Source organism: Mycobacterium sp. NPDC048908, from assembly GCF_043197955.1.
Lineage (GTDB): Bacteria > Actinomycetota > Actinomycetes > Mycobacteriales > Mycobacteriaceae > Mycobacterium.
In genome coordinates, this window is the sequence record NZ_JBICUE010000003.1 from 1 (window position 1) to 115,343 (window position 115,343).

Genomic DNA, 115,343 nt, shown 5'->3' on the forward strand with positions numbered 1-115,343 from the left:
GGGCTGGCTCCACTTCTACAATCACCACCGAGCCCACTCCGCCATCGGAGGCCAGCCGCCGATCACACGACTGACCAACCTCCCTGGACATCACAGTTAGTCCGGGTGAGCCATATGGGTGCGATATGGCCGCAATCGGTCCTCGCGATGGGCGAGACGTGGCGCAGGCGTCTTCAACGCTGCTCTGGAAAGCCGACCGTGACGAGAACGGCGGCAAGCCCGCTGATCGCTGCGGCAGCCTCGCGTGTCCGCGCCGTCCGAGTCATTCGCCGCGCCTATGGCGGCCATAGGCTACGTCGATGGATCGCGCGGACGGTCGAGCGGTGATGCAAGCTTGGGTAGAGGGACAGACAACTGGCACAGGCGAAGACGATGGATGAACCCGATCTCGATGATGTGAGCGCGTCAGACGACAGCGACCGCCACGCGTTCCCGACCCGGTTGCGGGGGGCGCTGGCGGGACATCCTCCGCCGGGTGTCAAACGACTCCAGCGATGGCGCAGCCCGCTACGGGGACTGTGGCTGACATCGACATTGGGCTCGGTCCTATTGGTTGCCCTCCCGGTGGTGATCATCACCGGGCTGCTGTCCTACATCGCCTACGGCCCACAGTTCGGGCAGGCCATTCCCGGGGACGTCGGCTGGCTCAAATTGCCCACGTTCGACTGGCCGACCACGCCGTCGTGGCTGTACCGACTGACCCAGGGTCTGCACGTCGGCCTGGGGTTGATCATCATTCCGGTCATTCTCGCCAAACTGTGGTCGGTCATCCCGAAGTTGTTCGTGTGGCCACCCATGCGGTCGATTGCTCAACTGCTCGAACGGATCTCGCTGGTGATGCTGGTCGGCGGCATTCTCTTCGAGCTCATCACCGGTGTTCTCAACATTCAATACGACTACATCTTCGGGTTCAGTTTCTACACCGCCCACTACTACGGCGCCTGGGTGTTCATCGCGGGATTCTTGGTGCACATCGCAATCAAAATCCCGCGGATGTGGACCGGGCTGCGGTCGTTGTCATGGCCAGAGGTGCTGCGCACCGACGTCGCGCACACCCGCGCTGAGCGCTACGAACCCGACGGACTGGTGGCCGCCGAACCCGTTCCGGCCACGATGAGCCGACGCGGCGCGCTGATGCTGATCGGCGGGGGCGCGCTGTTCATGGCGGTCATCACCGCGGGACAAACGTTGGGCGGCTTCACACGTCACGCCGCATTGCTGTTGCCCCGCGGCCGAACTCGCGGTGACGGTCCCAACGACTTCCAGGTGAACAGGACTGCGCTGCTGGCCGGGATCACGCCGACGCTCACCGGTGACCGTTGGCGGCTCACCCTGCGAGGTGGACCTCGCGAGGTCGTATTCGACCGCGCCGCCTTACTGGCCATGCCTCAGCACAGCGCCCGACTGCCGATCGCGTGCGTGGAGGGGTGGTCGACGACCGAGTCATGGAGCGGCGTGCGACTGGCGGACTTGGCGGCACTGGCGGGTGTGGCCGCACCGGACTCCGCGCGGGTGGCGTCGCTCGAACGCTTCGGGGCGTTCAACCGGGCGACGTTGCAGGGGAGCCAGGTGCTGCACACCGATGCGCTACTTGCGTTGCGGGTCAACGGTGCTGAGCTATCGCTCGACCACGGCTACCCCGCGCGAATCATCGTGCCCGCCCTACCCGGCGTCCACAACACCAAGTGGGTCTCCTCGATCACCTTTCAGGGGCGCGACGATGCGTAACGCCATCGCGCGGTGGCGGGGTGTCTACGGCGCCCACCCGCTTCACTTGATCGCGCTGATCGTCGGGTTCGCGTTGGCCGGCTATGTGGTCATCACCATCGGGCCGTCCGCGTTGTGGAATCGCCACGTGTGGTGGCAGTCGATCCTGGTGTGGTTCGCCGCCTCGATCATCGCCCACGACCTCGTGTTGTTCCCGATCTACGCAGCGGTCGACCGGGTGTTGTCCTCCGCTGGCCGGCATCGTGGCGCGTCGCGTGCGGCACACAGCCACGTGCCGGTCGTCAACTACCTGCGAGTGCCGGCCCTTGCCGCCGCGCTGACATTCCTGGTGTTCCTGCCGGGCATCATCAAGCAGGGCGCGTTCACATATTGGGCGGCCACCGGTCAGACCCAGGATCCGTTCCTTGGCCGTTGGCTGCTGCTCACCGCCGTCATGTTCGCGCTCAGCGGTATCGCCTATGCCGCCCGTGTCGCTGTGTCGCGCCTGCGGCGGGACAGGACCGACGAGCGCGGGTAATGCGGTCGGCCATCAACCGGAGGGCGTGGCCCGAACGGTGCCCGCGAGCGTTCATGCTCGCCGCGGGCTCGGACCCGCACTGTCAAGACCTTCGACTTGGGCCGTCTTCTCAACGCCGCCAACCAATTCCGCCCACCACCTTCTTCGCTGATCTTGCATATTGACGACACAACGACAGGTGGCTGACGGAAGCCGCGGAGGTCGCTGAGTCAGCATCAGCCAATCCGTATTCCTTTGCCAAATCTGCAGATTGATGCGCACTATCGACGCAGATGCGGTTGTATGTACCGCCATTGGCTTTTGCCGTGAATACCCTCGGATACCTTTACGCTTCGATCGGTTATGTCACAAAGAATAAAAATTAAACGTTGTCATACGGCAAGGCAAAATGTTGCTCGAACTCCGGCCGTGTGCTAATAACGCCGCGTTGGCGCCGCCGACGAAGAGCAAATCTTTCCTATTCGGGAAATGTTTTGCCAATTTCTGACCATCAGCGTTTTCATTCCAGGTCCCTATCGGCCGGCCTCCGTGAGCCAGATTTCCTGATCCTCACTGGTGACGATGCGCAGCCGACCTCGCTTCGACGCGGCGTCTGCACCGGTTCGACGACTGCGGCGACAGTAGGGTGAGTGGTTTGCCAGAGTCACGCCTACAGTGTGCTGGCGATCACCGGTCGGGCTGTGGCTCGTGCGACAGGTAGCGCAAATATGGGAGTCACTTCCCATAACTGGGAAACGACTGATACGTTGACCGGCATGTTTGCGGAGACATCCGCGATGGGGCTCGTAGGGGCTAGACGACCGCAGGGGGTAGTTGTGACTGTTGACGTCGCAACCGACTTTGCCGGTCCAGCCGTTTTACCGTCGCTGGGCCGGGCTTCGCGCCGGGGTGTAGCCGTGTATACACTTCCACCACACGCCTGCGAGCCATGCAGTTGTGGACGGCACGGCCGACAACATTGGTTTTCATCCGGCGCAATTCATGAGGCACATCTGGATAGCGCGCGGAGTCGTCGCCGACTTGCCGTCCCCCTCATTTGGCCTCAGGCTTGAGCCAACAAATTCTCCATTTTCCGTAAATAGAAACGCAGTCCTGCAAAAATCCGAACCCAGGTCTGCGAAGCAGACGCTGACGAGAGGGTAACTCTGACGTGGATGAACATCCCATTGCAGTCATCGGAATGGCCTGCAGGCTACCGGGCGGAATCAATTCACCCGAGCAGCTGTGGGATGCACTGATAGGTGGTGCGGACCTGGTCACCGAGGTTCCATCCGACCGATGGGACGTCGACGAGTACTACGACCCCGAACCGGGCGTGCCGGGGCGGTCGCCGTGTAAGTGGGGCGGCTTCCTGGACGACGTCGCCGGCTTCGATTCCGACTTCTTCGGGATCAGCGAACGCGAGGCGACTGCGATGGACCCGCAACACCGTCTCCTGCTCGAAGCGTCATGGGAGGCCATGGAGCATGCGGGGCTCACGCCGGAGGCCCTGGCCGGTTCGCTGACAGGCGTCTTCGTGGGTTTGACAGTAAACGACTACGAATTGCTGGCAGCCAACACCGACGTCCTGGAAGGGCCGTACGGCGTCACCGGCGCGAATTTCAGCATCGCGTCGGGGCGGATCTCGCACGCGCTCGGGCTGCATGGGCCTGCGATCACCGTCGACACCGCGTGTTCATCGGGTCTGCTGACGATCCACATGGCGTGCCGCAGCTTGAAGGACGGCGAGAGCGATCTGGCGCTCGCGGGCGGCGCGAACGTCATGCTGGATCCGCGAAGGTTCGCCGGCGGCTCCGCGGCGGGGATGTTGTCGCCCACCGGACGGTGCCATGCATTCGACGTGGCCGCGGACGGGTTCGTGGCCGGCGACGGTTGCGCGGTCGTGCTGCTCAAGCGATTGGCCGATGCGCAGCGAGACGGTGATCGGATTCTGGCTGTGTTGCGCGGCACTGCCGCCAACCAGGACGGCCGCACCGATACGATCACCACGCCGTCGATGGACGCGCAGATGGCGGTGTACCGGGCGGCGTTGGCAAGAGCGGGCGTCGAGCCGAACAGCATCGGCATGGTCGAGGCACACGGCCCTGGTACGCCGATGGGCGATCCCATCGAGTTCGCCAGCCTGGCCACCGTTTACGGGGTGGATGGGCCGTGCGCGCTGGGATCGGTCAAGACCAATATCGGGCACACTCAGTCGGCAGCTGGAGCGTTCGGGCTGATGAAGGCCGTCCTCGCCGTGCAGCACGGTGTGGTTCCGCAGAACCTGCACTTCAACCGCCTGCCCGACCAGATGGCCCAGATCGACACCAAACTTTTTGTGCCGCAGGCCAACACGCCATGGCCGACCAACGGCCAGCACCCTCGCCGAGCGGCGGTTTCGTCGTATGGGATGTCCGGCACAAACGTGCACGCCATCGTCGAACAGTCGCCCGACGCCACCGCTGCGCACTCCGGCCCGCAAAAGCCCGCAGGCCCACTGATGTTCGCGCTCTCGTCAACATCGGCTGACGAGTTGCGCCGCACCGCTGGCCAACTGGCGAACTGGCTCGAATCACATGACAACCAGGTGGCGCCGCAGGACCTGGGTTACACGCTAGCCCGCAGGCGCGCACACCGTCCGGTACGGACGGCCGTCATCGCGAGCGATTCCGATGGGCTGCTCGCCGCCTTGCGCGAGGTCGCCGACGGCGACGCGCCGTACCAGCCCGCCGTCGGCCGTGACGATCGCGGACCGGTGTGGGTGTTTTCCGGACAGGGCTCGCAATGGGCAGGCATGGGCGTCCAATTGCTGGCCACCGAACCGGTTTTCGCCGAGGCCGTCGCGGAACTGGAGCCGCTGATCGCGAGGGAAGCCGGCTTCTCGGTGACCGAAGCGATCGCAGCGCCTGAGACGGTGAACGGCATCGACCGGATCCAGCCTGCCATCTTCGCGATGCAGGTCGCGCTGGCGGCCACGATGAAGGCGTACGGGGTGCAACCCGGCGCCGTGATCGGCCACTCGATGGGCGAGTCCGCTGCGGCCGTGGTGGCTGGCGCACTCTCGCTCGAAGACGGGGTGCGCGTCATCTGCCGACGGTCGCGGTTGATGTCGACAATCGCTGGCTCCGGAGCGATGGCGTCGGTGGAACTGCCCGCTCCGCAGGTGATTTCGGAGCTGATGTCGCGAGGCATCAGCGATGTCGTGGTGGCCGTTGTCGCCTCACCGGAGTCCACGGTGATCGGTGGCGCGACGCAGACGGTTCGCGAGCTGGTCGCGGAATGGGAGCAGCGCGATGTGATGGCACGCGAGGTGGCCGTCGACGTCGCATCACACTCGCCTCAGGTCGACCCGATTCTCGACGAACTGACCGATGCGCTGGCAGAGGTCAATCCACTGACGCCGGAGATCCCGTACTACTCGGCGACCTCGTTCGATCCCCGCGAGCACCCCGTGTGCGACGCCTATTACTGGGTGGACAACCTGCGGCACACGGTGCGCTTCGCGGCGGCGGTGCAGGCCGCGCTGGAGGACGGCTTCCGGGTGTTCGCGGAGCTGTCGCCCCATCCGCTGCTGACTCACGCTGTCAATCAGACCGGGCGCAACCTCGGCATTCCGATGGCTGCCCTTGCTGGCATGCGGCGCGAGCAGGAGCTGCCCCATGGGCTGCTGGATTTCCTTGCCGATCTGCACAATGCGGGTGCCGCAGTTGATTTTTCAACCCTGTATCCCACTGGCGAGTTGGTGGACGCCCCGCTGCCCACATGGACCCATCGACCACTGCTGGTGTCGCGCGGCCCGCGGGACTCCCGTGTGCAGGGCCGGTGGACCGTTTCTGCCCACCCGCTGATGGGTGCCCATGTGCGTTTGAACGAGGAACCCGAACGCCACGTCTGGCAGCCCGAGGTCGGAACCGAGGCGCATCCGTGGTTGGGCGATCACCAAATCCACAACGCTGCCGCACTGCCCGGGGCCGCGTACTGCGAGATGGCCTTGACCGCGGCGAAAGCGGTCTTCGGCACCGCCTCCGAAGTTCGCGATATCACGTTCGAGCAGATGCTGCTGCTCGACGAGCAGACACCAGTCGGTGCCGTCGCCACCATGGAGGGGCGCGGTGTCGCCAAGTTCACGGTCGAGACGTCAGAGGACAGCGAAAACGTGCGGCACGCCAACGCGGTACTGCACGCCGTCGAGGACGTCGAGGATCCCGCCCTGCACGACATGGTTGACCTGCTGGCCGCTCATCCCTGCCGGGTCGACGGAGATCAGATCCGGCACTGGATGGCAAAGCGGGGCATCCGGTTTGGTCCCGCGTTCGGCGGTCTCACAGCGGCGTACACCGCAGAAGGAAGTGGCGCGACCGTGCTCGCGGAAGTAGCACTTCCCGCGTCGATTCGCTCCGAACAGGCCGGCTACCTCATCCATCCGGCGTTGTTGGATGCCTGCTTCCAATCGGTAGCAGCGCATCCGAGTGTCGGCGAGGTCGCCAACGGCGGCATGTTGTTGCCGCTGGGCGTGCGTCAGCTGCGCACCCACGGGCCCGCCCACCGTGCGCGGTATTGCTACTCGCGAGTGACCGAGGCCGGCGCGGCAGGCGTCGAGGCCGACATCGACATCCTCGACGAGGACGGGCACGTGCTGACCACCGTCCGCGGGCTCAAGATGGGCACCGGTGTGTCACAGGCCAGTGAGCGCGATCGTGTGCTCGGCGAGCGGTTGCTCACCATCGAATGGGAGAAGCGTGAACTGCCGCAGGTCGCGGACGCCCATCCTGGCGCCTGGCTGATCATCAGCACCTCGGCGACCGCGGAGACAGGCGCAGCGAACCTGGCCGACGCGTTGAAAGCGGCTGGGGCGCAGTGCACCTCGATGTCCTGGTCACACCACGCGGACCATCAGCACAACACGCAACTGCTGCGGGAGCACCTTGGCACCGATGCGTTCGACGGTGTGGTCGTCCTGACGGGTCCCAGAAACGGCAGTCTCGACGACGAGCTTGCGGTCCGTGGCGGCGAGTACGTGCGTCATGTCGTGCGGATCATTCGCGAACTGCCGGAAGTGCCCGGTGAACCGCGCCTGTACCTGATAACCAGTGACGCGCAAACCATTCTCGCCGGCGAACAAGCCAACCTGGAACAGGCGGGGCTACGCGGATTGATGAGGGTGCTCGGTACCGAGCATCCGCAACTGCGCGGTACCCAGATCGACGTCGACGACCGCACCGGTGGTGAGCAACTCGCGCAGCAACTGCTCGCGCGGTCCGAGGAGGACGAAACCGCGTGGCGTGACGGCCAGTGGTACGTGGCCCGCCTGACCGCCACCCCGCTGCGCGCCGACGAGCGGCAGACCGCTGACGTCGACTACGAGCGCCATGGTGTGCGGCTGCAGATTCGCACTCCCGGCGACCTCGAGTCGATGGAACTCGTTGCGTTCGACCGAGTTCCACCTGGCCCCGGCGAGATCGAAGTTGCCGTGTCGGCATCCAGCATCAACTTCGCAGACGTCCTCATCGCGTTCGGTCGGTATCCGACCTTCGAGGGCCGGCTGCCGCAGTTGGGGACGGACTTCGCAGGCGTGGTGACCGCCGTTGGGCCAGGGGTGAAAGACCACAAGGTCGGTGACCGCGTCGGCGGCCTCTCCGGTAACGGATGCTGGAGTACCTTCGTCACCTGCGATGCCAACCTCGCCGTCAAGTTGCCCGAGGGTCTGACGGAGGGCGAAGCGGCCGCGACCACCACCGCCCACGCCACCGCCTGGTACGGCCTGCACGATCTGGCGCGAATCCGCAGCGGTGATCGCGTGTTGATTCACTCCGCGACAGGCGGTGTCGGACAAGCGGCCATCGCGATCGCCCGTGCAGTCGGAGCCGAGATCTTCGCCACCGCGGGCAGCGAAGAGCGTCGTCAACTGTTGCGCGACATGGGCATTGAGCATGTGTACGACTCGCGCAGCACAGAGTTCGCCGATGCGATCCGCAAGGATACGGACGGTGCCGGTGTCGACATCGTGCTCAACTCGGTGACCGGGGCGGCGCAGCGGGCCGGTTTGGAGCTACTGGCGCTCGGTGGACGCTTCATCGAGATCGGCAAGCGCGACATCTACGGTGACAGCAAGCTGGGCCTCTTCCCCTTCCGGCGCAACCTCGCCTTCTACGGCGTCGACCTGGCGCTGATGTCCGTCAGCCACCCGCACCAGGTTCGGCACCTGCTCAAGCAGGTGTACAGGCTGACCGCCGAAGGGTCGCTTCCGAAGCCGGAAAGCACTCACTACCCGCTCGCGGATGCGGCCACCGCCATCCGGGTGATGGGCGCGGCCCAGCACACCGGCAAGCTGGTGCTCGACATTCCGCGAGCAGGCCACACCAGCGTGGTGGTGCCGCCCGAACAAGCCCAGATCCTGCGCGCTGACGGGGCTTACATCATCACCGGCGGGCTTGGCGGGCTCGGTCTTTTCCTCGCGGAGAAGATGGCCGCGGAAGGCTGCGGGCGCATCGTGTTGAGCTCACGGTCGCAACCAAGTGACAAGGCACTGGAGACCATCGATCTCATTCGCGCGATGGGCGGCGACATCGTGGTGGAGTGCGGCGATATCACCGCACCCGGCACCGCGAAACGGTTGGTGGCGGCGGCGACCGCTACCGGGCTTCCGTTACGCGGCGTCCTGCATGCGGCCGCCATCGTCGAGGACGCGACGTTGCAGAACATCACCGATGAACTGATCGAACGCGACTGGGCTCCGAAGGTGTACGGTGCCTGGCACCTGCACCGGGCGACCGCAGCGCAGCCACTCGACTGGTTCTGCTCCTTCTCCTCGGCCGCGGCCCTCGTGGGCTCACCGGGACAGGGCGCCTACGCCGCGGCGAACAGCTGGCTGGATGCGTTCACCAAATGGCGTCGAGCCCAGGGCCTTCCGGCGACAGCGATCGCGTGGGGTGCGTGGGCCGAGGTGGGACGCGCAACTGCGGTAGCTGAGGCAGAAGACACGGCGATCACGCCAGAAGAGGGCGCCTACGCGTTCCAGGCCCTGCTACGCCACGACCGGCCGTACACGGGATATGCGCCGCTATCGGGTTCGTCCTGGTTCACCGCGCTCGCGAAACGCAGCCGGTTCGCCGAGCGGCTGCAACTCACCGGCCAAAGTTCCACGGACACAAGTAGAGTGCTCGACGAGCTGAGCTCGATGCCGAAGGAGGAATGGCCAACGCGGCTCCGGCGCCTGGTGTCCGATCAGGTCGGCGTGATACTGCGCCGCACCATCGACCCGGACCGTCCGCTTTCCGAATACGGGCTCGACTCGTTGGGCAACCTCGAGCTTCGCACCCATATCAAGTCCGAGACCGGCGTCCGCATCACATCGGCGGACATCACCACCATCCAGGGCTTGGCGGCATTGCTATGCGAGAAGTTGGCGTCTTCCTCAACCGCCCCAGTGCGGACCTGACGTCGAAATGTCCGGTGCTATCAGGTATTCGAATGAAGGAGAGGGCATGTTCATAGGAGGTGGCTCGGCGGGCGTCGGCCTGATCACCGGCAGACTAGAGGACTGGGATCCGGGTTCGGGATCTGTCGTGTCATGGCATGGGTCTGCCGCTTCGCGTGAGAAGGCGCGCAGCGCCCCGGTGAGCCCGGTGCCCATCGGTTACATGCAAGCGGGTCACCTGCGCGGCTTCTGCGAGTTCGCCGAACGAGGCGTCGACTACTCGAGGGTGGTGATGGGTTCGTGGGATGTCCCGGGACGGTGCGACATTCGCACGATGACGTACGTCATCAACGCACATCTTCGCAGGCACGAAACCTATCGAAGCTGGTTCGAGTACGTCGACTACAAGAACATCGTTCGGCACACGATCACCGATCCACGGGATATCGAGTTCGTTCCCACCAGGCACGGTCAGTTGACCCCGTCCGAATGGCATGAGCTGCTGATGTCGACGCCTGACCCCCTGCAGTGGGATTGCTTCAGCTTCGGCATCATTCAGTACGACAATCACTTCGCGTTCTACGTGATCGTCGATCACCTCCACTGCGATCCCGCCTTGATCACCGGACTCTATGCGGAAATCGTGGCGATGTACCGTGCTCTGGCGGCGGGTGGCGCCCCTGTGCCGCTGCCACCGACGGGTAGCCATGACGCCTTCTGCGTGCGCGAACGGCAATACACCGCGAACCTGACCGTCGATTCTCCGCAGGTTCAGAAGTGGATTGAGTTCGCGGAGCGCAACGGCGGCACCCTGCCCGATTTCCCACTGCCGCTCGGTGACCAGTCGATCGCCTGCGGCGGCGACCTGGTCGTCGAGAAGTTCCTTGACCCGGAGCAGACGGAGAAGTTCGAAATCCGCTGCGCTGAAGCCGGTGTGCGGTTCAGTGGTGGGTTGTTCGCGTGTGCCGCGATCGCGCATTACGAGCTGACCGGTGCCGACACCTACTACGGCTTGACGCCCATCGACAAGCGGAGTACTCCAGAGGAGTACACGACGATGGGCTGGTTCACCGGTATCGTTCCGATCACCGTGCCGGTCGATCCGACATCGTTCGAGGAGACTGCTCGCGCCACACAAGCCTCGTTTGATGAGAACGCCGAACTCGCGCATGTGCCCTTCGATCACGTGTTGGAGCTTGCGCCGTGGCTGAGGAGGTACGGGCCGCAGTACACGATGATGAATTACATGGACGCGGGGCTTCCTCCGCTTTCGGCCGTCGTCGCCTCCGCGTTGAGGGGGGCGAATGCCACTGCCTACATCGACGGCAGGACACCGGCCTTTCTGTATTCCTCGTTCATCCGGCTCTTCGACGAGGTTTCGCTGATGGTGTCCTTCCCCAACAATCCTGTCGCGCGGGAGTCCGTGCTCCGCTATGTCGAGGTGCTGAAGTCCGTATTCGTTCGTGCGGCCGAGGGCTACGACGTGGTGGCGCATCTGCGCAACGTGGTCTAGCCGAACGCGGCCGGGACAGACAGAAGGAGAGCCGATCAACGGATTGAGGCTTATCGAGGATGGCCAAGACTGAGAGAGCCGGTGGAGAAGGTATTTTCCAGCGGCTAGCGACGGTGGTCGTGCGATGGCCGCTGCTTGTGATCGGGCTCTGGATAGCGTTCGCGATCATCCCATTGGTGACCTTTCCGCCGTTGGCGGAAATCACCGCGCGCCAGCAGGTGGCCCAGCTGCCCGACGACGCGCCCGTGATGGTCACCGCCAAGGAGATGACGAACGCCTACCACGAGGCCGGTTCCGACAACATCGTGTTGGTCGTCCTGACCAACGAGAAGGGTCTCGGGCCCGCGGACGAGGCGACCTACCGGACACTCATCGGCAAGCTGCAGGAGGACACCGCCGACGTCAAGTCGGTCCAGGATTTCCTGTCCACTCCGCCGCTGCGAGAAGTGCTGCAGAGCAAGGACAACAAGGCTTGGAGTCTGCCCGTCACCCTCGTCGGCTCCATGGGGTCACCCGAGGGCCGTGTCGCGTACTACCATGTCGCCGACATCGTGAAGAAAACGGTGGCGGGCTCGAGCCTGACCGCCAACGTCACCGGCCCCGCGGCGACCGTCAGCGACATGGCCGCCGTCGGCGAGCGAGATCTGCATCTGATCGAGATGGGGACCGCGTTCCTGGTACTTCTGATCCTGCTGGTGGTGTACCGGAACGTGATCACGATGCTGCTGCCGTTGATCACGATCGTCATATCGCTGTGCACAGCGCAGGGAGTGCTTGCCGGCCTCGCCGAGGCAGGACTGCGCATCTCGCCGCAAACCCTGATCCTGATGAGCGTCGTGATGATCGGCGCGGGAGTCGATTACGCCGTCTTCCTGATCAGCCGCTACCACGATTACGTCCGGCAGGGAATGGAATCGAAGGAAGCGGTGGCGCGGGCCTTGACGTCCATTGGCAAGGTGATCGCTGCATCGGCCGCCACGGTGGCGGTCACCTTCTTCGCGATGGTCCTCGCCAAGCTGCCGGTGTTCACCACGGTCGGGCCGGCGATCTCGCTGTCGATCGCGATCGGGTTCTTTGCCGCGGTGACGCTCCTGCCTGCGATCATCGTGCTCGCCGGACCGCGTGGCTGGATAAAGCCGAGACGCGCTCGCACCAACCAGTTCTGGCGTCGGTCGGGCATCCGCATCGTGCGTCGCCCCAAACTTCATCTCGCCGTCAGCCTGCTGCTGCTCATCTTCCTCGCCTCCTCCGCGAGTTTCGTGCGGTACAACTACGACGATCGCAAGACGCTTCCCACCGACGTGGAAAGCGTCATCGGCTACAACGCGATGGCCCGGCATTTCCCGTTGGATTCGCTGATGCCGCAATTCCTTTTCATACAGTCGCCACACGACCTGCGGTCACCCCAAGCCCTCGCCGACCTCGAGCAGATGGCAAGACGGGTAAGCCAAGTGCCCGACGTCGGCCTCGTCCGTGGCATCACCCGGCCGACCGGAGAACCCTTCGAACAAGCGAAGGCGACGTATCAAGCCGGTGAGGTAGGCAACAAGCTCAACGAGGGTTCCCAACTCATCGAGCAACATGACCAAGACCTCAACACTCTCACCGGCGGTGCCCACACGCTCGCCGATAGTCTCGGCCAGGTCAGAGGCCAGGTCACCTCGGCCATGGCGACCGCCAAAGTCCTTGTTGACGCGCTCACCTCGGTACAGACCGAGCTCGGTGGAGGAACGACTCTGCAGGACATCGATGACGCGGCCAAGCTCATCAGCGGCATGCGGTCGCTCGGCGACGCGATCGGGCTCAACTTCGCGAACCTCAAAGAGAGCTTCGACTGGGCCCCGCCCGTGCTGACCGCTCTGGACGGCAGCCTGACCTGCAACCTCGACCCGTCGTGCCGCAACTCGCGTGAAGAGTTGCGGCGAATCGTGACCGCGCTCAACGACGGGACATTCGACAGAGTCGCCGCCCTCGGGCAGGCGCTGCAGTCGACACAGCAGAGTCAGACCCTCGACGCCACGGTGACGCGTCTGCGTGGCGTGCTCACCACCGCCACCGATGCCGTGCAGAAGATGGGGCTGGATCAGCCTGGTGGCCTGCAGAATCGGCTGGCCCAACTGCAACAAGGCGCCGACGCCCTTGCCGACGGTAGCCAGAAGCTGGCCGAAGGTGTCCAAGTCCTTGTCGACCAGACGAGGACGCTCGGTTCAGGTCTGAGCCAGGCCTCGGATTTCCTGTTGGCCATGAAGAACGACGCCCAGGCGCCGTCGATGGCAGGGTTCTACGTGCCGCCTCAACTCTTGACCGAGGACACCTTCAAGAAAGCGGCGGCGTCTTTCGTTTCGTCAGACGGACATTCGATCCGCTACCTGGTCCAGACGAACCTCGACCCGTTCAGCACGGCCGCGATGGACCAGACCAACGCCGTCGAGGCCGCCGCGCGCAGCGCGCAGCCCAACACCACACTGTCCGACGCCAAGATATCGATGGCGGGGGTGTCCACGATCCTTCGCGACACCCGCGACTACTACCACAACGACTTCCAGTTCTTCATCGTCGCGACCATCCTGATCGTGCTGCTGATCATGATCTGCCTCTTACGCGCCATCGTCGCGCCGCTGTATCTCATCGGTTCGGTGCTGATCTCGTACTTCTCGGCGCTGGGTCTGGGTGTCCTTGTGTTCCAAGAACTTCTAGGCCAAGAGCTGCATTGGAGCGTGCCAGGGCTCACGTTCATCCTGCTGGTAGCCGTCGGTGCCGATTACAACCTGCTGCTCATCTCACGGATCCGGGACGAGTCGCCCCACGGCATCCGGATCGGTGTGATCCGTACCGTTTCTTCGACCGGTGGTGTCATCACGTCGGCCGGCCTGATCTTCGCGGCCTCCATGTTGGGTCTGATGTTCGCCAGCATCACCACGATGCTCCAGGCCGGGTTCGTGATAGGCATCGGAATTCTTCTCGATACCTTCTTGGTTCGCACCGTGACCGTACCCGCCATGGCCGTCATCGTCGGGCGGGCCAACTGGTGGCCGAACCGGTGGTTGCCCGAGGCGTGGTCCGCGCGACTGCGCGCCCTGCGGGTCAAGCGGCATCGCCGAAGGACCAACGATCCCGTGATCGACGAGGTCTTCAAAGACCTGCCGGTCGACGGAAACGGACATCACAGCCACCATGCGGGTGCATCCGACGACGAGGACGATATTTCGTCGATCTCCTGGTGTGACGACCACTCCGGCGCCGCGACAACATTTTCCGATGACATGACCGAGGCCGAATTGTCTGCCCACATCGAATCCCTGCGACACGCTGAGGTGCGCCGATGAGGTTTGTCCTTGCCGTCCACGGCACCCGGGGTGATGTCGAGCCGTGCGCAGCTGTCGGCCTCGAGCTGCAGCGCCGTGGCCACGACGTGCACATGGCGGTCGCCCCCAACATGGTGGACTTCGTCGAGTCGGTGGGCCTGGCCGCCGTCCGGTACGGGCCGGATTCACAAGCACAGCTCAGCGCGGCGTCCGATTTCATCCGCAATGCCGTGCGAATACAGCATCCGCGCAACATCCTGCGCGCCGTCACGGACATCTACGCGCAGGGCTGGGCCGAGATGAGCAGCACGTTGACGACACTGGCCGAGGGCGCCGATCTGCTCTTCACCGGGCACACCTACCAGGGGGTCGCGCTGAACGTCGCCGAGTATCACGACATTCCGCTGGCCGCCCTGCATTACTTCCCGGTGCGGGTCAACGGCCAACTCGGTGTCGCATCGCTGCCCGCGTTACCGCCGCTCACCCGCTCCGTGATGAAGGCGTCGTGGTGGCTGTACTGGCAGATCACCAGGGGCGCCGAAGACGCGCAACGGCGCGAACTCCGCCTGCCGCGGGTCACGGTCCCGTCCGCAGAGCGGATGGCGCAGCAGGGATCAGTCGAGATTCAGGCCTACGACGAAGTGTGTTTTCCCGGCCTCGCCGAGGAGTGGGGGCAACGGCGGCCCTTCGTCGGAGCCCTGACCATGCAGTTGCCAACCGACGCCGACGACGAGGTCGCATCCTGGAGCACGGCAGGCACTGCGCCGATCTACTTCAGCTTCGGCAGCACACCGGTACTGTCGCCCGCGGAGACGGTCGCCATGATCAGCGCGGCGTGTGCGGAAGTGGGTGAGCGGGCGCTCATCTACTGTGGGGCAGGGGATTTCGGTGGCATCCGGGCGCCCGAGCACGTCAAACTCGTCGGCCCGGTGAACTACGGCACGATCTTCCCGCTCTGCCGGGCGGTCGTGCATCATGGCGGCGCGGGCACCACCGCAGCCGGCCTGCGGGCGGGAAAGCCGACGCTGATCCTCTGGGATGTTGCCGATCAGCCGATCTGGGCCGCTGCCGTCAAGCGCATGAAGGTCGGTGTTGCGAGGCGGTTCTCGACATCAAACCGGCGCACTCTCGTCGCAGACCTGCGCACCATCCTCGAACCGGGCTACCAACGACGCGCAGAGGAAATCGCGCGTCGGATGACCACACCAAATGCTGCCGTCGGGATGGCCGCCGATCTCCTCGAGAAGGCGGCGCAGCCCAGCGGCACAACACAATCGACGACGACAAGGTAGCGGGACCGATATGTGGGGCATGGTATTGGCGTTGGCGATGATCGCCGCGTTGGACCCGATGCGTCTGGGCATCGCCTTCGTTCTGATTTCGCAGCGACAGCCCATGCGCTGCCTGTCGGCGTACTGGCTCGGCGCCATGGCGTCGGGCCTGGTGACCGCCGTCGTGCTGCTCACAGTGTTGCGAAAGTTGACCCCGGTGCTGGCCGACCACGTCGCCGCCGTCACCACGAGTTCCACAGCCGGATACGTCCAGATCGCCCTTGGTCTCATCGCGTTGCCGCTTGCCCTTCTCGTCGCGCGAGGCGTCTTCCCCCGGCAACGGTCGATGGCGATGATCGGTGCCACAACGGCTCCGCTTGGCGGACCGCCCACTCCGCCCGCCGTCGCGCGACTGTCCTCGCTGGCCGAGAACGGGCGGGAGGATCGTGCCTTCTGGCTGGCGTTCGTCGCGGGGACCGTTACGGCAACGCCGCCCATCGAGTACCTCGTGGTCCTCGTCGCCATCCTGGGTTCGGGAGCCGAGATCGGCATACAGGTTGGTGCGGCACTGATCTTCGTCGTTGTGGCGTTGGCGGCGATCGAGATTCCACTTGTCAGCTGCCTGGCAACGCCTGCCAGAAGTCAGGTGCTGATGCTTCAACTGCACGACTGGGTGCGTGTTCGGGCCAGGCCGATCTTTTCAGTCATCTTCGCGGTAGGGGGCCTCCTGCTGGTGGCGGCCGGTCTCGGCAATGCATGAGTCTTCGAGCATCGACATGACGTGTGCAGTGCGGCCGGTGGTCGCTTACCTCGGCTGGCACGGGAGAGGAAACCTCGGCGACGACGCCATCTACGACGCGGTCAGGACGCAACTGCCCTCCGCCACCTTCGTGGACCTCCCGCGGTTTGCCCACGAGCGAATCCGGGCCGCCACAACAGGTCTGAATCAGTCGCTGCGCCGCAGCACACAGGTCTTGGGCGGCGGCACGCTCGTCGGACGGCGCGATTGGCGGCGCTGGGTCAACCGCGGTTTGGCGCTCACCAAGGAGAACGGAAGCTGTGCCATCGGTGTCGGCGTCGAGGACCCCGTCTTCATCGGGCGAAGAAGCGGCTCGCACAAGGACGAGCTGAAACGCTGGGCGCCAGTACTTTCGCAGTTTCGGTCCGTGTCGGTGCGGGGCCCCAGAAGCGCTGAGCTGCTGGCTGATCTCGGACTCTCCGTAGAGGTATCCGGGGACCCGGCGCTTGTCCTGCCGTCGCCCTCGGTCGCCGCCGAAGAGGACTTGATCGGAGTGAACCTCGGGTTCGGAGACGACCTGTGGGGGCACGATCCGCAGCAGGTGGTCGACGAGGTGTCGAAGGCGGTCCAACGTCTTTCGGCTCACGGGTATCGGTTCGTCGGCATACTGATGAATCCCTCCGACAGGCGTTGGACGGAAGCGGCCCTCACCGGCATCACTGCCGATATCGTCGCGCCCTCCGATGCGGCGGCCGCGGCGCGCGAACTCGCCCGCTGCTCGGTCGCCGTCGTCACCCGGTTGCACGCCGGGATCCTGGCGGCCCTTTCCGGCACGCCAGTGCTGTCACTGGAATATCAACCGAAGTGTCGAGACTTCGCACTGTCCATCGACGACGAGCGGTCTCTGCTTCGCACCGACAAGCTGCGCAGTGGTGCGATCGTCGACGCTGTGCAAGACGCGCTGGCGAACGCGAGAACCATCAGGATCAAGAAACAAGCCGCAGTGGAGCGGCTGCGGCACCGACTTCACTGTGAATATGCCTCCGTGAGAACGCAATTGGGTATGGGTGACAGATGAGAGGGGATGGCGTGAGGAGATGGGCTCGAGCGACAGCGGCGGCCGTGTTCGCATTGGCCGCCGTGGTGCTGATGATGGTGACATCGACGATGACGTCGATCATCACCGCCACAGCGATAGCCGCCACCACCGCGTTGATCATGGGTGGCACGGGGAACCCGTTGTCACCCGACAAGGACACCCTCTCCTACGTCCAGAAGTATCTGGGCATGGCTGTCGACAACTACATCGCTCCGTCGGGAGTCGCGACACCGCCGGCCGGCCAGTCGTACAACCCCGTCGCGGTCATCACACCCGAAGAGTGGGCGCCCGAGCACGGCACCCTGCCGCTGGACCAGTCGATCGCGATCGGCACAACGAACCTCGACAACTGCATCAAGGCCACCGACTGTCAGTTCAACCCCGACGTCGGATCGGCCGCACCCGCTGCGGGTGACAAATTCGTGGTGTTCGGCTACTCGCAGAGCGCCACGATCGGCACGTTCGAGAAGCGGGCGCTGGCAGCGCAATACCCGGACGGCGGAGGCCCCGACGTCTCCTTCGTTTTCATCGGAAACGGTAACCGTCCGAACGGTGGCTTCCTGGCCCGCGGGCCCGTGGGCTTCACGATGCCGATGGGGGTGATCTTCGGCGGTGCCACGTTCAGCGGCCCATCACCCACCGACACCCAATACCAAACCGTCGACGTCGCAGAACAGTACGACGTCTGGGCCGATGTGCCGATAAACCCGCTCAACCTGTTCGCAGTTGCCAACTGGTACTCGAGCTACGTGCACTACAACTACGCCAACACCAGCCTCGACGACCCCGGCATCATCGATCAGGGACAGTACGGCGACACCCACTACTACATGATTCCCCAGCAGATCCTCCCGCTGTTGTCGTCGGTGCAAGCCCTGCCCGTCGTCGGAAATCCGTTGGCAGACGCGCTCGATGCACCCCTGCGCGTCCTCGTGGAGGCCGCGTACAACCGGACGCTCAGCCCCGGCCAACCGGTCGCGTTCAATCCGCTCTACATGCCCAACCCGATCAAGTTGACGGCCAACTTCCTCGCCGCAATCCCAACCGGACTGGACAACGCGATCGAGGACACCATGGGTATCCGCCCCTTCGGCACGGTGCGGCCGGGGCCGTACGGCGTCGGTGGTCCCCCCGTCACCGAGACGAGCCCGCCCGCGACGACCGACACGACAGGCAGCACCGCCGCAACCGACAAGACGACCGAGAAGGCAGACACGTTGAAAACCGCGGCCATCGAGCCGACCAGTAAGAAGGGCGCGTCTTCAGTCGCTGCTTCGAGCGCAGTCGAGACCGCAGCGGCCACCAGTGCAGAGAAGCCGAATGCCGCTGTACCCGAGACTGACTCGAAACCGGACAACACCACCGCGGACCCGAAGCCGGCGGACGCGACCGAAGTGAAAGACGTCGCGACCGAGAAACCAGAGACCGCCCCGAAGACGCCCACCAAGGGCGACGACGCCGCGGCGAAGGCGCCCGCGAAGGGCGACGACGCCAAGCACCAACCCCGTCACGCGCGTTCGGGCGCGACGGCGAAGGAAGCACACTCCGCTGCCTCGGCGGCCGGCGCCGGTGGCTCGCAGAAGGGCGGACCGCGGCATGCTCGCTAACGTGCTCAACCGCCAGATGAAGTGGGTGTCGCGCGGTGGCTGGATTGCTGACCTACCCCGCCGCTTTCCCCGTGCGCCGCAGAAGGACCGGATCGAGGCGCTGGCGGCCGCCAACAACGACCGACTCGGGCCGCAGAAGCTGGCGACCGAATACGACCTTCCCGGCATGAAATTCACGGTGCGGGATGTGAGTTCACCACCGATGCAGGGTGATCTGTACGCCTGGCTGGTCGCGCAGCGCCGACCCAAGACGCTCATCGAGTTCGGTTCGGGGTTCGGCGTGTCCGGCATGTACTTCACCGCGGGCCTCGAGGAGGTGCGGTGGGGCCATTTGTACAGCTTCGAGATCAACGACGAGTGGGCGCAGGTCGCCGAGCGTGCCATCGCGGAGATATCGGATCGGTTCACGTTGATCCGCGGGGCATTCGAGGATCATGTCGACGACATCCCCGGGCAGATCGACCTGGCCCTTGTCGACGGAATCCACACCTATGACTTCGTCATGAAGCAGTGGGAAATCCTGCGGCCGCGCATGTCGCCCGGCGGTCTGGTGCTGTTCGACGACATCAGCTACGGGCAAGGGATGCGCGAGGCGTGGCTGGAGATCGCACGCTCATCGCCCGTGGCCGGTGCCGTGGAGTTCCAGAACCGGCTCGGCCTTGCCGAGTGCCGCTAGCGGGGTATCGAAACATGCTGGCGTTCATCACCACGTTGCGTCACCCGCAGAACTCCGCGAACTACGGTCGTGTCGAATCCTTACTGCAGGACACGCTGGCGTCGGTCATTCGGCAGACGTCCGGCGAGTACGTGGTGATCGTCGTTGGAAACCGGCGCCCGGCGTTCGGCCTACCGGAGCGCACGCACTTCGTGGAAGTCGACTTCGCCCCACCCTCCGACGTCAAGGGTCCTCAAACCGGCCGTGCATCGGTCATCTGGGACAAGGGCACCAAGACCGCCGTCGGCCTGGTCGCGGCGCGTGCCTTCGAACCTGATTACGTAATGCCGTTTGACGCAGACGATTTCATTCACCGCGACATCGCGGGGTTCGCGCACTCCCGCCGCGGCGGGCCCGGTTGGGTAGTGACCCGCGGTTGGGTCTATTCACGTGCCAGGAACGCCTACGCGCTGCGGCGGAAATTCTTCCGGATCTGCGGCACGTCGTTCATCGTCCCGTTCGACGCGTATGAGGTGCCGCCCGACCTGAGGGTGTCGGCTACCCAACAGGAGATCGCAGCAGCCTTCGGCGACCGACTGGAGAACCTCCTGGAACACGGCTATGCGTTCGACTGGTGGCGCGAGCACGGGCGTCGTCTCCAGCCGTTGCCGTTCGCGGGCGCGGTCTATCAGGTCGACACCGGTGAGAACCACTCCGGCAACATGCTCGTCGGCCCCGCGCTGCCCTACGCGTCACATCTTCTCCGCGACTTCGGCATCCGGCCGTCGAAACGCCAGGCCGCCACCCTGTGGGCATCGTTCGGTGCCCCCGCATTCAGGCTCGACCCCGCCTTCGAGTTCCGGTTGCCCTCGCTGCCTGGTGCGAAACGCCGTGTCTCCTACCTGGAGAACTATTCCCCACCCACCGACCCGGCGGTCCCGTCACCATGATCACTACCAACATGAGGTCTGGCCGCAACGCGACCAGCCGGACACCCGTGGTCGGCTATCTCGGCTGGCACGGCCGCGGCAATCTGGGCGATGACGCCATCTACGACGCGGTTCGCGCGCAGCTGCCCGAGGCCGCCTTCGTCGACCTACCGCGCTTCCGACACGAGGTGATACGCGCGGCCGCAACGGGATTGAATCGAAGACTGCGCCGCGGTGTACAGATGGTGGGCGGCGGAACACTGGTCGGCACCAGTTACTTCCGGCAGCTGGCGCAGCGGGGTATGACGCTCACCAGGGCCAAGGGCAGCTTCGCGATCGGCGTCGGGGTCGAGGACCCCGACTTCATCCGGCGCAGGTACGGCTCGGACGGTGACGAGTTGAAGCGCTGGGCACCGATCCTCTCGGATTTCCATACCGTCTCTGTGCGGGGACCGCGCAGCGCAGAACTGCTGTCCGAGGTGGGGCTCAGTGTCGAGGTCTCCGGTGACCCGGCACTTCTTCTTCCCGTTCCCGACGTCGTTGCCGAAGACGGGCTGATCGGGCTGAACCTCGGTTTCGGCGACGACGATCTGTGGGGACAGGACCCGGCGATGGTCGCCCACGAGATATCGCTGGCCGTGGCACAGCTGTCATCGCGGGGGCACCGTTTTGTCGGGATACTGATGAATCGTGCCGACGAGCGCTGGACCCGACTGGCGCTCAACGGCATTGATGCAGAAGTCGTCATGCCTGCCGACGCCCGCGCTGCCGCACACGAGCTCGCCCGCTGTTCTGTGGCGATCGTCAGCAGGCTGCACGCGGGAATCCTGGCCGCCATCTCCGCTACGCCCGTCGTCGCGCTCGAATATCTGCCGAAGTGCCGCGACTTCGCCCGATCGATCGGCAACGAGCAGAGCCTCATCCGCACCGACAAGCTCCGCGCCGCCGTGGTGGTCGACCACGTCGGCAGCGCGCTTGCCGACTCGGCGAGCATCAGGGCCAATACGCAGGCTCAGGTCGCCGAGTTGCGACGACGACTCGACACCGAATACACCGCCGTTCGTCATCAGTTAGGAGCCACATGTTGAGATTGACCGGAGCCCTCCGCCAGAAGACGGATTACGACCGGTGGGCCGACCCCCGCAGCATCTATGCGTCGTGGGAGAGTCGCACCGAGATGGCCGCGGCGCTGGTGCCCAACCACAGCCGCGTCATCGAATTCGGCGCAGCCACAAGGGTGCTGGAAAGGTTTCTCGACCCGTCGTGTACCTATACCGCCTCCGACTTGGTCGACCGTGGCCCCGGCACGATCGTCTGCGACCTGAACGAGAGGCCGCTGCCTGAGCTCGGCGCGGACTCCTACGACGTCGCCGTCATCATGGGTGTGCTCGAATACGTGCGCGACGTGCCGTCGGTCCTCGATTGGCTGACCAATCATTTCCCGCTCTGCGTGCTCTCGTACGCCTGCACGAGGACGACCGGCAATCGGCTGCGTAGCAGACTGGAGACCATCGGCCGTCTCAACCACGGTTGGATGAACAGCTACTGCGCTGACGAACTCCGAACGCTGTTCGACGAACGCGGATTCGTCCTGCAGCGAGACGAACCCTGGAAAGACCAACGCGTGTTCGTCTTCTCGCAGCAGAATGGTTGACCAGGCGCCCGTTGTCGCCGCCATTCCGAACTACAACATGGCGGACAGCCTTCGTAAGTTGCTGCCCCAGGTGATTGCGCAGTCGTACGACGGCGTCTTCGTGCTCGACGACGCCTCGACCGACGACACCGAAGAGGTGGTGGGCGCCTTCGGCGGCGACGTCACACTCGTCCGCAGCGAGCGCAACAGAGGAGCCGGGGCCAATCGCAATCAGATCATCGACCATGTCGCAGACGGCGCGATCATTCACTTCATCGACGCCGACATGGACCTGGAAACCAGCCAAACCCCGACGCTGGTACGGGAAGTGGTTGCGAGGTATGCCGGATCGGGTGTCGGTCTGATCGGCGGCTTGGTGTGCCGGTTGGACGGTAGCCAGGAACTCGACAACTATGGGGCAGTGTTCTCACTGTGGGGCAATTCCACCGCGCTCCTTGCGCTGATGGTCGATCGCTTGAGAAGCAAACCGCGGCTGGCCGCAGCAGTACGAAGGATGATCGCGCCGCTGGTACGACAGTGGCCGAACATCCTCGAGCCCCCAACGCCTGCCCCCGCCTACTGGGTGCATGAAGGAAACATGCTCGTGCACTCCGGGCTGTTCAAGTCGGTCGGGGGATATGACCCGGCACTGCGCGAACACGAGATCCAAGATCTGGCAATCCGTTTGGAGCGAATAGGCGTCAAGCGACAGTTCGATCCGAGCATCAAGGTCGTTCATCGCGACGTTGATGTTCGCGGTAAGAACCGCCAAAGATCGGTCAACAAGGCGGCGCTTTATCTGCTGCGCAAGCACGGCGTGCTCCGGTTCTGCACCGACCACTGATCGTCGCGTCCACGTACACACAGATTTGGGTGAGCATGCACCAGTCCGACACCGTCAGCCGTACCGCGAGCCCTTCGCGCGAAGCGCAGGGTCAGCCGCCGGCAGAGACCGGATTTCGTCCGGACATCGAGGGCTTGCGCGGGCTGACCCTGTTGGCGATTCTCGGTTTTCACATCGCCATGCCCGGCTTGGGCGGCGGATTCGTCGGCCCTGACATCTTCTTTTTCATCTCCGGCTTCGTCATCACCGGGCAACTCTGGCGCGAGGTGAGCGTCACCGGCACGGTCGGGCTGCGCAAGTTCTACGGAAAGCGGGCCCGACGGCTGCTTCCGGTCTCCGCGTTGGTAGGCGTGGTCACGGCGATCGCCGCGGCGCTTCTGCTGCCCCCGCTGCAGGCCAAAGCCGCCCTCATGGACGGCATCGCGAGCGCGTTGTACGTGCCCAACTTCTGGTTCATCGGCCAACAGGTCGACTATTTCGCCGACAACGTGCTGGCCTCGCCGTTTCAGCACTACTGGACGCTGGGAGTAGAGGAACAGTTCTATCTGATCTGGCCGCCGATGATCGTCGGCACGGCGTGGCTGGTCCGGCGCATCCGCAGGCGCCCGAAAACCGATGTGCCGCGGTCCAAAACGCCGTATGTGGTGCTCGTCGCGCTGGTCGCGGTTTCGTCGTTCGCGCTGTCGCTGATGATCACCTACGTGATGCCCCTTGCGGCGTACTTTTCGCTGCCGACGAGGGCGTGGCAGTTGGCCGGTGGCGCGTTGGTGGCACTGACCGCCGGCCAGTGGCGCCGACTTCCGCAGCGAGTCGCGCTGATCACGGGGTGGATCGGGCTGGCCCTGATTCTGTTTGCCTGCGCCTATTTGACGCCGGCCACCCCCTATCCGGGCACCGCGTCGCTGCTGCCCTGGGTGGGTACTGCGCTGGTGATCGGCGCAGGCTGTGCCGCGCCGACGCGAGGCGCTGGGCGCCTGCTGGCGGTGCCTCCCATGCGTGCGCTCGGACGGTGGTCGTACTCGTGGTATCTGTGGCACTGGCCGGCACTGGTGTTCGTACCGATACTGCTGGGCCACTCGCTCGGGCTGGCAGGCAATGTCATGGTGCTCGCCGCCTCAGGGGTGCTGGCGGTGCTCACCCTGCGCGTCGTCGAAAACCCGTTGCGCTACGCCGCTTTCCTGCGCAAGTCCCCCGCGAAGAGCCTGGCGGTCGGCAGTGCTTCTTCTGCCCTCGCGGCCTGTGTGAGCGTCGCATTGTTGCTCTGGGTGTCGTCCATACCCCTGCCGGTTCCTGTTGGGCACGGCGCACAGACTGCTCCGCTGACGATCACCGCAGGGCCTGTCGCGAGTGTGTTCGGGCAGGTGCAAACCGCGGTGGCGGCGTCCGCGGATCTCAAAGCCGTGCCGTCTAATCTCAGCCCACCCCTAGCCGACGCCGGAGGGGAAGTCGGGTCGATGCTGTTCAACGGCTGCTTGCGCGCACCTCTGCAGAGCGGACAACCCGAATGCGCGATGGGCGATACCGCCTCCAAGACCACTGTGGCCATCGTCGGCGACTCGCATGCCTCGATGTGGATTCCGGCACTGCAGCAGATCGGTACGCAGCGGCCCTGGCGGATGGAAGCGATGGCCAAGGCGGCCTGCCCGATGATGGACTTGCCGATCGCCAACCCCCTCGTCAGCCGATTGGTCGAATACGTGCAACGCTGTGAGCAGTGGCGCGGTCAGATCATCGAGCGGCTACGTGCCGAGCATCCAAAGCTGGTCATGGTGAGCGTGTTTCGGTCATATACCGCCACGAACAGCCACGGATTCCTTTCCGGTTTCACGTCATACGACCCGGCGTGGAACAACGCGCTGACGCGGCTGGTACGTCAGTTGCGTGAAACGGGCGCCAAGGTGTTGGTGCTCGGACCGCTGCCCGCGCTGAACACATCGGTGCCGGGCTGCCTTTCCGAACACCTCGACGATGCAACAGCCTGCTCGCCGCCCATGTCGACGGCGTTCAACCGACCCGGCATCGCGGCCGAGGCCGCCGCCGTGGAAGCGGGTGGCGGGCAGTACGCCGATCTCACCGATCTGTTCTGCACCGGGAACCGATGCCCGGTCATCATCGGCAACACCCTGGTCTACGTCGACGCCGGTCATCTGACGTTGGAGTATTCCCGGCTGTTGGCGCCCGCGCTCGAGGCGCTGGCCGACCGCGCGCTGGCGCAGAGCTGAGATCAGTCCTTGACGAAGCAGTACAGCCGGTAGGAAATGCCTCCTGCGCGGCGCAGGTCCCAGTCCATGACGCTGAAACCGCGCCCGACGATATCGGCGAGGAACACCGGCATCCGGCTGCTGAGCTGAGCCCGTGCTCGCCGCGTGTTCTCCTTCAACCCGCGCAGCGCCTCGTCGTTGATGTCTGTTTCCGAGATGCGCCGCAGCGGGGCCTCGGCCAGCGCGGCCTCCCACATGTCGACCCAGCGACGCCGGCAATTGTCGGTGTAGAGAAAGTGCCCGCCTGGGCGAAGCACCCGCGCCACTTCGGCGAGGAAGCGGGTAAAGTCCGGATACTGGTGCGAGGCTTCGACATTGATCACCGCGTCGAACGTTTCATCGGCGAAGGGCAGGTCTTGGGCGTCGCCCTGCACGAAATCCAGGCCGGGCACCTTGTGCCGCCGTCGGCACAGCTCGACGCTGGCGGGGTTCAGGTCCAGGCCCGTGTAGGAAGCCGGGCCCAAGGTGCGGGCGATGTACGAGGCTCCTCCGCCCGCACCGCAACTGACCTCCAGTACCCGTTTGCCGGTGAGGTCGACCTGACTGGCCGTTCGGTGGTACAGCTGGATGCCGAATCGGTTCGGTTCGTCGGACGCCGCCAGGGGCAGCGCCATCGGCGGGTCCTCCTCGTAACCGAAGTTGAAGAAGACCACGTCGTCACCGACTTGTCGGGTTCCGTACGGCAGGAGGTACTTCGTCGTTATCTTTCCGATGAGCGGTGAAGACTGCAGCCGGTATTTGAGCACCATGGGTAGCTGTAATCCCTGCTTCATCAGTTGAATTGGACGCTCTGCAGCCACCGCTACCCGTGACGCTTGCTTCTCGTGCACTTCGGCCTCACTCATCGTCTCGACAATCCCGTCGGCGAATTACCAACAGGTTTCGTGCGAACAGACTCTTCAAGAAGATCCGCGGTGGCGGCTACGCTGGCCGCAGGTGTGGTCATCTGACCGGCGATCGCACGGGCTCGGGCCGCATATGGCGGGGTGAGGATCCGGCGTAGGTCGGTAACCAATGATTTCTTGGTGATGCTTGAAAAGCGGTGTCCGTAGCCCACTTTCAGTCGACTGACCTGGGCCGCCCAGATCGGTTGATCCGAGGTGACCCACAAGATCAACGTGGGCACGCCGGCCCGCAGGCCTGCGGCGGTGGTTCCGGCGCCGCCATGATGGACCACTGCGCGGCAGAGGGGAAAGACGGCGGCGTGGTTGACCGACTGCACCACTTTCACGTCGTCGGTCTGGGGGATGTCGCTGAAGTCGGCCCAGCCGGAGCAGATCAGCGCCCGCTCACCGAGTTCGGCGCACGCCGCGCTGATCATCTCGACGGTCTCGGGTGCCGAGCGGACCGGCATGCTGCCGAAACCGAAGTAGATCGGGGGTTTTCCCCGAGAGATCCACGACTGGACGTCACGGTCTGCGGCCGTCGGCAACTGCAGTGTCAGAGCGCCGACGAAGGGCCAGCGGCCACCCCATTCCCTCGCGAGGCCGGGGAAACACAGTTCGTCGTACGCCTGAATTTCCAGCGCACGGCTTCCCAAGAGCCGTTGCGACAACGAGCCGACCGCCCGCGGCAGGCCAAGTTCCCGGCGTTGCATGTCGTCGGCGTTCTTGGTCATTCGCCAGTACCACCACCAGACGGCCGAAATCGCCGACCGGACCAGCGGAGCGGGCACGGCGGGAACCAGATGGCCGTTGGTCCGCGAAGGGAAGAAGTGCAGCGCCGCCAACGGAACGCCGTAGTACTCAGCGACATTGACGGCAACGCCCTGGTAGATCGTGCCGGTCAACACCAGGTCGGCGCCGTCGGCTTGTGATTTCAGCGTCGCGCCCATCTCCGGCCAGCCGCGGCTGACGTACTCTTGGAATGCGCGCACGAACCTCAGCGGCTGCATCTTCCAGTAATTGCGGACGAAATCGTCGTCGATCAATTCCTGGGAGTCAGGCCCGTACCCCACCGCAGCAAGCCCGGCCGATTCGACGAAACCGACAAGGTTCGGCGGCACCGCCATGCGCACATCATGTCCGCGGCGCTGCAGCTCCAGTCCGACCGCCGCGGCAGGCTCGACGTCGCCGCGGCTGCCATGCATTGCCAGCGCGAATCTCATCGGCGCACACTCAACTAAGCCGGCCTATGCGTCAAGGCGCGCAAAGCGACCATGCCGATAGTGTTCGACGCACGCCGCACGCCTGACCTTGCCGCTCGTGGTCGTCGGAATCGAACCAGGCGGCACCAGAACGAGATCCGCAACGCGCAGGCCGTGCGAGTTCGATATCGCCGAGGTGACTTCGCGCTTGACCATGCCGAATGCTTCTATCGCATCGTCGAGTGAGTCTGCGCGGTTCTTGACTTCGATGATCGCGACCAGCTGCTCTGACCGATCACCTGGTACGGATATCGCCGCGCAGCGGCCCCTGGTGATCTCGTTGATGGTCGCTTCGATGTCGTCGGGGGAGTGGTTACGCCCGTAAACGATCAGAAGATCCTTGATGCGGCCGATGATGAACAGCTCGTTGTCCGACACGAAGCCGAGGTCTCCTGTTCGCAGCCACGGCTTTTCGGGTGTATCGGCGGAATGGGCGATGATGGTTGCCCCGAACGTACTGTTGGATTCGTCGGGTCTGCCCCAGTAGCCGGGAGCGATGTTCTCGCCGTGCGCCCAGATCTCGCCGACTGTTCCCTGTGGGCACTCAACGCCCGTCTCGGGGTCGACAATCCGCAGGATCGGCGAATCGGGCATCCCGTACGCCAAAAGCGCCGCGCCGCCGGTGACATCGGATCGGATCGCCTCACCGGCCGACAGCTTCTCCGCATCGAAGTGCACGACTTCGGGCGGCTGTGCCGGTGTGCGGGCGGCCAGATACACGGCGGCTTCGGCCATCCCGTACGACGGCCGGATCATGCTGCTGCGCAGATTGAAGCGGCCGAATCGCTCGGTGAATCGGCGGATGGTCGCCGGCTGCACCCGTTCGCTGCCGCTGAGGATGGTCAGTATGTTCCCGAGATCGAGGCCGGTCATATCGTCGTCGGACGTTCGCCGAACCGCCAGATCGAAGGCGAAGTTCGGCGCGGCCGAGAACGCGTGAGAGTTCTTGGCGAGCAACTGTATCCATCGCGCGGGCCGCTGCAGGAACGTCGCAGGGCTGAAAAGCACGCCGGGACGCCCGGTCAGGATCGGCATCAGCACACCCACGAACAGGCCCATGTCGTGATAGAAGGGCAGCCAGGACACGAACGTGGTGTCCGCCGGGGCGACCTTGCCGTACTCGTGGAAGTAGGCGGCGCAGATCTGCTCGAAATTCGACCGAATGTTCTCGTTGGTGACCATCACACCCGCCGGCATCCTGGTCGAACCGGAGGTGTACTGCAGATACGCGATGCTGGGGTCACCGTTGCCGTTCACGCGGCGACTGTGCCCGGCGGCAGTGTCGAGTTGGTCCACTTCGATGACTGTCGGCGCGGCTGTTCCGGTCTCCGAACCGATGTGCTCGGCGAGGCTGTCGACAACCGATGATGTCGTCAGCACAACGGTGGGCGACGCGTCCTGCAGCACCGAACTGACACGCTCATCGGTGGCGCCCCCCATCGGAAGCGACAGCGGGACGGGGATGCGCCCGGCCTCCATGGCGCCGAGGAACGCCACGATGTAGTCGAGCCCCTGCGGAGCGAGTATCACCGCCCTGTCGCCCGTTGCACCGCAAAACCTCATCTGGTGCGCAACGTTGAGGGTTCGCCGGTACAACTGCAACCAAGTGAGGGTCTCAGCAAACCCGTCCCAGTCGCGCTCGTAGTCGATATAGGTGAACGCGATGTCGTTGGGCTGCAGGCTGGCACGCTCGCGTATGACAGCCGGGAGTGAGAAGTTTCTCATGGTTATGGGCGTTACCTTCCTTTTCGGCCGCCGCCAGGCGAGATGTCGAGCAACGCAACATTAACCACTGATTCGACGGTTGGGTAATCAAACGGTCGATTCATCGCGCAAACCCCGCACACGCGGCCTCGAGCGCATTTGGTTGCTCGTCGTGACGGGCACGCCGTAGCCTCGTGAGGTGTCAGGCCTGACCGATGTCCGCGCCGACGAACTCGCCGTGCTGGAAATCTTCGCCGGCTCTCCGGTGATCGCGCTCGAGCGCTTGGCTGCGCAGTTGCGACCGTTGAACGCCGCGGCCGGACAGGTGCTGATGCACCAGGGTGAGCTCGCGGTGTCGTTCCTGATCATCGGGTCCGGACGCGCCGAGGTGACGCACGCAGGCATCGACGGTCACGACACCGTCGCAGAATTGGGACCGGGTTTGATCGCGGGGGAGATCGCGTTGCTGCGAAACGGTCCCCGCACCGCGACAGTGATCGCGAAGGAGCCGTTGACGGCGTGGGTGGGCGACCGGGACGCGTTCGCCACGATGCTCGAACTTCCCGGCATGCTGGACAAGCTGCTGCGCCTCGGCCGTCAGCGCCTTGCCGCGTTCCTCACCCCGATTCCGGTGCGCATGCGCGACGGCACGCTGTTGCACCTTCGGCCCGTGCTCCCTGGCGACAACGAACGCACCACCAGCGGCCAGGTCGAGTTCTCCAGCGAGACGCTGTATCGCCGCTTCCAGACGCCGCGTAACCCGACGAAGTCCTTGATGCGGTATCTGTTCGAGGTTGACTACATTCACCATTTCGTATGGGTGATGACCGACGGTTCCGACGGCCCGGTGGTCGCCGACGCGCGATTCGTGCGCGACGAGATCGACCCTGCCACTGCAGAAGTCGCGTTCATCGTCGGGGACGCCTACCAGCACAGGGGCATCGGTACGTTCCTGATGGGCGCACTCGCTGTCGCAGCGGATTACCATGGCGTGCAACGCTTTACGGCGCGGGTGCTGAGCGACAACTACCCGATGCGGGCAATCCTCAACCGCTTCGGTGCGCAATGGCAACGCGACGATCTCGGTGTCGTCACCACCGACATCCGGGTGCCAAGGCCGCCCAACCCGCCGTTCACGCCGGAGCTCACCACACAGGTTTGGAAGATGACCGCCCAGGTTGTCAAGGTGATCGGCTGATGCGGCCACCGCTGTCGAAAGACACCACTCTGTGCATCTCGCTGGCGTCGAGGCCCAGCAACATCGGCACCAGGTTCCACAACCACTTGTACGACCTTCTCGGGCTCGACTTCATCTACAAGGCGTTCACCACCACCGACATCGCCGCCGCGATCGGCGGGGTGCGCGCACTCGGCATTCGCGGTTGTTCGGTGTCGATGCCGTTCAAGGAAGCGGTCATCTCCCTCGTCGACGAGGTGGAACCGTCAGCGCGGGCGATCCATTCGGTCAACACGATCGTCAACGACAACGGCCGGCTGACCGCGTCGAACACCGACTACCTTGCCGTGCAGAAACTCATCGAAGACAACGGGCTCGATCCCGATGACGCCGTGCTGATCCGTGGCAGTGGCGGCATGGCCAACGCGGTCGGTGCTGCGTTCCGCGACAGTGGCTTTCACGCGGGCATCGTCGTGGCGCGCAACCTCGAGGCAGGCCGCGCGTTGGCGGATCGGCTCGGCTACGACTGTGCATCCGAGGTCGGAAGTCGCACCGCGCCGATCATCGTCAACGTCACACCCATCGGAATGGCAGGCGGCGCAGAGGAAAACGAGCGGGCGTTCGACGACGCGACGATCGCCGCGGCGTCCGTCGTCTTCGACGTCGTCGCGCTGCCGTCGGAGACACCTCTCATCGCGGCGGCGCGCGCCGCCGACGTCGGGGTCATCACCGGGGCCGAAGTGATCGCGCTGCAGGCCGCGGAACAGTTCGTGCGCTATACCGGGGTGAGGCCGACCGCCGACCAGATCAACGAAGCGTCGGCGGTTTCGCGGGCCTGACCGGTTATGGCGTGATCGTCGTCTGCTCGTCGATGACGGACGTCGCGTCCATCAACGCACCCACCTGATCCTCGGTGCCGTCGGCGTTGAGTTGCAGCACGTACAGCCCGTCCTGACCGGGAATCGCCACCGTCTTCCGAGCGATCACGCGCTTGGCACCGTCTTTGGTGTACGTGCCGCCGATCTGCGTCGCGTCGAACCCACCCAGCGTGCTGGGGCTGCCCTCCTCGGCGCCTTCGTAGCCGGGCAAATTCTGGATCTCACCGGGCGCGAACTCCAGGATCTTTGCCGGATCGACATTGCCCGCCAGCTTCGACACCAGCGCGATGATGGTCGGCGGATTCCGGGCGAACGCCGGATCTGTTGCGATCATCTCGCTGTAGGCATCCCCCGGGGTCCGGTTGCCGGCGTCCGCCCACCCGGGCGGGATCGGTAGAACGATCCTCGGTGCGCCTACATCACCCCGGTGTATGGGAGTTTGGACGATACCGCTCTCGTTGACGTAGTCGACGAGCGTCTTCCTGGATCCGGCGGCCTGCGCCGACGTCGTCGGTGCCGCCTCGCTGGTGGTGGTCGCCGCGGCCTCCGAGGCAGACGTGGACGTCTCCTTGGGTGTCGATGGCTCGGAGGCGGTGTCCGAGCCGCAGCCGGAAAGGCCTATACCGACTGCGATCGCCGCCACGGCGATGAGGCCGGCCCGCAGTGAACGCGCCATTGGGTCTCCTGTCGATGAAATCTCGCGCGTACTCTACGGTCGGCAAACATCGGCCGCAGGAGAAATCGATATGTTAACCTCACGTTGCTCAGCAAATCCGCGTCACTCACCGTGCCGTCCCATGCCGTCAAACGCGCAGTCGCGCAGACTGATTCCAACCACCTCAGGCGTTGCAGTCGAGCGTCACGTGAATCGACTTGCTTGTCACGACGGTGACGACGTCACGGTTGTGGTCGTGCCCGGTGACGATTGTCTGCGTCAGGGTCTGTGGATGTCGGACATCGGTCACCCGGCACTGTGACGAATCACCATCGCCGACCCGATCGATGATCACGTCGTAACCCTCGGACTCGAGTCGCGCGATGGTCTGGTCGGCCCCGTCTGAAGACGTTGGGTCGGCCGACGCGACGGCGGTCGGTGTCAGTGCCAACGCGAGCGCCGCCGCACATAGTGCCGCTCGCATAGGACCTTTATACGTCGCAGTTCAGCGTTACGTTGATCGACCTGCTGACGACGACGGTGATGAGGCGACGGCGCTTGCCCTCGTCCACCCAGAAGGTTCTGGTCTGCGTCTGCGGGTTGCGAACGCTCGTGACGAGACATTGGTTCAGCGGTGCATTCCCGACCCGATCGATGATGACGTCGTAACCCTCGTCCTCCAGAGTGGCGATCGTCTGGTACGCGTTGCCCTGTTGGGTGGGCTCCGCCGCGGCGAGCCCGGTCGACGCGAGCATGACGCCCACCGTCGCTATCGTTGCTGCCACACCCCAGCCTGCGCGCATGACAGTCTCCATTCTGTTGTTGCCTGGTACCTGTTATTCGTTTTGCGGACACAGGACGTTGCAAGCCTTTTCTAAGCAATCTCTGTGGTATCAACGGGCGTGCGGCTGTTTGCCTTGCTCGCAGCGACGTCACTGTGGCTGGCGGCGTGCGCGCAGCCGCCTGCGTCGGCGCCTGCGATAGCCACCAGCGCGTCCACCTCGATCAATCCGGCGCGGATCGAGCGGGTGCGCGCGGCGCTGCCCGCTGGATACGAGGTGGCCGCGCTGCCTGCCGCCGCGGCCCCCGCCGCGTTCTGGGGGCTGGGTCCGCAGTGGACCGCCGAACCGCCGCAGTGCGGCGCGCTCGCGGATCCCACTTTCGGCGGCGCGACGGCCAAGGGCTGGTCGGCGTCGGGTCCCGGCGGGATCGTCTACGCGGTGGTCTCGGCGTCAGCGGCGTCTCTCGACCAGGCGCTGGTCGACGAATGCGGCCAGTGGACGGCGTCGTCCGGACACACCGCGGGCACGGTCGGCTTCGTGGCGCCTCCGACGATCGAGGGCGCGGCGACGGTCGGAATGGCGACGTCGACCACCACGGTCGTCGAGGGCGGCACCGAAACCCATTCGCACGCCGACACGTTCACCGCCTACCTGGGCGACTACATCGCTCACGTCACTGTTGTCGGCGACCCGGGATCGCCGAATCCTCAACTCGGACTTGAGTTCGCGTCGCAATTGCTGGTGAAAACGGTGTCGGCGTTACGCGGCTGAGCGCCTGCCTGCAGGTACATTGGCGGCGATGTCGAACCCGATGGCGATGCTTGTCGTTGCGTGCGCAGGCGTGCTGACCGCGTGCGCGACCGGACAGTCCGCGAACCAGGATTTCTCGCACGCGGACATCGCCCATGTTGCCGACGTGAAGTCGAGCTTCGGGCCGGAGTTCAAGGTGACCAGCGTGGGCCCGACGGGCGTCGACCCGCGGCTGCTGGGACCGCAGTCGCTGCCACAGGGGATGACGTTCGATCCGGCCGATTGCGCGAAGTCGGCCGGCCAGCAGGTGGTACCGGCAGGCGTGAAAGGCAACATGGCGGCGACGACCGCCGAGGGCGCCGGAAACCGGTTCATCGCGATCGCGGTCGAGACGTCGGAGGCGGTGGCACGTGAGGATCCCGCGCAGAACTGCCAGAAGGTCGGGTTCACCGGTCCCGGCGTGCGCGGGCTGGTCGAGGTGGTGGAGGCGCCGCGCATCGACGGGGTGCACACGATAGGCACCCACCGGGTGCTGCAGACCGTCGTCGACGGCAAGCCGCGCACCGGCGAGTTGTACAACTACATCGCGACCTTCGGCACGTTCATGGTGATCGTGACGGCCAACCCGCTGGTGCTGCCCGACAAGCCCGTCGCGCCGGTCAATACGCAGCGGGCGCGGGATCTGCTGACCGCGGCGGTGGCGGCCGTCAAGGGTTAGCGGACGTCGTGCGGGCGGAACTGGATACTGATCCGCGGGCCGACCGGTCGCGTCGTCTTCGGGATGGCGTGCTCCCAGGTGCGTTGGCACGACCCACCCATCACCAGCAGGTCACCGTGTCGGTGTGCCAGCCGTAGCGACTTGCCGCCGCCCTTCGGGCGTAACGCGAAAACCCTTGTGGCACCGAGGCTGACGATCGCGACCATGGTGTCTTCGCTGTTGCTGCGGCCGATCCTGTCGCCGTGCCAGGCGACGCTGTCGTTGCCGTCGCGGTAGAGGCAGAGGCCCGCGGTGGTGAACGGTTCGCCGAGTTCGCCGCCGTAGGTGTCGTTGAGGCGTCGGCGCATCTGCTTCAGCCGCGGATGCGGGACAGGCTCGTCGATGAGGTGATGGAAGCTGACCAGCCGTGGCACGTCGAGCACGCGCTCGTACATCTGCCTGCGCTCGGCGCGCCACGGGATACCGTCGCGCAGTTCCTCGAACAACCCTTCGGAGTCCGTGAGCCAGCCCGAGCGGACCTCGACCCACGCGCCGTTGCCGAGGTCGCGGCGTTCGGCATGCTCGAACAGAGAGCTTTGAAGCGCCAGCTCCATGCCCGCGATTCTATCGCACACGCGTTCGAGCGCTAGAGCCGAACGGGGCCCGGTCCCTGCTCGGCGAGCACGTCGCCGGGATTGGACAGGGCGCAGGTCTTGAGGCTGAGGCAGCCGCAGCCGATGCAGTCGGCGAGGTTGTCGCGTAGCCGTTGCAGGTGCAGGATGCGGTCATCGAGGTCCTTGCGCCAGCCGGCCGAGAGCTTGGCCCAGTCCTTGCTGGTCGGCACGCGGTCGGTCGGCAGCGTGGCGAGTGCTTCGCGGATCCGGGCCAGCGGGATGCCGAGACGCTGGGACATTCGGATGAATGCGACTCGTCGCAGTGTCTCGCGCGCATATCGGCGTTGGTTGCCGCTGGTGCGCTTGCTGGCGATCAGGCCTTCGCGTTCATAGAAGTGCAGTGCCGAGACGGCGACGCCGCTGCGCTGCGACATCTCGCCGGGAGTGAGTTCGTGAATCAGCTCCATGAACTCAACCATAGTTAAGGTGCTAGGTGTGAAGTTGGGCTGCGACTCCGAGGTCGGCACGCTGCGGGCGGTGATCCTACACCGGCCTGGCACTGAGTTGCAGCGGCTGACACCGCGGAACAACGACGCGCTGCTGTTCGACGGACTGCCCTGGGTGTCCAAGGCGCAGGAGGAGCACGACGCGTTCACGGCGGTGCTGGAGTCGAGAGCGGTCGAGGTGCTGCTGCTGGCGGATCTGCTGACCGAGGCGCTTTCGCACAGCGGGGCGGCGCGAATGCACGGCATATCGGCGGCTGTCGATGCGCGACGGTTGGGTTTGCCGCTGGCGCAAGAGCTTTCGGGGTACTTGCGGACGCTGGACCCGGCGCCGCTGGCGCGTGTGCTGATGGCGGGGATGACGTTCAACGAGTTGCCGCTCCTCGGTGGTGACCTGTCGCTGGTGCGGCGGATGCATCATGGCGGGGACTTCGTCATCGAACCGCTGCCGAATCTCTTGTTCACCCGCGACTCGTCCTTCTGGATAGGGCCGCGGGTCGCGATCACGTCGCTGGCGCTGCCTGCGCGGGCGCGTGAGACCTCGCTGACGGATCTGATCTACGCGCATCATCCGCGGTTCCTCGGCGTGCGGCGGGCGTACGAGTCGCGATCGGCGCCGGTTGAGGGCGGTGACGTGCTGCTGTTGGCGCCGGGGGTGGTGGCGGTCGGGGTGGGGGAGCGGACGACGCCCGCCGGCGCGGAAGCCCTGGCGCGCAGCTTGTTCGACGACGACCTGGCCAACACGGTGCTGGCGGTGCCGATCGCGCAGGAGCGGGCGCAGATGCATCTCGACACGGTGTGCACGATGGTCGACGTCGATGCCGCGGTGATGTATCCGAACATCGTCAATACGTTGTCGGCGTTCACGATTCACCGCGACGGACAGGGCGGGGTGCGGATCGACGACGCTGAGTTGTTCGTGGACGCCGCGGCCAAGGCGATGCAGATCGACAAGCTGCGGGTGATCGCGACGGGCCTGGACCCGGTGACCGCCGAGCGTGAGCAGTGGGACGACGGCAACAATACGCTGGCACTGGCGCCGGGTGTGGTGGTCGCATACGAGCGCAACACGGAAACCAACGCGCGCCTTGCCGATGCGGGCATCGAGGTGTTGCCGATCGCCGCGTCGGAGTTGGGCACCGGCCGTGGTGGGCCGCGCTGCATGTCGTGCCCGGCGGCCCGCGACCCGCTCTAGCGCCAGCCACGCAGACGCAACGCTGTGCGGACGCGGCGCAGTATGACCGACGGAGACTGCGACGGCGGCACGCGGATGTGGTACCAGCCGAGGCGTTGCAACATGTCGTGACACGCGATCTCTTGCACCGCGTTTAAGCCGCTTCGGGTTTCCTCGCAATCGATGCCGACCTTCGGCTCGTGCCAACTCATGCCGATCGTGGCCTCCCATAGCTGGTCGCTGACGCTGATGGCGGTTCGGCGTCTGGGCAAGCCGGCATCGATCAGCAGCAGGCGCGACTCGGTTTCCCTTTGCGATCGTGCGCCGCCATTCATCAACCAGCTTGCCGTCCGCGCTGCTGGTATCCCGTGCGCGCCGCGATAGCGCTCCGCCAGGTTCGCGATTTCCGTACGCGTCACCCCGGTCGAGGCTGCCAGTGCATCGATATGTGCGACGGCCGCTTCGAGAGGCAGGCGGCGACCGATGTCCAGGGCGGTCCGCGCGAGGCTCGTCACCAGCAGCTCGCCAACTCTGAGTACCTCGTCATCGCCGATGCGTTCCTCGCGGACCACGACGCCACGCTGCCGCCTGCCGTGCTTGGCGATGACCTCGATCTGCGCGCTGTCTTCGATCCACTGCACGCCATGCAAGGCGGCCGCCGCCCGTCCGGCGATGATGCCTCTCCGTCGAGTCCACAGCCAGGCCGCGAACGTGTTGGCATAAAGGTCCCTCGGCGATTTCTTGTCAAGGTAGACGCTCGGGTGAACGGCGTCGTAGTTCCACCGCAGCGCGCTGCGGGTGAGTGCACCGGAAGCGATCGCTTCGGTGCCGAGTATCGGCAGCATGCATCCGATGTTCTCCGGGGTGACTGACACGTTGGCGTGCTTGGGTCCAGTTCGACACTGGGGCTGTGGATTTTCGCGGATGGCGTCGAGCCACGACCCTGATGCAGAAACCGCCCAGAGGACCGCGAACGGCCTATCGCCAAGAAGGCAGCCAGATCTGCATATTCCACGTCGCCTGCGAGATCGGCAGACCCGTCAGGATCGGGTACATCCACGCGAAATTCGTGATCACCAGCGCCACATAGCAACACACCGCGATCAGGCCCAGAGTTCGTCGCTCCGGATTCTGATTCGGCTTGTGCAGGATGTCGCCGAGGATCATCGCGATGATCAACGTCAGGAACGGCGCCATCGTCGCGGCGTAGAAGAAGTACATCTGCCGGTCGATGTCGGCGAACCAGGGCAAAAAGCCGGCGTTGTAGCCGACCAGCAGCACGGCGTAACGCCAGTCGCGCTTGACGAACGCCCGCCACACCGCCCACGCCAGCACCGGCACCGCGATGAACCACATCGCGGGTGTGCCGACCAGCATCACCGCCTTCACGCACGACTGTGCGCCGCAGCCCGCCACATTCTGGTTGTCGATCGCGTACAACACCGGCCGCAACGACATCGGCCACGTCCACGGCTTGGACTCCCACGGGTGGTGGTTACCGTCGGCGTTGGTCAGTCCGGCGTGAAACCTGTACGCCGCATAGGTGTAGTGCCACAGCGAGCGCACCGCGTCCGGCAACGGCAGCACGCTGTCCGGCCCGATCGAATTGCCGACCTCATGCCGGTTCACCCCGGTCTCGGAGGCGAACCACGGTGCATACGACGCCAGGTACACCCCGAACGGAATCAGCACCAGCGCGTACAACGAGGGGCCCAGGTCGCGGCGAAGGCCGCCCGCCCACGGCCGAGGCACCCGGTACTGCCTGCGCGCGTTGATGTCGAACGCCAGCGTCATCAGCCCGAAGAAAACGATGAAGTACAGCCCGGACCACTTAGTCGCGCAAGCCAATCCGAGTAGCGCACCCGCGCCGAAGCGCCACCACCGCACGCCGAGCCTCGGACCCCAGGGCGTCTCGCCGATGCGGCCTTCCAGTAGCGCGACGTGCATCCGCTCCCTGACCTGGTCGCGGTCGACCATCAGAGCGCCGAACGCCGCCACCACGAACACCACCAGAAAGCCGTCGAGCAGCGCGGTGCGCGATGCGACGAAGCTGACGCCGTCGCAGACCAACAACAGGCCGGCCATTCCGCCCACCATCGTCGAGCGGCTGATTCGCCGCCCGATCCGCACGACCAGCAGCACGAGGATGACGCCGCAGACCGCGCCGGAGAACCGCCAGCCCAGCCCGTTGTAGCCGAACAGCGCCTCACCGATCGCGATCAGTTGCTTGCCGACCGGCGGGTGCACCACCAGCCCGTAGCCGGGGTTGTCCTCGACGCCGTGGTTGTGCAGTACCTGCCACGCCTGCGGTGCGTAGTGCTTCTCGTCGAAGATCGGCGTGCCTGCATCGGTGGGAGAGCCGAGGTTCAGGAAACGCGTGATCGCCGCCAGCGCGGTCACCACGGCCGTCATCACCCAGCCCTGCAGCCGGTCCACCGGCCCGAAGTCGGCGACGGGCACCAGGGGCGCGGGGCTGATCACGGGAACCGCGCGCCCCCTGGCAACGAGTTCGTCAGCCGGGGCGGTCACGACAGCGATCGTAGGCTGTCCGGCATGACGACCGGCCGACTGCTCATTGGTGCCACGCCGCTGGGCCAACCGTCGGATGCCTCCGCCCGGCTGGTGAAGGCCCTGGCGAGTGCCGACGTGATCGCCGCCGAGGACACCCGCCGGATCCGCACGCTGGCCCAGGCGCTCGAGGTCAAGCCGACCGGCAAGGTGCTGAGCCTCTACGACGCCAACGAGGCCACCCGGGTCCCCGCGCTGGTGACTGACATACGCGCCGGCGCGACGGTCCTGCTGGTCAGCGATGCGGGTATGCCGCTGATCAGTGACCCGGGTTACCGCCTGGTGGCGGCGTGCGTCGACGCGGGACTGCCGGTCAGCTGCCTGCCGGGGCCGTCCGCGGTGACGACTGCACTGGCGGTGTCCGGGCTGCCGTCGGAGAGGTTCTGCTTCGAAGGGTTCGCACCGCGCAAGCACTCGGCGCGGGTGTCGTGGTTCAACGCGCTGGCCGCGGAACCGCGCACCTGTGTGTTCTTCGAGTCACCGCGACGGCTCGCGGACACGCTCACGGCGGCCGTCGAGGTGCTCGGTCCCGAGCGAAGGGCCGTGGTCTGCCGCGAGCTGACCAAGACGCACGAGGAGATCGTCAGGGGCACGCTCGGTGAGCTCGCCGAATGGGCCGCCGACGGCGTGCTCGGCGAAATCACCGTCGTGCTCGCTGGGGCGACACCGAAGGCGGACGTCGCAACGCTGGTGGCCGAAGTGAACGCGCTCGTCAAAGCGGGTGCACGCGTGAAGGACGCCTGCGCGCGGGTCGTCGAGGCCAATCCGGGTTCACCGTCACGACGTGAGCTCTACGATGCGGTTCTGCGCTCACGGCAGTAAAGGGGTCCGCCATGGCGCCACCCGCACTGGTGCTGGTTCATGGCGGCGGGCTCGCCGCAGATTCCTGGGATCTCACGATCGACGAAATTCACCGGCAGGCACCGGAACTGAGCGTGCTGGCGGTCGACTTGCCTGGTCGGCGCGCCAAGCCGGCAGATTTGATGACCATCACAATCGCCGACTTCGTGGATTCCGTGGTCGCTGATATCGACGACGCGGGCCTGGACGGGATCGTGCTGGTCGGGCATTCGCTGGCCGGGTTGACTATCCCCGGCGTGGCGGCCAAACTCGGCGCCGCGACGGTGCGCGAGATGATCTTCGCGACCGCATTCGTGCCGCCCGAAGGCAAGTCACTGGTTGACACGCTGACAGGTCCGTTGGCACCGCTTGCCCGGCGAAACGCTCGACGGGGCGGGCTGAGCGAAACACCTTCGTGGGGGGTGCGATTCACCCACCTCAATGGTGTGTCTCGTGCCAGCCGGAAATTCATGGACGGCAAGCTCCACGCGGAATCGGCTCGAATGCTCGCGGAGAATGTGTCCCGGCGGGACATGCCCACCGATGTGCCGAGGACGTGGATCCTGACGTTGCGCGACAAGGCTCTGTCGCCGAAACAACAACGGGCGAGCATCGAGGCCCTCGGCGGGGTGCAGACTCTGATCGAGATGGACACCTGTCACTGCCTGATGGTCAGCGAACCGGAACGGCTGGCCCAGATGCTCGTTGCGCGATGCCGGCAATATCGATGAACGGTGCCGCCTTGTGCAGGCACTCGTCCCATTCGCGGTCTGGATCAGAGTCCGCGGTGATGCCGCCGCCGACGCCGAGCACCGCGTTGCCGCAGGCGTCGAATTCGACCGTGCGGATCGCTACATTCAGTTCGCAACCCGCCACCGGTGACGCCAAACCGACTGTGCCGCAATAAACCCCGCGTCGGTGCGGCTCCCAGGTGCGTAACAGTTGACGGGCTCTTTGCTTCGGTGTGCCGGTCACCGATGCGGGCGGAAAGGCCGCGTCGAGCAGCGATGCCATCGGCACGCCGATCCCGACGCGCGCGGCCACCGTCGACACCAGATGCCACACACCGGGCGCGGGGTGCACCGCCAACAACTCCGGCACGGTGACCGTCCCTGTCATCGCGACCCGGCCGAGGTCGTTGCGCACCAGATCGACGATCATGATGTTCTCCGCGACGTCCTTGGTCGACGCCGAGAGCGCTGCGGGATCGGCATGCCGCGGGAGCGTGCCCTTGATCGGACTCGAAGTCACCGACTCGCCGCGGCGCCGCAGGAACAACTCCGGCGACAGCGACGCCACCGCACCCCAGTCGCCTGCCACGTACGTGGCCCGCGCCGGGGTGGTCCGCGCCGCCGCCTCGACGAAGAAGTCGATCGGTGCGCCGTCGATGCGGCCGACGAACTGCGTGCACACGCAGGCCTGATAGATCTCGCCCGCCGCGATCGCCTCCAGGCACTCCAGGACGCCGCGGCGGTGCGCTTCCCGGTCGGCCTTGCCCCAGGCGATGTGGTGGTCGCGGGCGGCCTCAGGGAGTCGAACGGCGTCGGCCACCCACGCTGAAAGCGGTGCGCCGGAAAGACTTTCGTACCACCACTGGCCGTCGCGGTCCTGCCGCAGCACGCAGTCGGACCAGCCGCCCGCGGCCTCTGGAACGCGCGGCCCGCTTCCGTCAACGCCGGCGTCGGGATACGACAGGTAGCCGAACCAACCGCCGCCGACCGGCCCGTCGGAGGCACCCGTCGGCACCGCGAACACATGGTCGACGGGAACCGCTCTCACCGAGGGCGCGATGACCGCCGCTGAGCCGAACCAGTCGCCCAACAGCGCCGCGGGCGGCGGCAGGCCGCACCGCGCGGCACCCGCGGCCACGGCGCGCAGCACCGCGGGGGCGCTGCCCAATTCGCCGATCCGCTCGATCCGCACCGAGTCAGTCAAGCACGTCCAGCGCGGCGCGGATGATGCTCTCGACGTCGATGCCGTGGTACCGGTAAACGTCTTCCAGGCCACCGGATTGGCCGAAGCGACTGACCCCCAGCGCGGTACCGCGCACACCGTTGATGGAGGTGAGGAACTCCAGCGTGTGCGGGTGTCCGTCCAAAACCGTGACAAGCGGCGTCGCCCGCCGCGCCGGGAACGCCTGCTCGAGGATCCACGTCGGCGCGTCCCCGCGGCCACGTCTGCCCTGCAGTGCCTCGAAGAGCAGGCCGGGACTGGTGACGCAGACGACGTCGACGGGTACGCCGTCCGCGGCGAGTCGATCCGCGGCGGCGAGCGCTTCGGTGATCAGCGCACCCATCGCGGCAATCGTCACGACCGGCCTCTCGACACGGCGAAGCGGGTAGGCGCCCGCGATGGCCTGGCGACGACGCCGTTCCCGCGCTGCGGGATCTGCGGGCACACCGGCCAGCGTTTGGTCGACAGGACGGGTGGACAGCCGCAGATACGACGACGTGCCGTCGGGCCTGCCCAGTTTGGCCAGGCAGTCCAGCAGAATCCATTCGACGTCGAGCGCGAAGGCGGGCTCATAGCTGAGGCAGCCCGGCTGTTCCAGTCCGATAGACGGGGTGGTCACCGATTGATGCGCTCCGCCCTCCGAGGCCAGGCTGACTCCCGACGGTGTGCCGACGAGGATGGATTGGCCGCCCGCGTAGATACCGAACGACCATGGCTCCAGTGCCCTGGCGACGAACGGGTCGTAGAGCACGCCGATGGGCAGCAGCGGCTGGCTCCACCGGCTCCACGTCGCACCCAATTCGCCAAGAGCGCCAACGAGATTGGTCTCGGCGATGCCAAGCTCGATGTGCTGTCCGGTCGGCTTCTCCCGCCAGTGCAAGATGGTTTCGCTGTCGTCGGCGAACCAGTCCACGCGTTCGGCCGGTGACCACACCCCTACCTTGTTGAGCCAACCGCCCAGATTCGTCGTGGAACTCACGTCGGGGCTGACCGTCACGATTCGGCGGGCGGCGTCCGGCGCCTCACGGGTCAGGTCGAGCAGCACGCGGCCGAGCGCCGCCTGCGTCGTGGTGGTGCCCGACGGCGTGCGGCCGATGTCGACCGGAATCGCGGGCGGCGCGGTGAGCGGGACCGTGGGGCGGTGCAGTCGGCGCGCCGTCGCCGCGCACAGTTCGGCGGCCGGACTGTCCGACGGGAATCGCGTCCACGGCGCGTCGGCGTCGGCACCCAGATCCGCGGCCAGAGCATGGAATTGCTCGTCGGACAGCACCGAGGAATGGTTCTGCGGGTGGCCTTCGGTCGGCAGCCCCTTGCCTTTGACCGTGTAGGCGAAGATGACCGTGGGCCTGGTGTCGTCGACCGCCCGCAACGCGTCGTCGACGGCTGCCAGGTCGTGACCGCCGAGATTGCGGATGGCCTCCAGCAACCGGGCGTCGTCGACTTCGCTCAGCAGACTGGCGATTTCGACGCTGCCGTCGGGAAGCCGTTCGCGAAGCTGGGCCGCATCGCAGCGCAGCAGCCGCTGATATTCGGGGTTCGGCATGGCATCGATACGCGCACGCAGCGCGGCGCCACCCGGTCGGGCGAACAAGTCCTCCAACAAACCGCCGTACTTGATGGTCAGCACCTGCCAGCCCGCCGCCGTGAACATCTGCTGCAACCGGTCGGCCGCGAGGATCGGCACCACCCTGTCGAGCGACTGGCGGTTGAGGTCGACGATCCAGACGATCTCACCGAGTTCGGCGACCGCTGGATCGAGGATCGCTTCCCACACGGCTCCTTCGTCCAGTTCGGCATCGCCGAGCAACGAGTACTGCCGACCAGTACCGGCTCCGCCGAGCGTCGATTCGACATAACGGCGCGCCAGCGCACCCCAGATGGGTGCGGTGGCACCGATGCCGACCGAACCCGTGGAATAGTCGACGGGATCGGGGTCCTTGCTCCGGCTGGGATAGCTCTGCAGGCCGCCGAATTCGCGCAGCCGGGTCAGGTACGACTGGTCGAGTTCGCCCAGCAGGTAGTTGATCGCGTGCAGCACCGGCGACGCGTGCGGCTTGACCGACACCCGGTCGTCCGGCCGGAGGTGGTTGAACCACAGCGCGGTCATGATCGTCACCATCGATGCGCTCGACGCTTGGTGTCCGCCGACCTTGAGGCCGGACGGATTCGGACGCACACGGTTGGCGTGGTGGATCATCGCGGTCGACAGCCACAGCACGCGCCGTTCGATCTCGGTGAGCAGCGATGTTGCAGTTTGCACACTTCAGTGCAGCATATGCCGCTAGAATGCGCAATCAGACGTCACATCACAGAGCAATCTGCACAAGAATGCAATAGTCCCAGCGTGGGAAGTGAGCAACATGCCAAGCCCGGGCCACCTCGACCAGACAGATGCGCGCCTGCTGCTGGCGCTCAACGAGGTTCCCCGCGCGACCACCGTCGCGCTCGCGGAACAGACCGGACTGTCACGAAACACCGTGCAGGCCAGGCTGGCTCGGCTCGACGAGCGCCTTGCGCTGCACGAGCGACGGGTGTCGCCCAAATCGTTGGGCTATCCGCTGACCGCCTACGTCACCACGCAGGTACAACAGCGTCTGCTCGACGAGGTGGCCGGCGCCCTGGAGCGCATCGCCGAAGTCATCCAGGTGCAGGGCCTCAGCGGCCAAACCGATCTGCTCGTACAGGTCGTCGCCACCGACGCCGACGACCTGTACCGCATCGCAGGCCAGATCCTTGCCATCGACGGAGTCGAGCGCACGAACACCGCATTGGTCATGCGCGAACTCGTCGACTATCGCCTGACCCCGCTGATTCGCCGCTGCCTTACCGGCTGATCTCCCGCGGGACGGCGATTCCCGCCAGCTTCTCGGGGTTGCGCATCGCATAGAAGTGCGTGATCTTGCCGTCGACGATCTCGACGGTGATCACGCCCTCGAAGCTGTCGCCGAGATAGAGGTTCAGCGCCGGGGCGTTGTTGTAACTGGCCGGCTCGATGCGGCCCTGGTCGCCTGCGACACGCATCAGCCCGACGATCACGCGGGCCACCCGGTCGGCGCCGACGATCGGTCGTCGCGCCGCGCTGACCTTGCCGTCGCTGTCGGCGGTCCAGACCACGTCCGGCGACAACATCTCCAGCAGCGCATCGACGTCGCCCGTCGACGCCGCGGTGAAGAAACGCGTGGTGAGCTCCATGGAGAGTTTCGGGTCGACGGGCTCGAACCGCTTGCGCCGGGACTGCACATGCTGGCGGGCGCGGTGCGCCATCTGCCGAACGGCGACGGCCGATTTGCCGATCGTCGAGGCGATCTCGTCGTAGGTGAATCCGAAGACCTCGTGCAGGACGAAAACCGCCCGCTCGTCAGGGCTCAAGGTCTCGAGCACGACGAGCATCGCCATCGAAACCGACTCCGCAAGCACCACATCCGTGGAGGCGTCCTTGGCTTCGACAAGCACCGGCTCGGGCAGCCACGGGCCGACGTATTCCTCGCGCCTGCGCGACTGCGCCCGCAGCGCGTTGAGCGACTGCCGGGTGACGAGCTGGGCCAGGTAGGCCTTGGTGTCCTGCACCGTCGAGAGGTCTACCTTGGCCCAGCGCAGATAGCTCTCTTGCAGCACGTCGTCGGATTCTGTTGCGCTGCCCAGTATTTCGTAGGCAATGGTGAACAGCAGCGGCCGCAGATGGGTGAACCGCTCGGCATGTTCGCCGCCAGGCGCGCTCACGTTTCCGTGACCACCTTTGCCGGGAATGCCGGCTGCTCGACGTGCCTGCCGCCCTTCATCACGAAGGTGGAGCCCGGCTTGCGTGCCTCGCGCCGCAGACCCCACACGGTGCCCTTGCAGATCGCTTCCTTGACCATGGCGCCGACCCGTCCGCCGATGTAGTACTTCACCGGGGTGTCGTCCTTGTGGGCCAACTGCACCGTGGCCGCGTGCCTGCCGAGGCTGACGCAAGAACCAACGAATGCCTGGTCGATCAGCGCCGGCGTGGTCCCCGCAAGGTAGCTCAACACCGTGCTGGCGGCCCGGGCACCGAGCGGCCCCGCGGCCTGGCAGCTCATCCGCAACGGCTGTCCCGATGGCGCCGCGCAGTCGCCCGCTGCCACGATGCGCGGGTCGTCGACGCTGGTCAGTGTTTCGTCGGTGAGCAACCGGCCGGCCGCGTCGGTGCGCAGTCCGCTGGCAGCGGCCAACTCGGGCACCCCGAAGCCCGCGGTCCAGATGGTGGCGGCGCTGGGCAGGGCGCTGCCGTCGGCCAGCACCACCGAGTTGGGCCGCACCTCGGCGACCGACGCCGTTTCGAGCACGTTGACGCCGTGCCGCTTCATCCATTTCGCGATCGACCGACGGCCCGGCTCTGACAGCGACGGGGCCAACTGCCCACCACAGACCAGCGTGACGTTCCTACCCTGTTCGGCCAGTTCGGACGCCGTCTCGATGCCGGTCAGCCCCGCGCCGACGACGACGATCGGCGCGCCGGGGTGCAGCTCGTCGACGGCGTCCTTCAGCCGCTGGGCCGACTCCAGTTCGGCTATGGGGTGGGCGAATTCGGCCGCACCGGGTACCGATGGGGGTGTGGCGCCGGTGCTGCCGACGGCGTAGATGAGGTAGTCGTAGTCCAGCGCGCGACCGGAAGCCAGCTGCACCTTGCGGTCGGCCGTGTCGATGCGCGTGGCTTTGTCGACCACGAGATCCACGTTCGCGCCGAGGAGCGTGCCGTAGTCGACCGTCGGGTCGTAGTTGCCTGCAACGTGCTGGTGCAGCCGGATCCGCTCGACGAACTTCGGGCGGGGGTTCACCAAGGTGACATCGACATCGCCGCGCATCCCAAGGTGGTTGGCCGCGGTGGTGCCTGCGTATCCGCCGCCGATGACGACGACGTGGGTGTTTCCGTTGTGTCTGGTCATGCCCCTTAGACACCGCCGATCGCTCGAATGTGACACAGCGTGACGTAGGTCACTACACCTGATAGCGCGGGAACACTCCAGCAGGCCCAGGCAGCGCGGTGCCCGGCGCCAGTCGCGTGCCGATCGCCGCGAAGGTCCGCTGCTCGTCGGTCTGGCCGAGCAGGTCGAGCAGCTTGCCCGTCGACTCGGGCATCACCGGCTGGCTCAGCAGCGCGGCGATCCGCACGGTTTCCAGCGTCGCGTACAGCACAGTGCGGAAGCGCTCCTGGTCGGTCTTGCGCAGCACCCACGGTTCCTGCGCAGAGAAGTATTTGTTCGCCGCGCTCAGCACCGACCAGATCGCCTCGAGCGCGAGATGCATCGCGGTCGCGTCGTAATGGCTGCGGACCCGGTCCATCAACGCGTCGGCCGCCTGAAGCAGCGCCTTGTCGTCGGCGGTGAATTCGCCCGGCTGCGGGACGATTCCGTCGAGATTCTTGGCAACCATCGACAGCGACCGCTGCGCCAGGTTGCCGAGGTCGTTGGCCAGGTCGGCGTTGACGCGGCTGATGATCGCATCCTCGCTGTAGCTGCCGTCCTGTCCGAACGGCACCTCGCGAAGAAAGAAGTACCGCACCTGATCGACCCCGAACGTATCGACGAGGTTCAGCGGGTCGACGACGTTGCCGACCGACTTGCTCATCTTCTCGCCGCGGTTGAGCAGGAACCCGTGCACAAAGACCTTGCGCGGCAACTCGATTCCCGCCGACATCAGGAAGGCCGGCCAGTACACGGTGTGGAACCGGATGATGTCCTTGCCGATCATGTGCAGATCGGCGGGCCAGAACCGCTTGAACAACTCCGACGACGTGTCGGGGAAGCCGACGCCGGTCAGGTAGTTGGTCAGCGCGTCGACCCAGACGTACATCACGTGGTCGGGGTGCTCGGGCACCGGCACGCCCCAGTCGAACGTGGTCCGCGAGATCGAGAAGTCGCGCAGTCCGCCGGAGACGAAGCTGACCACCTCGTTGCGGCGCACCTCGGGCTCGATGAACCCCGGATGCGCCTCGTAGTGCGCCAGCAACCGATCGGCGTAGGCCGACAGCCGGAAGAAGTACGTCTGCTCCTCGGTCCACCGCACCGGCGCCCCGGTTTCGGTGGCGATCCGCTCGCCGTCGGCGCCCACGGTGGTCTCGGCCTCGGTGAAGTAGCGCTCGTCGCGCACCGAATACCAACCCTTGTAGGCATCGAGGTAGATGTCGCCGGTCGCGTTCATCCGGCGCCAGATCTCCTTGGACGCCTCGTAGTGGTCGGCGTCCGAGGTGCGGATGAACCGGTCGAACGAGACGTTCAGCCGCTCCTGCATCCGCTGGAACACATCGGAATTGCGGCGCGCCAATTCCGCGGTCGGAATGCCTTCGGCCGCCGCCGTCTCGGCCATCTTGAGGCCGTGTACGTCGGTGCCTGTCAGGAAGCGCACATCGAAGCCGTCGAGTCGCTTGAACCGCGCGATCGCGTCGGTGGCGATGTATTCGTAGGCGTGGCCGACGTGCGGGTCGCCGTTGGGGTAGGCGATGGCAGTGGTGATGTAGTAGGGATCCCCGGGGGTGCGCGTCCTGGCGCTGGGGGAAATCGGGGTGCTCATCGGTGGTCACTTTATTGTGTCCAGGTGAGCTCGAGTCGCCCGGCGCCGCCCGCGCCAGAGCCGCTGACCCCGCTGATCGACGCGCACACCCACCTGGATGCCTGCGGCGCAACGGACGCGGCAAGCGTCAAAACGATCGTCGACCGGGCCGCGGCGGTCGGCGTACAGGCCGTCGTCACCATCGCCGACGACCTGGAGTCCGCGCGCTGGGCGACCGAGGCGGCCGACTGGGATCCCCGCGTCTACGCCGCCGTGGCGCTGCACCCGACGCGGGCCAACGCGCTCACCGACGACGCCAAGGCCGTCATCGAGCGTCTGGCCCAGCACCCGCGCGTCGTCGCGATCGGTGAAACCGGCATGGACATGTACTGGCCGGGCAAGCTCGACGGCTGTGCCGAACCGGCCGCCCAGCGCGACGCGTTCGCCTGGCACATCGACCTCGCCAAGCGCACCGGTAAGCCGCTGATGATCCACAACCGCGACGCCGACACAGAGGTGCTGGACGTGCTCGCCGCCGAGGGCGCGCCGGAGACCGTCATCTTTCACTGCTTCTCCTCGGATGCGGCGATGGCGCGCACGTGCGTGGCCAACGGCTGGCTGCTCAGCCTGGCGGGGACGGTCAGCTTCAAGAACGCCAGGGCGCTGCGCGAAGCGGCTCCGCTGATCCCTTCTGACCAGCTGCTCGTGGAGACCGATGCGCCGTTTTTGACCCCGCACCCGTATCGTGGAGCGCCGAACGAGCCGTACTGCCTGCCGTACACAGTGAGGGCGCTCGCCGACGTCGTCGACCGCCCGGCAGAAGATCTTGCCCAGGCAAGTACTGCAACCGCCCTACGTGCCTATGCGCTCACCGGTTGCCGCCCGTAGACCTTTTCGTTACCGTGCTGTGATCGAACGGGGGGGTCGGCCGAGGCCGGCAACCGTCCGATAGTCGGGGATACACCAGGCAATTGCATATTCTGAACAAGCTCCACGAGGCGCGCTCGCCGATGCTTCGCCTCCTAGTCGGTGCGCTGTTGCTCGCGCTCACGTTCGCCGGTGGCTTCGCGGTCGCCGCGCACAAAACCGTCAAGCTGACCGTCGACGGCTCCGAGATGACGGTTGCCACGATGAAGTCCCGCGTGATCGACGTAGTCAAGGAGAACGGCTTCAACGTCGGTGACCGCGACGATCTGTTCCCAGCAGGCAATCAGCCCGTGCATCAGTCCGAGTCCATCGTGCTGCGTCGCAGCAGGCCGCTGCAGATCTCACTCGACGGTGAAAACAGCAGACAGGTGTGGACCACCGCGTCGACGGTCGATGAGGCGCTGGCGCAACTGCGGATGGCGGATAAGGCTCCTGCCGCCGCATCGCGCGGTAGCCGCGTCCCGCTCGCAGGTATGTCGCTGCCCGTGGTGAGCGCAAAGACGGTGCAGCTCAATGACGCTGGTGTCGTCCGAACGGTGCACATCGCGGCGCCGAACGTTGCGGGTCTGCTCGAAGCGGCCGGTGTTCCGCTGGAACAAAACGATGCGGTGGTGCCTCCCGCGTGGGCGCCGGTCGCCGACAACATGCAGATCCAGGTGACCCGGATTCGCATCGACAAAGTCACCGAACGCCTTCCGCTCGCGCCGGCCAACAAGCAGATTCCCGACCCGACGATGAACATGAGCCGGCAGGTCGTCGAGGACCCAGGCGTGCCGGGAACCCAGGACGTCACGTTCGCGGTGGCGAGCGTCAACGGCGTCGAGACGGGCAAGTTGCCAGTAGCCAATGTCGTCCTCGTACCGGCTCGCGACGGGATGACGCGAATCGGCGCCAAACCGGGGACAGAAGTTCCCCCGGTAACTAATCCCACTATTTGGGATTCGCTGGCGAAATGCGAAGCGGGTGGTAACTGGGGTATCAACACTGGCAACGGGTTTTACGGTGGCGTTCAATTTGATCAAAACACCTGGGAACGACAAGGTGGTCTGAGGTATGCTCCGAGGGCGGATCTGGCGACAAGAGAAGAACAGATCGCGATTGCTGAGGTTACTCGGGCGCGACAAGGGTGGGGAGCGTGGCCCGTCTGTAGCGGGAGGATTGGAGCGCGCTGACTATTCGACTCCTCGGGCGGACCGAGATAAGGCACCTGGCGAAAGAGATCGACTTTCGGCCTCGTAAATCTTTCGGCCAGAATTTTGTTCATGACGCGAACACCGTTCGTCGTATCGTCTCGGCCTCAGGCGTAAATCGTCATGATCACGTCCTCGAGGTCGGACCTGGGCTCGGCTCGCTGACGCTGGCGCTGCTCGACAGGGGCGCCAGGGTGACGGCCGTCGAGATCGACCCGGTGTTGGCCCGGCAGCTGCCGAAGACCATCGCCGAGCATTCGCACAGCGAGATCAACCGGCTGACGGTGCTCAACCGCGACATCCTGACGCTGCATCAGCAGGAGGTCGAGGAGCAGCCCACCGCGCTGGTGGCGAATCTTCCGTACAACGTCGCCGTGCCCGCGCTGCTGCATCTGCTCGCCGAGTTCCCGTCGATCCGCACCGTGATGGTGATGGTGCAGGCCGAGGTCGCCGAGCGGCTTGCCGCCGAACCGGGTGGTAAGGACTATGGCGTGCCGAGCGTCAAGGTCCGGTTCTTCGGCAACGTCAGGCGCTACGGCATGGTGTCGCCGACGGTGTTCTGGCCGATTCCGCGGGTGTACTCCGGACTGGTGCGCATCGACCGGCACGAAGTTTCGCCATGGCCGACCGATGCGGACTTCCGCGGCAGGGTGTTCGACCTGATCGACGTGGCATTCGCTCAGCGCCGTAAGACGTCGCGCAACGCGTTCGCCGCGTGGGCGGGTTCTGGCAACGAATCGGCCCGCCGACTGCTCGCGGCCAGCATCGACCCGTCGCGTCGCGGCGAGACGCTGTCGGTGGCGGACTTCGTCAGGCTGCTGCAGCGGTCCGGCGAGTGGGAGCCCGCTCAAAAGCGACCTGAGCAGCCGCAGCCACAGACCCAGGAGCAGCAGGCGGAGCAGCCGCAGATCCGCGTCATCTGACTAGCTCACCGCGCGGGTGATCAGCGCGATGAACTCTGTGCAGCTGACGTATCTGTTGTCTGGGTTCTTGGCCAGCGCCTTGCTCATCATCGAGTCGAACGCGTGAGGCAACCAGTCGACCTTGCGCGATAGCCGCGGCGGCGGGGCGTGCAGCTGTTCGTCCACCAGATCGAACGACGTCTTCGCGGTGAACGGCGGTGCGCCGGTGATCAATTCGAACGCGGTGCAGGCCAACGCATACTCGTCGGTCGCCGCCGACGGCGTCTGTCCGCGCAGGAGTTCTGGGGCGGCGTAGGGCAGCGACGCCACGACATGCGTCGGCCTGCGGCCAACGTCCGCGGCCATCAGATGGGCGATTCCGAAATCGATCAGCACCGCACCGCGTAGCGAAAAGGGAACCGAGACAAGGATATTGGTCGGCTTCACGTCGCAGTGCACAACTCCACGTTGATGGGCGAAGTCCAGCGCATCGGCGATCTGGGCCAGTGCGACCAGCCGATCAGCCAACCGGGGCAGTTTGGCCACGGTGCCACCGTCGATCAATTCGATTGCCAGCCAACCGGGTCCGCACTCGTACACCTTGATGATGTGCGGGTGGTCGAGTCGCCTGGCGATGTCGACCCCCCGCTGCAACTGTGCGATCTGGGCCGGCTGGCGGTGGTGCTCGTCGAGAACCTTCAGCGCCACAGCGCGATCGGGACAGGCGGCGTCGTGCGCCCGGTAGACCGTCGCGTATCCGCCATGGCCGAGCGGCGCCTCGACCACGTAGCCCTCGAACCGATCGCCGGGGGACAGCACTTGTCCAGCGTAGGTTTTGCTGGGTGGGTTCGCCTGCCGGAACCAACCGGCGGCGTTACTGTCGTGCCGTGTCTGCCTCCGACGGAAATACCGCATCCGAGTGGGTTCCCACCGGGACGGTTACCGTTCGCGTGCCCGGCAAGGTCAATCTGTATCTGGCCGTCGGGGACCGTCGCGACGACGGCTACCACGAGCTGACCACGGTGTTCCATGCCGTCTCGCTGCTCGACGAGGTGACAGTCAGCACCGCCGACGTGCTGTCGCTCGAACTGGCGGGCGAGGGTGTGGACTCGCTGCCCGCCGACGAGCGCAACCTGGCCTGGCGGGCGGCCGAGTTGATGGCCGAGCACGTCGGGCGGGCGCCGGACGTCGCGATCTCCATCGACAAGTCGATCCCCGTCGCCGGCGGGATGGCAGGCGGCAGCGCCGACGCCGCGGCGGTGCTGGTCGCCATGAACACGCTGTGGGAGTTGGGGGTGCCGCGGCGCGACCTGCACGCGTTGGCCGCCCAGCTGGGCAGCGACGTGCCGTTCGCGCTGCACGGCGGCACGGCGCTGGGCACCGGCCGCGGCGAAGAGTTGGCCACGGTGCTGGCCCGCAGCACGTTCCATTGGGTGCTGGCGTTCGCCGACGGCGGGCTCTCGACGCCCGCGGTGTTCGCCGAACTCGACCGGTTGCGCGACACCGCGGGCCCGGGCCGTGCCGCGCCGCCGCGACTCGACGATCCGGAACCGCTGCTGGCGGCGCTGGCGTCGGGGGAGCCCGCAGATCTGGCGCCGGTGCTCGGCAATGACCTGCAGCCCGCCGCGCTGAGCCTCGACCCAGGGCTGCGCCGCACACTGCGCGCAGGCGAGGAGGCCGGTGCGCTGGCCGGGATCGTGTCGGGCTCGGGCCCGACGTGTGCCTTCCTGTGCAGGACCGCATCGCACGCCGTCGACGTCGGGGCGCAACTTGCGGGCGCCGGGGTGTGCCGCACCGTGCGGGTGGCCAGCGGGCCGGTGCACGGAGCCCGCGTGGTGCCTGCGCCGTCCACCTCGGTGTGAGTAGCGCTCGCGTTGCCGGGCCCTCGCGGTGGATGAAAGGCCCGATGTGACCCACGCCTCATTTGTCGCGTCAGTTTGGCGGCTACTTAAGAGTTGCTTAAGATGATCCGCGGTGAAAGCTAGCGGTCAGGAATCGGGCGCGACCTTTTCAGCCACCGGTAACCCCGGTGGTGGGTCGTTCAGATATATAGAGCAGACCCCGATTCGAGACCTAACCGCTCCCAAATTGTGTGCGCGCCTACGCGAAAGCGCCTTCTATCAGCGGGAGCATTACAACCAGGCATTTGCTCTGGGACCCACTAGGAGGTTGGCGTGAGCAGATTCACCGAGAAGATGTACGACAACGCGCGGGTGAGCAACCGCGGCATGGTCACCGGTGAACCCCACGAACCCGTCCGCCACACCTGGGGTGAAGTGCATGAGCGCGCGCGCTGCATCGCGGGCGGACTCGCGAAGGCGGGCATCGGCCTCGGTGATGCGGTGGGCGTGCTCGCCGGTTTCCCTGTCGAGATCGCCCCGACGGCGCAGGGCCTGTGGATGCGTGGCGCCAGCCTGACCATGCTGCATCAGCCGACGCCGCGCACCGACCTGGTCATCTGGGCCGAAGACACCATGACCGTCATCGGCATGATCGAGGCCAAGGCCGTCATCGTGTCCGAGCCGTTCCTGGTCGCGATTCCCGTGCTCGAGGAAAAGGGCATCAAGGTCCTCACGGTCACCGACCTGCTCGCGTCGGATCCGATCGACCCCGTCGAGGTCGGCGAGGACGATCTGGCGCTGATGCAGCTGACGTCCGGCTCGACCGGCTCGCCGAAGGCCGTGCAGATCACGCACCGCAACATCCACTCCAACGCCGAGGCGATGTTCATCGGCGCGCAGTACGACGTCGACAAGGACGTCATGGTCAGCTGGCTGCCCTGCTTCCACGACATGGGCATGGTCGGCTTCCTCACCATCCCGATGTACTTCGGCGCCGAACTGGTCAAGGTCACGCCGATGGACTTCCTGCGCGACACCCTGCTGTGGGCCAAGCTCATCGACAAGTACAAGGGCACCATGACCGCGGCGCCCAACTTCGCCTACGCGCTGTTCGCCAAGCGGCTGCGGCGCCAGGCCAAGCCCGGCGAGTTCGACCTGTCGACGCTGCGGTTCGCGCTGTCGGGCGCCGAGCCCGTCGAGCCCGCCGACGTCGAGGACCTGCTCGACGCGGGCAAGCCGTTCGGGCTGCGGCCCGACGCGATCCTGCCCGCATACGGCATGGCCGAGACCACGCTGGCGGTGTCGTTCTCGCCGTGCAACGCCGGTTTGGTGGTCGACGAGGTCGACGCCGACCTGCTTGCCGCGCTGCGCCGCGCGGTGCCCGCCACCAAGGGCAACACCCGCAGGCTGGCCTCGCTCGGGCCGCTGCTCAAGGATCTCGAGGCCCGCGTCATCGACGAGCACGGCAACGTGATGCCACCGCGCGGCGTCGGCGTCATCGAACTGCGCGGCGAGTCGCTGACGCCCGGATACATCACCATGGGCGGCTTCATTCCCGCGCAGGACGAGCACGGCTGGTACGACACCGGCGACCTCGGCTACATCACCGAAGAGGGCAACATCATCGTCTGCGGCCGCGTCAAGGACGTCATCATCATGGCCGGCCGCAACATCTACCCGACCGACATCGAGCGGGCCGCAGGCCGGGTCGGGGGGGTGCGGCCGGGCTGCGCCGTCGCCGTGCGACTGGATGCCGGACACTCACGCGAGACCTTCGCCGTAGCCGTCGAATCCAACGCCTGGCAGGATCCGGCCGAGGTGCGGCGCATCGAACACCAGGTCGCGCACGAGGTGGTCAGCGAGGTCGACGTGCGGCCGCGCAACGTCGTCGTGCTGGGGCCGGGCACCATTCCGAAGACGCCGTCGGGCAAGCTGCGCCGGTCGAACTCCGTCTCGCTCGTCACCTAGCCCCCCACTGCCGCGAGCGTGCGTGTCTGCCCGCCGACACGCCGCTATTTGCGGGCATTCTGCGCACGTTCGCGCGGCACGGGCGGCAGGAACTCGCCCACCAGGGTGCGATGCCACCACAAACGCTCCTGCCTTAATTCACTCCACGTGGTGAACCGGTATTCGTAGAGTTGGGCGCGCACGTAGTGTGGCGGCGACTCGGGGAACGGATTGTGCCGCAGCAGCCGCAGCGTCGGCGGATCATTGCGCAGCAGCCGAATGATGAACGGCCCCAACCAATCCCGCGCATAATGTGGGGACAGCGCGGCGAACCACATCAACCAGTCGAGCCGAAGATGGTAGGGCGCCCATTGGCGGGGCAGCCGGCGCGGGTCGCCGGGTTTGCCCTTGAATCCGTACTCACTCCACACCGTCTGCTCGGTGATTGCGGCGTCGTCGGTGCCTTCGATCACCACCTCGAGGCGGGTGCGGCCGATGGTGCCGAACGCGCCGTAGGTGTTCATCAGGTGGATCGGGTTGAATGCCGCGTTCATCCGCTGGTGACTCGACACCATGTTTCGCACCGGCCAGAAGCTCAGCACGACGGACACGGCGGTGAACGCGACCACCAGCGCGGAGAACCAGAGCGGCGCGCTTGGCAGCGCGTGCGTGTCGGGGACGGCGATGGCGCTGCAGCCGAGAATGATCGTCAGCCAGTTCAGCCAGGCGAAGTTGCCGGACAACACCAGCCACAGTTGCGTGACGATCACGATCGCGCCTGCCACGCTTGCCACCGGTTGCGGCGCGAACAGCGCGAACGGCACCACCAATTGGGCGAAGTGGTTGCCCGCCACCTCCACCCGATGCAGCGGCTTGGGCAGATGATGGAAAAACCAGCTCAGCGGGCCGGGCATCGGCTGGGTCTCGTGGTGGTAATCCAGACAGCTCAGGTCTCGCCAGCACGGGTCGCCGCGCAGCTTGATCAGACCCGCACCGAACTCGACCCGGAACAAAAGCCAGCGGGCAAGCAGTATCGTCAGCAGCGGCGGCCCGACCTCGTCGTTGCCCAGGAAGACCGCGATCAGGCCGGCCTCCAAAAGCAATGACTCCCAACCGAATCCGTACCACCGCTGGCCGACGTTGACGATCGACAGGTACAGCACCCACAGCACCAGCCAGATCAGCATCGTCGACCACAACGGCACCACATCGAGCGCACCGACGACGATCGCCGCCGACACCGCGGCGCCCACCCAGCAGACGACGGCGAACATCCGGTCCGAGTAGTGCAGGTGGAAGATGCTCGGCGCCACCCGAAACGACACCCGGGACACGAACCGCGGCACCGGCAGCATGCCGTGTTCCCCGATCAGCGCACGATATTGCCGCACGGCGCCGATGAATGCGATCAGGTAGACCACCGCGATCCCGCGCTGGAGGATCTGCCTGGCCAGCCAATAGTCGGATGCGACGAACCATTGCGCGTTCACTGTGGGTACTCCTGACACAGTTGTACCCCCAGGTAGGCAAATGAGACACGGAAACAAACCATTGGCCGGGTGTCCGTGCGCGCCGATACGGTCTGGAGCATGACACCCGCGATCGAGGCCATTGAACTGGTCAAGACGTTCGGCGACAGCACCGCCGTCGACGGTGTCAGCTTCGCGGTGCCACCGGGCACCGTGCTCGGCCTGCTCGGGCCCAACGGCGCGGGCAAGACCACCACGGTGCGGATGATGACCACACTGACGGAGCCCACCAGCGGCACCGCCCGGGTGGCCGGTTACGACGTTGTCCGCGAACCGGACAAGGTACGCCGCAGCATGGGTCTGACGGGCCAGGTGGCCACCGTCGACGAACTGCTCACCGGACGCGAGAACATCCGGATGATCGGCGGACTGTACGGCATCCGCCGCAGGGAGCTCACGCGCCTGGGCGACCAACTGCTGGAGCAGTTTTCGATCGCCGACGCCGCGGACCGGGTGGTCAAGTCGTACTCGGGCGGTATGCGCAGGCGGCTGGACCTCGCGGTCAGCCTGCTGGCCTCGCCGCCGGTGCTGTTCCTTGACGAGCCGACCACGGGCCTGGATCCCCGCAGCCGCAGCGACCTGTGGGACGTGCTGCGGGCTTTGGTGCGGGGCGGCACCACGCTGCTGCTGACCACGCAGTATCTCGAGGAGGCCGATCAGTTGGCCGACAACATCGTGGTGATCGACAGGGGCCGCATCATCGCCGAGGGTTCCCCGTTGCAGCTCAAGCAGCAGGCAGGCAACGCCAGCCTGGTGGTCACCGTCTCGCGCGCCGACGATCTGCCCGCCGCGCAGGCACTGCTCTCCAAGACGGGCGCCGAGGTGTTCGTTGACGCGGGCGCCCGCCAGTTGACCGCGGCGGCCGACGGACTTGCCGACATGGTTCGCGTCGCAGGATGGCTGCGGGACAGTGACATCGACGTCGACGACATCGGGCTGTCGCGGCCCAGCCTCGACGACGTGTTCCTGTCGCTCACCGGGCGCCGCACCGAAGAAGAGGTTGAGGCATGACCACAACAGCATCACCGAGCCGGATCCAGCTGCAGCCGGCCCGCACCCGACCCACAAACATCGTGCAGCAGTCGTGGATCATGGTGAAGCGCAACATGATTCACACCAAACGGATGCCGGAGATGCTCAGCGACGTGACGGTGCAGCCCATCATGTTCGTGCTGCTGTTCGCGTTCGTGTTCGGCGCGTCGATCGCGACGGGCGGCGGCGCGTCCTACCGGGAGTTTCTGCTGCCGGGCATCCAGGCGCAGACCATCGTGTTCACCGCGTTCGTGGTGGCTTCGGGCATCACGGCCGATGTCGAGAAGGGCATCATCGACCGATTCCGATCGCTGCCGATCTCGCGGTCGTCGGTGCTGATCGGCAGGAGCGTGGCCAGTCTGTTGCACTCGTCGATCGGCGTCGTGGTGATGGCGGTGACGGGCCTTGCCATCGGATGGCGGATCCGGGGCAGCGTCGCCGAAGCCGCGTTGGCGTTCCTGCTGATCCTGGTGTTCGGCTTCGCGATGATCTGGTTCGGCATCCTGATCGGTTCGGTCATGCGGTCGGTCGAGGCGGTCAATGGCGTGATGTTCACGGTGTTGTTCCCAATCACATTCCTGGCCAACACCTTTGCACCCACCGAGCCGATGCAACACTGGCTGCGGGTGATCGCGGAGTGGAACCCGGTGTCGTCTCTGGCGCAGTCGATGCGCGAGTTGTGGGGCAACGGCGGACCGGCGCCGGACAGCGCGCAACTGCCGTTACATCACCCGATCCTGGCCACCGTCCTGTGGTCGGTGGCGCTGACGGCCGTCTTCGCGCCGTTCGCCCTGCGGGCCTACGCGCGGCGCACCGGGGGCTAGCCGATACCTGAGGGCGGACGCGAGTCCGGCCCGGTGGTCGAGGCGTCGGTCGAGGGGCCTGCGGGTCCACGCGCGCCGGTGACTGCGCTCATACTGCTCGGGCATCCGTCGTCGGACGCCAACCCGGTCGTGCCCTCAGTGCCGCCCCCTCCGACGGCGCCGCCGCCACCGGTGACGTCACCCCTGCCGTTCGGTCCTGCGTTGTGGTTGCAACCGCCGCCGGGCCCTACCGCTCCGTCGGCGAGCGCGACCGCCGGTGAGGCACCACCGGTCAAAACGGCTGCTGACAGGAACAGTCCTGCGGTGCGTTTGATCCCAAGCATCATGAGTGCAGACTATCGGCGCGTTGTTGCGCCGAAAACCCTTGCGGTGCAAGGCACAGAGTGTCATCAGCGACCGGCAGGGCGGCGTGAAGGCACGTTGACCGCATGCGCGAAAACCTGGGCCGCCTCGCAGGAATATGGCAGCATTCGCTCGTGCATCGTTGAAAAGCCATGTGTACCAGTGCAACCGGTCTACGCGCCGACGTGGGGCTGGCACATCTGGTCGTACACCCGCCACCAGATCGCTTCGTGTTCCGTCATCGAGATGTCGCCACGCGCGAGCAGTTCGTCGGCCTCCATCAATGCACCGGCGAAGATTTCCAGGTTGTGATGAAGTGTGGAGGCCACCGGATCGAGGTGCCCCGCCATCACCATCGCGCCGATCGTCCTGACCTGCCTGCGCGCATCGCCCGCTCGCATCGTGGCGGCCAACCCTAGCCCGAGATAGATCGCCGTCGACGTGAACACCGCGGTCCACGGCCCGGTCACCTGGTTGAGGAAGATCTCGCAGATCACCCACACCAGCGCACCCCACAGCGGCCAACCGCGAGCGACCCGGACCCAGCGCCGTTCGGTATCGGTGATCCCGGGCGGGAATACCACCAGGCGGTACCGCGTGACGCCGAAGCGGTCGGGACGGATCTCCATCGACCCCCAGGCACGGTCACCGTCGAGCAACCTCGACCATCCCCGGCGTAGCAGGCCGGAGCCCGTACGTATGTCGGTCATGCCTTCTGGTGTACCCGCGCCCGCGTCAACGATGTAGCGCCTGAACAGTTTCTTTACGGCCGCGACAGATCTCTTGACGGGTGCTTGAGCTAAGTAGTGTGTACTATACCCAGTATGACGGTGGAGAAGATCCCCCCGCGGCTGGCCGACCACCCGACGGTTCGCAAGGTGCGGTCGCGCACGCCCGCGAGGCCGGGGATCATCGACGCGGACTGGCTGCGTCAGGTGTGCCTCGAGGCCGGGGTCGACGACGTCGCGTTCGCGAGCGTCGAGAATCCCGATCTGGCCGGCGAACGTGAGCACGTCGACGCGGCGTTGCCGGGCGCACAGAGCTACATCTCGCTGGTCGTCAAGATGAACCGCGACAATGTCCGCTCGACCGCGCGCAGCGTGGCCAACCAGGAGTTCCACCGCAGCGGCGAGATCATGAATGAAGCGGCGCACCGCGTCACCCGCGTGCTGCAGGACGCCGGTTATCGCGCGATCAACCCGTCGATGTCCTTTCCGATGGAGATGGACCGATACCCCGGCCGGATCTGGGTGGTGGCGCACAAGCCCGTCGCGGTGGCCGCCGGGCTCGGCGTGATGGGCATTCATCGCAACGTCATCCATCCGAAATTCGGCAACTTCATCCTGCTCGGCACGATTGTGGTCGCCGCGCCGATGAGCAGTTACGGTGAGCCGCTGGATTATTCGCCATGTCTGGAGTGCAAGTTGTGTGTGGCGGCCTGCCCGGTCGGGGCGATCAAGAAGGACGGTGAGTTCGACTTCATCGCCTGCTCGGTGCACAACTACCGCGAGTTCATGGGTGGGTTCACGGATTGGGCGCAGACCGTCGCCGACAGCTCGTCGGCCGATGAGTTCCGTTCGCGCGTCAGCGATTCCGAGAACGCATCGATGTGGCAGAGCCTGTCGTTCAAGGCGAACTACAAGGCCGCGTACTGCCTCGCGGTGTGCCCCGCAGGCGAGGACGTCATCGAGCCCTACCTCGACGACCGCAAGGGGTTCATGGACCTGGTGCTCAAGCCGCTTCAGGACAAGAAGGAGACGCTCTACGTGCTGCCCAACTCGGCGGCCAAGGAGCACGCCGAACGCCGATACCCGCACAAGCAGGTGAAGGTCGTCGACAGCGGCATCCGAGGCCGCTAGCGCGCTCCGCGCCCGCCGCGCGCTTGTCCTGTTGGGTGAAACGGGAAGCTTCTGCGGCAACGCGGCGTTTGCCAGTGCATGAAGATCAACGATGTGGCGGCGTCTCGCGCCAAGTCAGGTACCGTCCCGCCGCTGCGTCGGCTGGCGATGTGTGTTGCGGCAGTTTTGCTTTCGGGTGTGACGCTGATCGCACCCGCTGTGGTGAATTCCGGCACGACCGCGGTGGCTTCGGCAGCGGTGGATCCGTGTCCCGCCGTCCAGGTCGTGTTCGCGCGCGGCACGGGCGAGCCGGAGGGGATAGGCCGTGTGGGCCAGGCGTTCGTCGACGCATTGCGACCCCTCGTCAAGGGCAAGTCCGTCGCGGTCTATGCCGTCAATTACCCCGCGAACCGCGATTTTCTGCGGGCCGCCGACGGCGCCAACGACGCCAGCAATTTCGTGCAGAACATCACCAACACCTGCCCCGACACCAAGGTCGTGTTGGGTGGCTATTCGCAGGGCGCGGCGGTCATAGACGCGATCACGGTGGCCGACCAGCCGACCCTTGGGTTCACGCAGATCATGCCCGCGAACGTCGCTGACCACGTCGCAGGTGTGGCGGTGTTCGGAAACCCGTCGATCCGACTGCTCGGCAACCCGTTGACCGTGCTGAGCCCGGTGTACGGCCCCAAGACCATCGACCTGTGCAACGGCGCGGATCCCGTCTGCTCCAACGGCGACGACGTGCCCGCACACAGCCTCTACGTGCAGGCCGGATTGGCAACGCAGGCAGCACAATTCGTCGCCGACCGGATCAACGCACCGCAAGGTCCGATCAGCACGCTGGCCGCGCAGGGCTGATCAGCCCCAGGCGTGGACCGTGTTCTGCGCCGGTTCGAGGCCTTGCGCGACCAGCAGTTCGGTGGCGTCGGCCGCCTGCTCACATATGGTGGGGACCTCGCGCCATTCGGCGTTGGTGAAGTTGCTCAACACGAATGCCGCGCCTTCCATACGACCGGGCGGGCGGCCGATGCCGATGCGTACTCGTTGGAAGTCGTTCGTGCCCAGAGCCGATGACACCGAACGCAGGCCGTTGTGCCCCGCGGCCCCGCCGCCGAACTTCAGCCTGATGCGGCCGAAGTCGATGTCGAGTTCGTCATGGATCACCACGATGTCGGCGGGCGGCACCGAGTAGAACTTGGCCAGCGGTCCCACCTGGCGGCCCGACTCGTTCATGTAGCAGCGCGGCTTGGCCAACACGACCGACCGGCCGCCGAGGCGGCCCGTCGCCACCTCGGCACCCGACTTCTTGTGCACCTTGAACCCCGAGCCAATGCGATCCGAAAGGATATCGGCGACAAGGAAACCCAGGTTGTGCCGCGTCGTCGCGTACTGCGGTCCAGGGTTGCCCAGGCCGACCACCAGAAGAGGTTCGGCCATACCCGAACCCGCTTACTCGGACTCTTCGGCGGGCGCCTCTGCGGCTTCGCCCTCGGCGGCCTCGGCCGCAGGCTCGGCCTCGACGCCCTCGGCTGCCTCGCCGGCACCCTCGGCCTCGAGTTCCTCGGCCGTCGGCGCGGCGACAACGTTGACCACCAGCGTCTCCGGATCCGACACCAGGTTGACGCCCGAAGGCAGCGTGATCGAACCGGCGGTGAACTGCGTACCGATGTCGGCGCCTTCGATCGAAATGGTCAGGTGCTCCGGAATCGATTGCACGTCCGCCTCGACGGTGATGGTGTTGGCGTCCTGGGTGACCAGCGAGCCCGGCACCGCCTCACCCTCGACGAGGACGTTGACCTCGACGGCCACCTTCTCACCGCGGCGCACCACGAGCAGGTCGACGTGCTGAATGGTGCGGCGAATCGGATGCACGTCCAGCGCCTTGGTCAACGCAAGCTGCTCATTGCCCTCGATGTCGAGGGTGAGCACGGCGTTGGCGCCGGAGTGCCGCAGCACCGCCGCGAAGTCGTGGCCGTCGAGTTCGAGGTGGCGCGGGTCGCTGCCGTGGCCGTAGAGCACGGCGGGCACCTTGCCTGAACGGCGGGCCCGTCGCGACGCGCCCTTGCCCGTCTCGGTGCGGACGGCGGCGGTCAGCTTGTTGGTGGCAGTCTTGGCCATGTGGTCTTGCTCCTGTGTCGTGTGCTCAGCACAGCAAGGGCGCACCACTGAAAGAGGCTCGCGTCGATAACGGTGGCCTGGCCACCCTCGCCGTGATCGCCAACCAGGCTAGCGCGGGGAGCGGCTCACGCCCAAATCACAGAGCAAATTTGGTGTCCGTGAGCTGCTCGGACAGCTCCCAGAGCGCGGCCGCCTTCTTGGCGTCGCGGGCAAGCGGGGTGCGCAACGGCGTCGGCCCGGTGGGTCCCCACATGGCAAACCGCGGGCCCACGTAGGTGTTGCCCGGCAGATCCTGCGAAGCCGCGTACAACGTCTGGCGGGCCCCGAAGTCGGCGGACGTCGCGACCAGCGAATTACCAGCCTGGAACACCCTGCCGAACAGCCCTGCCGAGCGCTTCTGCAGTTCGGTCGCCGAATACCCCGGATGCGCGACGAGCGCCTTCACCTTCGACCCCGCTTCGTCGAGGCGGCGCTGCAGTTCCAGGGTGAACAGCAGGTTCGCCAGCTTGGACTGCCCGTAGGCCGGCCAGGCCAGGTACGGCCGCGACTTCCAGTTCAGATCCCTGAGGTTGATCCGGCCGAACAGATGCATCATCGACGCGACCGCCACCACCCGGTCGGTGATCCTGGGCAGCAGCAGGTTGGTCAGCGCGAAGTGGCCGAGATGGTTGGTGCCGATCTGGCTCTCGAAGCCGTCGACGGTCTGCGCGTAGGGGACCGCCATGATGCCCGCATTGTTGATGAGCACGTCGACGCTCTCGACGCCGTCGGCGAACCGCCGCACCGAAGCCAGATCCTGCAGGTCGAGCGTGCGGACCTCCACGTCGCCGGTCATGGTGGCGGCGGCTTGATCGCCCTTGGCGGTATTGCGTACGGCCAGAATCGTCTTCGCGCCGACGCGGGCCAGTTCGCGCGCGGTGATCAGGCCGAGTCCGCTGTTGGCTCCGGTGACGATCACGGTGCGCCCGGCGAACGACGGCAGGTCAGCGGCGGTCCACTCAGTCATGCCGCTAACCCTAGTGCGCTCCGCGAAATGCACGTTTTGCATGCGTCTTCTCGCACTTTCTGTGCAAAACGTGCATTTCGGCGCTACTTGGCCTTGACGTCGAAGCCCTCGATGACGGCTTCGATGTCGGGCGCCTGTTCGGCCGCCTTCTCCGCATAGCCGGTGACCGTGAACTGGACCAGGTAGCGCTGGTTCGCGGGCGGCGCACCGGTCGGGATGACGATCCGGTTGTAGCTGTGCATGCGGGCGCCGTTGAGGTCGTAGCTGCCCTCGATCATCGCCGACGGGAAACCGTGCCAGTTGTCGGTCGAGGCGTTGAGCCGCCGGAAGTTCTGCGACAACTCAGCGTCGACGTAGCCGTGTTTGATGGCCTCGTTGACGTCGAAGTCGCCCTTGAGTTTGAACACGATCAGCGTCGCGGTGGGGTAGGTGTCGCCCTTGGCGATCATCTGCGTCCCCGGCGCCATGTTCGGATTGTTGTACTGCTGCCAGCCTTTCGGCGCCGGCATCGTCACCGTCAGGTCGGTGAGCTGTTGCGGCGCGACCGGCTCACCGGTGACGCCCGCGTCCTCTAGGTACTGAGCGATGGGCACCGGCGCCGATGCGGTTGCCGACGGAGTCGTGGTGCTCGACGACGTGGACCAGACCGATTGATAGTCGACTTTTTCCGCGCCGCAGCCCGATGCGGCCGCCACCACCAGACCGATTGCGGCCCAGTGCCGAAAGGTCACAGAATCTCTCGGACGGCGTCGATCGGCCTGGCCAGCCGGGTGCCCTTCGGCGTGACGACGAACGGCCGCTCGATCAGGATCGGATGCTCGACCATCGCGTCGAGCAGTTCGTCGTCGGACGCGTCGGCGAGCCCCAGTTCCTGGTAGACGGACTCCTTCTTGCGAACCGCGGTCCTGACGTCGATGCCCGCGTCCTTGATCATCTCGACCAACTCGGCGCGCGTCGGCGGGTTCTTCAGATACTGAACCACTTCGGGCTCGACGCCGTTGTCCCGCAACAGCTCCAGGGTCTTACGTGACGTCGAGCACTTGGGATTGTGGTAGATCCTCGACGCCATCTAGGCCGACCCGTCGAAAAGGCTTGTCACCGAACCGTTGTCGAAGACGGCACGAATGGTGTTGGCCAGCAGTGGTGCGATCGACAGCACCGTCAGCTGCGGGAACCGCTTCTCGTCACCGATCGGCAGGGTGTTGGTGACGATGACCTCACACGCTCCGCAGTCGGCCAGCCGTTGCGGCGCCGGGTCGGACAGCACCCCGTGTGTCGCAGCGATGATGACATCGCCGGCGCCGTCCTTCTTGAGCAGGTTGACTGCGCCGGCGATCGTGCCGCCGGTGTCGATCATGTCGTCGGTGAGGATGCAGGTCTTCCCGCGCACGTCGCCGACCACACGATTGGACACCACCTGGTTGGGCACCAGCGGGTCGCGGGTCTTGTGAATGAACGCCAGCGGAACGCCGCCAAGCGAGTCCGCCCACTTCTCCGCGACGCGCACCCGGCCCGAGTCGGGGGACACGACCACCATGTCGTGGTCGGAATAGTTCTCGGCGATGTACCCGGTCAGCAGCTTCTGCGCGCGCATGTGGTCGACGGGGCCGTCGAAGAAACCCTGGATCTGGTCGGTGTGCAGGTCGACCGACACGATGCGGTCAGCGCCAGCCGTCTTGAGTAGATCGGCGACCAGTCGCGCGGAGATCGGTTCGCGGCCGCGGTGCTTCTTGTCCTGCCGCGCGTACGGATAGAACGGCAGGATCGCGGTGATCCGCTTGGCGCTGCCACGCTTCAACGCGTCGATCATGATCAGCTGTTCCATCAGCCACTGATTCAGCGGCCAGGGATGGCTCTGCAGCACGAACGCGTCGCAGCCACGCACGGATTCCTCGAAGCGAACGAAGATCTCGCCGTTGGCGAAGTCCCGCGCGGTCTGCGCGGTGACAGGAGTGTCGAGTTCCTTGGCCACCTGCTCGGCCAGTTCGGGGTGCGCGCGACCCGAGAAGAGCATCAGATTCTTGCGGTTATCGGTCCACTCGGTACCCACGGTGCCCTCATTGTTCGGGGATCGTTACGGCCTAATCGTACGGGTTGCCGGACGGCTAACGACTGGCAACCGGCTTACGACGGTTCGGCGGCGTCGTCCTCACGCGCTTTGCGCGCTGCTCTGGCTGAGGCGGAATCCGGGCGTTTACGCAACACCCAGCCCTCGATGTTGCGCTGTGGGCCCGCCGACACGGCCAGTGCACCCGGCGGCACATCCTCACGCACCACCGTGCCCGCGCCGGTGTAGGCGCCGTCGCCGACGGTGACCGGCGCGACGAACATCGTGTCGGAGCCCGCCCGCACATGTGAACCAATCGTGGTGCGGTTCTTGTTCTCGCCGTCGTAGTTGACGAACACGCTCGAACACCCGATGTTGCTGTGCTCGCCGATGTCGGCGTCGCCGACGTACGTCAGGTGCGGCACCTTGGTGCCGGTGCCGATCGTCGCGTTCTTGGTCTCGACGAACGCGCCGAGCTTGCCGTCGGCGCCCAGCACCGTGCCCGGCCGCAGATACGCGAACGGCCCGACCACCGCGCCGTCGCCGATCACCGACTGCCCGCCGTGAGTGCGCACCACCGAGACGCGGTCCCCGACGGTGACGTCGGTCAGCGTGGTGTCCGGCCCGACGATGCACTGCGCGCCGATGCGGGTGCTGCCGAGCAGCTGCGTGCCGGGCTGAATCGCGGTGTCCCTGCCGATCGTCACGTCGACGTCGATCCACGTGGTGGCCGGATCCATGATCGTCACACCCGCGCGCTGATGCGTGGCGACGATGCGCCGGTTCAGCTCGGCCGCCAGGTCGGACAGCTGCACCCGGTCGTTGACGCCCGCGACCAACGTCGAATCGTCGACATGCACGGCCCGCACACTCTGGCCGTCGGAGCGGACGATCGAAATCACGTCGGTCAGGTACAGCTCCTGCTGCGCGTTGTGCGGCTGCAGCTTGCCGAGCGCGGAACGCAGCGCCGCGGCGTCGAACGCGTAGACGCCCGCGTTGATCTCGTGGATGGCCAGTTGCGACGGGCTGGCGTCGGCCTGCTCGACGATTGCGGTCACCTCGCCGTTCTGCGTCCTGATCACCCGGCCGTAGCCGGTGGGGTCGGGCAGCGTCGTGGTCAGCACGGTCACCGCGGCCGACTCGGCTCGATGCGCGGCAATCAGTCCCGCGAGGGTGTCGGCGTCCAGCAGCGGCACATCGCCGTAGGTCACCACGACGACGCCCGCGTAGTCGTCGGGGAGGGCCGACAGCGCGCAGCGCACCGCGTGGCCGGTGCCCAGTTGCTCTTCCTGCACCGCCACCTGGATCGGGCGGCCCAGTTCGTCGGCCAGGGCGGCCACGGCGGGGGTGATGCGCTCGCGGTCATGGCCGAGCAGCACCACGAGATGCCCTGGTGCGGCCTTGGCCACCGAATGCAGCGCGTGCGCGAGCATGCTGCGCCCGGCCAGCGTGTGCAGCACCTTCGGGGTGTCCGAGCGCATGCGAGTGCCCGCCCCGGCCGCTAGGACCAGGACGGCGGCCTCACCTTGCACGTCGGACATGCGTTTCCTTCCGCGCGAGCGACCGTGTTTGTACAGCGACACGCGGGTTCACTCTGTCATTTCGCGGTCGCTCGCGGCCCGAAAAGCTCCGTCGCCAGGACTCGAACCTGAACTATCTGAACCAAAATCAGAGGTGCTGCCGATTACACCACGACGGACTGATCAACTCGTGATGCTAGCCGAACGGCTTACGTCCCAAGGGGCACGAGCGGAGCGAGCGGGAGATTAGCCTGAAGGCGTGGCAGCACCGGACAAGGAAGTGCGTGCGCCCCGCGCCAGAATGACCGGCACCGAACGGCGTCATCAACTGATCGACGTCGCCCGCACGCTGTTCGCCGAGCGCGGGTACGAGGGCACCTCGATCGAGGAGATCGCGCAGCGGGCCAACGTCTCCAAACCCGTCGTCTACGAACACTTCGGCGGCAAGGAGGGCCTCTACGCGGTGGTCGTCGACCGGGAGATGTCGGCGCTGCTCGACGGGATCACCTCGTCGCTGACCAAGATGACCAACAACCGGTCCCGGCTGCGTATCGAGCGGGTGGCGCTGGCGCTGCTGACCTACGTCGACGAACGCACCGACGGGTTCCGGATCCTGATCCGCGACTCGCCGGCGGCCATCACCGCAGGCACCTACTCGACGCTGCTCAATGAGGCCGTCAACCAGGTGTCGTCGATCCTGGCGGGCGATTTCTCCCGGCGTGGCCTTGACCCCGACATGGCGCCGCTGTACGCCCAGGCGCTTGTCGGTTCGGTGTCGATGACGGCGCAGTGGTGGCTCGACGTGCGTGAGCCCAAGAAAGAAGTGGTCGCCGCGCATCTGGTCAACCTGTGCTGGAACGGCTTGATGCATCTCGAGGACGATCCCCAGCTGATCGACGAGTGATTGCGCTGGCAAACACCCGACCGGTGTCTGCCGTTCGGGCTATCGTGGACCAACCGCACGACGGAGGTCCCGTGAGCGACACCCAAGAGGTTCTCGACGAGGTTGACGCGCAACTCGACGCCGCCAAGCGGTTGGAAGACGTCCAGCATGTGGCGAAGACCGCAGCCCGCCGCCTCACCGGCGCCCAGGGCGCGACGTTCGTCCTTCTCGACGGCCAGGACTGCTACTACGCCGACGAGGACTCGATGAGCCCGCTGTGGAAGGGGCAACGGTTTCCCGCGACCCACTGCATCAGCGGGTGGGCGATGCTGCACGGCACCACGGTGTCGATCCCCGATATCCGCTGTGACGACCGCATCCCCCAGGCGGCCTACCGCCCCACATTCGTCCGCAGCCTGGTGATGGCGCCCATGCTGGCGCCCGAACCGCTCGGTGCGATCGGCGCGTACTGGGCACGCCCGCGACAGCCGTCCGCGGCGGCCGTGCAGGCGCTGGAACAACTCGCGGGCCTGGCAGTGACGGCGCTGCGGCGTTTCCCCGACGGTATGCCCGACCCGAGTTTCCAGGCGGGCGCGGCCCCCTAGCCGGCGGACTTGGCCAGCACCACAACGACTTTGATCGCGGGCCTAGGATGGAACCATCATGACCGCATCGGGGCACACCCATGTTCAAACCCCGATCGCGGGGCTCGTTGACCTGGCGTTGAGGGATCCGTCGCTGGCGGACGTCGCCCGTCGCGCCGCAGAGCGACCCAGCGATCTCGCACTCGTCGGGCCTGCCAGTGCGCGGCTGTTCGCGGCCGCCGCGCTTGCGCAGGCCGGACCGCTGCTCGTCGTCACCGCAACCGGCCGCGAAGCCGACGACCTGACCGCCGAACTGCGTGGCGTCTTCGGGGACGCGGTAGCGCTTTTCCCGTCCTGGGAGACGCTGCCGCACGAGCGGTTGTCGCCGGGCGTCGACACCGTCGGTGCGCGGCTGATGGTGTTGCGCAGGCTTGCGCGCCCTGACGACTCGCGACTCGGGCCGCCACTGCGCATCGTGGTCACCACCGCACGGTCGCTGCTGCAGCCGATGGCTCCGGACATTGCCGACGTCGAGCCGGTGACGCTGATCGTCGGCGTCGAGGCCGAGTTCGACGACATCATCGCGCGGCTGGTGGAGTTGGCGTACGAGCGCGTCGACATGGTCGGCAAGCGTGGCGAATTCGCGGTCCGCGGCGGCATTCTCGACTTGTTCCCGCCGACCGCCGAACACCCGGTGCGTGTGGAGTTCTGGGGCGACGAAGTCTCCGAGATGCGGATGTTCTCCGTCGCCGACCAGCGCTCCATCCCCGAGATCGACGCGGACTTCGTGGTCGCTGTGCCGTGCCGCGAGCTGCTGCTGACCGACGACGTCCGCGACCGTGCCGCGGAGTTGTCCGCCCAGCACCCGGTGGCCGAGAACAGCGTGCCGGGCAGCGTCCCCGACATGCTGGCCAAGCTGTCCGAAGGCATTCCCGTCGACGGCATGGAGGCACTGCTGCCGCTGCTGCGGCCCACCCAACTGACAACGCTGTCGGCGCATCTACCCGAGGGCACGCCGCTGCTGATCTGCGATCCGGAGAAGGTGCGCACCCGGGCGGCCGACCTGATCAAGACCGGGCGCGAGTTCCTGGAGGCGTCATGGTCGACGGCGGCGGTCGGCGGTGACGTGCCGATCGACATCGAGGCGCTGGGCGCGTCGGGCTTCGTCGAAATCGACGACGCCCGAGACGCCGCGCGCGACGGCGGGCACCCGTGGTGGACGCTCTCGCAGCTGTCCGACGAGTCGGCTTTGGAGCTGAACATCCGCCCGGCGCCGTCGGCGCGGGGCCAGCAGTCGAACATCGACGAAATCTTCGCGATGCTGCGGGCGCACGTCGCGACCGGCGGCTACGCCGCTGTCGTAACGCCCGGCACCGGCACGGCGCACCGCGTCATCGAACAGCTAGCCGAATCCGACACTCCCGCAACGCTTTTGGATGGCGGCATCGCCCCGAAAGAAGGTGTGGTCGGCGTGCTCAAGGGCCCGCTGCACGACGGTGTGGTGCTCGAGGGCGCCAACCTGGTGGTGATCACCGAGACCGATTTGACCGGCAACCGGGCCACCGCGACCGAGGGCAAGAAGCTGGCGGCCAAGCGGCGCAACGTGGTCGATCCGCTGGCGCTGACCGCAGGCGATCTGGTGGTACACGATCAGCACGGCATCGGCCGGTTCGTCGAGATGACCGAACGCGTGGTGGGCGGCGCCCGGCGCGAATATCTGGTGCTCGAATACGCGTCGGCCAAGCGCGGTGGCGGGTCGGACCGGCTTTACGTGCCGATGGACTCGTTGGATCAGCTGTCCCGCTACGTCGGCGGCGAGGCGCCGACGTTGAGCAGGCTCGGCGGCAGCGACTGGGCCAACACCAAGACCAAGGCGCGCAGGGCGGTTCGCGAGATCGCGGCCGAACTGGTGTCGCTGTACGCCAAGCGGCAGACGTCACCGGGCCACGCGTTCGCACCGGACACCCCGTGGCAGGCGGAGATGGAGGACGCGTTCGGCTTCACCGAGACCGTGGACCAGTTGACCGCGATCACCGAAGTCAAGGCCGACATGGAGAAGCCGGTGCCGATGGATCGGGTGATCTGCGGCGACGTCGGCTACGGCAAGACCGAGATCGCGGTGCGCGCGGCGTTCAAGGCGGTGCAGGACGGTAAGCAGGTCGCGGTGCTGGTCCCGACGACGCTGCTGGCCGACCAGCACCTGCAAACCTTCACCGAGCGGATGGCCGGCTTCCCGGTCACCGTCAAGGGACTGTCGCGGTTCACCGACCCCGCCGAATCGCGGGCGGTGCTCGAAGGCATGAAGGACGGCTCCGTCGACATCGTGATCGGCACCCACCGGCTGTTGCAGACCGGCGTGACGTGGAAGGACCTCGGCCTGGTCGTGGTCGACGAAGAGCAGCGCTTCGGCGTCGAGCACAAAGAGCACATCAAATCGATGCGCACCCACGTCGACGTGTTGACGATGAGCGCAACGCCGATCCCGCGCACGCTGGAGATGAGCCTGGCCGGGATCCGCGAGATGTCGACGATCCTCACCCCGCCGGAGGAGCGGTATCCGGTGCTGACATACGTCGGCCCGCACGACGACAAGCAGATCGCGGCGGCGTTGCGGCGCGAGATGCTGCGCGACGGGCAGGCGTTCTACATCCACAACCGGGTGCGCTCGATCGAGCAGGCGGCCGCGAAGGTGCGCGCGCTGGTGCCGGAGGCCCGCGTCGCGATCGCGCACGGGCAGATGCCGGAGGATCTGCTGGAGCGCACGGTCGAGGGCTTCTGGAACCGCGAGTTCGACATCCTGGTGTGCACGACGATCGTCGAGACGGGCCTTGACATTTCGAACGCGAACACGTTGATCGTGGACCGCGCCGACACATTCGGGCTGTCCCAGTTGCACCAGCTGCGCGGCAGGGTGGGGCGTTCCCGTGAGCGCGGCTATGCGTACTTCCTCTATCCGCCCGAGGTGCCGCTGACCGAGACCGCCTATGACCGGCTGGCGACCATCGCGCAGAACAACGAGCTGGGCGCGGGCATGGCGGTCGCGATGAAGGACCTCGAGATTCGCGGGGCGGGAAACGTGCTGGGCGCCGAGCAGTCCGGGCACGTCGCGGGCGTCGGGTTCGACCTCTACGTGCGGCTGGTCGGCGAGGCGGTCGAGGCGTACCGCGCGGCGGCTGACGGGAAAACCGTTGTGGCGCCTGAAGAACCGAAGGACGTCCGGATCGACCTACCCGTCGATGCGCATTTGGCGCCGGATTACATTCCCAGCGACCGGTTGCGCCTGGAGGCCTATCGGCGGCTGGCGGCGGCCGCCGACGACGCCGGGGTGGATGCAGTGGTCGACGAGTTGATCGACCGCTACGGTCCGCTGCCGGAAGCGGCCGAGAGATTGGTTGCTGTGGCGCGGCTGCGGTTGCTGTTCAGGACCTACCGGATCACCGAACTGAGTGCCATATCGGAGTCCACGTTGCGGCTGTCGCCGCTGCAGTTGGCCGATTCGCAGCAACTGCGGCTCAAGCGGCTGTACCCGGGAGCGAATTACCGCGCGACCACGTCGACGGTGCAGGTGCCGATCCCGCGGGCGGGTTCCGGCGTCGGCGCGCCGCGGATTCGTGATCTTGAACTCGTCGCTTTCGTAGCCGGTTTGGTACTCGCCCTCGATGGAAAACCCCAGGAAGGTGTTGATATAACGAAGTTCGGAGGTAGGCCGATGAGTGACAAGAGACAGGCGACATGACCGTCGTCCTGGTCGATCCTCGCCGACCTTCGCTCGTCCCTGTCGAGGCCATCGACTTGCTGGGCGGCGACGTCCAATACACCGAGGAGATGCCTGTCAAGGTGCCCTGGTCGCTGCCTGCCGCGCGGCCGTGGTTCTTCGGCGCGCCGGAAGACGAGGCCGCCCCGGTGTTGCTGTCGTCGGATCGCGAGCATCCCGCGGTGAAGGAGCGCCTTGCGGCAGGCGACAAGCTGATCGCGGCGCCTGAGCCCGCCGCGGGTGAGCGGTTGGTGGACGCGGTGGCGATGATGGACAAGCTGCGCACGGCGGGGCCGTGGGAGGGCGAGCAAACCCACGACTCGCTACGGCGCTACCTGCTCGAAGAGACCTACGAGGTGTTCGACGCGGTGCGTGGCGGCAACGCCGACGAACTGCGCGAAGAACTCGGCGATGTGTTGCTGCAAGTGCTGTTTCACGCGCGTATTGCCGAGGATGCGCCGCAGCACCCGTTCACCATCGACGATGTGGCGGATTCGTTGGTGCGCAAGCTCGGCAACCGGGTGCCCGCCGTGCTGGCGGGGGAGACGATCTCGCTGGACGAGCAGCTCGCCCAGTGGGAGGAGCGCAAGAAACTCGAGAAGACGCGCAACTCGTCGATGGACGACGTGCCGACCGCCCAGCCGGCGTTGGCGTTGGCGCAGAAGGTGCTCGAGCGGGTGGCCGCCGCGGGGCTGCCCGGCGATCTGGTCCCTGACTCCATCACGACGGTGACGGTGACGGTGGACTCGGATGCTGAAAACGTCTTGCGCTCAGCTGTTCTGGAGTTCATGGACACCGTGCGCACGGTGGAGCACGCGATCGCCGCCGGCCGCCGCGGTGAGGACGTCCCCGAGGAACTGGACATGACAACGCTTGGCGAGATCTCCGAGGAGGAGTGGCGCACGTACTGGTCGACGGCCGACGACACCGAGCCCGCGCCGGACCGCATTCCTGAGCCGACGCCCGCTGACGTCCCGGAGCCCGCGCCGGTTGAGGTGCCGGAGCCCGCGCCGGTTGACGTGCCCGAGCCCGCGCCCGAAGACCTCAGCGCCTGAGCCTTCGCCCCAGTGTGAAGCCACTGCGAAGAAATCGCCGAAAAATCACAGTAGGTTCACATTGGGCGAAGGCTCAGGCGAACAGCGTGGAACCCCAGTACGCCGACGCGTCACCCTCGCGGATGCCCGGCGGGCACGCGAAAACGGCTGTGCCGGTGTGGAAAATGTACTCGTTCAACGCATCGCCCGACATCTGGGCCAGCACCGGGACGAAGTTCGTGGCAGGGCTGCGCACGAACGCGATGAAGAACAACCCGGCATCGAGGTGACCGAATCCGTCGGATCCGTCGGTGAAGTTGTATCCGCGGCGCAGCATCTTGATTCCGCCGAGATGGTCGGGCGACACCAACCGAATGTGGGCGTCGACGTCGATCAGCGGGTTTCCGTCAGCGTCCTTGATGCCGAAGTCCACCGGCGCGAACTCGTCGTCGTAGCCATTGGGCGCACCGCTGCCCTTCTGACGCCCGATCACGCGCTCCTGCTCCTTGAGCGTGGTCCGATCCCACGCCTCGATGCGATTGCGGATCCGCCGCGTCACCAGATACGTGCCACCCGCCAGCCAGTCAGGCCCGTCGCCCGTGGCCACCCAGACGTTCTTGTCGAGCGCATCGTGGTCATCGGCCTTGATGTTGTTGGTTCCGTCCTTGAACCCCAACATATTTCGTGGTGTCGCCTGGTCGCGCGTCGTCGAGGACGTCCGGCCGAAGCCCAGCTGTGAATACTTCACCGCGACCGTGCCGAACCCGACGCGAGCCAAGTTGCGCACAGCGTGCACGGCGACCTGTGGGTCGTGTGCGCACGCCTGGATGCAGATGTCGCCGCCGCACTTGGCCGGATCCAATATCTCGTTGGTGAACTTCGGCAGGTCGGCCAGCGCCGCAGGGCGCTGCGAAGCGATACCGAACCGGTCCTTGCCGTCCTTCGAGAAGAACGACGGCCCGAACCCGATCGTCAACGTCAAGCCGGACGCCGGCAGGCCCAGCGCCTCGCCCGTATCATCCGGCGGCGCATAGGGATTGCCGCCGACAGCACCGTTCGGCACCGCGTCTTCACCCTGCGTCATCCGCTCGGCCATCTGGGTCCACTGCTTCAGCAGCGCGATGACGTCCTCGCGGCTATCGGTCGTGACATCGAAGGCGCAGAAGTGCATTCGATCCTGCTGCGGTGTGATGATGCCCGCCTGGCGCTCTCCGCGGAACGGTATCGGCTTGTCCAGGCCGACATCAACGCTCGCCGCCGACGCCCGACCCGCGAGTGCTCCTGCGCCCGCGGCGCCCACCACCGCGGCGGTCGCCCCCGCCGCGCCGAACAGCTTCCGCCGTGAGAGGCCCCGCCGCGGTTCGGGGTCACTGGGGCGCGATGACACCTTGCACCTGGCTTACTTCCTTGGACAACGCGTCGATCGCCCGCGACAGCTCCTGGCGCTGCGGTTCGGTGACCTTGTCGTAGGACACGAATCCGTCGCCCTGCCGGTACTTTTCGAGCAGCGCCTCGACCTCAGCGAACCGCTGGTCGACCTTTTTCCCGAGGTCGGCGTTGCGCTCGTCGAGGATTGGCCGCACCGACGCCACCGCGGTCTGCGAGCCCTCGACGTTGGCCTTGAAATCCCACAGGTCGGTGTGGCTGAAGATGTCCTCTTCGCCGGTGATCTTGCTGGCGCCCACCTCGTCGAGCAGACCCTGTGCGCCGCCGGCGATCTGGGTCGAGTCGATCCTGTACTCAGGCGCCTTCACGCCCTTGTCGAGTTCGTTCACGTCGGCCATCAGCTGGTCGGCCATCGCGTTGCTGTCGGGCTGCAAACCGGTGACCCACAGATCCTTCTCCAACCGGTGGAAGCCGGTCCACCTCTGACCCGGCTCCAAATCCGCCTCGCGGAGGTCGATGCGCGGATCGAGATCGTTCGGGAACGACTCGGCGACGGGCTCGATGCGCTCGTAATAGGTTCGTGCGACGGGGTATTGCGCCTTGGCCGCGTTGACGTCACCCTTCTTGATCGCGTCGACGAACACCCCGGTCGCCGCGATCAGCGCGTCGGTCTGGCTGTTGACGTACCGCTTGTAGCTGTCGGAGGCTTCCTTGAACTTGCCGGCTTCGTCGACCTTCACCGCGTCACCGGTGACCTTGAAGTCGGCGCGGATGCCGTCGCCGACCATGCCCGGCTTGCACGCGGTCTGGTAGGTGCCCGGCTCGGCGAGTTGGACGATCAGCTTGCGCTGCAGGCCGGGGGAGATGTTCTCCACCTCGCCCATCACCCGCTCGCCCTCGCCGTAGACGTAGAACTCGGTGACTTTGTTGCCGTTGTTGGTGATGACGAAGGTGCTTGCGCCGGTGGCCGCTTCGGTGCCCGACAGCTCGCACGCGGTGTCCGACGCGTTGACCGTGATCTGCGACGGTGAACTCTTTCCCGGTTCGGCAGGGGCCGCCTCTTCCTTCGCCTGGCAGCTCGTCAGGGCCAGACCCGCCAGCGCAGCCGTTGCGACGGCAAGGGACGAATGAAGCTTCACGTGGTGGACCTTTCGGGTTCGGGAAGGGGTTGGTCAGACGGATCGGGTCGCGCGGGCGACGTGGCCGGCCGCAGGAAGATCGACAGCACCAGCACGAGGTAGGCCAGCCACGCGACCAGTTGCAGCACGGTCGGCGTCGGCGTGATGTTGAAGACGCCCTGGATGATCTCGCCGTACCAGGACGACCAGTTGAACCAGGTGCTGATGTCGAAAGCCTTGGCGCTCAGCCCCGGCAGCCAGCCGACGGTCTGAAGGGCGCCGACGCCATAGGACAGGATGCCCGCGGCCACCAGGATCAGGAACACGCCGGTGTAGGAGAAGAACTTCGCGAGGTTGATCCGCACGGCGCCGGCGTACATGCCGTATGCGATCGCCGCGGCGGCCACCACACCGATCACCAGGCCGATCAGCGGCCACGACGTCTGCGCCTCGGCATAGCCGACCATGAACAGCGCCGTCTCGACGCCTTCGCGGCCCACCGCCAAAAACGCCAGCGCCAGCACCGCCAGCGATCCGGTCTCCAGCGCGCGCTGCATGTCGCCGCGCAGTTCACCGGATATCGACGCGGCGGCCCGCTTCATCCACAGCACCATGGTCGTGACGATGGCCACGGCCACCACCGAGGCGAGTCCGGCGATCGCCTCGGCCGCCAACCCCGAGATCGTGTTCTCGCCGAACTGGATCACCAGGAACACCACGACAGTCATCGCGATCGCCGCGCCGACGCCCAGCCACACCCACTTGAGCGCGTCGCGGCGCTGCGCCTTGACCAGGAATGCGACAAGGATGCTGACGACGATCGCCGCCTCGAGGCCTTCGCGCAGGCCGATCAAACCGCTTCCGAACAGCTGCGATGTGATGTTGGGTGCGGCGGCCTGAATACTGACATGGAAGTCCGTACCAGCAGTCATCGACTTGTCCTCGCTACGCCGTAATCGCGCACTTTGCTTTGGCTGTCCAAAGAAAGGTGTGGCTCACCTTAGCAGGGCGAGACACGGCAGAGCACAGGTCCGGTGAGCATTGCCGATCTGGTCCGCGTGCATGCGACCATGGCAATGACGAGAGTGGGTTTGAGGGAGTCCGGTGTCGCCAGTGCGTTGGCTACGGGCTGTCGCGGTGATCGGCGCGACAGTGCTACTGATGGCCTCCAGTTGCTCTTGGCAAATGGGCACGCCGATTCCCGAGGGGGTGCCGCCGCCTCCCGGCGATCCGGTGCCGAAGATCGACACCCACGCCAAGGGCAGGCCCGCCGACCAACTGCGCGAGTGGGCGGCCCAGCGCGCGCCCGCACTGGGCATGCCTGCTGCCGCGCTCGAGGCCTATGCCTACGCCGCCCGGGTCGCGGAGGTGGAGAATCCCGACTGCCACATCGCGTGGACGACGCTGGCGGGCATCGGACAGGTGGAGAGCCACCACGGCACCTACCGCGGCGCGGTCATCGCGCCGAACGGCGACGTCACCCCGCCGATCCGCGGTGTGCGCCTCGACGGCACCAACGGCAATCTGGAGATCATCGACAACGACGCCGACGCCGACGGTGATCCGCAGTACGCAAGGGCCATGGGGCCGATGCAGTTCATCCCTGAAACCTGGAAGCTCTACGGCGTCGACGCCAACAATGACGGCATCGTCAGCCCGGACAATTTCGACGACGCCGCGCTGTCCGCGGCGGGCTACCTGTGCTGGCGCGGCAAAGACCTGGCCAAGGCGCGCGGTTGGATGGACGCGCTGCACGCCTACAACCACTCCGACCAGTACGCCCGCACCGTCAGGGACTGGGCGACGGCCTACGCGAACGGACACCCCCTCTAAGCACGACGCGGGCGGATGCACGCTCTAGGCTCATCTGCGAGTCCGGCGGTGCCGGTCCAAGACCAAGGAGAATGCCAGTGCCCATCATCGAGCAGGTTGGAGCCCGCGAGATCCTCGACTCCCGCGGTAACCCGACGGTCGAGGTCGAAGTGGCCCTGTCGGACAGCACCTTCGCCCGTGCCGCGGTGCCTTCGGGGGCGTCGACCGGCGAGCACGAAGCGGTGGAACTGCGCGACGGCGGTAGCCGTTACGGCGGCAAGGGCGTCGAGAAGGCGGTCAACGCCGTGCTCGACGACATCGCACCGGTGGTCATCGGCCTGTCCGCCGACGATCAGCGGCTTGTCGACCAGGCGCTGGTCGACCTCGACGGCACACCGGACAAGTCCCGCCTCGGCGCCAACGCGATGCTCGGGGTGTCGCTCGCCGTGGCCAAGGCCGCCGCCGAGGCGGCTGAGCTGCCGCTGTTCCGCTACATCGGTGGGCCCAACGCGCACATCCTGCCGGTGCCGATGTTGAACATCCTCAACGGCGGCGCCCACGCCGACACCGGTGTCGACGTCCAGGAGTTCATGGTCGCGCCGATCGGTGCGCCGTCGTTCAAGGAATCGCTGCGCTGGGGCGCCGAGGTGTACCACTCGCTGAAGTCGGTCCTCAAGAAGCAGGGCCTGGCCACCGGCCTCGGCGACGAGGGCGGCTTCGCGCCCGACGTCGCAGGCACCAAGGCGGCGCTCGACCTGATCCTGAGCGCCATCGAGGCGACCGGCCTCAAGCCTGGCTCCGACGTGGCTTTGGCCCTCGATGTCGCGGCTACCGAATTCTTCACCGCGGGAACGGGTTACAGCTTCGAGAAGGAGACCCGCACCGCCGAGCAGATGTCCGAGTTCTACGCCGGGCTGATCGACTCCTATCCACTGGTGTCGATCGAGGACCCGCTGTCGGAGGACGACTGGGACGGCTGGGTGGCGCTGACCACGGCCATCGGCGATCGCGTGCAACTGGTCGGCGACGACCTGTTCGTCACCAATCCCGAGCGGCTCGAGGACGGCATCGAAAAGGGTGCGGCCAACGCCCTTCTGGTGAAGGTCAACCAGATCGGCACGCTCACCGAGACCCTGGATGCGGTGGCCTTGGCGCACAACAGCGGCTACCGCACGATGATGAGCCACCGCAGCGGCGAGACCGAGGACACCACGATCGCCGACCTCGCCGTCGCGGTGGGCAGCGGCCAGATCAAGACCGGTGCCCCGGCCCGCAGTGAGCGTGTGGCGAAGTACAACCAGTTGCTGCGCATCGAGGAAATCCTCGGCGACGCGGCGCGTTACGCAGGCGACCTGGCCTTCCCGCGGTTCTCCGTAGAGGCGGGGGCCAAATAACCCGTGCCTGAGGCGAAACGGCCCGATCCCAAACGGCGGTCCCCTGCGGGCCGCCCGAAGGGGACCGCGCCTGCCCGCCGCCAACCACGCACCAACGAGAAGGCTTCGGCTTCTGTCCAGGCCGCGCCCGTCGAGAAGCCGAAGGAAACCATCCGCGAGTCGATCGTCGCCGCGGCGGAGCAGCAGTCCGAACAGCGGTTCGGATCGGCGGCCCGTCGCGCGGCAATCCTCGCCGCGGTGGTGTGTGTGCTCACGCTGACCATCGCCGGGCCGGTGCGGACGTACTTCGCGCAGCGCACGGAGATGAAGCAGTTGAAGGCGACCGAGGAGCAACTTCGTTCGCAGATCGCCGATCTCGAGGAGCAGAAGGTCAAGCTCGCCGACCCGGTCTTCATCGCCGCGCAGGCCCGCGAACGACTCGGCTTCGTGATGCCCGGCGACATCCCGTATCAGGTGCAGTTGCCCGAGAGCGCCATCGCGCCGGGCGCCCCTGGCGGCGAGGCGCCGACGGTGAAGAGCGGCGACCCCTGGTACACGTCGCTGTGGCACACCATCGCCGATGCGCCACACGGGGTTTCGCCCGTGCCTGCTCCCGCCCCTGCGCCCCCGCCGCCTCCCGGTGGTTGACGCAGCGGATCTCGACATCGTCGCGCGGCAACTGGGCCGCGAGCCCCGCGGCGTGCTCGAGATCGCCTACCGATGCCCCAACGGCGAGCCCGGCGTCGTCAAGACCGCACCCAGACTGCCCGACGGCACCCCGTTTCCGACGTTGTACTACCTGACGCATCCAGTGCTCACCGCTGCGGCCAGCAGGCTCGAGTCGTCGGGCATGATGCGGGAGATGTCCGAACGGCTGCAACAGGATTCGCAGTTGGCAGCCGCGTACCGCAGGGCGCACGAGTCGTATTTGGCGGAGCGCGACGCAGTCGAACCGCTGGGTACGACGTTTTCTGGTGGCGGCATGCCGGAGCGGGTCAAGTGTCTGCATGTCGTGATCGCGCACTCGCTCGCAAAAGGTCCCGGCGTCAATCCCTTCGGCGACGAAGCCTTGGCGGTGTTGGCGGCGGAGCCGGCGATGGCGGGCATCCTGGAGAAGGAGAAGTGGACGTGAGTGTCGCGTACCCGCACCCCCGGCGCCGGAACAAGGTTCCGGTACACAAAACCGCGGTTCTGCGTGTCGTAACAATGATCTCGACGGGACAGTGGACATGAACCGGGTGGCGGCGATCGACTGCGGCACGAATTCGATCCGGCTGTTGATCGCGGACAAGACGGATGGCGGGCTGGCCGATGTGCACCGCGAGATGCGGATCGTGCGGCTCGGCCAGGGGGTCGATGCCACAGGGCAGTTCGCGCCGGAAGCGCTGGCCCGCACGAAAGCGGCGCTGGCCGACTACGCCGATTTGTTGCGCAGGTTCGAGGTGCCCAAGGTGCGGATGGTCGCGACGTCGGCGGCCCGCGACGTCGCCAACCGCCACGAGTTCTTCGCGATGACCGCCGACGTGCTCGGCGCCGCAGTGCCCGGTGCGGTCGCGGAGGTGATCAGCGGCACCGAGGAGGCTGCGCTGTCATTCCATGGCGCGGTGGACGAATTGGACTCGGCCGCAGCGCCGTTCGTCGTGGTCGACCTGGGCGGAGGCTCGACCGAAGTGGTGCTCGGCTCGCGCGACGTCGAGGCGAGCTACTCGACGGACATCGGTTGCGTGCGGCTCACCGAGCGCTGCTTGCACTCCGATCCGCCGACGCCCGCCGAGATCGCCGCGGCACGTGAGGTGGTCCGCGAGGGTATGGGCGAGGCGCTGCGTGCCGTGCCCGTCGAGCGGGCGCGCACCTGGGTCGGGGTGGCGGGCACCATGACGACACTGTCGGCGCTGGCGCAGAAGATGACCAGCTACGACTCCGAGGCGATCCACCTGTCCAGGGTCGGGTTCAGCGAGCTTCTACCGGTGTGCGAGCAGTTGATCGCGATGACCCGCAAACAACGTGCGGCGCTCGGACCCATGCATGAGGGCCGCGTCGACGTGATCGGCGGCGGCGCAATCATTGTCGAGGAGCTTGCGGCCGCGTTGGGCGACCGCGCGAACATTGACGAGTTGGTGGTCAGCGAGCACGACATCCTTGACGGTATCGCGCTGTCGATCGCCTAGCCTGCGGCGGTTCCGACGTAGTGCGGCACGCCCCTTTCGCGGAATCGGCGCCCGGTCATCTTCTCCGACTTGATCCGGACGAAGTGGTCGCGTTTGCCGTCCACCCATGGCTGCACGAACGTGCCTGCCACCTCGACCAATTCGTCCACTCCGGTGATCTCTTGGGCGTGCCCGACGACGGTCACGCTCCACCCGGAGCGCAGGTCGGGATCCAGTTCGTCGGCTTCGAAAGCCACGACTTGGTTCGCGGCGGCGGCGGTCAGCTTGCCTCCACCTGCGACCCGGATCACCACGTCGTCGCGCCACAACCGGAAGTTCACCGGTTGCACCGCAGGCAGCGCGTCCTCGGTGAACACGAGCCGGCCGACCCGAACGCCCTGCAGCAGATCCAGGCACTGCCTGCGATTGAGGACGTCGAGCTCTTGTCCCTTCGGCATATGCGGTCAACCTCCTTGTCGACAGCCGTCCAGCGTCGTCAACTGCTCCGTACCGCCACTGTGCACCATCCGCCGGGGAAGCGGCAGGGGCGTGGGTCCCTAATTCAAGGGGCCAGCGGCCAGGCTTTCATGCGACACCTGCAGCGCAATACGGACGGTTGAGAATTACCGGCCGGGTGCAGATTTCGGTGAGCGGCGGCGCTTCGTCGGGTCGCGTTGTCCCGCGAGTGTCAGGCCCAGCACCACCATGCCGACGCCGAGGCCGAAGTGCAGCCAGTTGTCGGGCCCGTTGACCGGCAGTAGGCGACTGCCCGCGAGCAGGCCCTGCAGCCACAGCACCAGGTAGACCACGCCCCCGCCGAGGAAGTACGCCCGCGATGCGGCATACGTGCGCGCCAGGGCAAAGCCGACGAAGCCCGACACCAGATGCAAAACGTTGTCGAGGCCCGAAATCGCAAACACGCCGAACAGTTTTCCCGCTGTGGTCACACCGGGGACGAACCCCAGCACACCAATCACCAGGAACCCGGCGGCAACGATCATCGCCGCGGCCTGGACCGCCATGTACTTAGGAGTGGTCGCGGCCATCGCCTTCTCTCCTGCGCTTATTTACGCAGCAGAAATACCCCCGCCGGCGCCGGGTTAACCAGAAGAGTCGGGGTAGCTACCGCCTGATGTTGCAGTTCGGCGGGTTGCCGCAGTGGTGGCCGCCCTCGCACGCGTTGCAATGGCAGTTACAGCCGGAGCCGGCCTTGACTTCTGGTGCTCGCATCGTCGATCAACTCCTCTGTCGCTCTGACCACCCAAAAGGGGCGGGAGCAGAGTTCATTCTCGCGGACGCATATCAACATATGACGACGTCACAATGATTCGCATGACTTTGGGGTAACGGATGCATTCTGCCGGCCGGCGCGTTTTCAAGGGCATGGCGAATGAGCGAACTGAACTAGACAGCCGGCTTAACAGGCGCCAAAGTTCCGGTGTGATCGAGTTGAGCGAGCAGACGGTCATCGACCAGTTGGTCGCGCGTCTGACGAGTCGGTATCCGACCATTTCCGAGTCGACCGTGGAGTCCGTCGTTCGCGATGTACACGCCAGGTACGACGACAGGCCGTTGCGGGACTTCGTACCGTTGTTCGTCGAGCGCCACGCCCGAGCTGAACTCGAGCGGTACACGTCGCGAACGGTTAGCGCGTGCGAGCCAGATCGGGGTGGTCGCGCTCGTTGAATCGGCGCAAACCTTCGAAAGTTTCGGGTTCGCCGATGGAGCGTCGGAAACACTCGGCTTCGATGCGCAGTCCGTCGTCGAGCGGTCGGCCCAATCCGGTGCGCGCGGCTTCCAGATCGGTACGCAGCGCCGGCTGAGGCAGTTCCGCGATGGTCTCGGCCAACTCGATGGCTCGCTGCAGGCAGGTTCCCGTCGGCACCACTTCGTTGACAAGGCCGATGCGTTCAGCCTCGCAGGCGCCGATCACCCGACCGGTGACGATCAACTCGATCGCGCGCCGGTACCCCAGAATGCGGGTGAGCCGTTGGGTGCCGCCGTCAGCCAATCCGATGTTCCACCGACGGCAGGTCACTCCGAAGGTGGCGTGCTCGTCGGCGATCGCCATGTCGGTCCTTCTGTCGCTTATTTGAACTGTTGCATCCTTCCCGCCACGGTCGCCCATTTTTCCAGGTTAATGGCGGCGACTTGTTCGCAGGCGGTAACAACAGTGCATCGACACGTTCGAATTAGAGATCTCGTTCGAGCAACTGGTGCGTATCGAGGCTGCCATTGACGTCGTGGCCAGTTTCCCGGCCACCAGCCGCCCAGGCACGATAGGTGTCGAGTTCGGCGCGCTCCGGTGCTCGCAGCGCATCGGGTCTGCACAGTCGAGCGGTCTGACATGCTCGGCATGTCGCTCCAGCCGGAGGGACGGATCATTTGGGGTGGGTACGTCGTAGGGGACGCACTTCGGTAGTCGCCGTCGACGCCGGACAGTCCTCGACGACGGGCCGAACCCCAGCGGCTCTCGAAATTCCTGGCGTGCCTGCAAATTTGCGCTGGTTACTCACACGACGAACACGAGCTGCATTTTCAAACAAGCCAAAGCGATTGCCGTGAGCCAGTTTACCGAGACGATGTTCTTCAACGCGCGGTCCAGCTTCAAGGGCATGACCACCGGTGAGCCCGACGCCCCCGTCCGGCACACGTGGGCCGAGGTGCACCAGCGGGCCCGCAGCGTCGCCGGTGGTCTGGCCGCCGGCGGTGTTGGACACGGTGACGCTGTCGCGGTGCTGGCTGGCGCGCCTGTTGAGATCGCACCGACCGCGCAGGGCATTTGGATGCGCGGGGCGAGTTTGACCATGCTGCACCAGCCACCCCGCGCACCGACCTGCAGCGCTGGGCCGAGGAGACCACGGCCGTCATCAAGATGATCGACGCAGCCGCGGTCGTCGTCTCGGATCCGTTCATGGCGGCGGCGCCCGTGCTCTCCGAGCTCGGGATGCAGGTGCTGACGGCCCAAGAACTGCTCAAAGGCCGCGCGATCTCCCCGGTCGAGACCGACGACGATGATGTGGCGCTCATGCAGCTGACGTCGGGGTCGACCGGGTCGCCCAAAGCTGTCCAGATCAGCCACCGCAACTTCGTTGCCAATGCCGAGGCGATGATCGCCGGCTGCAACTTCGACGTCGACACCGACGTGAGCGTGAGCTGGCTCCCGTGCTTTCACGACATGGGCATGACGGGCTATCTGACCGTGCCGATGTAACACGGCGGCGAGCTCGTCAAGATCACACCGATGGATTTCCTGCGCGATACGTTGTTGTGGGCCAAGCTTATTGACAAGTACAAGGGCACCATGACGGCGGCACCGAACTTCGCCTACAACCTGTTCGCCAAGCGGTTGCGCAGGCAGGCCACCCCCGGCGACTACGACCTTTCCTCGTTGCGGTGGGCGCTCTCGGGCGCCAAGCAGGTCGATCCTTGTGATGTCGAGGACCTCTGCGAGGCCGGGGCACCGTTCGGGTTGCGGCCCGAGGCGATCATCCCGGCCTACGGTATGGCCGAGACGACGGTCGCGGTGTCATTTTCCAAGTGCGGCGGCGGCATGGTGGTCGACGAGGTTGACGCCGACCTGCTCGCCGTTCTGCGCCGCGCCGTCCCTGCAAGCAAGGAACACACCCGGCGGCTGGTGTCCCTGGGCCAGCCGCTGACCGGCATGGAGCTGCGCATCATCGACGAGGACGGCAGCGTGCTGCCGCCGCGCGGCGTCGGCGTCATCGAAGTGCGCGGTGAACCGGTGACCAAGGGCTACACCACGGTGGGCGGATTCCTGCCCGCGCAGGACGAACGGGGCTGGTATGACACCGGTGACCTGGGCTACCTCACCGAAACGGGCAACGTGGTGGTGTGCGGCCGGCTCAAGGACGTGATCATTATGGCCGGCCGCAACATCTACCCGACCGACATCGAGCGCGCCGCCTCCCGTGTTACGGGGGTTCGGCCGGGCTGTTCGGTGGCGGTGCGCCTGGACGCCGGGCATTCACGGGAGACGTTCGCGGTGGCGGTGGAATCCAAGGAGTACGACGACCCGGCGCAGGTGCGCCGCATCCAGCGCCAAGTGGCGCACGAGGTGGTCGCCGAGGTCGACGTCCGGCCCCGCAATGTGGTGGTGCTTCAGCCGGGCATGATCCCCAAGACGCCGTCGGGCAAACTGCGGCGCGCCCACGCCCTGGCACTCGTCAACTGAAAAGGCGTAATGGCCTCACGAACTGCCGACTCGCGGAGAGCGCTCAGACGCCCGCGTGCCCTGGTTCGCCGCACTGTTCGCGGACCCGCGGCTGGTTGCCACGTCGGCCGGCGGTGGCGTGATCCCCTGCATGACAGCGGTTTCCCGCGAGAGGAAGCTGCTCATTTCGCCGATTGCACTCGTCATCGGCGCCGGGAAGACCACTGTGGTGTTGTTCTCCACTCCCAGCTCAGCCAGCGTCTGCAAATTCCGCAATTGCAAGGCGAGCGGGTGCGCCATCATCGCATCGGACGCTTCCCCAAGAGCTGCGGCGGCCATCGATTCGCCTTTGGCGGCAATAGTTTTGGCGCGCTTCTCCCGCTCGGCCTCGGCTTGCGGGGCCATCGCGCGTTTCATGCTGTCGGGTATCTGAATATCTTTCAGCTCGACGAGGTTCACTTCGACACCCACTCGAGGGTAGCCACGTCGAGGATCTGCTGGGGGCTGGCGTTGATGACGTCAGTTCCGGACGGCGCCTCATCAAGGGGTGTGTTGACCGACCACCTTGCACAGCGTCGGTTGGGCGATCTGGTTGATAGCGGAGTCGACGTTCTCGATGGCTATCACCGATTTCACTGCGTCGAACACGCGAAAGTACGCGACTGCGGAGATGTCGACGCTGACGTTGTCGCGGGTGATGATGCCCTGAGACTGGATCGCATCGCGCGATCCGCAGCGACACCCGCAGGAGCCGGGCGATTGCCGGAATGATCAGTGCCAGGGCCCGGCTCCTTGACACCCACACTTTGCCGAGCCGGAACAAGACACCCCTTTGGTATTGCGTCACGACCTTCACGGACAGCGACAACGCGATCAGGGCGACAATGGCGAGCACTACTAGAGTGACGATCAGAGCGTTCAGTAGACATTGCGTATCCGGACTGGACGGGTCAGCTGCGTGTTGTGGCCCACGACTTCCGACGTCTCGCCCTCGCGGCCCAAACGTGGTGCCGCTGTGGGTGACTCGACCACTTGCCACGCCATTGGGTCGGCGGCCGCTAGGCATGCTGCGGCCGCTGGAGACGTACTCACGCTGCTTATGTGCGCCGGCTTCAGCGGGGTAGACGCTCTGCATATCAACCGGGTGCTCTTCGGGTACCTGCATGGCCACAGCCTTAACGAGTTGCAGGAGGTCATCGAGCGACCCGAGGAGACCGACGATGTCGTGCGCCTAGGGCTGTACCGGCTGACGGTGACCGAGTTCCCGCAGGTGCGTGCGCTTGCGTCGGCCCTGGCTAACTACGGCGGCGCCGCTGAGCTCGACCGCGGCCTCGATCTTCTGCTCTCCGGTCTGACGGCCACGCTGAAGCCAACGGATGGGCCGTCGCGATCCTGATGCGGCAACGGAGGGGACGGGACGGCGCTGTGGGTGCTATGAAGGTCACGCCGAGTTGGAAGCGTCTGTGTCCCAATAATTTAGAGCGGGGAACTGTCGATCCCGCTCGAGGTGTTCCACCGCATGACTCCATGCTGGACAAACCGAGTATGCTGGACGTATTCGGCGGTATTTCGTAACTTGATCGTTCAAGGTTGTGTCATTGCCGATTCGTAGGATGTGGCCGGTTCGCGGTCAAGTCAGGAGCGTCACATGACGCTGGTACACGCTCGCACGAAGGTCGGGCAACGCAACTGCTGCGGCCAATCAGTGACCGTCGATGCTCGAGGAGATTCTCTTAGCCCTCAGCCCGCGCCGCCCATGGCGCGCCCTTTGTACGGCGTTACCGATTTGCTGGCAGATAATCGCAGGTCAGTGGGCTTAATCGTGCTATGATGAACTTCTACTAGAAGTAGGAAAAAATGAACAGTCGGATCAACAATTTTTGGTATTCAATACAGCATCCACTGGGGCCATCGCGGGAACTTGGCTCATACGCAAACCATCAGGAGAGCGTGGAGCAACTTATTCGGGAAATGAACGCCAGAGTCATTCCGATTGACTCGGGGCTGGCACCTCGCCGACCTGACAAGCGATCCGCTCCCGCCCGCAAGTAATCTTCAGGGACGATGGTGTCGTCGGAGAATACGCGCACCGACGGAACCCCGGAATACGGGTTGTGGGCAACCACGCAGGAGCGTGTCAATGCCCGGGGTTTGTATACGCGCACTGATTACATCGATCAGTGGCGCGATCTCCGCCGCCACTTCGTGGTCACCATCTCGTGGGTGAGCTCAACCGGAGTGCCAAAGCGATCCCCGAAACGAGGACTGCGCACCGTCTTCCCGATCCCGACCTGACGCATCTCGTGCGCTTTTTCCACAACCATTGGTAAGCAACAACTTCAGCGTCCAGCCCGGCGCTGGTCAGCGCAGCCAGTGTCGAACGCGGTCCTGCAAACTCTGATTGCACGACCAGCAGCGCGCCGCCATTGGCAAGGAGCCGCGGTACCGTCGCGAACAGCGGTTCAAGTACAAAGCGTCCGTCGTTTCCGGCATCCCACGCCCGTGCGGGTCCGATGAACGGCGGCGGCTGTGCAGCGCCGACGCTGGGATCATGGGGCACGGCATCCCAGCTCATCGACGCGGCGGCAGGCGCAGGGTGCGACGCAGTGATCACTGCAAACGCGGCCGCCGAACCCCTCGCCACCGCCGCGGCATAATCAGCGACGGCCGACTTAAGACCGCAGACAGATCCGACAGCGTGTCCTCGGGTACGAGCTGGTCACCCGCGATCCGGAAACACTTTGGCCCTGACGAGTCGACCACGCCTATCAGCGGCCTTGTGCTTCACCCGGGTTCTTTGAAACGTCACCATCCCAATGTCAGACAGCACCCGTGCCAACGCCACCCGGCTCTGACGCACCTCAACTACGCCCCAGGTGCACACGCACAAGACCGCGCCTCGACGTCGACGTGAAACCATGCGCAGAAATAGCCCCCTCCAGCTCGCCGATCCGTGCAATCAATGCACCAACCGCCAGTGTTGTTTATATACAATTGGCTGGCGAGGCATTGCTTTTTTCTCAACCTGTGCCTTTAAATCTTCGATAATTCTTTGGTCGTCGCGTGTTTCGCAATTTTCCCAGTAGTAGTACTTGTCAACTTTTTCGTGTAACCGTTGCGCGGTCGCGTCACTGAAATACCACTTCCCCGTCGACCTAATTGTGAAATGAGCCCCCGGTCCAATCTCAAATACCCATTGCTTCGGTTCTATAAGCCATTTAATGCCTTCGCTTTGGACACCCAATTTCCGACAAGTGCGCGCAATCTCGGGTGCCGCCTTATCAATCACATCCGCATACCTTCTGCATGACGCTATGCGTCGTTGTTGAAGCTCTGCTGTCTGGTCGGATGCTGCGCGTTGTTCCGCTTTTATCTCGTCGTCCCACCCCACCGTGAAAACCTTTCTGAAATAAGTCTCTTGTTACGGTACCACTGCGGGTGTTTCGGTCCGCCGTAATTCGAGGCGATCGCAACCGCATCACGCCCATCGTGGAGGTTAGGTGACCTGGTGTTCGCGCGGGGCGGCGACCTCACGCGAGAGGACCGCCGCGAGATAGTTGCTAGCCATGCCGTTCCTGCCATATGTGGTGTGAATGGCGCTGGCGTGCAGGTGCCGGCGAAGGGTTCGTTGGGTCATTGTGCGTAACCGTTTTGGCTTTTCCTGCTTGCGCAAAGGTGCGGGAGGCGCCGAGCTTGAGGGCGACGCCGGTGGACGCACGGTGGAGGCGTCCGAGGATGAAGCCGCCGGGCGCTGCCCAGTCGTGGCGGCCCGGGATGCCCGTCGGCATCCGGTCAGTATGAAAGAAGTTGAAGGTATGGCACAGGGAACTGATGGCCTGGGTTGGAGGGAATTTGCCGTAGATCTTTCCGGCTCAACTTTGAACGAAATGGTTTAACAGCGAAAGGGCTTCGGTTTTATCGCCCCAGGTGGCGGCGCGGAACATGTGTTCGTTCGCTACTCGGAAATCCAGGGAGCGGTTACAAATCGCTCGCGGACGACCAGCGAGTTGAGTTCCCTGTCGAGCAAGGGCCTAAGGGTCTGCCGGCAGTCGCGGTAACTGTCGTCTAGCGAGCTCTACCTCATGTGGGCTGGTGGGTTGTTCCGCCAGACCATAGTGCGTTGGTGGGTGCCCGGCCAGACCCGGCGATGCGTAGCATCAAGGTATCGGGACCGTCCAAGCCCTCAATGTCAAGGGGTCGGTATGGCTGATAAATCTCGCTGGCAGGCGATGGCCAAGAAGTCCGGTAAATCCTTGAAAGGCAAGCGGGCAGCCAAGCGCGCCAAGGCTGTTGGCGCCTCGTCGAGTATCGACGTGCTTTACATCCCGGGAGCATTGAGACACAACACCTTTAACTAAGACTTTGCGCCCCGTTCGGGACGTGATCTGCAAACAGTCGGTGTCTCTCGCGCGCGACCATCTGAGATCGCGTCGCCGCCGATTCGAATTGAACCGGCCGTTTCGCGATCAAGACGGGATCGTCGCTATGACAGGACACGTGGGCCGCCCCGTTTCCGGCGGCCACGGCACAGGACCGACGAATACCCCGCGGCTGCGTCTGAAGCCCAAGGCGCGGATGACCGGGCACGTCGACGGGGCATGGTGGCCGCGATGTGATGACCTGACGAGTGAGCTACCAGATCTATTGGCCGTGCTGTCGGTGCGCCTGGGGTCCGTGGAGCGGGTGATGTACAACCTTTCGGAATGGGTGAAGGGGCCCGCACGGCTGATAACGGGTGGACGACCGGTTCGACTCGACGGGTTCAGCCGGCAACCAGCCAACACCCTCGAAGTGCCCGGGGTAGGTCGCGAGAGGATCCTTCTGCTGGTGGTGCCTCCGGGCACCGATCCGGACATTGCACACGAGGCGATGATGACTGCGGCCGCGCCGGACAACGCGTCGACGGTCGGCGACATGCTCGGGACCGGCGACGGCGCCGAAGAACCGCCGAAAGCGTGTTATCGACCGGCATTTCACCGACGCGTCCGGAGATTCCGGGCATGACTGTCACCGTGACACTCCCGACGGCGGAACCGCCCACTACATGCGGTTCGGTGACGTGTACCTCGAGGACACTGCTGCACGCTCGACGTCCTCCGGGGCGGCGCCAGGCAGACATACAGCTACGCCTCCGGCGAGTGGACCGGTGTAGAAGGCGACCAAAAGAGGGTCAAGAGGCGCGGTTTCTGGGGTTGATCAATGCCGCCGGCTATGGGCTGCCGGCTTGTCTGGCACTTGGGCGTAGATTGGTGGTTAGGCCGTTCTCGTTAGCGATGCCACCGTAGATGTCGATGTGTAGACGAGCCGCTCACGAATCGATCTTCTGAACCAACTTGAGGACCACTGCATGGAATCGTCTGATTTGTTTTCACATCCCCATTTGTTTTCGCATCCCTACGAGCCCGAGGTCGTGTCCAACGCTGACCGCGCCACGGAACCGGTGCAACTTCCTACCTTCTCCGACGCCCCCGAGAGCTGATCCTGCGCTGCCACGCCGCCGTCGTTGAATGGCTTGACCCGGGCAGCGGCGCCGCGCTCGACCCGTCATGCTCGCTTTTGCACAGCAGTTGGGCCGATATCGACGGCGCGTGGTGGCCCCGGTGTGGTGGCACGTGAATTGCCGGACCTCATCGAGATCTTGCACCGGCCACTGGGCGAGATCGTCGATATCTGCATCAACTGGTCTGTCACCGAGGCGGCGGTGGACTTCAGCTCGATCGTTACTGGCGCTCGGTGGAAGCAGGGCGACCAACGCAGACGTCATCGGCTGACGGTGGTCGCCGGCGGTCAGGGTTGCGCGAATCTCCTTGTCATAGAGCACATGACACCGCACGCGCTGGCCACCACCGTGATGCGTTACGCGGCGGGCAGGCGCCTGCGCGGTGACCAAGCATGACCTTGTCGATGTACCTGCGGCCGAGCCGCTACGCCGAGGCGGACAAGTTCTTCGGTTTCGCTGCAACGGAATTCGGTAGCTATCTCGATTCGACGACGTTGTTGGCAAAGGTGTGTCCTCGTGGGTCGGGGCCCGGCTGAACTACGTGCCAGGATCCAGCGACCCGATCGACGGCGCGGTCGACACCCTCCTTGCCGGTGCAGGTGTCTGCCGCGACTTCGCGCATCTTTGTGGTGGCGTTGTTGCGGGCCGTGAACGTTCCGGCCCGGGTCGTCTTGGTATACGCGCCGGGACTGTCTCCGATGACTTCCACGCGGTGGCCGAGGCATTCGTTGACGGGCAGTGGCGGGTGGTTGATGGGACGTTGTTGGCGCGCCGCGGCAAACGCTGGTGCGGGATCGCCACCGGCCGTGACGCCGCAGACATCGCCTTCCTCGACAACCACAAGGGTGCGATCACGCTCACCAAGGTGGAGGTGACGGCGATCGTCCACGGCGAGCTTCCTAGGGATTCGATCGACCAACTGGTGTCGATCGGTTGAGCAGTTGTCCGTCGTCAAACGCGGCGACCGAAAAAAGCGTACCGTGACAGGTATCGGGCGGCTCGGACCCGAGCGAAAATGTCCGATTGAAAAGGAAATTCGATGAATTCGCCAACAACGTCCCGTACGCCCTACGACCTCCGTCTTGAACTGGTCAAGGACACCATCACGGCTCACTCGAAGCTTGGCGACAAGGCGGCAAGCGAGCTGGCCGTGCACGTCTTGCATGCGATCAATTCGATCCCCGAAAAGATTCGCTGAACAACGCCCCGGCGCTTCTTGTCCCATTCCCGAGAACCGGGAATTCACGCCAACCGCGCCCCTGATCGCGCTGGGATTGCGCGCACCACCCAATCAATGGGTCCATTCAGGGCGCCCGAATCGAGACGATGATGAGAAGGTCTGTGAACAAACAACGAAACATCTTTCGCGAGAACGTGATCCACGTCGGTGCGGGATTCGCAGCGAAGGAACGTCCGCGCGTGTTGCCGGCGTTATCCACGCTCGCGCTCCATCTAGGCAGGTGGGATACGCGTGACCTGGACGTCGAAGTGACCTTGCAGGACCGCGGCGGCAAGGAGCAACGCGTCACACTGCGTACTACGCTGCCCGGCCTTCCGCAGCTGATAGCTGTCGCTGAGAACCCGGACATCACCCGCGCCCTCACTGAGGCTAAGCGCGAGCTGATTCGGCAACTTGAACACGAGAAGTCGGCACGCGAACCGATGAATAACCGTCGGCTTAGGCGCGCCACCATTCGGCGACCGACACCAGCCATTTCGAACTCAACCAGTCGCCCGCCAATGCAGGCAGATAGCGGGACAGCCATGACGCACATCACCGCACGTGTCATCGGCAACCATGCCGAGATGGGCGGGTCGACCTCGGCGGCCCCTGACATTTCAATGACAGTCAAGGACGTACTCCGGGCGGGAGTGCGCCGCAGGGCTCGGCGAGAGGAAATGGCTGCGGCCCAGTCGGCATGGGACTCCGAGGGCGGCGCGCAGCGGAGGACGTGAATCGCTGCCTCGCCGTAGTTATTGCGACTGCTCGGTCGAGTCAATGCGGACACTGTATGGGTAGGCATCCTCCCGGTGCTGAAACGACAGGATGCTCGGGTTGAGAACGACACCGTCGCGGATCTCGATGGCCCGGGAGATCGTCGGGGTCGAGTTCCACATCTGCGGACCGGCCAGCACTGTTTCGATGTGCGGCAACAACGCCTCGCTGATCTCCCGGGTCGCCGAGTTCCACAGGTAGGACGGGCTGTGGTCCACGGCGTAGTAATGCACGCCGTTCGCCACCTCGACGAGCGGCTGAGTGAACGAGGTCGGCTGCGCCCAGCTGAAACCCATGCCCACATCACAGGACACGTCGACGATGAGGCTTCCCGCAGTGAAGGCGGCAAGGTCCTTCTCGGTCACGAAGATCAGGGGCGCGGCGGGATCCTGCAGAACGCAGTTGACGACGATGTCGTTGTCGGCGAGAAAGCGGGCCACCGGCATCACACCGTCGTCCGGCGTGTCCGCCCAAGTCCGGTCGGGCGTCTCCGCGTCGTGCCCATCTGGACGATCTGGGTCGAGTGAATCGGCGAACCAACGGCGGCCACCTCGCGATTGGTCAGCACGCGCACATCGTCAACGCCGTGGGCGTTCAACGCGGTGACCGCGCCACGGGCGGTCGCGCCGAACCCGATGACCGAAGCGCGCAGACGCCGACCGTAGCTGCCGGTGATGCCGACCAGTTGCATGGCGTGCAGGACCGAGCAGTACCCGGCGAGCTCGTTGTTCTTGTAAAAGACGTACAGCCCGAATCCGCCGTCGGCCTGCCAGTGGTTCATCGCCTCGAAGGCGATCAACGTCAGCCGCCGATCGACGGCGACCTGGGTCAGCGCAAGATCTTGGACGCAATGCGGCCAGCCCCAGACGACCTGTCCCACATTGAGTTCCGATAGATCCTCGGCCTGGACCTTGGGCAAAGGAATGATGTCACATTCGGCGATGAACCGTTCCCGAGAACCGATTCCACCGACGAGCGGGGCCAACGCGTCGTCCGTCGCGCCAAAGTCCGAGCCGTAGCCATACTCGAGAAAGATCTGCCGCCGGACCCGCCGATCGATCCTAGTGAAATGCGCCGGGTGGATCGGCAACCTCCGCTCGTTCGGCTTGCGCGAACGAGCCAGCGCCCCCAGCGAAAACTGTTGCGCCTCAGCGTGACTTGTCATAGGACATGCCGCTTCCACAGCATGCCGAAGAGCCGCGGTGTTGTTATGATGCTCAAAACGGTTGTGTTGGTACACATGTCACCCCTTGGGTTGGGGCAGTGTGTTGAGTGCTTTGTTGATCGGCGGGCGCTATCGGCCGCACCACCGAGTGGCTATTGTGTCGGCAGATCGCTCCCGGTCCGGCGTGACCGCTGGCCCGGGGCCCAGTCGGCTCGCGCTTGATGTTCGAGCCTGGTGTCGTGGTCTTGGTTGATGAAGGCCGCTTGGCGGTAAATGCGGGCGACCGCACGGCGGGCATTGGCGGCGCGACTCGCGGCCGGCCACAGATCCGTCAGCAGTAGCCGAAGTCCGAGCGACGTCACCGCGCCGACCGCGATCCCAAAGAGGAACAACGTGCGGCTCGCCCCTGCGGGCTGAAGGCCGAACACGGAGAATCGGTCAGCGGGTGCGTCGCCCCTGCGTAGCTCAACACGCCCACGATTGCCATAAACAGGACAGTCAATTCGACGATGACGAGCATTCGAGGTCTCTTCGCTAATAGACCTCCAGTACACGCCTGATTCGTAGGCCTGTCAACAATTTTCGCGCATAGAGGCAATGTGCGACGAGGTTGTTCTGCAAGCCGAACGGAGCTTCCCCGCGATGGCGAAACAGCGGACCATGTCCGGTGCGCAGCGCCGGATCTGGCCGGCCGGCCGCTGCCGCCTAGGGCATCCAGCCAACCGTTGGGAACCGGATCCAACGGCTGCGTGGGACTGGAAGCGCCCATGTTCCAGCGATTTCGAGCGGATAACGTTGGTGGTGCCGCCGCTTGCTCTACGGGAGGGGCTCGGAGCTGGACACCCCGAGTAGACTAAAGGTATATCGGCGATATTTCGTCATATGACCGTTCAAGGTTGTGTCGTCGTCGATTTGTGGGATCTGGCCGGTTCGCGGTCAAGACAGGAGCGTCACTATGACGCTGATACAAGATCGCGCCGCCGTCGGGCGGCACAACACACGGCCAGAACACACGCCGCGATTGCGCTTAAAGCCCAAGGCGCCGACGACCGGGCACTTCGACGGCGCATGGTGGCCGCATAGTGACGACCTCGCCGCGGAGCTGCCAGATCTGCTGGCGGTGCTGTCGGTTCGGCTCGGGCGCATTGACCGCGTGATGTACAACCTCAATGAATGGGCCGTTCCATCAAGGAAACTCGCGACTGGCGGGCGACGGGTACGTCTCGACGGATACCGACGGCAGCCGACCAACACCATCGAGGTTCTCGGGCTCAACGGCAACAGGATTGTCTTGCTGGTGGTGCCTCCGAACACTGACCCGGAGATGGCACACGAGGCGATGATGACCGCGGCCGCGCCCAACAACGCTTCGATGGTTGCCGACCTGCTCGCGATCGGCGCGCCGGACCAAGAAGCTCTCAACACCCGTTATCACCCGACATTTCACCGGCGCGTCCGGAGGTTTGCAAAATAGCAGTTACCGTGACACTGCGCGATGGCGGACGCCACGCGAAGGAAGACGAGCAGTGTTTCGTTGCCCATCCGACCGCTCGAGCGGTGGGCGCCTAACTCGGGCCATCCCAGGGAGCCGGTGGGCGCACGGGGCGCGAAGTCGACGGCGGAGCGACCGTTCCTGGTTGGAGGACCGGTGGGGGTGAGGCGGTCTGTCCCGGGTTAAACTGCAGAGCCCCCGCGGCTGTACACCCTGGGCCACCTCGGCCCGATCTACCTGGCAACCGGCGTCTTCGCCGTCGGCGCGCTGTTCGGCCTGCCCGATGTCACCGCCGAGGGCGGCCAGCTCAAATGAATCGGATACACCGCTACAGATAGGACTATGGCTATCAATGAATTCGCCGGAAGCGTGATCGTCGGCAACAGTCGGATACACCCTGATCTGACCTACAGGTAACGCCTGACCGGTATCGATGAGATGCCCAAGGCGGTTACTCTCCAGGAACTGTAGGCACGCGACGTGTTCTGATGTCGATAACCACGGCCCTGCCTGAATCGGCACGCTTTTCTAGTGCGAGCAGGTTGATCACGCTGGCATACATCTGCAGGCATTCTTCGATTTCAGCGCAGTGCGCCAGTAGTTTCGTGTGATCGGCTTTGAGTCTCTCGTAGTCGTTAAGTCGGCGTGCGAACGCCGCGGGCGCGCCGTCGGCGTTGCCGACTTTCGCTTGGAACAGCTCCTTGAGGTCGGTGTGCTGGTGGGTGAGGTGCCAGCGGGCCACACCGGCCTCGAAAGCTAGTTGTGAAATGCTCAGGCGTCCCGTGGAGCGCAGCGGCGCACCGGCGAGCAACCGGTCCATAGCGGCGGTTATCTGGTATCGGATCGGGTCATCCTGTGCGGCAGAAGTTTTTCACTGATGCTTCTCCAGGATGATGTTGAGGCGGTTTAGTTCCTGTTGCTCGCGGTGGCGCCTGATCGGCGGCGCCAGTGTGTCGCTGACGATCTCCTTGAGCTCATCGCGGCGGGCGCTGATCGTGACGAGATCGCGGTCGGTGTGCGCGATGTTGCGGCAACGTGGCCGGCAGTCGTCGATATCGGGAGTGACCATCGGATCACCGGCGCTGCCCTGGATTTGGCATAGCGCGTGGGCGGGTTCAAACACGCATGTCATACCCTCTCCGTGAAAGATCTGCAGAAGCGGGTTGCCCAGCAAGTCGCGAGCTTGCTTGCCGGCGGTCGGCACATGGCCGGCGAAATGTCCCGTGGCTGCACCTATCCGACTGCGGTACGTGTCCGCTGCTGGGCCCGACACATGCTCACCGGCGGCCAAGGCGCGCTCGTCAGCGGCCAGCTCATCCAGCCGCGCCAGGAAGTCTTCGCAGGCGTATTCGTCGGGGAACCCCGATTGTAGTCGCCGGCGTAGCCCTGAATCAGCCGAGTATGCACGTGACCGTATTGGATCGCGCCGGCGACCAAACCGCGCGGGCGGCGCCGAATGAACCACGCCAGGGTGCGCCGGAACCGCGAAATGTTCAGCCGGCCACGAGGATCTGGTGGGATCATTGGCAGTCCACGCAGCGCGCAGTAGTCGTTGACCCAGCCGACGAACACGCCCAGATCATCACCGGTGTCGGTTCGGGCCTGTCCACTCCGTGTGACACGTCCGGGCCGATGTCGATATGGTTCAATCTTGGCCGGAAACAACAAGTCTTGATTGTGCAGCCGCTCCAGCACTTTCACGGCGTCGGCCACGGGTTTCACGACAATCTACGGGTCACGGCGCTGCGCACCGGCCGGGATTTTGTTTCCGTTCCCATCGACCGCATTCTTGAAGTACACCCCTGACATGAGCCACATGTCCGTGGCGATGTCGTGCTCAATGCATCCCCGGCGTAGGTTCAGCACCTCACGGGGCCGGGCCCCTGACAAATAGGCGATGACTACCACGCACGCAGTGCTCAGGTGGCGGGCGAGGAATCTGGCTTGCTGATAGGGAATCGGCCCATCGTGCCATGGGCGGCCGTCGAGGTGGGCGGTGATCGGGGTGTCGAGGTAGGCGCCATCGGCGACCGGCAGCCCTGACGCCAGCAGCAACCGCCCCACGGCGAGATCGATGTCTTCGGCGTAAACGCACGGTCCAGGATCTTGCCAACGTGGCGCCAGTCCGCCTGGATGTGCCCGTCGGCGCCGCGCTTGCCAGGCAGTGAACCACCGCTGTGGCGCAGATGTGTGAGTTAGGAACGGATCTCCTGCTCGATGGTTCCGTGCGGGGGGCGATGCGGGACGGGCCCCCGCCGGCGCCGCCCTTCCGGTGTTCGGCTTTTCAACCTGAGGTATTCGGTGTGGGCGGCCAAAATGTCATCTGCGAAGTGCTCCACGAACCGCAGCGACCATGACAGCAGCGCCTGCATTGTCGCCTCCGCGATCCGTGGTGTGCGGTTTTCGCGTTGCGCCCGGATGCGGCCGAACAACTCTCCGGCCGGGTCCCCACCCGCGGCGGCAACACCGGCAGCAGGATCGGCTCGGGTAGGATGCTGCGATAACACCACAGCCGTCGCACCTCGAGGGCTCGGCGAAACTTCGCCTCCAGTGTGATGTCTTGGGCGCCAACGTGACTGAGGTAGTCATCCAGAAGTTCATGGGTAACCTGCGAGAACTGTGTGACTTGGTGGCCGTGGAGCCAGAGCACGAAGTCTTTGATTGCCGGCCACCCCGTGAGGATGGTCCTGATTGCGGCCCGCTCGGTGGTCACCCGATACGGTGGCGTCGGAGCGTCGTGGTTAATCAGTTGCCATACATAGTGTTTGGCTGCCAGCCGCAGCGCCGCGGGATCGCGGTGAAGTTCACACTGACCGCAGTTTCGTGTTGTTCGAAGACTGCCTCACTGAGTCGCCAGCGATCCTCACCGAAACAGCACAGCGTGGCCGCGTCGGTTCCCGGCACCAGCTCACGGCGCACCAACACCGGCGTGCCCGACTCTGGCCATTCCACTCCCGCCGGTGGACCTTCTGGCCAATAGTCGGCCGGCGCAACAGCGCTCACCGCAGATCCAGTTCACGATTGACAAACCGTGTCACCAACGCGCGGTCGGTATACGTGGCGGTTGCGCGGGCATCGGCCACATCGATCGGATCATGTCGCGCTAGCAGATCGGTCAGTTGAGCGTGTGGCAGGGCGAAGCGCTATGCCCAGGTCACCGGGGACATCTGCGCCTTGCCGTCCGCTAACCGATCATGTAGCAGCGCCTGGATGGGCAGGTGGCGGGGCAACGCCCGCGCGCAGGGGCAGTCCAAACACGTCATAAACGAGGCCCGACACGGTTCACCGGCCGGTGCATGCGGACTGTTGCCGTTGTCGACGCAGGCGTTCATGACGGTATCGAGGTCGCCGTCCAGCATGCGTTGCAGGGTCGCGGCGTCAACCTGATGCTCGGCGGCGATCGCCTCCGCGTCGGTGCCGGCCCGCTCGACCTCGGCCTTGGTCACCACGTCCATAACACCGCGGGCGCGGGCCTTATCGACCTGCTCGCCCAGGGCGGCGGCTACCACCTCGCGGTAGGCGGCGAAATTGCCTCGGTTGCGTCCCAGATAGTCGTTCACAAGCGTGGTTTCGGTGTGCGCGACCGGTTTTTGGTGCAGCTCGAGGTAGGTGAGCCGGATAAGGCCCGGCAGCACATTCAACGGCCGTGGCCCCGATGCGTCGACTAGGTCTGATGGAAGGTTGTGTGGGTGAGCCCAGGCGCGAAAACAGTAGGTTCCCCGCGGAATTCGTAGCCCGCGGGGCCACCCGCGGTGTCCGCCGGTTGGGTGATATCCGATCAGCAGCCGATCGCTGCCGGCGACTTCGCGCGAGCCCGCGGTCAGCTCGAGTATCAGGGCGTAGGCACCGAACGGCGTATGCAGCTCGTCCCTACGTGAGAGTCGCTCGGGGCGTCGGGGAATGCTGATCCAGTCGGGCACCTCGGCCACCGCAAGGTTCATGTAGGCGCTCTTGCCCCGCCGCGGTTTGCAGGTGTCCAGGATCGCTGTCGCCGCCCCGCCGGTGTGTCCGTCGGCGCGGTGATGCGCCGCAGGCGCATCCAGGATGACACTTATGTTTCACCGGTCATCACCGCCAACAGGGTCGCCGCCGCGGTCGCCTCCAGACCGGTCAGATGCAGCCAGCTGACGATCTCCATAACCCCGCCGAATCGGCCGCGTTGCACCCAGGACTCGATGTTGTGGTTCCTGGATTCGACTTGGAGTCATTGCGCGGGACATCACCGTGGCGGTCGGCGAAGTCCAGCAGTTCCAACCGCCGATCCGGATCGGCCACCTCGCCGGCGCGGTAGCGCGCCAGCAATGCGCGGTTGGCGCGAATCTGTGCAGCGGCGGTGCGCAGATCCGCCCGAGCGGCATCGCCGATGCGTTTGAACTCCGCGCGGCTGTAGCTCGTCTTCGGATCAGCGCCGGAAACATAGCGCGGATTGGCTTCGTGAAGCTTGGCTATCAACGACTCGGGCAAATCCGCGGAACACAGCAACAGAGCCTTGAGGGTGCCCAGCTCCATCGGCATATGGGGGACGTGGTTGCGGTACGCCTGGAACCCGTCGATGTGGTCGGGTGTGACATCGCTCAACATCACCGGCGGGCACGACACCGTCGCGAGGTACTGCGTGAACTGCCGCGCCACCCGGAAACTAGACCGCATCGACTCCAGCGCATTCAACCCGGCGCCGGGGGCGGTGGGGCGGGCGAACGCGATCGCCAACCCCCGTTGAACGTCAGGAGCCGCCGCCAGGCCAGACAAATCGAAATCCTGTACTGCGCTTCCCTTTTGGGCAAAGCAGCGAACGATGAGCGTTCCCGCCAGTAGTCCGCGATCCGTCGCGGCCCCGGTGTCGGGTAATGCCGCGGAGCGTCCCCGGCGGCTCACCGCACGACCGCCGGGTCATCGACCACCTTTGGGTGCTCGGCGTAGGCCTGGGTCATGAACTCCGCGAGGGGGAACCCTTCTGCGTGGGCCAGCAGGATTTCGACGTCGAGTTGGCGGAAGGGCTCCAAATACACGTTCTTCGTCGTCTCCACCCGCGCATGCCCCAGCATCGTTTGCACCAGATGCCAGGTATCGCCGAACTGGGCGCGAAAGTCCTCAGCTTCCTGCGAACTCAAGTGGCCAATCCGTGCCGAGTTCACCAGTTTGGCGATCGCAAACCATTTCAACGCAAAGGAATGCCGGCGCATATGCGGCGTGCAGCTGAAGTCAGGTAAACCCAGTGCGGCGGTGCGCCGGTTGCCGGCGTCAAAGGTGTGATGCCAGCCATGCGCCTGACGTGGCATGCCATCCTCGTTCAGCCACAGCGCCAATGGCTCCGCACCCGAAGCGGTGCGCCGGAAAGCCTGCGCCGCATCCCAGGACCCACCACGTTCCACCGTCGGCGCACCCGTCCAGCAGTCTCATCGGGAAGCCACACCGACAGGCCGTCGACATCCTCACCAACGACGTGCCACCCCACCACATCGTCATAACGGCCGACGGCCTGCGCTACGCGCACCGCCCGAGCCCGCGCACCTTCCACGTAGGCCCACACGGAACTCAACGCGAGCCGGGGCATCCAAAACGGGTGCCCGTAGCCGCCCTTTGCGCAAGCATCGGCAAGATGGCAGGTATAGAAGCTGCGGCCGGACTGAAGCACTCCGAGCTCGGGTAGCACCACACTGGCCCACTCGCTCAACCGCAACCCGGTCCCGTACAGACCGTCGACAAAGGCGCTGTCGCGCTGCACATTTCGGCCTTCTCACGTCTGATCGCGACGACCTGCAAGCGTCCTGCCCCGCACGCCTACATCGCGCCACCGGGTGATCGCTGCCGAGTCCAACCATTTCACACCCGCTTCCCGTTTGGCGCTCGGAAATCCCACCTGATCGAACGCATCTACAACGGCTTCAAACCTCGCCGATCCCCACCGGTAGTACTTCTTGCAGGCGGCCACATCTTTGGAAAACGCCGACGTCCCCACCGTTGACGCGTTGGCTGGATCGGTTAGTCGCCAGAACTGGAACTCCTCAGCATCCTCGATCGAAGCATTCCACCACGGCGTGCCGCGCGTTTCCAAGAAGTTCAACCACAACGCCAACGAATGCCCATAATCGCGCTGCGTAGTCTCGGCCAAGTTCCGCATCCTGGCCGACGCCAGAAAGGAATTCACGCGAGAGTCGGGAAACCCATTGGAGTCCAACACGAACCGTTGTCCATCCTGCACACCCAGCCGTTGTGCCCGCGCCGCCACGTCAGATTCGTGCTGTACCACGGCGTCGAGAAGCGCATCCCATGACCGCTGTGAGTCGAACCGATGCACACACCAACCACCAGCAGTCATGGACCGCTCCCATTGTGGTTCGGATCATTGAACCACAACAGTTGGCCTGGCTATAGAACTGCCCAGCATGCCCACTCGAGTCCGCCGGCGTACGCGACGCCGTTAACGGCCGCGATGGTGGGCTTGTAGATGTCGGTCCACCGCGACGGGCCGAGCACGCCCTCGTCGGGGCTGGCGTCGACATCCAACTCGCCGCCGAACGCCGCCTTCAGGTCGCCGCCCGCCGAGAACGCTCGCTGCCCCGCGCCAGTGAGCACGCCGACCAAGGCGGCGTCGTCGTCGCGGAACCGGGACCAGGCGTCGACCAGCTCGGAATGTGTCTGCGGCCCAATGGCGTCATGCGCTCCGGCCGGTTGATCGTGATGACCATGACGGGCCCGCGCTGCTGGTAGCTCAGATGGTGGTAGTCGGTCACCGCGCGTACGCCAACCGCTCGTCGAGGTTGGCGTGGAAGCGACCGATCGCGCTCTCGTGCCTGCCGAACTCGACGAACGCGTTCGCGCCTGCATGCAGGCCGCGCTGTACACCCTCAGACATCTCGTTGTCCTCGATGCCGCCTTCGTTGAGCAGGTTGCGTGAGCCTGCGGCGACCGCGGGGTTGGCGGACAGATGCTCGGCCACCTCGCGGGCGACCATCGCATAAATGGTGACGGTGGTGTGATCGAGATCGATCGGGTCGATGGTGATCACCAGCACCTGATTGGGGAACGTCGCCACGATCACGTTCGGAAACAGGTGGTACACGTAGGTCACCCGGTGGTTGACCACCCACGATGATTCGGGGCGATCGCGCAGCCGCTCGATGTTGCGGAACGGGAACGTGATTCGGCTGTTCGGCCCGAATGCCTCGACGACGTTGAGGTCGTCGTACTGCAGCGGATAGAAGGTGTTCTTGTGCGTGGTGCGGATGTGGTACCCCTCGAGAAACTGTTCCACCAGCACCTTCCAGTTCATCGCACGGACGGTCGGCCGCACGGCGAAGAGGCGCTGCGCCGGTAGCAGTTTGTCGCGCCATGGGCTCCCGTCGGAGAGCGCCGACATTGCGGCATCGGCTCCAGGGGCTGGATTCTGCAACGGCCCGATGACGATCAGACCGTCCACTTCCCGGCTGTCCACCTCCACCAACCCGCGGCTGGGCATGTCGAGACCGGGGAACGCTTCGGCGTGTGGCACATGGGAGAGCGTGCCGTCGAGGCGGTATGTCCAGCCGTGGTAGCGGCAGGTCAACGCGTGACTGCACCCGGGCGCCTCCACCAGGGCCATGCCGCGATGCCTGCACGAATTGCGGAAGACCCGGGCCCGGCCGTCGCGGCCACGGACGGCGAACAACGGCACTCCGAACGTGGTCCGTCCGACGTGATCACCGGGATCAAGGATCGCGGCCGAGGGCAGATAGACACTGGGGTGGGAGCGCAACACGTCCAGCTCAGCAGTGAATCTGCCTGCGCTCAAGTAGTTTTCGACGGGCTCGCGCCACGCCTCACCTTCGTCTGTGGTGCCCGCGTCGATGTGCGCGAAGATGCGGCGCACGATCTCCACATCGTCGGCGACCGACGCCGTTGTCGGAGTGCTCATACCGTCGAAGTATCACACTTCGTTGATCGCGCGTCAACGATTACGTGAGATACTGTCCAGGTACCTGTGAACTGGGCTGGATCCGGTCGGTTCGTGGAAAGCTGGGGCAATGGCAACCGATACACCGATGCAACTGGGAATGGTGGGACTCGGGCGGATGGGCGCCAACTTGGTTCGGCGCCTGATGCGCGACGGACATGGCTGCGTGGTCTACGACATGAATTCCGACGCCGTCGCGGGCCTCGCAAGTGAGGGCGCCACCGGTGCGGACTCGTTGAGCGACTTCGTGCAGATGCTGGAAAAACCGCGGGCGGTCTGGTTGATGCTGCCTGCGGCGGTGGTCGACCAGACGCTCGATCAACTGGTGGACCTGTTGGCACCCGGGGACACCGTCATCGACGGCGGCAATTCCTACTACCGTGACGACATCGTTCGCGCCGAGCGCTTGGTGGCCAAGAACATTCATTACGTCGACTGCGGAACCAGCGGCGGAGTATGGGGACTCGAGCGCGGTTACAGCCTGATGATCGGTGGCGAGACTGAAGTCGTCCAACGGCTCGATCCGATCTTCAAGACGATTGCGCCGGGGGAGGGCTGCGCCGAACCCACCCCAAGCAGGACTCGTACCGACGGCACCGCGCAGAACGGTTACCTGCACTGCGGGCCAAGCGGCGCAGGGCATTTCGTGAAGATGGTGCACAACGGGGTGGAATACGGAATGATGGCGGCGATCGCCGAGGGGCTGAGCATCATCAAGCACGCCAACGCGGGCACCGTGAACCGCACCGTCGACGCGGAGACCACCCCACTGCGCGATGCGTGGGCCTACGACTACACGATCGACGTCGCGGAAGTGGCCGAAGTCTGGCGGCGCGGATCCGTGGTGTCCTCTTGGTTGGTGGACCTGATCGCCGACGCGATGGCGCGCTCACCGGAACTCGACGACTTCACCGGTCGCGTTTCGGATTCCGGCGAAGGCCGGTGGACCGTGCTCGCGGCGGTCGATGAGGGCGTACCGGCGCCGGTGATCACCACCTCGCTGTTCGAGCGGTTCCAATCGCGACAACTGGGCGAGTTCACCGACAAGGTGCTCTCGGCGATGCGCAGCGAGTTCGGTGGCCACGCAGAGAAGACGTCATGACCGCGGCCGCCGCAGCACCCGCCGATGTCCTCGTGATCTTCGGCATCACAGGCGATCTCGCCAGAAAGATGACGTTCAGGTCTCTGTATCGGCTCGAGCGCCGCAAGCTGCTGGACTGCCCGATCCTCGGCGTCGCACGGGACGAATGGTCGGAGGCCGCGTTGCACGACCACGCGCGCAGCGCCATCGAGACCGCAGGCGAAACCATCGATGAGGATGTCTTCGCCCGCTTCGCCGGGCGGTTGTCGATGGTCTCCGGCGACTTCGGCGACGCGAAAACTTATGAGCGCGTGGCACGCGCAATCGACGGCAGGCACACGCCGGTTTTCTATCTCGAGATACCGCCGTCGCTGTTCGGCCGCGTGGTCGAGGGGTTGGCGCACGCCAACCTCACGTCGCACGCTCGGGTCGTGGTCGAAAAGCCGTTCGGCCACGATTTGGCGTCGGCGCGGGCGCTCAACGCGCAGTTGCGCGGTGTGCTCGACGAGTGGCAGATCTATCGCATCGACCACTTCCTCGGCAAGGAACCGGCGATGGACATCATGTTCCTGCGGTTCGCCAACTCGGTGTTCGAGCCGCTGTGGAACCGCGACCGGATCCAGTGTGTGCAGATCACCATGGCGGAGAACTTCGGTGTGGAGGACCGCGGCAACTTCTACGACCCCGTCGGTGCGCTGCGTGATGTGGTGCAGAACCATTTGCTGCAGTTGATCGGGTTGTTCGCCGCCGAGCCGCCCAGTGTCGCCGACGCCGACGGGTTGCGTGACAAGCGGGTCGAGGTGTTTCGGGCCATCCCGTCGATCGACCCCGCCCATTACGTGCGAGGCCAATACGACGGATACCGGTCGGTCAAGGGCGTACAACCGGACTCGCAGACCGAGACATTCGCCGCGCTGCGCCTGGAGATCGACAACTGGCGCTGGTCGGGCGTGCCGTTCTTCCTGCGGGCCGGTAAGGCGCTTCCGGTGCGCGCCACCGAGATTCGAGTCATCTTCAAGCGCCCGCCCAAGCTGGCGGTGATGGCGGAAAGACCGGAGCCCAACGAATTGGTGCTGCGGATCGATCCCAACCCGGGCACCGACATGGTCATCCAGGCCAAGGAACCCGGTGCGAACCGCACCCGGTGCGTCGACCTCTCGTTGACGTTCGCCAAGGAACTCGGCGAGGCGCCCGAACCCTACGAGCGGCTGCTCAGTGACGCGATGCGCGGTGATTCGACTCAGTTCGCCAGGGAGGACGGCGTCGAGGAGACCTGGCGCATCGTGCAGCCGCTGCTCGAAGCGCCGCCGCCGGTGCAGCCCTATGAGGTCGGCTCGTGGGGTCCCGCCGACGCGGCGAAACTGGTTGTCGGACATCCCAAATGGCGTGAACCCTGGTTGGAGTCGTAGATGCCGACAGCGTCGCGCAGTGACGTCGCCGACCTGATCGGCGACCGCACGCTGAGCGCACGCTCCGTCCTTGCGACGGCCTTGCTCGGCGCTCCAGAACCCCACCTCACCGTCGGGGAATTGGTCGCGATGGCCTCGCTGTTCGGCATCAGCGACGGGGCAGCCCGTACCTGCTTGTGGCGGATGATCACCAACGGTGAACTCACCAGCGACGACGGCACATACGCGCTCGCAGGGGATCTGCTCGAACGCCGTCAACGTGTCGACGATGCCTCCCGAACCGCTGCCACCCGGCCCTGGGATGGGACGTGGGAGTTGGCGGTCGTTTCGCTGGACCGCCGGTCGGCGGCCGATCGGCTCGCGTTGCGCAAGGCCGCCGCGGCGCTGCACCTCGCCGAACTGCGCGAAGGCGTGTGGATTCGGCCCGACAACCTCGACCCCGATCGGCTGCCCACGCTGCGCGCCGTGCTGGATCGGCAGTGCGTTCACTTTCACGGTGCGGCCACCAACATCCCCGCGGATACCATCAGATCCCTGTTCAGCCTTGATGATTGGGCGACCAACGCCCGCAGGTTGACCCGCGCACTGCGTGACGAAATCGACGCCGAAGCAGTCGGGGCGGACGACTTCGCCTATTGGTTCGGGTTGTCGGTCACCGTCGTGCGCCATCTTCAGCTAGACCCGCTGCTGCCCGACGAGCTGATACCCGACGAGTGGCCTGGTCGGGATCTGCGTCGGGCGTACCGTCGTTTCAACGACGTGTTCCAGCAGCGGCTCAGCACCGCCTTCCGCTGACTTTTCCCGGCGAGCAGACACAGAAACGTGCAAATTGCGGCCGAAAGAGACGTTTCTGCGTCTGCTCGCGGGAGTTAGGCGGCGGCCGGCAGCAGTCGCTGGAGCAGATCGGTCAGCGTGATCAACCCGATGGTTTCGCCGTCGTCGACGACGAGCGCGAGGTGGTTGCGCCGCTGCCGCATCACCTGCACGGCCCGGTACACCTTGGTGTCGACCGGCAGGCTGAGCACCGGCCGCATCAGATCACCGGCGGTGGCGCGAGGCTGCGCGCGCAGGCTGTCGCGAACGTGCACCACTCCGGCGACGGTGTCGTCGCCGTCGAGCACCAGGATCCGCTGGTGTCCCGTCGCCCGTGATTGTGCCTGAATGCCCGCCGCGTCCTCGTCTGCGGGTACGGCGGTGAACGTTGCCATGCGCGAGACGATCTCGCCGACCGTCAGACGCTCAAGTTCGAGTGCGGTGGCCAGGGCCCGGTAGTGCTCCTGGTCCAGGGTGCCCACCTTCGCCGAGTGTTCGACGAGGTGGCGCAACGCCTCCGGATCTTGACCGCTGTCGACGTCGTCGACCGGGGTGACGCCGACGCGGCGCAGGCACCAGTTGGCGGCCTGGTTGAGCGCGATCAGCAGCGGACGAGTGACCGCCATGAATGCGCCCATCGGAATCGCGAGCACCGTCGCCGCCCGCTCGGGATGCGCGATGGCCCACGACTTCGGCGCCATCTCGCCGACCACCAGGTGCAGGAAGGTCACGATGGCCAGCGCGAGAACGAATCCTGCCGCGTCGGCGACCCACAGCGGCGCACCCAGGCCGTGGAACAGCGGTGTGAGCCAATAGTGCACTGCCGGTTTGGTTGTCGCGCCCAGCGCCAGCGTGCACGCGGTGATGCCGAGCTGCGAACCGGCCAGCAGAACGGAGAGCTCCTTCGTGCTGCGAACCGCATATCGTGCCGGGACGCTGTGCTCGGCCGCATCCTCGAGACGATGACGCCGGGCCGCCAGCAATGCGAACTCGACCGCCACGAAGAACGCGCTGACCGCGATCAGGAAGGCAGTCAGGGCAACGACGGTCCAGGGGTTACTCATCGGAATCCACAACGTTCACGACGACCGATGTGGGCACCCGGCGGTCCACCGCTTCCACCCTGACCGCCAACAGTTTTCGCTGCGGCAGCGTGATCGCGACGCGGTCGCCGACGGCGGGCAGCCTGCCGAGATGCTCGATGAGCAGCCCGGCCAACGTCTCGTAGTCGCCGTTCGGCAGGCGGTGGTCGAGCACACGCTGCGCCTCGTCGACGTGCATATCGCCCCGCAGCAGCCAGCCGTCGCGGCGGCGCACCGCCTCGCTGTGGTCGCCGTCGTGCTCGTCGGCGATCTCACCGACCAGTTCCTCGGCGATGTCCTCGATGGTTACGATGCCTGCGAATCCGCCGTATTCGTCGATCACCAACGCCAATTCGTCGTCGGCGGCCCGCAGTTGCGCGAGCACCTCGGGAAGCGGCAGCGACGCGGGCACCCGGACGGCGGTCCGGCATCGTGCCCTCGCGCTGGCTTGCGGGTCCGCATCGAGGACGCTTTGCAGATTCAGGACACCCAGCAGATCGTCGGTGGAGTCACCGACGACGGGGTAACGCGTGTGCCCGCTGGCCATCCGGGTCAGCATGGCGCCGACGGGCTCGTCGGCCTGCACGGTGTCGACCCGGGTGCGGGGGATCATCGCGTGCTCGGCGGTGCTGGTCGGGAAGTCCAGGATTCGGTCGAGCAGCACCGACAGGTCGGCGGGCAGCTGGCCGGCGGAACGGGAGCTCGCCACGATGTGCCCGAGATCGCGTGCGGTGGCGGCCTGCTCGACGTCGTGCACGGGCTCCATCCGCAGCGCACGCAACAGCAGATTCGACGAGTGGTCGAACAGCGAGATCAGCCAGCCGAACAACCGCAGATACCAGTGCGTCGAGGCGGCCAGCGCGCGGGCGACCGTTTCCGGCATCGCGATGGCCAGGTTCTTGGGGACGAGTTCGCCCAGCAGCATCTGGATCAGCGTGCAGAAGATCAGCGACACCGCGGCCCCGACGGCCACTCCGGCGGAGCTCGAGACCCCGCCGCCGATCAACTCGGCAAACCCGGCACCGATGAGTGGTTCTGCGAGATAGCCGGCCAACAAGCCGGTCACGGTGATGCCCAGTTGCGCGCCCGACAGCATGAACGACGTGCGCCTTGTCACACCGAGCGCTCGCTGCGACGCCGCGTCACCGGCGACCGCTCGTGCGGTGAGCCTGGACCGATTGACCGCCGTGTACGCGAACTCCTGCGCCACAAAGTAGGCGGTGAAAGCCGTGATCAGAACGACGACTGCAACCCCGAGGCCGATGTCGACCAACGCGCTCAGCATGGCGGGCCAGGTCTTCGGGGTGCGCGCGAGGCGCTGTTCATTACTCCCTTTGGTCGTCGAATCAGGTCGTCACTTCGACGATACCTAACGCTGCAGGACGGGCTTGAGAGCATCGATCACCGACGGGTCCTCGATGGTCGACGGGAGCGGTTCGTCCTTGCCGTGGGCAATCCCCCGCATGGTCTTGCGCAGAATCTTGCCCGACCGCGTCTTCGGCAGCGCGGTGACCACGTCGACGATCTTGAAACACGCCACCGCCCCGATCTCGTCGCGCACCAACTGAATCAGTTCCTCTACCAGGCCCTTCTCGGACGCCCCTGCCTTGAGGACGACCAATCCCCGCGGCACCTGACCCTTAATCTGATCGTGAACGCCGATCACCGCACACTCGGCCACAGCTGGGTGCTTGGCCAACGCCGCTTCGATCGAACCGGTCGAAAGCCGGTGTCCCGCAACGTTGATGACGTCGTCGATGCGGCCCATCACGTACAGATAGCCGTCTTCGTCGAGGTATCCGCCGTCACCGGTGAGGTAATAGCCGGGATGTTCGCGCAAATACGACGCCTCGTAGCGGTCGTCGTCGCCCCACAGCGTCGGCAAAGTGCCGGGCGGCAACGGCAAGCTGAGGCAGATGGCGCCCTCCTCACCCGGATCGCATGAAGACCCGTCGACCCGCAGGATCTGGACGTCGTATCCGGGCATCGGCACAGTCGGCGAACCGGGTTTGATCGGTAGCGGTTCTACGCCCATCGGGTTGGCTGCGATGGCCCAACCCGTCTCGGTCTGCCACCAGTGATCGACGACCGGGATGCCAAGGATGTCCGAGGCCCAGCCGTAGGTGGCTGGATCGAGGCGCTCGCCGGCCTGGAACAGGTATTTCAGCGTCGACAGGTCGTACTTGGCAAGGTGGTGGCCCTCGGGGTCTTCCTTCTTGATCGCGCGAATCGCCGTGGGCGCGGTGAACAACGCCTTGACGCCGTGCTCGGACACCACGCGCCAGAACGCGCCCGCGTCCGGGGTGCCGACGGGCTTGCCCTCGTAGAGCACCGTCGTCGCACCGAGCAGCAGCGGCGCGTACACGATGTAGGAGTGGCCCACTACCCAGCCGACATCGCTTGCCGCCCAATAAACTTCGCCGGGATGAGTGTCGTAGATGTTGCGCATGCTCCACAGCAACGCCACCGCGTGCCCGCCGTTGTCGCGCACGATGCCTTTCGGCTTGCCGGTGGTGCCCGACGTGTAGAGCACATACAGGGGATCGGTCGCAGCAACAGGTACCGGGTCGACAGGCTGCGCGTCGGCCATCAACTCGCGCCAGTCGTGGTCGCGCCCTGCCAGCGGCTCACACGGACGCTGCTCGCGCTGCAGGATCACGCATGCAGGCGGGGCGTACTCGGCGATCTCCAGCGCGGCGTCGAGCATGGGCTTGTAGTCGACGGTCCCGGTGGGCTCGACCCCGCATGACGCCGACACGACCACGGCGGGTTTGGCGTCGTCGATGCGGGTCGCGAGTTCATGCGCGGCGAAGCCGCCGAACACCACCGAATGCACCGCGCCCAGTCGCGCGCACGCGAGCATCGCGATCACCGCCTCGGGCACCATAGGCATGTAGATGACGACGCGGTCACCCTTACCGACACCCAGTCCGCGCAGCGCACCCGCGAAGCGTGCGGTTTCGTCGAGCAGTTCGCGATAGGTATAGGTGCGTTGAGAGCCGGTCACCGGCGAGTCGTAGATGAGCGCAGGCTGGTCGGCGCGGCCGCTCTCGACGTGGCGATCCAATGCGTTGGCGCAGGTGTTCAACTCCCCGTCGGGGAACCACCGGTAGAACGGCGGGTTCGAGTCGTCGAGCACGCGCTTCGGTTCACGGGTCCACGTCACCGCCTTGGCGGCGTCGGCCCAGAAGGCCGTTGGGTCGGCGATGCTGGCGTTGAACAGGTCGCGATATCCACCCATACCGGCACGGTAGCCCTGGCAGCCCTTACGTAGAGTCCGATTGATGACCTCGGAACCGCCGCCGATAGCGGGCGCGCGCCGGTCGTTTGTCGAAGCACGCGGAGTCCGCTTTCACGTGACGGAATCCGGACCGCCGGACGGCCGCCCCGTCGTGGCACTGCATGGTTGGCCGCAGCATCACTGGGCGTACCACGATCTGCTCGCCGACCCGCCGACGGGGCTGCGCATCATCGCCCCGGACCTGCCTGGCTTCGGCTGGTCCGGACCCGCGCCGCACAAGTGGGCCAAGGAGGACGTCGCCAGTGACGTGCTGGCGCTGCTCGACGCGCTCGGACTCGACCGAGTGCTGCTCGTCGGGCACGACTGGGGCGCCTACGCCGGCTACCTGATGGTGTTGCGCGCCCCCGAGCGTTTCGACGGCTACCTGGCGCTGAACATGGGTTACCCGTGGGTCACCGCGCGGACGTTTCTCCCTCATGCTGCACCGCTGCTGGAGTATCAGCCACTGATGGCGTCGTTCGGTGTGCCGGTGCAGCGCTACACCAACTTCCTGTATCTCGTGTTCAAGGTGGGGTCGGCGCTCGACAGCCGCCACGTCCGCGTATACGTGGACCGCTTCCGCGATCCCGTGGTGGCACGCGCGGGCCGTGACGCCTACCGGACCTTCCTACTGCGCGAACTGCCTAGGGCAGCAAAGTCTTCCGAGAGTCGGCGGGCTACTGTTCCGATCCGCGCGTTGTTCGGGGTCAGGGACCACGTCATCCATGAATCGTGGACCTCACCGGAGAACGCCAACGCCGACGACTTCACGCTGGAGAAGGTCGACGCCACGCACTTCATCATCGACGAGCGCCCTGACCTGGTGCGGGCGCGTCTGGCCGCGCTGGCTGAAGAAACCGAGCGCTGACGTCAGGGTTTGGCTCCGCAGGTCTCGGGTAGCCCGCGGGTATGGCAAACCCGAAAGGTCTCGCGCTGGTCACCGGCGCCTCCAGCGGAATCGGCTTCGAACTGGCGAAGCTGTTCGCCGACGACGGCTACGACCTCGTCATAGCCGCTGACGACGATGCGATCCACGCCAGCGCGGACAAGCTGGCCACCGCCGGAGTCGAGGTGCGACCGGTCCAGGTCGACCTGCGTCGGCCGGACGAAGTGGAGCGGCTGTACCGCAGCGTCAGTGACGGCGGCACCCGACTGGCCGCCGCGGCGCTCAACGCGGGCATCGGGCGGGCGGGTCCGTTCGTCGGCGCCGACCTCGACAGCGATCTGAGCATCGTCGACCTCAACGTCCGGTCCACCGTGCACCTGGCCAAACTCGTCCTGACGGACATGGCGGAGGCCGGCACGGGCAAGGTGCTGTTCACTTCGTCGATCAGTTCGACGATGCCGGGATCGCTGCAAACCATCTACAACGCGTCGAAGTCGTTCGTGCAGTCGTTCGCGGAGGCGCTTCACGACGAACTGCGCGACACCGGTGTGAGCGTCACCTCGTTGATGCCGGGCCCGACGGCGACGGACTTCTTTCGGCGAGCAGGCATGCTCGACACCGTTATCGGCCGGATGCCCAAAGACGATCCCGCCGCGGTCGCCAAGCAGGGATATGACGCATTGATGCGTGGTGACCGCAAGGTGGTCGCGTCGTCGCTGCTGTCGAAGTCCATGGGGATGGTCAACCGGGTACTCCCCGACTCCGTGAAAGCGGTTGCCAGCCGGATGATTTCACTGCCGATAGGAAAAAGCAAATGACAGGGCCAGCAGCAATCGACAGCTCACTGACGGTCAAGCGCGACACCACCGCGACCAGGCAGCAGGTGTGGGACGTGGTGGCCGACGGTTGGACGTACTCGCAATGGGTGGTCGGCAACACCCGCATGCGAGCGGTTGAGCCGCAATGGCCCGCGCCAGGCAGCAAGATCCACCACACCATCGGCATCTGGCCTGTGGTGCTCAACGACGAGACCGAGGTCGAATCGTCGACGCCGCTCTCCGAACTCATCCTGCGCGCCAAGGGTCGGCCGTTCGGTGGCGCTCGAATTGTCCTGCGGCTGAGTGACATACCGGGGGGCAGCCGCATCGAGATGGCCGAGGTCCCGGTCGGCGGACCGCTCAGCCTGCTGCCGCGTCGACTGGGCTTGGCGGTGGCATACCCCAGGAACCGTGAATGTCTGGCGCGGTTGGCCGCGCTGGCCGAACGGCGGAAAGAGCCCGAGTGAGTGGGCAAACCGCCGACGCCGTGGTGATCGGGGCGGGTCACAACGGTTTGGTCGCCGCGGCCATGCTGGCCGACGCCGGGTGGAATGTGCTGGTCCTGGAGGCGCAGGACGAACCGGGTGGGGCGGTCAAGAGCGCCGAGTTGTTCCCCGGTTACATCAGCGATTTGTACAGTGCGTTCTACCCGCTGTCGGTGGCGTCGCCGGCGCTGCGGGCGCTGAACCTCGAGGATCACGGGCTGCGATGGTCGCACGCACCGGCGGTGGTCGGGCATCCGCGGTCGGCTGACGACGACGACGCGGCGGTGATCCACCACGAGATCGACCGCACCGCCGAAGATCTGGAGCGGCGGCAACGCGGTGACGGCGACCGCTGGCGGGCGTTGTTCGATCAGTGGCTTCGCATCAAGGAACCTCTGCTGTCGGCGCTTTTCTCGCCGTTCCCACCTGTTCGAGGGGCGGTCGGATTGCTGCGCAAGCTGGGCACAGCCGAGTCGCTGCGACTGGCGCATCGACTGCTGCTGCCCGCCGGGGTGATGGCCGAACAGTTGTTTGACGGCGAGGCGGCACGACTTCTGTTGTTGGGCAACGCCATGCACGCCGACGTGCCGATTGATGCGCCGGGAAGCGGTGTCATGGGCTACCTGCTGATCATGATGGCGCAGGACGGCGGATGGCCGGTGCCGGTCGGCGGCGCGGGGCAGTTGGCGGCGGCACTGGTGAACCGGGCGCGGTCCGCCGGTGCGCGCATCGAGTGCGGTCGGCAGGTCGATGGTATCGAGGTTCGGGGAGGACGCGCCGTCGCGGTGCACACCGCTGATGGCTCGACGGTGCGGATTCGGCGCGCCGTCGTCGCGGACACGTCCGCGCCGCGGTTGTACGTCGACTTGCTGCCTGCGCATGCCGTGCCCGATGCGGTACTCGACGATATGACGCATTTCGTGTGGGACACCCCGGTGTTGAAGATCAACTACGCGCTCGACAGCCCGATACCGTGGCGGTCGAAGGTCTTGAACGACACCGGCACCGTGCATCTCGGCGCTGACCACGACGGCTTGGTGCGTTGGATGGCCGATCTGAACACGGCCACGTTGCCGCAACGGCCGTTCATGCTGTTCGGTCAGATGACGACGGCCGACCCGAGTAGGTCGCAGGCAGGAACCGAAAGTGCCTGGGCATACACGCATCTGCCGCGTCGGGTAGCCGACGACGACTCCGCCGAGCAGGTGGCGCAGGCCGTCGACCGGGTGCTCGAGGAGCATGCCCCCGGCTTCACCGATCACGTCGTCGGCAAGCTGGTCCAGCGGCCCTCGGACCTGGAGGCCAGTGACGCCAATCTGCACACCGGCGCGGTGAACGGCGGCACGTCGCAGCTGTACCAGCAATTGATCTTCCGCCCGGCGCCGGGCTTCGGCCGGGCCGAAACACCTGTGCAGAACGTCTATCTGGGCAGCGCAGGCGCCCATCCCGGCGGCGGTGTGCATGGGGTCTGCGGCCGCAACGCCGCGCGCGCGGCACTGGCAGGCGACGGCGCACGGGGTTGGCCACGCAGGCGGCTCAACCGGATGGTGATGTCCGCGGCGTTCCGGTGAGGACTTCCACGGCGAGCAGACGCAAAACTGCCCTTTCTCGCTGCTTTTTGGGCAGT

The 115,343-nt window shown here is 65.6% G+C and carries 106 protein-coding genes, 1 tRNA gene and 5 pseudogenes; 61 read left to right on the top strand and 51 right to left on the bottom strand.

The window, feature by feature from the left end; genetic code table 11:
- Positions 1-372: 372 nt before the first annotated feature.
- The 15 genes from ACGFK1_RS08865 (at position 373) to ACGFK1_RS08935 (ending at position 25,458) form a co-directional block, all read left to right on the top strand.
- Positions 373-1,728 carry a molybdopterin-dependent oxidoreductase gene (locus tag ACGFK1_RS08865; protein ID WP_393427902.1) on the top strand — a complete coding sequence of 452 codons (1,356 nt, stop codon included), beginning with the start codon at positions 373-375 and terminating at the stop codon, positions 1,726-1,728.
- Positions 1,721-2,245, top strand: coding sequence for a hypothetical protein (locus ACGFK1_RS08870; protein WP_393427903.1), 525 nt, complete (start codon positions 1,721-1,723; stop codon positions 2,243-2,245). The genes ACGFK1_RS08865 and ACGFK1_RS08870 overlap by 8 nt, the downstream gene beginning before the upstream one ends.
- A 1,180-nt stretch (positions 2,246-3,425) precedes the next feature.
- The gene (pks2, locus tag ACGFK1_RS08875) at positions 3,426-9,662 is read left to right on the top strand and encodes a sulfolipid-1 biosynthesis phthioceranic/hydroxyphthioceranic acid synthase (protein WP_393428442.1); all 6,237 of its coding nucleotides are present in this window, start codon (positions 3,426-3,428) and stop codon (positions 9,660-9,662) included.
- A gap of 46 nt (positions 9,663-9,708) precedes the next feature.
- Entirely contained in the window at positions 9,709-11,154 is a 1,446-nt protein-coding gene (locus ACGFK1_RS08880) for a condensation domain-containing protein (RefSeq protein WP_393427904.1), read from the top strand.
- Between the two features lie 59 nt (positions 11,155-11,213).
- Complete coding sequence (locus ACGFK1_RS08885; protein ID WP_393427905.1) at positions 11,214-14,480, top strand: RND family transporter; 3,267 nt, start codon at positions 11,214-11,216, stop codon at positions 14,478-14,480.
- On the top strand, positions 14,477-15,751 hold the full coding sequence (locus ACGFK1_RS08890) for a glycosyltransferase (protein ID WP_393427906.1): 1,275 nt from the start codon (positions 14,477-14,479) through the stop codon (positions 15,749-15,751). Before ACGFK1_RS08885 ends, ACGFK1_RS08890 begins: the two co-directional genes overlap by 4 nt.
- Before the next feature lie 10 nt (positions 15,752-15,761).
- On the top strand, positions 15,762-16,490 hold the full coding sequence (locus ACGFK1_RS08895) for a GAP family protein (protein ID WP_393427907.1): 729 nt from the start codon (positions 15,762-15,764) through the stop codon (positions 16,488-16,490).
- Positions 16,483-17,547 carry a polysaccharide pyruvyl transferase family protein gene (locus tag ACGFK1_RS08900; protein WP_393427908.1) on the top strand — a complete coding sequence of 355 codons (1,065 nt, stop codon included), beginning with the start codon at positions 16,483-16,485 and terminating at the stop codon, positions 17,545-17,547. The genes ACGFK1_RS08895 and ACGFK1_RS08900 overlap by 8 nt, the downstream gene beginning before the upstream one ends.
- Before the next feature lie 11 nt (positions 17,548-17,558).
- Entirely contained in the window at positions 17,559-19,175 is a 1,617-nt protein-coding gene (locus tag ACGFK1_RS08905) for a PE-PPE domain-containing protein (protein WP_393427909.1), read from the top strand.
- Positions 19,165-19,851: an O-methyltransferase gene (locus ACGFK1_RS08910; protein ID WP_393427910.1), complete on the top strand. Its 687-nt coding sequence runs from the start codon at positions 19,165-19,167 to the stop codon at positions 19,849-19,851. The genes ACGFK1_RS08905 and ACGFK1_RS08910 overlap by 11 nt, the downstream gene beginning before the upstream one ends.
- Positions 19,852-19,865: 14 nt before the next feature.
- Positions 19,866-20,780 (top strand): glycosyltransferase family 2 protein, encoded by a 915-nt coding sequence (locus ACGFK1_RS08915; protein WP_393427911.1) that lies wholly within the window; start codon positions 19,866-19,868, stop codon positions 20,778-20,780.
- Between the two features lie 11 nt (positions 20,781-20,791).
- Positions 20,792-21,847 (top strand): polysaccharide pyruvyl transferase family protein, encoded by a 1,056-nt coding sequence (locus tag ACGFK1_RS08920; RefSeq protein WP_393427912.1) that lies wholly within the window; start codon positions 20,792-20,794, stop codon positions 21,845-21,847.
- Positions 21,841-22,413, top strand: coding sequence for a class I SAM-dependent methyltransferase (locus ACGFK1_RS08925; RefSeq protein WP_393427913.1), 573 nt, complete (start codon positions 21,841-21,843; stop codon positions 22,411-22,413). Before ACGFK1_RS08920 ends, ACGFK1_RS08925 begins: the two co-directional genes overlap by 7 nt.
- Positions 22,406-23,236: a glycosyltransferase family 2 protein gene (locus tag ACGFK1_RS08930; RefSeq protein ID WP_393427914.1), complete on the top strand. Its 831-nt coding sequence runs from the start codon at positions 22,406-22,408 to the stop codon at positions 23,234-23,236. The genes ACGFK1_RS08925 and ACGFK1_RS08930 overlap by 8 nt, the downstream gene beginning before the upstream one ends.
- Before the next feature lie 35 nt (positions 23,237-23,271).
- Positions 23,272-25,458 carry an acyltransferase family protein gene (locus ACGFK1_RS08935; protein ID WP_393428443.1) on the top strand — a complete coding sequence of 729 codons (2,187 nt, stop codon included), beginning with the start codon at positions 23,272-23,274 and terminating at the stop codon, positions 25,456-25,458.
- 2 nt (positions 25,459-25,460) lie between these two features.
- Here ACGFK1_RS08935 and ACGFK1_RS08940 read toward each other — a convergent pair whose 3' ends face one another.
- The 3 genes from ACGFK1_RS08940 to ACGFK1_RS08950 form a co-directional block, all read right to left on the bottom strand.
- On the bottom strand, positions 25,461-26,270 hold the full coding sequence (locus tag ACGFK1_RS08940) for a phthiotriol/phenolphthiotriol dimycocerosates methyltransferase (RefSeq protein WP_393428444.1): 810 nt from the start codon (positions 26,268-26,270) through the stop codon (positions 25,461-25,463).
- 68 nt (positions 26,271-26,338) lie between these two features.
- Positions 26,339-27,604: a glycosyltransferase gene (locus ACGFK1_RS08945; protein WP_393427915.1), complete on the bottom strand. Its 1,266-nt coding sequence runs from the start codon at positions 27,602-27,604 to the stop codon at positions 26,339-26,341.
- A gap of 24 nt (positions 27,605-27,628) precedes the next feature.
- On the bottom strand, positions 27,629-29,368 hold the full coding sequence (locus ACGFK1_RS08950; RefSeq protein WP_393427916.1) for an AMP-binding protein: 1,740 nt from the start codon (positions 29,366-29,368) through the stop codon (positions 27,629-27,631).
- Positions 29,369-29,546: 178 nt separating this feature from the next.
- On the opposite strand from ACGFK1_RS08950, the gene ACGFK1_RS08955 reads away from it, so the two are divergent.
- Both ACGFK1_RS08955 and ACGFK1_RS08960 read left to right on the top strand, forming a co-directional pair.
- Complete coding sequence (locus ACGFK1_RS08955; protein ID WP_393427917.1) at positions 29,547-30,545, top strand: GNAT family N-acetyltransferase; 999 nt, start codon at positions 29,547-29,549, stop codon at positions 30,543-30,545.
- The gene (locus ACGFK1_RS08960; RefSeq protein WP_393427918.1) at positions 30,545-31,363 is read left to right on the top strand and encodes a shikimate 5-dehydrogenase; all 819 of its coding nucleotides are present in this window, start codon (positions 30,545-30,547) and stop codon (positions 31,361-31,363) included. Before ACGFK1_RS08955 ends, ACGFK1_RS08960 begins: the two co-directional genes overlap by 1 nt.
- 4 nt (positions 31,364-31,367) lie before the next feature.
- On the opposite strand, the gene ACGFK1_RS08965 is transcribed toward ACGFK1_RS08960, so the two are convergent.
- The 3 genes from ACGFK1_RS08965 to ACGFK1_RS08975 form a co-directional block, all read right to left on the bottom strand.
- Positions 31,368-32,078, bottom strand: coding sequence for an LpqN/LpqT family lipoprotein (locus ACGFK1_RS08965; protein ID WP_393427919.1), 711 nt, complete (start codon positions 32,076-32,078; stop codon positions 31,368-31,370).
- Positions 32,079-32,241: 163 nt separating this feature from the next.
- Complete coding sequence (locus ACGFK1_RS08970; RefSeq protein ID WP_393427920.1) at positions 32,242-32,541, bottom strand: hypothetical protein; 300 nt, start codon at positions 32,539-32,541, stop codon at positions 32,242-32,244.
- Between the two features lie 7 nt (positions 32,542-32,548).
- Positions 32,549-32,860 (bottom strand): hypothetical protein, encoded by a 312-nt coding sequence (locus ACGFK1_RS08975; RefSeq protein WP_393427921.1) that lies wholly within the window; start codon positions 32,858-32,860, stop codon positions 32,549-32,551.
- A gap of 84 nt (positions 32,861-32,944) precedes the next feature.
- On the opposite strand from ACGFK1_RS08975, the gene ACGFK1_RS08980 reads away from it, so the two are divergent.
- Positions 32,945-33,610 carry a DUF5642 family protein gene (locus ACGFK1_RS08980; protein WP_393427922.1) on the top strand — a complete coding sequence of 222 codons (666 nt, stop codon included), beginning with the start codon at positions 32,945-32,947 and terminating at the stop codon, positions 33,608-33,610.
- Between the two features lie 28 nt (positions 33,611-33,638).
- Entirely contained in the window at positions 33,639-34,307 is a 669-nt protein-coding gene (locus ACGFK1_RS08985) for a DUF5642 family protein (protein ID WP_393427923.1), read from the top strand.
- Here ACGFK1_RS08985 and ACGFK1_RS08990 read toward each other — a convergent pair.
- Positions 34,304-34,900, bottom strand: coding sequence for an alpha-ketoglutarate-dependent dioxygenase AlkB (locus ACGFK1_RS08990; RefSeq protein ID WP_393427924.1), 597 nt, complete (start codon positions 34,898-34,900; stop codon positions 34,304-34,306). The genes ACGFK1_RS08985 and ACGFK1_RS08990 overlap by 4 nt on opposite strands.
- A 32-nt stretch (positions 34,901-34,932) precedes the next feature.
- Positions 34,933-35,367 carry a redox-sensitive transcriptional activator SoxR gene (gene soxR, locus ACGFK1_RS08995; RefSeq protein WP_393427925.1) on the bottom strand — a complete coding sequence of 145 codons (435 nt, stop codon included), beginning with the start codon at positions 35,365-35,367 and terminating at the stop codon, positions 34,933-34,935.
- On the opposite strand from soxR, the gene arcA reads away from it, so the two are divergent.
- Entirely contained in the window at positions 35,366-36,598 is a 1,233-nt protein-coding gene (gene arcA, locus ACGFK1_RS09000; RefSeq protein ID WP_393427926.1) for an arginine deiminase, read from the top strand. The genes soxR and arcA overlap by 2 nt on opposite strands.
- On the opposite strand, the gene ACGFK1_RS09005 is transcribed toward arcA, so the two are convergent.
- Both ACGFK1_RS09005 and ACGFK1_RS09010 read right to left on the bottom strand, forming a co-directional pair.
- On the bottom strand, positions 36,595-37,422 hold the full coding sequence (locus tag ACGFK1_RS09005; RefSeq protein ID WP_393427927.1) for a hypothetical protein: 828 nt from the start codon (positions 37,420-37,422) through the stop codon (positions 36,595-36,597). The two genes, arcA and ACGFK1_RS09005, sit on opposite strands and share 4 nt — an antisense overlap.
- 133 nt (positions 37,423-37,555) lie before the next feature.
- Complete coding sequence (locus ACGFK1_RS09010; protein WP_393427928.1) at positions 37,556-39,106, bottom strand: dolichyl-phosphate-mannose--protein mannosyltransferase; 1,551 nt, start codon at positions 39,104-39,106, stop codon at positions 37,556-37,558.
- A 24-nt stretch (positions 39,107-39,130) separates the two neighbouring features.
- Here ACGFK1_RS09010 and rsmI point away from each other — a divergent pair, with 24 nt between their 5' ends.
- Positions 39,131-39,967 carry a 16S rRNA (cytidine(1402)-2'-O)-methyltransferase gene (gene rsmI / locus ACGFK1_RS09015; protein WP_393427929.1) on the top strand — a complete coding sequence of 279 codons (837 nt, stop codon included), beginning with the start codon at positions 39,131-39,133 and terminating at the stop codon, positions 39,965-39,967.
- An 11-nt stretch (positions 39,968-39,978) separates the two neighbouring features.
- A complete protein-coding gene (locus ACGFK1_RS09020) occupies positions 39,979-40,716 on the top strand; it encodes an alpha/beta fold hydrolase (RefSeq protein ID WP_393427930.1) in 738 nt (245 codons plus the stop codon).
- Here ACGFK1_RS09020 and ACGFK1_RS09025 read toward each other — a convergent pair.
- Both ACGFK1_RS09025 and ACGFK1_RS09030 read right to left on the bottom strand, forming a co-directional pair.
- Complete coding sequence (locus tag ACGFK1_RS09025; protein WP_393428445.1) at positions 40,658-41,908, bottom strand: aminodeoxychorismate synthase component I; 1,251 nt, start codon at positions 41,906-41,908, stop codon at positions 40,658-40,660. The genes ACGFK1_RS09020 and ACGFK1_RS09025 overlap by 59 nt on opposite strands.
- Before the next feature lie 4 nt (positions 41,909-41,912).
- Complete coding sequence (locus ACGFK1_RS09030) at positions 41,913-44,198, bottom strand: pyruvate dehydrogenase (RefSeq protein WP_393427931.1); 2,286 nt, start codon at positions 44,196-44,198, stop codon at positions 41,913-41,915.
- A gap of 100 nt (positions 44,199-44,298) precedes the next feature.
- Between ACGFK1_RS09030 and ACGFK1_RS09035 the strand changes: the two genes are divergently transcribed.
- Positions 44,299-44,772 carry an Lrp/AsnC family transcriptional regulator gene (locus ACGFK1_RS09035; protein ID WP_393427932.1) on the top strand — a complete coding sequence of 158 codons (474 nt, stop codon included), beginning with the start codon at positions 44,299-44,301 and terminating at the stop codon, positions 44,770-44,772.
- Here ACGFK1_RS09035 and ACGFK1_RS09040 read toward each other — a convergent pair.
- Genes ACGFK1_RS09040 through metG form a run of 3 tightly spaced genes read right to left on the bottom strand, consistent with a single transcriptional unit; the run spans position 44,762 to position 48,466 of the window.
- Positions 44,762-45,658 (bottom strand): RNA polymerase sigma-70 factor, encoded by an 897-nt coding sequence (locus tag ACGFK1_RS09040; protein ID WP_393427933.1) that lies wholly within the window; start codon positions 45,656-45,658, stop codon positions 44,762-44,764. The two genes, ACGFK1_RS09035 and ACGFK1_RS09040, sit on opposite strands and share 11 nt — an antisense overlap.
- A complete protein-coding gene (locus ACGFK1_RS09045; RefSeq protein ID WP_393427934.1) occupies positions 45,655-46,842 on the bottom strand; it encodes an NAD(P)/FAD-dependent oxidoreductase in 1,188 nt (395 codons plus the stop codon). The genes ACGFK1_RS09040 and ACGFK1_RS09045 overlap by 4 nt, the downstream gene beginning before the upstream one ends.
- A gap of 52 nt (positions 46,843-46,894) precedes the next feature.
- Positions 46,895-48,466, bottom strand: coding sequence for a methionine--tRNA ligase (gene metG, locus ACGFK1_RS09050; RefSeq protein WP_393427935.1), 1,572 nt, complete (start codon positions 48,464-48,466; stop codon positions 46,895-46,897).
- 24 nt (positions 48,467-48,490) lie between these two features.
- Here metG and ACGFK1_RS09055 point away from each other — a divergent pair, with 24 nt between their 5' ends.
- The 3 genes from ACGFK1_RS09055 (at position 48,491) to rsmA (ending at position 51,485) form a co-directional block, all read left to right on the top strand.
- Complete coding sequence (locus tag ACGFK1_RS09055) at positions 48,491-49,333, top strand: TatD family hydrolase (RefSeq protein ID WP_393427936.1); 843 nt, start codon at positions 48,491-48,493, stop codon at positions 49,331-49,333.
- Between the two features lie 83 nt (positions 49,334-49,416).
- A complete protein-coding gene (locus ACGFK1_RS09060; RefSeq protein WP_393427937.1) occupies positions 49,417-50,544 on the top strand; it encodes a transglycosylase family protein in 1,128 nt (375 codons plus the stop codon).
- Positions 50,541-51,485 carry a 16S rRNA (adenine(1518)-N(6)/adenine(1519)-N(6))-dimethyltransferase RsmA gene (gene rsmA, locus ACGFK1_RS09065; RefSeq protein WP_393428446.1) on the top strand — a complete coding sequence of 315 codons (945 nt, stop codon included), beginning with the start codon at positions 50,541-50,543 and terminating at the stop codon, positions 51,483-51,485. Before ACGFK1_RS09060 ends, rsmA begins: the two co-directional genes overlap by 4 nt.
- Here rsmA and ACGFK1_RS09070 read toward each other — a convergent pair whose 3' ends face one another.
- Positions 51,486-52,283 (bottom strand): serine/threonine-protein kinase, encoded by a 798-nt coding sequence (locus ACGFK1_RS09070; RefSeq protein ID WP_393427938.1) that lies wholly within the window; start codon positions 52,281-52,283, stop codon positions 51,486-51,488. It lies immediately after the preceding gene.
- A gap of 68 nt (positions 52,284-52,351) precedes the next feature.
- On the opposite strand from ACGFK1_RS09070, the gene ACGFK1_RS09075 reads away from it, so the two are divergent.
- On the top strand, positions 52,352-53,326 hold the full coding sequence (locus ACGFK1_RS09075) for a 4-(cytidine 5'-diphospho)-2-C-methyl-D-erythritol kinase (protein ID WP_393427939.1): 975 nt from the start codon (positions 52,352-52,354) through the stop codon (positions 53,324-53,326).
- A gap of 312 nt (positions 53,327-53,638) precedes the next feature.
- A complete protein-coding gene (locus ACGFK1_RS09080) occupies positions 53,639-55,273 on the top strand; it encodes a fatty acyl-AMP ligase (protein ID WP_393427940.1) in 1,635 nt (544 codons plus the stop codon).
- 44 nt (positions 55,274-55,317) lie between these two features.
- Here the strand turns inward: ACGFK1_RS09080 and ACGFK1_RS09085 are convergent, their stop codons facing one another.
- Entirely contained in the window at positions 55,318-56,742 is a 1,425-nt protein-coding gene (locus tag ACGFK1_RS09085; RefSeq protein WP_393427941.1) for a lipase maturation factor family protein, read from the bottom strand.
- Positions 56,743-56,841: 99 nt separating this feature from the next.
- Between ACGFK1_RS09085 and ACGFK1_RS09090 the strand changes: the two genes are divergently transcribed.
- Positions 56,842-57,792 carry an ATP-binding cassette domain-containing protein gene (locus tag ACGFK1_RS09090; RefSeq protein WP_393427942.1) on the top strand — a complete coding sequence of 317 codons (951 nt, stop codon included), beginning with the start codon at positions 56,842-56,844 and terminating at the stop codon, positions 57,790-57,792.
- Complete coding sequence (locus ACGFK1_RS09095; protein WP_393427943.1) at positions 57,789-58,637, top strand: ABC transporter permease; 849 nt, start codon at positions 57,789-57,791, stop codon at positions 58,635-58,637. The genes ACGFK1_RS09090 and ACGFK1_RS09095 overlap by 4 nt, the downstream gene beginning before the upstream one ends.
- Here ACGFK1_RS09095 and ACGFK1_RS09100 read toward each other — a convergent pair.
- Both ACGFK1_RS09100 and ACGFK1_RS09105 read right to left on the bottom strand, forming a co-directional pair.
- Positions 58,634-58,963, bottom strand: coding sequence for a hypothetical protein (locus ACGFK1_RS09100; protein WP_393427944.1), 330 nt, complete (start codon positions 58,961-58,963; stop codon positions 58,634-58,636). The genes ACGFK1_RS09095 and ACGFK1_RS09100 overlap by 4 nt on opposite strands.
- 189 nt (positions 58,964-59,152) lie before the next feature.
- Complete coding sequence (locus ACGFK1_RS09105) at positions 59,153-59,689, bottom strand: DUF6611 family protein (protein ID WP_393427945.1); 537 nt, start codon at positions 59,687-59,689, stop codon at positions 59,153-59,155.
- Between the two features lie 114 nt (positions 59,690-59,803).
- Between ACGFK1_RS09105 and ACGFK1_RS09110 the strand changes: the two genes are divergently transcribed.
- The gene (locus ACGFK1_RS09110) at positions 59,804-60,838 is read left to right on the top strand and encodes an epoxyqueuosine reductase (RefSeq protein ID WP_393427946.1); all 1,035 of its coding nucleotides are present in this window, start codon (positions 59,804-59,806) and stop codon (positions 60,836-60,838) included.
- Between the two features lie 78 nt (positions 60,839-60,916).
- A complete protein-coding gene (locus ACGFK1_RS09115; RefSeq protein ID WP_393427947.1) occupies positions 60,917-61,678 on the top strand; it encodes a cutinase family protein in 762 nt (253 codons plus the stop codon).
- On the opposite strand, the gene pth is transcribed toward ACGFK1_RS09115, so the two are convergent.
- The 8 genes from pth to ACGFK1_RS09155 all read right to left on the bottom strand — a co-directional run bounded on the left by pth (position 61,679) and on the right by ACGFK1_RS09155 (position 67,690).
- Positions 61,679-62,257: an aminoacyl-tRNA hydrolase gene (gene pth, locus ACGFK1_RS09120; protein ID WP_393427948.1), complete on the bottom strand. Its 579-nt coding sequence runs from the start codon at positions 62,255-62,257 to the stop codon at positions 61,679-61,681.
- A 12-nt stretch (positions 62,258-62,269) separates the two neighbouring features.
- Complete coding sequence (locus ACGFK1_RS09125; RefSeq protein ID WP_393427949.1) at positions 62,270-62,938, bottom strand: 50S ribosomal protein L25/general stress protein Ctc; 669 nt, start codon at positions 62,936-62,938, stop codon at positions 62,270-62,272.
- 136 nt (positions 62,939-63,074) lie between these two features.
- Entirely contained in the window at positions 63,075-63,944 is an 870-nt protein-coding gene (locus tag ACGFK1_RS09130; protein ID WP_393427950.1) for an oxidoreductase, read from the bottom strand.
- 83 nt (positions 63,945-64,027) lie between these two features.
- Positions 64,028-64,675 carry an LpqN/LpqT family lipoprotein gene (locus ACGFK1_RS09135; protein ID WP_393427951.1) on the bottom strand — a complete coding sequence of 216 codons (648 nt, stop codon included), beginning with the start codon at positions 64,673-64,675 and terminating at the stop codon, positions 64,028-64,030.
- Positions 64,672-65,013 carry an arsenate reductase (glutaredoxin) gene (arsC, locus tag ACGFK1_RS09140; protein WP_393427952.1) on the bottom strand — a complete coding sequence of 114 codons (342 nt, stop codon included), beginning with the start codon at positions 65,011-65,013 and terminating at the stop codon, positions 64,672-64,674. Before arsC ends, ACGFK1_RS09135 begins: the two co-directional genes overlap by 4 nt.
- A complete protein-coding gene (locus tag ACGFK1_RS09145; RefSeq protein ID WP_393427953.1) occupies positions 65,014-65,994 on the bottom strand; it encodes a ribose-phosphate diphosphokinase in 981 nt (326 codons plus the stop codon).
- Positions 65,995-66,068: 74 nt separating this feature from the next.
- Positions 66,069-67,532, bottom strand: a complete 1,464-nt coding sequence (glmU, locus tag ACGFK1_RS09150) for a bifunctional UDP-N-acetylglucosamine diphosphorylase/glucosamine-1-phosphate N-acetyltransferase GlmU (protein WP_393427954.1) — start codon at positions 67,530-67,532, stop codon at positions 66,069-66,071.
- 86 nt (positions 67,533-67,618) lie between these two features.
- A tRNA-Gln gene (locus ACGFK1_RS09155) sits at positions 67,619-67,690 on the bottom strand.
- 122 nt (positions 67,691-67,812) lie between these two features.
- Here ACGFK1_RS09155 and ACGFK1_RS09160 point away from each other — a divergent pair.
- From ACGFK1_RS09160 to ACGFK1_RS09175, 4 genes are all read left to right on the top strand, one after another.
- Complete coding sequence (locus tag ACGFK1_RS09160) at positions 67,813-68,415, top strand: TetR/AcrR family transcriptional regulator (RefSeq protein WP_393428447.1); 603 nt, start codon at positions 67,813-67,815, stop codon at positions 68,413-68,415.
- Positions 68,416-68,486: 71 nt separating this feature from the next.
- The gene (locus ACGFK1_RS09165) at positions 68,487-68,999 is read left to right on the top strand and encodes a GAF domain-containing protein (RefSeq protein ID WP_393427955.1); all 513 of its coding nucleotides are present in this window, start codon (positions 68,487-68,489) and stop codon (positions 68,997-68,999) included.
- Between the two features lie 58 nt (positions 69,000-69,057).
- Positions 69,058-72,714: a transcription-repair coupling factor gene (gene mfd, locus ACGFK1_RS09170; RefSeq protein ID WP_393427956.1), complete on the top strand. Its 3,657-nt coding sequence runs from the start codon at positions 69,058-69,060 to the stop codon at positions 72,712-72,714.
- On the top strand, positions 72,711-73,787 hold the full coding sequence (locus ACGFK1_RS09175) for a nucleoside triphosphate pyrophosphohydrolase (RefSeq protein WP_393427957.1): 1,077 nt from the start codon (positions 72,711-72,713) through the stop codon (positions 73,785-73,787). Before mfd ends, ACGFK1_RS09175 begins: the two co-directional genes overlap by 4 nt.
- A gap of 73 nt (positions 73,788-73,860) precedes the next feature.
- Here ACGFK1_RS09175 and efeB read toward each other — a convergent pair whose 3' ends face one another.
- From efeB to efeU, 3 genes are read right to left on the bottom strand one after another with little or no spacing between them, the layout of a single operon-like run.
- A complete protein-coding gene (efeB, locus tag ACGFK1_RS09180; RefSeq protein WP_393427958.1) occupies positions 73,861-75,153 on the bottom strand; it encodes an iron uptake transporter deferrochelatase/peroxidase subunit in 1,293 nt (430 codons plus the stop codon).
- Positions 75,134-76,291 carry an iron uptake system protein EfeO gene (efeO, locus tag ACGFK1_RS09185; protein ID WP_393427959.1) on the bottom strand — a complete coding sequence of 386 codons (1,158 nt, stop codon included), beginning with the start codon at positions 76,289-76,291 and terminating at the stop codon, positions 75,134-75,136. Before efeO ends, efeB begins: the two co-directional genes overlap by 20 nt.
- On the bottom strand, positions 76,288-77,202 hold the full coding sequence (gene efeU, locus ACGFK1_RS09190) for an iron uptake transporter permease EfeU (protein ID WP_393427960.1): 915 nt from the start codon (positions 77,200-77,202) through the stop codon (positions 76,288-76,290). Before efeU ends, efeO begins: the two co-directional genes overlap by 4 nt.
- A 172-nt stretch (positions 77,203-77,374) precedes the next feature.
- On the opposite strand from efeU, the gene ACGFK1_RS09195 reads away from it, so the two are divergent.
- The 5 genes from ACGFK1_RS09195 to ACGFK1_RS09215 all read left to right on the top strand — a co-directional run bounded on the left by ACGFK1_RS09195 (position 77,375) and on the right by ACGFK1_RS09215 (position 81,623).
- Positions 77,375-78,103: a lytic transglycosylase domain-containing protein gene (locus ACGFK1_RS09195; protein ID WP_393427961.1), complete on the top strand. Its 729-nt coding sequence runs from the start codon at positions 77,375-77,377 to the stop codon at positions 78,101-78,103.
- Positions 78,104-78,180: 77 nt separating this feature from the next.
- Complete coding sequence (gene eno / locus ACGFK1_RS09200; RefSeq protein ID WP_393427962.1) at positions 78,181-79,476, top strand: phosphopyruvate hydratase; 1,296 nt, start codon at positions 78,181-78,183, stop codon at positions 79,474-79,476.
- A 3-nt stretch (positions 79,477-79,479) separates the two neighbouring features.
- A complete protein-coding gene (locus ACGFK1_RS09205) occupies positions 79,480-80,103 on the top strand; it encodes a septum formation initiator family protein (RefSeq protein WP_393427963.1) in 624 nt (207 codons plus the stop codon).
- Complete coding sequence (locus ACGFK1_RS09210) at positions 80,096-80,587, top strand: DUF501 domain-containing protein (RefSeq protein ID WP_393427964.1); 492 nt, start codon at positions 80,096-80,098, stop codon at positions 80,585-80,587. Before ACGFK1_RS09205 ends, ACGFK1_RS09210 begins: the two co-directional genes overlap by 8 nt.
- Before the next feature lie 97 nt (positions 80,588-80,684).
- On the top strand, positions 80,685-81,623 hold the full coding sequence (locus ACGFK1_RS09215) for an exopolyphosphatase (protein WP_393427965.1): 939 nt from the start codon (positions 80,685-80,687) through the stop codon (positions 81,621-81,623).
- Here ACGFK1_RS09215 and ACGFK1_RS09220 read toward each other — a convergent pair.
- Together ACGFK1_RS09220 and ACGFK1_RS09225 are read right to left on the bottom strand one after the other, a co-directional pair.
- Positions 81,620-82,060: a pyridoxamine 5'-phosphate oxidase family protein gene (locus ACGFK1_RS09220; RefSeq protein ID WP_393427966.1), complete on the bottom strand. Its 441-nt coding sequence runs from the start codon at positions 82,058-82,060 to the stop codon at positions 81,620-81,622. The two genes, ACGFK1_RS09215 and ACGFK1_RS09220, sit on opposite strands and share 4 nt — an antisense overlap.
- Before the next feature lie 165 nt (positions 82,061-82,225).
- A complete protein-coding gene (locus ACGFK1_RS09225) occupies positions 82,226-82,648 on the bottom strand; it encodes a DUF4383 domain-containing protein (protein ID WP_393427967.1) in 423 nt (140 codons plus the stop codon).
- Positions 82,649-82,985: 337 nt separating this feature from the next.
- On the opposite strand from ACGFK1_RS09225, the gene ACGFK1_RS09230 reads away from it, so the two are divergent.
- Positions 82,986-83,288: a three-helix bundle dimerization domain-containing protein gene (locus tag ACGFK1_RS09230; RefSeq protein ID WP_393428448.1), complete on the top strand. Its 303-nt coding sequence runs from the start codon at positions 82,986-82,988 to the stop codon at positions 83,286-83,288.
- On the opposite strand, the gene ACGFK1_RS09235 is transcribed toward ACGFK1_RS09230, so the two are convergent.
- Positions 83,248-83,673, bottom strand: coding sequence for an enoyl-CoA hydratase/isomerase family protein (locus tag ACGFK1_RS09235; protein ID WP_393427968.1), 426 nt, complete (start codon positions 83,671-83,673; stop codon positions 83,248-83,250). The two genes, ACGFK1_RS09230 and ACGFK1_RS09235, sit on opposite strands and share 41 nt — an antisense overlap.
- 490 nt (positions 83,674-84,163) lie before the next feature.
- Here ACGFK1_RS09235 and ACGFK1_RS09240 point away from each other — a divergent pair.
- A pseudogene (locus tag ACGFK1_RS09240) lies at positions 84,164-85,797 on the top strand (fatty acyl-AMP ligase).
- A 15-nt stretch (positions 85,798-85,812) separates the two neighbouring features.
- Here the strand turns inward: ACGFK1_RS09240 and ACGFK1_RS09245 are convergent.
- A pseudogene (locus ACGFK1_RS09245) lies at positions 85,813-86,698 on the bottom strand (SPFH domain-containing protein).
- Here ACGFK1_RS09245 and ACGFK1_RS09250 point away from each other — a divergent pair.
- Positions 86,698-87,172: pseudogene (locus tag ACGFK1_RS09250) on the top strand (TetR/AcrR family transcriptional regulator C-terminal domain-containing protein); the annotation flags it as partial. The pseudogenes ACGFK1_RS09245 and ACGFK1_RS09250 sit on opposite strands and share 1 nt — an antisense overlap.
- Before the next feature lie 1,563 nt (positions 87,173-88,735).
- Here the strand turns inward: ACGFK1_RS09250 and ACGFK1_RS09255 are convergent.
- Positions 88,736-89,167, bottom strand: coding sequence for a hypothetical protein (locus tag ACGFK1_RS09255; RefSeq protein ID WP_393427969.1), 432 nt, complete (start codon positions 89,165-89,167; stop codon positions 88,736-88,738).
- Positions 89,146-89,358, bottom strand: a complete 213-nt coding sequence (locus ACGFK1_RS09260; protein ID WP_393427970.1) for a nitroreductase/quinone reductase family protein — start codon at positions 89,356-89,358, stop codon at positions 89,146-89,148. Before ACGFK1_RS09260 ends, ACGFK1_RS09255 begins: the two co-directional genes overlap by 22 nt.
- Before the next feature lie 303 nt (positions 89,359-89,661).
- On the opposite strand from ACGFK1_RS09260, the pseudogene ACGFK1_RS09265 reads away from it, so the two are divergent.
- The 8 genes and pseudogenes from ACGFK1_RS09265 to ACGFK1_RS09300 form a co-directional block, all read left to right on the top strand.
- A pseudogene (locus ACGFK1_RS09265) lies at positions 89,662-89,845 on the top strand (cold shock domain-containing protein); the annotation flags it as partial.
- Positions 89,846-89,978: 133 nt separating this feature from the next.
- Positions 89,979-90,134 (top strand): hypothetical protein, encoded by a 156-nt coding sequence (locus ACGFK1_RS09270; RefSeq protein ID WP_393427971.1) that lies wholly within the window; start codon positions 89,979-89,981, stop codon positions 90,132-90,134.
- A 127-nt stretch (positions 90,135-90,261) separates the two neighbouring features.
- On the top strand, positions 90,262-90,780 hold the full coding sequence (locus tag ACGFK1_RS09275) for a DUF5994 family protein (protein ID WP_393427972.1): 519 nt from the start codon (positions 90,262-90,264) through the stop codon (positions 90,778-90,780).
- A 601-nt stretch (positions 90,781-91,381) separates the two neighbouring features.
- Positions 91,382-91,672, top strand: a complete 291-nt coding sequence (locus tag ACGFK1_RS09280; RefSeq protein WP_393427973.1) for a DUF5994 family protein — start codon at positions 91,382-91,384, stop codon at positions 91,670-91,672.
- Entirely contained in the window at positions 91,669-91,812 is a 144-nt protein-coding gene (locus tag ACGFK1_RS09285; RefSeq protein ID WP_393427974.1) for a hypothetical protein, read from the top strand. The genes ACGFK1_RS09280 and ACGFK1_RS09285 overlap by 4 nt, the downstream gene beginning before the upstream one ends.
- Positions 91,813-91,817: 5 nt before the next feature.
- Complete coding sequence (locus ACGFK1_RS09290; protein ID WP_393427975.1) at positions 91,818-92,213, top strand: transglutaminase family protein; 396 nt, start codon at positions 91,818-91,820, stop codon at positions 92,211-92,213.
- A gap of 102 nt (positions 92,214-92,315) precedes the next feature.
- A complete protein-coding gene (locus ACGFK1_RS09295) occupies positions 92,316-92,474 on the top strand; it encodes a DUF6307 family protein (protein WP_393427976.1) in 159 nt (52 codons plus the stop codon).
- Positions 92,475-92,617: 143 nt separating this feature from the next.
- A complete protein-coding gene (locus ACGFK1_RS09300; RefSeq protein ID WP_393427977.1) occupies positions 92,618-93,232 on the top strand; it encodes a hypothetical protein in 615 nt (204 codons plus the stop codon).
- Between the two features lie 18 nt (positions 93,233-93,250).
- On the opposite strand, the pseudogene ACGFK1_RS09305 reads toward ACGFK1_RS09300, so the two are convergent.
- Positions 93,251-94,437, bottom strand: a pseudogene (locus tag ACGFK1_RS09305) (N(5)-(carboxyethyl)ornithine synthase).
- A gap of 955 nt (positions 94,438-95,392) precedes the next feature.
- Between ACGFK1_RS09305 and ACGFK1_RS09310 the strand changes: the two are divergent.
- The gene (locus tag ACGFK1_RS09310; protein WP_393427978.1) at positions 95,393-95,911 is read left to right on the top strand and encodes a DUF5994 family protein; all 519 of its coding nucleotides are present in this window, start codon (positions 95,393-95,395) and stop codon (positions 95,909-95,911) included.
- A 469-nt stretch (positions 95,912-96,380) separates the two neighbouring features.
- On the opposite strand, the gene ACGFK1_RS09315 is transcribed toward ACGFK1_RS09310, so the two are convergent.
- Together ACGFK1_RS09315 and ACGFK1_RS09320 are read right to left on the bottom strand one after the other, a co-directional pair.
- Positions 96,381-96,749 (bottom strand): hypothetical protein, encoded by a 369-nt coding sequence (locus tag ACGFK1_RS09315; RefSeq protein WP_393427979.1) that lies wholly within the window; start codon positions 96,747-96,749, stop codon positions 96,381-96,383.
- A 51-nt stretch (positions 96,750-96,800) separates the two neighbouring features.
- Entirely contained in the window at positions 96,801-97,220 is a 420-nt protein-coding gene (locus tag ACGFK1_RS09320) for a hypothetical protein (protein ID WP_393427980.1), read from the bottom strand.
- 116 nt (positions 97,221-97,336) lie between these two features.
- On the opposite strand from ACGFK1_RS09320, the gene ACGFK1_RS09325 reads away from it, so the two are divergent.
- A complete protein-coding gene (locus tag ACGFK1_RS09325; protein WP_393427981.1) occupies positions 97,337-97,735 on the top strand; it encodes a hypothetical protein in 399 nt (132 codons plus the stop codon).
- Between the two features lie 389 nt (positions 97,736-98,124).
- On the opposite strand, the gene ACGFK1_RS09330 is transcribed toward ACGFK1_RS09325, so the two are convergent.
- From ACGFK1_RS09330 to ACGFK1_RS09370, 9 genes are all read right to left on the bottom strand, one after another.
- A complete protein-coding gene (locus ACGFK1_RS09330; RefSeq protein ID WP_393427982.1) occupies positions 98,125-98,436 on the bottom strand; it encodes a hypothetical protein in 312 nt (103 codons plus the stop codon).
- Positions 98,437-98,674: 238 nt separating this feature from the next.
- Entirely contained in the window at positions 98,675-98,932 is a 258-nt protein-coding gene (locus ACGFK1_RS09335) for a hypothetical protein (RefSeq protein ID WP_393427983.1), read from the bottom strand.
- A 140-nt stretch (positions 98,933-99,072) separates the two neighbouring features.
- Positions 99,073-99,564, bottom strand: coding sequence for a hypothetical protein (locus ACGFK1_RS09340; protein ID WP_393427984.1), 492 nt, complete (start codon positions 99,562-99,564; stop codon positions 99,073-99,075).
- A 475-nt stretch (positions 99,565-100,039) separates the two neighbouring features.
- Positions 100,040-100,678: a hypothetical protein gene (locus ACGFK1_RS09345; protein WP_393427985.1), complete on the bottom strand. Its 639-nt coding sequence runs from the start codon at positions 100,676-100,678 to the stop codon at positions 100,040-100,042.
- Positions 100,679-100,800: 122 nt separating this feature from the next.
- Positions 100,801-101,235 carry a hypothetical protein gene (locus tag ACGFK1_RS09350; protein ID WP_393427986.1) on the bottom strand — a complete coding sequence of 145 codons (435 nt, stop codon included), beginning with the start codon at positions 101,233-101,235 and terminating at the stop codon, positions 100,801-100,803.
- A complete protein-coding gene (locus ACGFK1_RS09355; protein WP_393427987.1) occupies positions 101,220-101,654 on the bottom strand; it encodes a hypothetical protein in 435 nt (144 codons plus the stop codon). Before ACGFK1_RS09355 ends, ACGFK1_RS09350 begins: the two co-directional genes overlap by 16 nt.
- A 12-nt stretch (positions 101,655-101,666) precedes the next feature.
- Complete coding sequence (locus ACGFK1_RS09360; protein ID WP_393427988.1) at positions 101,667-102,248, bottom strand: site-specific integrase; 582 nt, start codon at positions 102,246-102,248, stop codon at positions 101,667-101,669.
- A 50-nt stretch (positions 102,249-102,298) separates the two neighbouring features.
- A complete protein-coding gene (locus tag ACGFK1_RS09365; RefSeq protein WP_393427989.1) occupies positions 102,299-102,757 on the bottom strand; it encodes an enoyl-CoA hydratase/isomerase family protein in 459 nt (152 codons plus the stop codon).
- Positions 102,660-103,823, bottom strand: a complete 1,164-nt coding sequence (locus ACGFK1_RS09370; protein WP_393427990.1) for an SRPBCC family protein — start codon at positions 103,821-103,823, stop codon at positions 102,660-102,662. The genes ACGFK1_RS09365 and ACGFK1_RS09370 overlap by 98 nt, the downstream gene beginning before the upstream one ends.
- Before the next feature lie 127 nt (positions 103,824-103,950).
- Here ACGFK1_RS09370 and gnd point away from each other — a divergent pair, with 127 nt between their 5' ends.
- Genes gnd through ACGFK1_RS09385 form a run of 3 tightly spaced genes read left to right on the top strand, consistent with a single transcriptional unit; the run spans position 103,951 to position 107,147 of the window.
- Positions 103,951-104,964, top strand: a complete 1,014-nt coding sequence (gene gnd, locus ACGFK1_RS09375) for a phosphogluconate dehydrogenase (NAD(+)-dependent, decarboxylating) (protein ID WP_393428449.1) — start codon at positions 103,951-103,953, stop codon at positions 104,962-104,964.
- Positions 104,961-106,352: a glucose-6-phosphate dehydrogenase gene (gene zwf / locus ACGFK1_RS09380; RefSeq protein ID WP_393427991.1), complete on the top strand. Its 1,392-nt coding sequence runs from the start codon at positions 104,961-104,963 to the stop codon at positions 106,350-106,352. The genes gnd and zwf overlap by 4 nt, the downstream gene beginning before the upstream one ends.
- A complete protein-coding gene (locus tag ACGFK1_RS09385; protein ID WP_393427992.1) occupies positions 106,353-107,147 on the top strand; it encodes a PaaX family transcriptional regulator C-terminal domain-containing protein in 795 nt (264 codons plus the stop codon).
- A gap of 74 nt (positions 107,148-107,221) precedes the next feature.
- Here ACGFK1_RS09385 and ACGFK1_RS09390 read toward each other — a convergent pair whose 3' ends face one another.
- The 3 genes from ACGFK1_RS09390 to ACGFK1_RS09400 all read right to left on the bottom strand — a co-directional run bounded on the left by ACGFK1_RS09390 (position 107,222) and on the right by ACGFK1_RS09400 (position 111,488).
- On the bottom strand, positions 107,222-108,229 hold the full coding sequence (locus tag ACGFK1_RS09390; protein WP_393427993.1) for a hemolysin family protein: 1,008 nt from the start codon (positions 108,227-108,229) through the stop codon (positions 107,222-107,224).
- The gene (locus tag ACGFK1_RS09395; protein WP_393427994.1) at positions 108,222-109,532 is read right to left on the bottom strand and encodes a hemolysin family protein; all 1,311 of its coding nucleotides are present in this window, start codon (positions 109,530-109,532) and stop codon (positions 108,222-108,224) included. Before ACGFK1_RS09395 ends, ACGFK1_RS09390 begins: the two co-directional genes overlap by 8 nt.
- Before the next feature lie 84 nt (positions 109,533-109,616).
- Positions 109,617-111,488, bottom strand: a complete 1,872-nt coding sequence (locus ACGFK1_RS09400) for a propionyl-CoA synthetase (protein WP_393427995.1) — start codon at positions 111,486-111,488, stop codon at positions 109,617-109,619.
- A gap of 43 nt (positions 111,489-111,531) precedes the next feature.
- On the opposite strand from ACGFK1_RS09400, the gene ACGFK1_RS09405 reads away from it, so the two are divergent.
- From ACGFK1_RS09405 to ACGFK1_RS09420, 4 genes are read left to right on the top strand one after another with little or no spacing between them, the layout of a single operon-like run.
- A complete protein-coding gene (locus ACGFK1_RS09405) occupies positions 111,532-112,395 on the top strand; it encodes an alpha/beta fold hydrolase (protein WP_393427996.1) in 864 nt (287 codons plus the stop codon).
- Positions 112,396-112,436: 41 nt separating this feature from the next.
- A complete protein-coding gene (locus tag ACGFK1_RS09410; RefSeq protein WP_393427997.1) occupies positions 112,437-113,231 on the top strand; it encodes an SDR family NAD(P)-dependent oxidoreductase in 795 nt (264 codons plus the stop codon).
- Complete coding sequence (locus ACGFK1_RS09415; RefSeq protein ID WP_393427998.1) at positions 113,228-113,698, top strand: SRPBCC family protein; 471 nt, start codon at positions 113,228-113,230, stop codon at positions 113,696-113,698. Before ACGFK1_RS09410 ends, ACGFK1_RS09415 begins: the two co-directional genes overlap by 4 nt.
- On the top strand, positions 113,695-115,287 hold the full coding sequence (locus tag ACGFK1_RS09420; RefSeq protein ID WP_393427999.1) for a phytoene desaturase family protein: 1,593 nt from the start codon (positions 113,695-113,697) through the stop codon (positions 115,285-115,287). The genes ACGFK1_RS09415 and ACGFK1_RS09420 overlap by 4 nt, the downstream gene beginning before the upstream one ends.
- Positions 115,288-115,343 lie beyond the last annotated feature (56 nt).

Coding starts and splice junctions, on each gene's coding strand:
- ACGFK1_RS08865 (WP_393427902.1), top strand. CDS start 373: ATGGATGAACCCGATCTCGATGATGTGAGCGCGTCAGACGACAGCGAC.
- ACGFK1_RS08870 (WP_393427903.1), top strand. CDS start 1,721: ATGCGTAACGCCATCGCGCGGTGGCGGGGTGTCTACGGCGCCCACCCG.
- pks2 (WP_393428442.1), top strand. CDS start 3,426: ATGGCCTGCAGGCTACCGGGCGGAATCAATTCACCCGAGCAGCTGTGG.
- ACGFK1_RS08880 (WP_393427904.1), top strand. CDS start 9,709: ATGTTCATAGGAGGTGGCTCGGCGGGCGTCGGCCTGATCACCGGCAGA.
- ACGFK1_RS08885 (WP_393427905.1), top strand. CDS start 11,214: ATGGCCAAGACTGAGAGAGCCGGTGGAGAAGGTATTTTCCAGCGGCTA.
- ACGFK1_RS08890 (WP_393427906.1), top strand. CDS start 14,477: ATGAGGTTTGTCCTTGCCGTCCACGGCACCCGGGGTGATGTCGAGCCG.
- ACGFK1_RS08895 (WP_393427907.1), top strand. CDS start 15,762: ATGTGGGGCATGGTATTGGCGTTGGCGATGATCGCCGCGTTGGACCCG.
- ACGFK1_RS08900 (WP_393427908.1), top strand. CDS start 16,483: ATGCATGAGTCTTCGAGCATCGACATGACGTGTGCAGTGCGGCCGGTG.
- ACGFK1_RS08910 (WP_393427910.1), top strand. CDS start 19,165: ATGCTCGCTAACGTGCTCAACCGCCAGATGAAGTGGGTGTCGCGCGGT.
- ACGFK1_RS08915 (WP_393427911.1), top strand. CDS start 19,866: ATGCTGGCGTTCATCACCACGTTGCGTCACCCGCAGAACTCCGCGAAC.
- ACGFK1_RS08920 (WP_393427912.1), top strand. CDS start 20,792: ATGAGGTCTGGCCGCAACGCGACCAGCCGGACACCCGTGGTCGGCTAT.
- ACGFK1_RS08925 (WP_393427913.1), top strand. CDS start 21,841: ATGTTGAGATTGACCGGAGCCCTCCGCCAGAAGACGGATTACGACCGG.
- ACGFK1_RS08930 (WP_393427914.1), top strand. CDS start 22,406: ATGGTTGACCAGGCGCCCGTTGTCGCCGCCATTCCGAACTACAACATG.
- ACGFK1_RS08935 (WP_393428443.1), top strand. CDS start 23,272: ATGCACCAGTCCGACACCGTCAGCCGTACCGCGAGCCCTTCGCGCGAA.
- ACGFK1_RS08940 (WP_393428444.1), bottom strand. CDS start 26,270: ATGAAGCAGGGATTACAGCTACCCATGGTGCTCAAATACCGGCTGCAG.
- ACGFK1_RS08945 (WP_393427915.1), bottom strand. CDS start 27,604: ATGAGATTCGCGCTGGCAATGCATGGCAGCCGCGGCGACGTCGAGCCT.
- ACGFK1_RS08950 (WP_393427916.1), bottom strand. CDS start 29,368: ATGAGAAACTTCTCACTCCCGGCTGTCATACGCGAGCGTGCCAGCCTG.
- ACGFK1_RS08960 (WP_393427918.1), top strand. CDS start 30,545: ATGCGGCCACCGCTGTCGAAAGACACCACTCTGTGCATCTCGCTGGCG.
- ACGFK1_RS08965 (WP_393427919.1), bottom strand. CDS start 32,078: ATGGCGCGTTCACTGCGGGCCGGCCTCATCGCCGTGGCGGCGATCGCA.
- ACGFK1_RS08970 (WP_393427920.1), bottom strand. CDS start 32,541: ATGCGAGCGGCACTATGTGCGGCGGCGCTCGCGTTGGCACTGACACCG.
- ACGFK1_RS08975 (WP_393427921.1), bottom strand. CDS start 32,860: ATGCGCGCAGGCTGGGGTGTGGCAGCAACGATAGCGACGGTGGGCGTC.
- ACGFK1_RS08985 (WP_393427923.1), top strand. CDS start 33,639: ATGTCGAACCCGATGGCGATGCTTGTCGTTGCGTGCGCAGGCGTGCTG.
- ACGFK1_RS08990 (WP_393427924.1), bottom strand. CDS start 34,900: ATGGAGCTGGCGCTTCAAAGCTCTCTGTTCGAGCATGCCGAACGCCGC.
- arcA (WP_393427926.1), top strand. CDS start 35,366: ATGAACTCAACCATAGTTAAGGTGCTAGGTGTGAAGTTGGGCTGCGAC.
- soxR (WP_393427925.1), bottom strand. CDS start 35,367: ATGGAGCTGATTCACGAACTCACTCCCGGCGAGATGTCGCAGCGCAGC.
- ACGFK1_RS09005 (WP_393427927.1), bottom strand. CDS start 37,422: ATGCTGCCGATACTCGGCACCGAAGCGATCGCTTCCGGTGCACTCACC.
- rsmI (WP_393427929.1), top strand. CDS start 39,131: ATGACGACCGGCCGACTGCTCATTGGTGCCACGCCGCTGGGCCAACCG.
- ACGFK1_RS09020 (WP_393427930.1), top strand. CDS start 39,979: ATGGCGCCACCCGCACTGGTGCTGGTTCATGGCGGCGGGCTCGCCGCA.
- ACGFK1_RS09035 (WP_393427932.1), top strand. CDS start 44,299: ATGCCAAGCCCGGGCCACCTCGACCAGACAGATGCGCGCCTGCTGCTG.
- ACGFK1_RS09045 (WP_393427934.1), bottom strand. CDS start 46,842: ATGACCAGACACAACGGAAACACCCACGTCGTCGTCATCGGCGGCGGA.
- metG (WP_393427935.1), bottom strand. CDS start 48,466: ATGAGCACCCCGATTTCCCCCAGCGCCAGGACGCGCACCCCCGGGGAT.
- ACGFK1_RS09090 (WP_393427942.1), top strand. CDS start 56,842: ATGACACCCGCGATCGAGGCCATTGAACTGGTCAAGACGTTCGGCGAC.
- ACGFK1_RS09095 (WP_393427943.1), top strand. CDS start 57,789: ATGACCACAACAGCATCACCGAGCCGGATCCAGCTGCAGCCGGCCCGC.
- ACGFK1_RS09100 (WP_393427944.1), bottom strand. CDS start 58,963: ATGATGCTTGGGATCAAACGCACCGCAGGACTGTTCCTGTCAGCAGCC.
- ACGFK1_RS09105 (WP_393427945.1), bottom strand. CDS start 59,689: ATGACCGACATACGTACGGGCTCCGGCCTGCTACGCCGGGGATGGTCG.
- ACGFK1_RS09110 (WP_393427946.1), top strand. CDS start 59,804: ATGACGGTGGAGAAGATCCCCCCGCGGCTGGCCGACCACCCGACGGTT.
- ACGFK1_RS09115 (WP_393427947.1), top strand. CDS start 60,917: ATGAAGATCAACGATGTGGCGGCGTCTCGCGCCAAGTCAGGTACCGTC.
- pth (WP_393427948.1), bottom strand. CDS start 62,257: ATGGCCGAACCTCTTCTGGTGGTCGGCCTGGGCAACCCTGGACCGCAG.
- ACGFK1_RS09125 (WP_393427949.1), bottom strand. CDS start 62,938: ATGGCCAAGACTGCCACCAACAAGCTGACCGCCGCCGTCCGCACCGAG.
- ACGFK1_RS09130 (WP_393427950.1), bottom strand. CDS start 63,944: ATGACTGAGTGGACCGCCGCTGACCTGCCGTCGTTCGCCGGGCGCACC.
- arsC (WP_393427952.1), bottom strand. CDS start 65,013: ATGGCGTCGAGGATCTACCACAATCCCAAGTGCTCGACGTCACGTAAG.
- glmU (WP_393427954.1), bottom strand. CDS start 67,532: ATGTCCGACGTGCAAGGTGAGGCCGCCGTCCTGGTCCTAGCGGCCGGG.
- ACGFK1_RS09160 (WP_393428447.1), top strand. CDS start 67,813: ATGACCGGCACCGAACGGCGTCATCAACTGATCGACGTCGCCCGCACG.
- mfd (WP_393427956.1), top strand. CDS start 69,058: ATGACCGCATCGGGGCACACCCATGTTCAAACCCCGATCGCGGGGCTC.
- ACGFK1_RS09175 (WP_393427957.1), top strand. CDS start 72,711: ATGACCGTCGTCCTGGTCGATCCTCGCCGACCTTCGCTCGTCCCTGTC.
- efeU (WP_393427960.1), bottom strand. CDS start 77,202: ATGACTGCTGGTACGGACTTCCATGTCAGTATTCAGGCCGCCGCACCC.
- ACGFK1_RS09215 (WP_393427965.1), top strand. CDS start 80,685: ATGAACCGGGTGGCGGCGATCGACTGCGGCACGAATTCGATCCGGCTG.
- ACGFK1_RS09220 (WP_393427966.1), bottom strand. CDS start 82,060: ATGCCGAAGGGACAAGAGCTCGACGTCCTCAATCGCAGGCAGTGCCTG.
- ACGFK1_RS09225 (WP_393427967.1), bottom strand. CDS start 82,648: ATGGCCGCGACCACTCCTAAGTACATGGCGGTCCAGGCCGCGGCGATG.
- ACGFK1_RS09230 (WP_393428448.1), top strand. CDS start 82,986: ATGGCGAATGAGCGAACTGAACTAGACAGCCGGCTTAACAGGCGCCAA.
- ACGFK1_RS09235 (WP_393427968.1), bottom strand. CDS start 83,673: ATGGCGATCGCCGACGAGCACGCCACCTTCGGAGTGACCTGCCGTCGG.
- ACGFK1_RS09260 (WP_393427970.1), bottom strand. CDS start 89,358: ATGGCAGGAACGGCATGGCTAGCAACTATCTCGCGGCGGTCCTCTCGC.
- ACGFK1_RS09270 (WP_393427971.1), top strand. CDS start 89,979: ATGGCTGATAAATCTCGCTGGCAGGCGATGGCCAAGAAGTCCGGTAAA.
- ACGFK1_RS09275 (WP_393427972.1), top strand. CDS start 90,262: ATGACAGGACACGTGGGCCGCCCCGTTTCCGGCGGCCACGGCACAGGA.
- ACGFK1_RS09285 (WP_393427974.1), top strand. CDS start 91,669: ATGACCTTGTCGATGTACCTGCGGCCGAGCCGCTACGCCGAGGCGGAC.
- ACGFK1_RS09295 (WP_393427976.1), top strand. CDS start 92,316: ATGAATTCGCCAACAACGTCCCGTACGCCCTACGACCTCCGTCTTGAA.
- ACGFK1_RS09310 (WP_393427978.1), top strand. CDS start 95,393: ATGACGCTGATACAAGATCGCGCCGCCGTCGGGCGGCACAACACACGG.
- ACGFK1_RS09315 (WP_393427979.1), bottom strand. CDS start 96,749: ATGGACCGGTTGCTCGCCGGTGCGCCGCTGCGCTCCACGGGACGCCTG.
- ACGFK1_RS09360 (WP_393427988.1), bottom strand. CDS start 102,248: ATGACTGCTGGTGGTTGGTGTGTGCATCGGTTCGACTCACAGCGGTCA.
- ACGFK1_RS09365 (WP_393427989.1), bottom strand. CDS start 102,757: ATGCAGGCGCGAACGCGTTCGTCGAGTTCGGCAGGCACGAGAGCGCGA.
- ACGFK1_RS09370 (WP_393427990.1), bottom strand. CDS start 103,823: ATGAGCACTCCGACAACGGCGTCGGTCGCCGACGATGTGGAGATCGTG.
- gnd (WP_393428449.1), top strand. CDS start 103,951: ATGCAACTGGGAATGGTGGGACTCGGGCGGATGGGCGCCAACTTGGTT.
- zwf (WP_393427991.1), top strand. CDS start 104,961: ATGACCGCGGCCGCCGCAGCACCCGCCGATGTCCTCGTGATCTTCGGC.
- ACGFK1_RS09385 (WP_393427992.1), top strand. CDS start 106,353: ATGCCGACAGCGTCGCGCAGTGACGTCGCCGACCTGATCGGCGACCGC.
- ACGFK1_RS09390 (WP_393427993.1), bottom strand. CDS start 108,229: ATGAGTAACCCCTGGACCGTCGTTGCCCTGACTGCCTTCCTGATCGCG.
- ACGFK1_RS09395 (WP_393427994.1), bottom strand. CDS start 109,532: ATGCTGAGCGCGTTGGTCGACATCGGCCTCGGGGTTGCAGTCGTCGTT.
- ACGFK1_RS09400 (WP_393427995.1), bottom strand. CDS start 111,488: ATGGGTGGATATCGCGACCTGTTCAACGCCAGCATCGCCGACCCAACG.
- ACGFK1_RS09405 (WP_393427996.1), top strand. CDS start 111,532: ATGACCTCGGAACCGCCGCCGATAGCGGGCGCGCGCCGGTCGTTTGTC.
- ACGFK1_RS09410 (WP_393427997.1), top strand. CDS start 112,437: ATGGCAAACCCGAAAGGTCTCGCGCTGGTCACCGGCGCCTCCAGCGGA.
- ACGFK1_RS09415 (WP_393427998.1), top strand. CDS start 113,228: ATGACAGGGCCAGCAGCAATCGACAGCTCACTGACGGTCAAGCGCGAC.